Source organism: Microlunatus endophyticus (assembly GCF_014646195.1).
Lineage (GTDB): Bacteria > Actinomycetota > Actinomycetes > Propionibacteriales > Propionibacteriaceae > Microlunatus > Microlunatus endophyticus.
Map to the genome: position 1 here is coordinate 279,789 of NZ_BMMZ01000001.1, position 113,116 is coordinate 392,904.

At 67.6% G+C, this 113,116-nt stretch carries 112 protein-coding genes, 1 other RNA gene, 3 pseudogenes and 1 riboswitch (2 of these 117 only partly in view); of the genes and pseudogenes, 55 read left to right on the forward strand and 61 right to left on the reverse strand.

What is annotated here, in order from left to right:
* From treS to IEY07_RS01450, 4 genes and pseudogenes are all read left to right on the forward strand, one after another.
* Positions 1–239, forward strand: the end of a protein-coding gene (gene treS, locus IEY07_RS01440) for a maltose alpha-D-glucosyltransferase (RefSeq protein WP_188893391.1). The gene continues 2,035 nt to the left of window position 1, outside the view; the window shows 239 of its 2,274 coding nt (coding positions 2,036–2,274); its start codon lies beyond the left edge, outside the window; its stop codon occupies positions 237–239.
* 207 nt (positions 240–446) lie between these two features.
* Positions 447–506, forward strand: a pseudogene (locus IEY07_RS24615) (hypothetical protein); the annotation flags it as partial.
* 14 nt (positions 507–520) lie between these two features.
* Positions 521–1,045: a class I SAM-dependent methyltransferase gene (locus tag IEY07_RS01445; RefSeq protein ID WP_229669596.1), complete on the forward strand. Its 525-nt coding sequence runs from the start codon at positions 521–523 to the stop codon at positions 1,043–1,045.
* Positions 1,046–1,115: 70 nt separating this feature from the next.
* Positions 1,116–2,165, forward strand: coding sequence for a glutathione S-transferase family protein (locus IEY07_RS01450; RefSeq protein WP_188893392.1), 1,050 nt, complete (start codon positions 1,116–1,118; stop codon positions 2,163–2,165).
* Positions 2,166–2,196: 31 nt separating this feature from the next.
* On the opposite strand, the gene IEY07_RS01455 is transcribed toward IEY07_RS01450, so the two are convergent.
* Both IEY07_RS01455 and IEY07_RS01460 read right to left on the reverse strand, forming a co-directional pair.
* Positions 2,197–2,850, reverse strand: a complete 654-nt coding sequence (locus IEY07_RS01455) for a hypothetical protein (protein WP_188893393.1) — start codon at positions 2,848–2,850, stop codon at positions 2,197–2,199.
* 2 nt (positions 2,851–2,852) lie between these two features.
* On the reverse strand, positions 2,853–3,875 hold the full coding sequence (locus IEY07_RS01460; protein WP_188893394.1) for a hypothetical protein: 1,023 nt from the start codon (positions 3,873–3,875) through the stop codon (positions 2,853–2,855).
* Between the two features lie 67 nt (positions 3,876–3,942).
* On the opposite strand from IEY07_RS01460, the gene pyrE reads away from it, so the two are divergent.
* A complete protein-coding gene (pyrE, locus tag IEY07_RS01465; protein WP_229669597.1) occupies positions 3,943–4,482 on the forward strand; it encodes an orotate phosphoribosyltransferase in 540 nt (179 codons plus the stop codon).
* 61 nt (positions 4,483–4,543) lie between these two features.
* Here pyrE and qcrB read toward each other — a convergent pair whose 3' ends face one another.
* The 4 genes from qcrB to ctaE form a co-directional block, all read right to left on the reverse strand.
* Positions 4,544–6,310, reverse strand: coding sequence for a cytochrome bc1 complex cytochrome b subunit (gene qcrB, locus IEY07_RS01470; RefSeq protein WP_188893396.1), 1,767 nt, complete (start codon positions 6,308–6,310; stop codon positions 4,544–4,546).
* Positions 6,310–7,359, reverse strand: a complete 1,050-nt coding sequence (gene qcrA / locus IEY07_RS01475; protein ID WP_229669670.1) for a cytochrome bc1 complex Rieske iron-sulfur subunit — start codon at positions 7,357–7,359, stop codon at positions 6,310–6,312. Before qcrA ends, qcrB begins: the two co-directional genes overlap by 1 nt.
* A 92-nt stretch (positions 7,360–7,451) precedes the next feature.
* Positions 7,452–8,255, reverse strand: coding sequence for a cytochrome bc1 complex diheme cytochrome c subunit (qcrC, locus tag IEY07_RS01480; RefSeq protein WP_188893398.1), 804 nt, complete (start codon positions 8,253–8,255; stop codon positions 7,452–7,454).
* A 106-nt stretch (positions 8,256–8,361) separates the two neighbouring features.
* On the reverse strand, positions 8,362–9,069 hold the full coding sequence (gene ctaE, locus IEY07_RS01485) for an aa3-type cytochrome oxidase subunit III (protein WP_444543310.1): 708 nt from the start codon (positions 9,067–9,069) through the stop codon (positions 8,362–8,364).
* 87 nt (positions 9,070–9,156) lie between these two features.
* On the opposite strand from ctaE, the gene IEY07_RS01490 reads away from it, so the two are divergent.
* Positions 9,157–9,606, forward strand: coding sequence for a response regulator transcription factor (locus tag IEY07_RS01490; protein ID WP_188893400.1), 450 nt, complete (start codon positions 9,157–9,159; stop codon positions 9,604–9,606).
* Positions 9,607–9,614: 8 nt separating this feature from the next.
* The gene (gene trpD, locus IEY07_RS01495; protein ID WP_188893401.1) at positions 9,615–10,664 is read left to right on the forward strand and encodes an anthranilate phosphoribosyltransferase; all 1,050 of its coding nucleotides are present in this window, start codon (positions 9,615–9,617) and stop codon (positions 10,662–10,664) included.
* Positions 10,665–10,674: 10 nt separating this feature from the next.
* Here trpD and IEY07_RS01500 read toward each other — a convergent pair whose 3' ends face one another.
* Positions 10,675–11,514 carry a DUF2510 domain-containing protein gene (locus tag IEY07_RS01500; RefSeq protein ID WP_188893402.1) on the reverse strand — a complete coding sequence of 280 codons (840 nt, stop codon included), beginning with the start codon at positions 11,512–11,514 and terminating at the stop codon, positions 10,675–10,677.
* 122 nt (positions 11,515–11,636) lie between these two features.
* On the opposite strand from IEY07_RS01500, the gene IEY07_RS01505 reads away from it, so the two are divergent.
* Positions 11,637–12,080, forward strand: coding sequence for a pilus assembly protein CpaE (locus IEY07_RS01505; protein ID WP_188893403.1), 444 nt, complete (start codon positions 11,637–11,639; stop codon positions 12,078–12,080).
* On the opposite strand, the gene IEY07_RS01510 is transcribed toward IEY07_RS01505, so the two are convergent.
* Both IEY07_RS01510 and IEY07_RS01515 read right to left on the reverse strand, forming a co-directional pair.
* Complete coding sequence (locus IEY07_RS01510; protein WP_188893404.1) at positions 12,064–12,795, reverse strand: prepilin peptidase; 732 nt, start codon at positions 12,793–12,795, stop codon at positions 12,064–12,066. The two genes, IEY07_RS01505 and IEY07_RS01510, sit on opposite strands and share 17 nt — an antisense overlap.
* Positions 12,796–12,851: 56 nt before the next feature.
* Positions 12,852–13,439: a hypothetical protein gene (locus IEY07_RS01515; protein ID WP_188893405.1), complete on the reverse strand. Its 588-nt coding sequence runs from the start codon at positions 13,437–13,439 to the stop codon at positions 12,852–12,854.
* Positions 13,440–13,680: 241 nt separating this feature from the next.
* On the opposite strand from IEY07_RS01515, the gene IEY07_RS01520 reads away from it, so the two are divergent.
* A complete protein-coding gene (locus IEY07_RS01520) occupies positions 13,681–16,935 on the forward strand; it encodes a S41 family peptidase (RefSeq protein ID WP_188893406.1) in 3,255 nt (1,084 codons plus the stop codon).
* Positions 16,936–17,003: 68 nt separating this feature from the next.
* Here the strand turns inward: IEY07_RS01520 and IEY07_RS01525 are convergent, their stop codons facing one another.
* On the reverse strand, positions 17,004–18,179 hold the full coding sequence (locus IEY07_RS01525; protein ID WP_188893407.1) for a sunset domain-containing protein: 1,176 nt from the start codon (positions 18,177–18,179) through the stop codon (positions 17,004–17,006).
* A gap of 157 nt (positions 18,180–18,336) precedes the next feature.
* On the opposite strand from IEY07_RS01525, the gene IEY07_RS01530 reads away from it, so the two are divergent.
* Together IEY07_RS01530 and IEY07_RS01535 are read left to right on the forward strand one after the other, a co-directional pair.
* Positions 18,337–18,846: a peptidylprolyl isomerase gene (locus IEY07_RS01530; RefSeq protein ID WP_188893408.1), complete on the forward strand. Its 510-nt coding sequence runs from the start codon at positions 18,337–18,339 to the stop codon at positions 18,844–18,846.
* A gap of 78 nt (positions 18,847–18,924) precedes the next feature.
* Positions 18,925–19,770 (forward strand): rhomboid family intramembrane serine protease, encoded by an 846-nt coding sequence (locus tag IEY07_RS01535; protein WP_188893409.1) that lies wholly within the window; start codon positions 18,925–18,927, stop codon positions 19,768–19,770.
* A 19-nt stretch (positions 19,771–19,789) separates the two neighbouring features.
* Here the strand turns inward: IEY07_RS01535 and arr are convergent, their stop codons facing one another.
* Genes arr through IEY07_RS01555 form a run of 4 tightly spaced genes read right to left on the reverse strand, consistent with a single transcriptional unit; the run spans position 19,790 to position 22,574 of the window.
* Positions 19,790–20,200: an NAD(+)--rifampin ADP-ribosyltransferase gene (arr, locus tag IEY07_RS01540; protein WP_188893410.1), complete on the reverse strand. Its 411-nt coding sequence runs from the start codon at positions 20,198–20,200 to the stop codon at positions 19,790–19,792.
* 4 nt (positions 20,201–20,204) lie between these two features.
* Positions 20,205–20,480 carry a hypothetical protein gene (locus tag IEY07_RS01545; RefSeq protein ID WP_188893411.1) on the reverse strand — a complete coding sequence of 92 codons (276 nt, stop codon included), beginning with the start codon at positions 20,478–20,480 and terminating at the stop codon, positions 20,205–20,207.
* A 2-nt stretch (positions 20,481–20,482) separates the two neighbouring features.
* Positions 20,483–20,761 carry an Lrp/AsnC family transcriptional regulator gene (locus tag IEY07_RS01550; protein WP_188893412.1) on the reverse strand — a complete coding sequence of 93 codons (279 nt, stop codon included), beginning with the start codon at positions 20,759–20,761 and terminating at the stop codon, positions 20,483–20,485.
* Positions 20,762–20,771: 10 nt separating this feature from the next.
* Positions 20,772–22,574 carry a DEDD exonuclease domain-containing protein gene (locus IEY07_RS01555; RefSeq protein WP_188893413.1) on the reverse strand — a complete coding sequence of 601 codons (1,803 nt, stop codon included), beginning with the start codon at positions 22,572–22,574 and terminating at the stop codon, positions 20,772–20,774.
* A 103-nt stretch (positions 22,575–22,677) separates the two neighbouring features.
* Between IEY07_RS01555 and IEY07_RS01560 the strand changes: the two genes are divergently transcribed.
* The 14 genes from IEY07_RS01560 to IEY07_RS01625 all read left to right on the forward strand — a co-directional run bounded on the left by IEY07_RS01560 (position 22,678) and on the right by IEY07_RS01625 (position 38,337).
* Positions 22,678–22,878, forward strand: coding sequence for a hypothetical protein (locus IEY07_RS01560; protein ID WP_188893414.1), 201 nt, complete (start codon positions 22,678–22,680; stop codon positions 22,876–22,878).
* A gap of 123 nt (positions 22,879–23,001) precedes the next feature.
* Positions 23,002–23,391 (forward strand): peptidase inhibitor family I36 protein, encoded by a 390-nt coding sequence (locus tag IEY07_RS01565; RefSeq protein ID WP_188893415.1) that lies wholly within the window; start codon positions 23,002–23,004, stop codon positions 23,389–23,391.
* 268 nt (positions 23,392–23,659) lie between these two features.
* The gene (locus IEY07_RS01570) at positions 23,660–24,787 is read left to right on the forward strand and encodes a C40 family peptidase (protein WP_188893416.1); all 1,128 of its coding nucleotides are present in this window, start codon (positions 23,660–23,662) and stop codon (positions 24,785–24,787) included.
* A gap of 97 nt (positions 24,788–24,884) precedes the next feature.
* Positions 24,885–26,210 (forward strand): gluzincin family metallopeptidase, encoded by a 1,326-nt coding sequence (locus tag IEY07_RS01575; RefSeq protein ID WP_188893417.1) that lies wholly within the window; start codon positions 24,885–24,887, stop codon positions 26,208–26,210.
* A gap of 14 nt (positions 26,211–26,224) precedes the next feature.
* Complete coding sequence (locus tag IEY07_RS01580; RefSeq protein WP_229669598.1) at positions 26,225–27,313, forward strand: glycosyltransferase family 4 protein; 1,089 nt, start codon at positions 26,225–26,227, stop codon at positions 27,311–27,313.
* Positions 27,314–27,374: 61 nt separating this feature from the next.
* Positions 27,375–28,484, forward strand: a complete 1,110-nt coding sequence (gene prfB / locus IEY07_RS01585) for a peptide chain release factor 2 (protein WP_188893419.1) — start codon at positions 27,375–27,377, stop codon at positions 28,482–28,484.
* On the forward strand, positions 28,484–28,903 hold the full coding sequence (locus IEY07_RS01590; protein WP_188893420.1) for a PPOX class F420-dependent oxidoreductase: 420 nt from the start codon (positions 28,484–28,486) through the stop codon (positions 28,901–28,903). The genes prfB and IEY07_RS01590 overlap by 1 nt, the downstream gene beginning before the upstream one ends.
* A gap of 156 nt (positions 28,904–29,059) precedes the next feature.
* Positions 29,060–29,749 carry a cell division ATP-binding protein FtsE gene (gene ftsE, locus IEY07_RS01595; protein WP_188893421.1) on the forward strand — a complete coding sequence of 230 codons (690 nt, stop codon included), beginning with the start codon at positions 29,060–29,062 and terminating at the stop codon, positions 29,747–29,749.
* Positions 29,750–29,900: 151 nt separating this feature from the next.
* On the forward strand, positions 29,901–30,809 hold the full coding sequence (ftsX, locus tag IEY07_RS01600) for a permease-like cell division protein FtsX (protein ID WP_373288796.1): 909 nt from the start codon (positions 29,901–29,903) through the stop codon (positions 30,807–30,809).
* A 332-nt stretch (positions 30,810–31,141) separates the two neighbouring features.
* Positions 31,142–32,638, forward strand: coding sequence for a M23 family metallopeptidase (locus IEY07_RS01605; protein ID WP_188893422.1), 1,497 nt, complete (start codon positions 31,142–31,144; stop codon positions 32,636–32,638).
* 182 nt (positions 32,639–32,820) lie between these two features.
* Positions 32,821–33,843 carry a tryptophan--tRNA ligase gene (trpS, locus tag IEY07_RS01610; protein WP_188893423.1) on the forward strand — a complete coding sequence of 341 codons (1,023 nt, stop codon included), beginning with the start codon at positions 32,821–32,823 and terminating at the stop codon, positions 33,841–33,843.
* A gap of 62 nt (positions 33,844–33,905) precedes the next feature.
* A complete protein-coding gene (gene smpB / locus IEY07_RS01615; RefSeq protein WP_188893424.1) occupies positions 33,906–34,457 on the forward strand; it encodes an SsrA-binding protein SmpB in 552 nt (183 codons plus the stop codon).
* 47 nt (positions 34,458–34,504) lie between these two features.
* Entirely contained in the window at positions 34,505–36,415 is a 1,911-nt protein-coding gene (locus tag IEY07_RS01620) for a DUF2207 domain-containing protein (protein ID WP_188893425.1), read from the forward strand.
* Positions 36,412–38,337 (forward strand): DUF2207 domain-containing protein, encoded by a 1,926-nt coding sequence (locus IEY07_RS01625; protein ID WP_188893426.1) that lies wholly within the window; start codon positions 36,412–36,414, stop codon positions 38,335–38,337. Before IEY07_RS01620 ends, IEY07_RS01625 begins: the two co-directional genes overlap by 4 nt.
* Positions 38,338–38,369: 32 nt before the next feature.
* On the opposite strand, the gene IEY07_RS01630 is transcribed toward IEY07_RS01625, so the two are convergent.
* Positions 38,370–38,741, reverse strand: coding sequence for an FKBP-type peptidyl-prolyl cis-trans isomerase (locus tag IEY07_RS01630; protein WP_188893427.1), 372 nt, complete (start codon positions 38,739–38,741; stop codon positions 38,370–38,372).
* A gap of 93 nt (positions 38,742–38,834) precedes the next feature.
* Here IEY07_RS01630 and IEY07_RS01635 point away from each other — a divergent pair, with 93 nt between their 5' ends.
* Both IEY07_RS01635 and ssrA read left to right on the forward strand, forming a co-directional pair.
* Entirely contained in the window at positions 38,835–39,500 is a 666-nt protein-coding gene (locus IEY07_RS01635; protein WP_188893428.1) for a DUF1707 and DUF4870 domain-containing protein, read from the forward strand.
* Between the two features lie 155 nt (positions 39,501–39,655).
* Positions 39,656–40,027: a transfer-messenger RNA gene (gene ssrA / locus IEY07_RS01640) on the forward strand.
* A 616-nt stretch (positions 40,028–40,643) separates the two neighbouring features.
* Here the strand turns inward: ssrA and IEY07_RS24620 are convergent.
* The 7 genes and pseudogenes from IEY07_RS24620 to IEY07_RS01680 form a co-directional block, all read right to left on the reverse strand.
* Positions 40,644–41,684 (reverse strand): annotated as a pseudogene (locus IEY07_RS24620) (recombinase family protein); the annotation flags it as partial.
* Positions 41,685–41,909: 225 nt separating this feature from the next.
* Positions 41,910–42,101 carry a hypothetical protein gene (locus IEY07_RS01655; protein ID WP_188893429.1) on the reverse strand — a complete coding sequence of 64 codons (192 nt, stop codon included), beginning with the start codon at positions 42,099–42,101 and terminating at the stop codon, positions 41,910–41,912.
* Positions 42,098–42,718, reverse strand: coding sequence for a hypothetical protein (locus tag IEY07_RS01660; protein ID WP_229669601.1), 621 nt, complete (start codon positions 42,716–42,718; stop codon positions 42,098–42,100). The genes IEY07_RS01655 and IEY07_RS01660 overlap by 4 nt, the downstream gene beginning before the upstream one ends.
* Positions 42,719–42,723: 5 nt before the next feature.
* Positions 42,724–43,188: a single-stranded DNA-binding protein gene (locus tag IEY07_RS01665; protein ID WP_188893430.1), complete on the reverse strand. Its 465-nt coding sequence runs from the start codon at positions 43,186–43,188 to the stop codon at positions 42,724–42,726.
* A 96-nt stretch (positions 43,189–43,284) separates the two neighbouring features.
* The gene (locus IEY07_RS01670; protein ID WP_229669602.1) at positions 43,285–45,060 is read right to left on the reverse strand and encodes a type IV secretory system conjugative DNA transfer family protein; all 1,776 of its coding nucleotides are present in this window, start codon (positions 45,058–45,060) and stop codon (positions 43,285–43,287) included.
* Positions 45,048–45,665, reverse strand: a complete 618-nt coding sequence (locus IEY07_RS01675) for a hypothetical protein (RefSeq protein WP_188893431.1) — start codon at positions 45,663–45,665, stop codon at positions 45,048–45,050. Before IEY07_RS01675 ends, IEY07_RS01670 begins: the two co-directional genes overlap by 13 nt.
* Before the next feature lie 120 nt (positions 45,666–45,785).
* Entirely contained in the window at positions 45,786–47,267 is a 1,482-nt protein-coding gene (locus IEY07_RS01680; RefSeq protein ID WP_188893432.1) for a putative type IV secretion/conjugal transfer ATPase, read from the reverse strand.
* A gap of 240 nt (positions 47,268–47,507) precedes the next feature.
* On the opposite strand from IEY07_RS01680, the gene IEY07_RS01685 reads away from it, so the two are divergent.
* Positions 47,508–47,996, forward strand: a complete 489-nt coding sequence (locus IEY07_RS01685; RefSeq protein ID WP_188893433.1) for a TIR domain-containing protein — start codon at positions 47,508–47,510, stop codon at positions 47,994–47,996.
* A complete protein-coding gene (locus IEY07_RS01690; protein WP_188893434.1) occupies positions 47,960–48,853 on the forward strand; it encodes an HIT family protein in 894 nt (297 codons plus the stop codon). The genes IEY07_RS01685 and IEY07_RS01690 overlap by 37 nt, the downstream gene beginning before the upstream one ends.
* A 7-nt stretch (positions 48,854–48,860) precedes the next feature.
* Here the strand turns inward: IEY07_RS01690 and IEY07_RS01695 are convergent, their stop codons facing one another.
* The 7 genes from IEY07_RS01695 to IEY07_RS01725 all read right to left on the reverse strand — a co-directional run bounded on the left by IEY07_RS01695 (position 48,861) and on the right by IEY07_RS01725 (position 53,899).
* Entirely contained in the window at positions 48,861–50,318 is a 1,458-nt protein-coding gene (locus IEY07_RS01695) for an SCO6880 family protein (protein WP_188893435.1), read from the reverse strand.
* Positions 50,318–51,856: a conjugal transfer protein TrbL gene (locus tag IEY07_RS01700; protein WP_229669603.1), complete on the reverse strand. Its 1,539-nt coding sequence runs from the start codon at positions 51,854–51,856 to the stop codon at positions 50,318–50,320. Before IEY07_RS01700 ends, IEY07_RS01695 begins: the two co-directional genes overlap by 1 nt.
* 1 nt (position 51,857) lies before the next feature.
* Positions 51,858–52,199, reverse strand: a complete 342-nt coding sequence (locus IEY07_RS01705; RefSeq protein ID WP_229669604.1) for a DUF6112 family protein — start codon at positions 52,197–52,199, stop codon at positions 51,858–51,860.
* Between the two features lie 133 nt (positions 52,200–52,332).
* Positions 52,333–52,653, reverse strand: a complete 321-nt coding sequence (locus IEY07_RS01710) for a DUF6112 family protein (protein WP_229669605.1) — start codon at positions 52,651–52,653, stop codon at positions 52,333–52,335.
* 21 nt (positions 52,654–52,674) lie between these two features.
* A complete protein-coding gene (locus IEY07_RS01715) occupies positions 52,675–52,863 on the reverse strand; it encodes an NlpC/P60 family protein (RefSeq protein WP_188893436.1) in 189 nt (62 codons plus the stop codon).
* Positions 52,864–53,008: 145 nt separating this feature from the next.
* The gene (locus tag IEY07_RS01720) at positions 53,009–53,347 is read right to left on the reverse strand and encodes a DUF1801 domain-containing protein (protein WP_188893437.1); all 339 of its coding nucleotides are present in this window, start codon (positions 53,345–53,347) and stop codon (positions 53,009–53,011) included.
* 84 nt (positions 53,348–53,431) lie between these two features.
* Complete coding sequence (locus IEY07_RS01725; protein ID WP_188893438.1) at positions 53,432–53,899, reverse strand: iron chaperone; 468 nt, start codon at positions 53,897–53,899, stop codon at positions 53,432–53,434.
* Between the two features lie 89 nt (positions 53,900–53,988).
* On the opposite strand from IEY07_RS01725, the gene IEY07_RS01730 reads away from it, so the two are divergent.
* Complete coding sequence (locus tag IEY07_RS01730) at positions 53,989–54,507, forward strand: MarR family winged helix-turn-helix transcriptional regulator (RefSeq protein ID WP_188893439.1); 519 nt, start codon at positions 53,989–53,991, stop codon at positions 54,505–54,507.
* 107 nt (positions 54,508–54,614) lie between these two features.
* Here the strand turns inward: IEY07_RS01730 and IEY07_RS01735 are convergent, their stop codons facing one another.
* The 11 genes from IEY07_RS01735 to IEY07_RS01785 form a co-directional block, all read right to left on the reverse strand.
* Positions 54,615–55,769: a C40 family peptidase gene (locus tag IEY07_RS01735; RefSeq protein ID WP_229669672.1), complete on the reverse strand. Its 1,155-nt coding sequence runs from the start codon at positions 55,767–55,769 to the stop codon at positions 54,615–54,617.
* 15 nt (positions 55,770–55,784) lie between these two features.
* Positions 55,785–56,450 carry a hypothetical protein gene (locus IEY07_RS01740; protein ID WP_188893441.1) on the reverse strand — a complete coding sequence of 222 codons (666 nt, stop codon included), beginning with the start codon at positions 56,448–56,450 and terminating at the stop codon, positions 55,785–55,787.
* 129 nt (positions 56,451–56,579) lie between these two features.
* Complete coding sequence (locus IEY07_RS01745; RefSeq protein WP_188893442.1) at positions 56,580–57,647, reverse strand: ParB N-terminal domain-containing protein; 1,068 nt, start codon at positions 57,645–57,647, stop codon at positions 56,580–56,582.
* Positions 57,640–58,506: a serine/arginine repetitive matrix protein 2 gene (locus IEY07_RS01750; protein ID WP_188893443.1), complete on the reverse strand. Its 867-nt coding sequence runs from the start codon at positions 58,504–58,506 to the stop codon at positions 57,640–57,642. Before IEY07_RS01750 ends, IEY07_RS01745 begins: the two co-directional genes overlap by 8 nt.
* Positions 58,507–58,653: 147 nt before the next feature.
* The gene (locus IEY07_RS01755; RefSeq protein WP_188893444.1) at positions 58,654–59,016 is read right to left on the reverse strand and encodes a hypothetical protein; all 363 of its coding nucleotides are present in this window, start codon (positions 59,014–59,016) and stop codon (positions 58,654–58,656) included.
* Positions 59,013–59,747 carry a DUF2637 domain-containing protein gene (locus IEY07_RS01760; RefSeq protein WP_188893445.1) on the reverse strand — a complete coding sequence of 245 codons (735 nt, stop codon included), beginning with the start codon at positions 59,745–59,747 and terminating at the stop codon, positions 59,013–59,015. The genes IEY07_RS01755 and IEY07_RS01760 overlap by 4 nt, the downstream gene beginning before the upstream one ends.
* Positions 59,744–60,616 (reverse strand): bifunctional DNA primase/polymerase, encoded by an 873-nt coding sequence (locus IEY07_RS01765; protein WP_188893446.1) that lies wholly within the window; start codon positions 60,614–60,616, stop codon positions 59,744–59,746. Before IEY07_RS01765 ends, IEY07_RS01760 begins: the two co-directional genes overlap by 4 nt.
* A gap of 11 nt (positions 60,617–60,627) precedes the next feature.
* A complete protein-coding gene (locus IEY07_RS01770) occupies positions 60,628–61,755 on the reverse strand; it encodes an ArdC-like ssDNA-binding domain-containing protein (RefSeq protein WP_188893447.1) in 1,128 nt (375 codons plus the stop codon).
* A 297-nt stretch (positions 61,756–62,052) separates the two neighbouring features.
* On the reverse strand, positions 62,053–62,352 hold the full coding sequence (locus IEY07_RS01775; RefSeq protein WP_188893448.1) for a helix-turn-helix domain-containing protein: 300 nt from the start codon (positions 62,350–62,352) through the stop codon (positions 62,053–62,055).
* Between the two features lie 178 nt (positions 62,353–62,530).
* Positions 62,531–63,250: an SRPBCC family protein gene (locus IEY07_RS01780; RefSeq protein WP_188893449.1), complete on the reverse strand. Its 720-nt coding sequence runs from the start codon at positions 63,248–63,250 to the stop codon at positions 62,531–62,533.
* A gap of 4 nt (positions 63,251–63,254) precedes the next feature.
* Positions 63,255–63,845, reverse strand: a complete 591-nt coding sequence (locus IEY07_RS01785; protein ID WP_188893450.1) for a winged helix-turn-helix domain-containing protein — start codon at positions 63,843–63,845, stop codon at positions 63,255–63,257.
* Between the two features lie 322 nt (positions 63,846–64,167).
* Between IEY07_RS01785 and mobF the strand changes: the two genes are divergently transcribed.
* Positions 64,168–67,713, forward strand: a complete 3,546-nt coding sequence (mobF, locus tag IEY07_RS01790) for a MobF family relaxase (RefSeq protein ID WP_188893451.1) — start codon at positions 64,168–64,170, stop codon at positions 67,711–67,713.
* A 68-nt stretch (positions 67,714–67,781) separates the two neighbouring features.
* On the opposite strand, the gene IEY07_RS01795 is transcribed toward mobF, so the two are convergent.
* The 5 genes from IEY07_RS01795 to IEY07_RS01815 all read right to left on the reverse strand — a co-directional run bounded on the left by IEY07_RS01795 (position 67,782) and on the right by IEY07_RS01815 (position 71,525).
* Complete coding sequence (locus IEY07_RS01795; RefSeq protein ID WP_188893452.1) at positions 67,782–68,162, reverse strand: recombinase family protein; 381 nt, start codon at positions 68,160–68,162, stop codon at positions 67,782–67,784.
* Positions 68,159–68,560 carry a hypothetical protein gene (locus IEY07_RS01800; protein WP_188893453.1) on the reverse strand — a complete coding sequence of 134 codons (402 nt, stop codon included), beginning with the start codon at positions 68,558–68,560 and terminating at the stop codon, positions 68,159–68,161. Before IEY07_RS01800 ends, IEY07_RS01795 begins: the two co-directional genes overlap by 4 nt.
* 260 nt (positions 68,561–68,820) lie before the next feature.
* Positions 68,821–69,246 carry a helix-turn-helix domain-containing protein gene (locus IEY07_RS24625; RefSeq protein WP_188893454.1) on the reverse strand — a complete coding sequence of 142 codons (426 nt, stop codon included), beginning with the start codon at positions 69,244–69,246 and terminating at the stop codon, positions 68,821–68,823.
* Positions 69,243–70,739: an MFS transporter gene (locus tag IEY07_RS01810; protein ID WP_188893455.1), complete on the reverse strand. Its 1,497-nt coding sequence runs from the start codon at positions 70,737–70,739 to the stop codon at positions 69,243–69,245. Before IEY07_RS01810 ends, IEY07_RS24625 begins: the two co-directional genes overlap by 4 nt.
* 15 nt (positions 70,740–70,754) lie before the next feature.
* Entirely contained in the window at positions 70,755–71,525 is a 771-nt protein-coding gene (locus IEY07_RS01815; protein ID WP_229669606.1) for an SDR family NAD(P)-dependent oxidoreductase, read from the reverse strand.
* A 37-nt stretch (positions 71,526–71,562) separates the two neighbouring features.
* Between IEY07_RS01815 and IEY07_RS01820 the strand changes: the two genes are divergently transcribed.
* A complete protein-coding gene (locus tag IEY07_RS01820; RefSeq protein ID WP_188893456.1) occupies positions 71,563–72,033 on the forward strand; it encodes a MarR family winged helix-turn-helix transcriptional regulator in 471 nt (156 codons plus the stop codon).
* Positions 72,034–72,082: 49 nt separating this feature from the next.
* On the opposite strand, the gene IEY07_RS01825 is transcribed toward IEY07_RS01820, so the two are convergent.
* Together IEY07_RS01825 and IEY07_RS01830 are read right to left on the reverse strand one after the other, a co-directional pair.
* Entirely contained in the window at positions 72,083–72,454 is a 372-nt protein-coding gene (locus IEY07_RS01825; RefSeq protein WP_188893457.1) for a helix-turn-helix domain-containing protein, read from the reverse strand.
* Between the two features lie 385 nt (positions 72,455–72,839).
* Entirely contained in the window at positions 72,840–73,598 is a 759-nt protein-coding gene (locus IEY07_RS01830; protein ID WP_188893458.1) for an HAD-IIB family hydrolase, read from the reverse strand.
* A 162-nt stretch (positions 73,599–73,760) separates the two neighbouring features.
* Here IEY07_RS01830 and IEY07_RS01835 point away from each other — a divergent pair, with 162 nt between their 5' ends.
* Entirely contained in the window at positions 73,761–74,639 is an 879-nt protein-coding gene (locus IEY07_RS01835) for a GNAT family N-acetyltransferase (RefSeq protein WP_188893459.1), read from the forward strand.
* A 39-nt stretch (positions 74,640–74,678) separates the two neighbouring features.
* Here the strand turns inward: IEY07_RS01835 and IEY07_RS01840 are convergent, their stop codons facing one another.
* Positions 74,679–75,680: a LacI family DNA-binding transcriptional regulator gene (locus IEY07_RS01840; protein WP_188893460.1), complete on the reverse strand. Its 1,002-nt coding sequence runs from the start codon at positions 75,678–75,680 to the stop codon at positions 74,679–74,681.
* Positions 75,681–75,839: 159 nt separating this feature from the next.
* Here IEY07_RS01840 and IEY07_RS01845 point away from each other — a divergent pair, with 159 nt between their 5' ends.
* From IEY07_RS01845 to murQ, 4 genes are all read left to right on the forward strand, one after another.
* Positions 75,840–77,258, forward strand: a complete 1,419-nt coding sequence (locus tag IEY07_RS01845; protein WP_188893461.1) for an NAD-dependent malic enzyme — start codon at positions 75,840–75,842, stop codon at positions 77,256–77,258.
* 22 nt (positions 77,259–77,280) lie between these two features.
* A complete protein-coding gene (locus IEY07_RS01850; protein ID WP_188893462.1) occupies positions 77,281–77,838 on the forward strand; it encodes a YqgE/AlgH family protein in 558 nt (185 codons plus the stop codon).
* Positions 77,839–78,025: 187 nt separating this feature from the next.
* Positions 78,026–78,988, forward strand: a complete 963-nt coding sequence (locus IEY07_RS01855; protein WP_229669607.1) for a MurR/RpiR family transcriptional regulator — start codon at positions 78,026–78,028, stop codon at positions 78,986–78,988.
* Between the two features lie 125 nt (positions 78,989–79,113).
* Positions 79,114–80,034 (forward strand): N-acetylmuramic acid 6-phosphate etherase, encoded by a 921-nt coding sequence (gene murQ / locus IEY07_RS01860; protein ID WP_188893463.1) that lies wholly within the window; start codon positions 79,114–79,116, stop codon positions 80,032–80,034.
* Positions 80,035–80,091: 57 nt separating this feature from the next.
* Here murQ and IEY07_RS01865 read toward each other — a convergent pair whose 3' ends face one another.
* On the reverse strand, positions 80,092–80,874 hold the full coding sequence (locus tag IEY07_RS01865) for a DedA family protein (protein ID WP_188893464.1): 783 nt from the start codon (positions 80,872–80,874) through the stop codon (positions 80,092–80,094).
* A gap of 134 nt (positions 80,875–81,008) precedes the next feature.
* A riboswitch (TPP riboswitch) is annotated at positions 81,009–81,110 on the forward strand.
* Between the two features lie 48 nt (positions 81,111–81,158).
* Here IEY07_RS01865 and IEY07_RS01870 point away from each other — a divergent pair.
* The 5 genes and pseudogenes from IEY07_RS01870 to IEY07_RS01890 all read left to right on the forward strand — a co-directional run bounded on the left by IEY07_RS01870 (position 81,159) and on the right by IEY07_RS01890 (position 87,496).
* Positions 81,159–81,782: an ECF transporter S component gene (locus tag IEY07_RS01870; protein ID WP_188893465.1), complete on the forward strand. Its 624-nt coding sequence runs from the start codon at positions 81,159–81,161 to the stop codon at positions 81,780–81,782.
* Complete coding sequence (locus tag IEY07_RS01875; RefSeq protein ID WP_188893466.1) at positions 81,782–83,311, forward strand: ABC transporter ATP-binding protein; 1,530 nt, start codon at positions 81,782–81,784, stop codon at positions 83,309–83,311. The genes IEY07_RS01870 and IEY07_RS01875 overlap by 1 nt, the downstream gene beginning before the upstream one ends.
* Positions 83,308–84,087, forward strand: a complete 780-nt coding sequence (locus IEY07_RS01880) for an energy-coupling factor transporter transmembrane component T family protein (protein ID WP_188893467.1) — start codon at positions 83,308–83,310, stop codon at positions 84,085–84,087. Before IEY07_RS01875 ends, IEY07_RS01880 begins: the two co-directional genes overlap by 4 nt.
* 1,084 nt (positions 84,088–85,171) lie before the next feature.
* Entirely contained in the window at positions 85,172–85,789 is a 618-nt protein-coding gene (locus tag IEY07_RS01885; protein WP_188893468.1) for a TetR/AcrR family transcriptional regulator, read from the forward strand.
* Positions 85,790–86,119: 330 nt separating this feature from the next.
* Positions 86,120–87,496 (forward strand): annotated as a pseudogene (locus IEY07_RS01890) (alkaline phosphatase D family protein).
* 32 nt (positions 87,497–87,528) lie between these two features.
* Here IEY07_RS01890 and IEY07_RS01895 read toward each other — a convergent pair.
* Complete coding sequence (locus IEY07_RS01895) at positions 87,529–88,491, reverse strand: glycoside hydrolase family 130 protein (protein WP_188893469.1); 963 nt, start codon at positions 88,489–88,491, stop codon at positions 87,529–87,531.
* A gap of 137 nt (positions 88,492–88,628) precedes the next feature.
* Between IEY07_RS01895 and IEY07_RS01900 the strand changes: the two genes are divergently transcribed.
* From IEY07_RS01900 to IEY07_RS01925, 6 genes are all read left to right on the forward strand, one after another.
* Complete coding sequence (locus tag IEY07_RS01900; protein WP_188893470.1) at positions 88,629–89,987, forward strand: S1C family serine protease; 1,359 nt, start codon at positions 88,629–88,631, stop codon at positions 89,985–89,987.
* Between the two features lie 79 nt (positions 89,988–90,066).
* The gene (locus IEY07_RS01905) at positions 90,067–91,473 is read left to right on the forward strand and encodes an acyl-CoA synthetase (protein WP_188893471.1); all 1,407 of its coding nucleotides are present in this window, start codon (positions 90,067–90,069) and stop codon (positions 91,471–91,473) included.
* Between the two features lie 133 nt (positions 91,474–91,606).
* Positions 91,607–91,921, forward strand: coding sequence for an aminoglycoside phosphotransferase family protein (locus IEY07_RS24535; RefSeq protein ID WP_188893472.1), 315 nt, complete (start codon positions 91,607–91,609; stop codon positions 91,919–91,921).
* Positions 91,922–91,936: 15 nt separating this feature from the next.
* Positions 91,937–92,509, forward strand: a complete 573-nt coding sequence (locus IEY07_RS01915) for an aminoglycoside phosphotransferase family protein (protein ID WP_188893473.1) — start codon at positions 91,937–91,939, stop codon at positions 92,507–92,509.
* A 56-nt stretch (positions 92,510–92,565) separates the two neighbouring features.
* Positions 92,566–93,765 (forward strand): pyridoxal phosphate-dependent aminotransferase, encoded by a 1,200-nt coding sequence (locus IEY07_RS01920; RefSeq protein ID WP_188893474.1) that lies wholly within the window; start codon positions 92,566–92,568, stop codon positions 93,763–93,765.
* Positions 93,766–93,841: 76 nt separating this feature from the next.
* Positions 93,842–94,327: a hypothetical protein gene (locus tag IEY07_RS01925; RefSeq protein WP_188893475.1), complete on the forward strand. Its 486-nt coding sequence runs from the start codon at positions 93,842–93,844 to the stop codon at positions 94,325–94,327.
* Between the two features lie 9 nt (positions 94,328–94,336).
* On the opposite strand, the gene IEY07_RS01930 is transcribed toward IEY07_RS01925, so the two are convergent.
* Both IEY07_RS01930 and IEY07_RS01935 read right to left on the reverse strand, forming a co-directional pair.
* On the reverse strand, positions 94,337–95,188 hold the full coding sequence (locus IEY07_RS01930; protein ID WP_188893476.1) for a metallophosphoesterase: 852 nt from the start codon (positions 95,186–95,188) through the stop codon (positions 94,337–94,339).
* 42 nt (positions 95,189–95,230) lie between these two features.
* Positions 95,231–95,671 carry a MarR family winged helix-turn-helix transcriptional regulator gene (locus tag IEY07_RS01935; RefSeq protein ID WP_188893477.1) on the reverse strand — a complete coding sequence of 147 codons (441 nt, stop codon included), beginning with the start codon at positions 95,669–95,671 and terminating at the stop codon, positions 95,231–95,233.
* A gap of 75 nt (positions 95,672–95,746) precedes the next feature.
* Between IEY07_RS01935 and IEY07_RS01940 the strand changes: the two genes are divergently transcribed.
* Together IEY07_RS01940 and IEY07_RS01945 are read left to right on the forward strand one after the other, a co-directional pair.
* The gene (locus IEY07_RS01940) at positions 95,747–97,165 is read left to right on the forward strand and encodes an MFS transporter (RefSeq protein ID WP_188893478.1); all 1,419 of its coding nucleotides are present in this window, start codon (positions 95,747–95,749) and stop codon (positions 97,163–97,165) included.
* A 27-nt stretch (positions 97,166–97,192) separates the two neighbouring features.
* Positions 97,193–97,783: a hydrolase gene (locus IEY07_RS01945; protein WP_188893479.1), complete on the forward strand. Its 591-nt coding sequence runs from the start codon at positions 97,193–97,195 to the stop codon at positions 97,781–97,783.
* Positions 97,784–97,886: 103 nt separating this feature from the next.
* On the opposite strand, the gene IEY07_RS01950 is transcribed toward IEY07_RS01945, so the two are convergent.
* From IEY07_RS01950 to IEY07_RS01965, 4 genes are read right to left on the reverse strand one after another with little or no spacing between them, the layout of a single operon-like run.
* Complete coding sequence (locus IEY07_RS01950) at positions 97,887–98,495, reverse strand: NUDIX hydrolase family protein (RefSeq protein ID WP_188893480.1); 609 nt, start codon at positions 98,493–98,495, stop codon at positions 97,887–97,889.
* Positions 98,496–98,550: 55 nt separating this feature from the next.
* Positions 98,551–99,939 carry an ABC transporter substrate-binding protein gene (locus IEY07_RS01955; protein ID WP_188893481.1) on the reverse strand — a complete coding sequence of 463 codons (1,389 nt, stop codon included), beginning with the start codon at positions 99,937–99,939 and terminating at the stop codon, positions 98,551–98,553.
* Positions 99,940–99,999: 60 nt separating this feature from the next.
* Positions 100,000–100,863, reverse strand: coding sequence for a carbohydrate ABC transporter permease (locus tag IEY07_RS01960; RefSeq protein WP_188893482.1), 864 nt, complete (start codon positions 100,861–100,863; stop codon positions 100,000–100,002).
* Between the two features lie 12 nt (positions 100,864–100,875).
* A complete protein-coding gene (locus IEY07_RS01965) occupies positions 100,876–101,766 on the reverse strand; it encodes a carbohydrate ABC transporter permease (RefSeq protein ID WP_229669608.1) in 891 nt (296 codons plus the stop codon).
* A 342-nt stretch (positions 101,767–102,108) separates the two neighbouring features.
* Between IEY07_RS01965 and cysD the strand changes: the two genes are divergently transcribed.
* From cysD to IEY07_RS01980, 3 genes are all read left to right on the forward strand, one after another.
* Positions 102,109–103,023, forward strand: coding sequence for a sulfate adenylyltransferase subunit CysD (gene cysD, locus IEY07_RS01970; protein ID WP_373288797.1), 915 nt, complete (start codon positions 102,109–102,111; stop codon positions 103,021–103,023).
* Complete coding sequence (locus tag IEY07_RS01975; protein ID WP_188893484.1) at positions 103,023–104,321, forward strand: sulfate adenylyltransferase subunit 1; 1,299 nt, start codon at positions 103,023–103,025, stop codon at positions 104,319–104,321. The genes cysD and IEY07_RS01975 overlap by 1 nt, the downstream gene beginning before the upstream one ends.
* Before the next feature lie 105 nt (positions 104,322–104,426).
* Entirely contained in the window at positions 104,427–105,197 is a 771-nt protein-coding gene (locus IEY07_RS01980; protein WP_229669609.1) for a phosphoadenylyl-sulfate reductase, read from the forward strand.
* A gap of 109 nt (positions 105,198–105,306) precedes the next feature.
* Here the strand turns inward: IEY07_RS01980 and IEY07_RS01985 are convergent, their stop codons facing one another.
* The 4 genes from IEY07_RS01985 to IEY07_RS02000 all read right to left on the reverse strand — a co-directional run bounded on the left by IEY07_RS01985 (position 105,307) and on the right by IEY07_RS02000 (position 110,991).
* Positions 105,307–106,257 carry an NAD-dependent epimerase/dehydratase family protein gene (locus IEY07_RS01985; protein WP_229669610.1) on the reverse strand — a complete coding sequence of 317 codons (951 nt, stop codon included), beginning with the start codon at positions 106,255–106,257 and terminating at the stop codon, positions 105,307–105,309.
* The gene (locus tag IEY07_RS01990; RefSeq protein WP_188893485.1) at positions 106,254–107,447 is read right to left on the reverse strand and encodes an NAD-dependent epimerase/dehydratase family protein; all 1,194 of its coding nucleotides are present in this window, start codon (positions 107,445–107,447) and stop codon (positions 106,254–106,256) included. The genes IEY07_RS01985 and IEY07_RS01990 overlap by 4 nt, the downstream gene beginning before the upstream one ends.
* 191 nt (positions 107,448–107,638) lie before the next feature.
* Positions 107,639–109,297, reverse strand: coding sequence for an extracellular solute-binding protein (locus IEY07_RS01995; RefSeq protein WP_188893486.1), 1,659 nt, complete (start codon positions 109,295–109,297; stop codon positions 107,639–107,641).
* Between the two features lie 50 nt (positions 109,298–109,347).
* Positions 109,348–110,991, reverse strand: coding sequence for an FAD-dependent oxidoreductase (locus IEY07_RS02000; protein ID WP_229669611.1), 1,644 nt, complete (start codon positions 110,989–110,991; stop codon positions 109,348–109,350).
* Between the two features lie 106 nt (positions 110,992–111,097).
* Here IEY07_RS02000 and IEY07_RS02005 point away from each other — a divergent pair, with 106 nt between their 5' ends.
* Complete coding sequence (locus IEY07_RS02005) at positions 111,098–112,180, forward strand: LacI family DNA-binding transcriptional regulator (protein WP_188893487.1); 1,083 nt, start codon at positions 111,098–111,100, stop codon at positions 112,178–112,180.
* Positions 112,181–112,209: 29 nt separating this feature from the next.
* Positions 112,210–113,040, forward strand: coding sequence for a nucleotidyltransferase domain-containing protein (locus tag IEY07_RS02010; RefSeq protein ID WP_188893488.1), 831 nt, complete (start codon positions 112,210–112,212; stop codon positions 113,038–113,040).
* Between the two features lie 12 nt (positions 113,041–113,052).
* On the opposite strand, the gene def is transcribed toward IEY07_RS02010, so the two are convergent.
* On the reverse strand, positions 113,053–113,116 hold the 3' portion of the coding sequence (gene def, locus IEY07_RS02015; protein ID WP_188893489.1) for a peptide deformylase. Its footprint extends 512 nt past the window's final position; only the last 64 of its 576 coding nucleotides appear in the window; the start codon falls outside the window, past its right edge — the gene reads right to left on this strand; its stop codon occupies positions 113,053–113,055.

Sequence of the window (113,116 nt, forward strand, 5' to 3'; positions counted from 1 at the left end):
CCGTGCTGAACTTCGGTGATCAGACCGTCTTCGGTCACGTCCGCTCGGAGAAACTCGAGCCGTCGGCGGTCGTGGTCGACATGGTCACCGACGAGGTGATCGGCGAGGTCGACAACCTGAACACCTTCAGCGTCGCGCTCGGCCCGTTCGGCGGAAAATCGCTGTTGATCAGGCCCCGGACCGACGATGATGCCGAGGTCGGGGTGCCCGACTTCAGTGAACAGGCGGGCGAGGCCTGACACCGGGCCCTGAGCCTGTCGAAGCGTGAACCCCGTGGAGGAGCGTGTGCTGTGGAGCGGTCGCTGAGCTTCGGAGCCGTCGCCGAGGACTACGAGCGCTACCGTCCGGGCTATCCCGATGATCTTGTCACGCTGATCATCGAGCACGCCGCGGGCCGGGTCCACCGGGCGCTGGAGATCGGCGCCGGCACCGGCAAGGCGACCCGGGTGTTCGCCCGGGCCGGGATCGAGGTCACCGCGACCGAGCCCGACCCGTCGATGCTCGGCGTGCTGCGCCGGGAATGCGCCGGGCTGCCGGTCCGGGCCGAACAGAAGCGTATGAGGAGATCGAGCCGGGCGGCGAGCCGTACGACCTCCTGTACGCCGCCGCGGCGCTGCACTGGACCCGCCCGGAGGGCCGGTGGGACCGAGCAGCTGCGCTGGTGCGCAGCGGGGGAGTCGTGGCAACGTTCGGCGGTCCGATCGACATCGGTGACGACGAGCTGGCGGCGGCCGAGCTGGACGTCGTCGCGCCGTACCTGCCCGGTCACCACATTGACCCGCCGTCGGCAGGCGCCGGCGGACTCGACTGGCCGGGCGACGAGCTGCTTGCCGATGACCGGTTCACCGATGTCAGCCAACTGTCCGTGCCGAGAAGGATGATCATGAGCCGGGCGGACTATCTGCGGCACCTCAACACCATCTCGGCCTACCGGATGCTGCCCGGTCCGGAGCGGGAGGCGATCTTCGCCGAACTCGACCGGCTGCTGCCGGATGACATTCCGGTGAAGGCCGATCTGACCCTGCACCTCGCCCGTCGGATCTGAACCGGACAGATCTGACCCGCGGAGGCCGCGGGTCTTTGTTGAGGATTTGACCAGTGGCTAGGCTGCCGGTATGTCCGATGTGCAGCAGGGTGTGCAGCAGCAGGATGCAGGTGCGGGATATGTCCACGGTGGGAAGGAATTCACCCGGGACATGAACTACATCCCGGACCGGATCACCGCCGACGGGCGGGACGGCTGGCCGGTGGAGGCGGGACGGTATCGGCTGATCGCCGCGCGCGCCTGCCCGTGGGCGAACCGGACCTTGATCGTCCGCCGGCTGCTCGGCCTGGAGGACGCCATCTCACTCGGCCTGTGCGGTCCCACCCATGATCAACGGAGCTGGACCTTCGATCTTGATCCGGGCGGTGTCGATCCGGTGCTGGGCTACGAGCGGCTGCAACAGGCCTACTTCGCTCGCTATCCCGACTATCCGCGCGGAATCACAGTCCCGGCGATCGTCGACATACCGACGAAAGCCGTTGTGACCAACGATTTCCCGTCGATCACCATCGACTTCTCCCTGGAATGGACACAGTTCCATCGCGACGGTGCTCCGGAGCTCTATCCCGAGCGGCTGCGCGACGAGATCGACACCGTCAACCAGCGGGTCTTCACCGAGGTGAACAACGGCGTCTACCGCTGCGGGTTCGCCGGCTCCCAGCAGTCGTACGAGAAGGCATACGACCGACTCTTCACGGCTCTGGACTGGTTGGAGGAGCGACTCACCGGACAGCGATATCTGGTCGGCGACACGATCACCGAAGCCGATGTCAGGTTGTTCACAACGCTGGCGCGTTTCGATCCGGTCTACCACGGGCACTTCAAGTGCAACCGGAACAAGCTGATCGAGTTCCCGGCGCTGTGGGCCTATGCCCGAGATCTCTTCCAGACCCCGGGCTTCGGCGACACCACCGACTTCGTCCAGATCAAGCAGCATTACTACATCGTGCATTCCGACATCAATCCGACCGGGATCGTACCGAAGGGGCCGGACCTGACCAACTGGCTGACCCCACACGGTCGCGAAGACTTGGGCGGCCGGCCGTTCGGCGACGGTACGAAGCCTCGGCCGCCGAAGCCCGGGGAGGTGGTTCCGGTGGGCCACAACCCCGCTTTGTGAACCGTATTCGGGGTTCTACCACCAGCCAGGGTCAGGGCTTGTCGGCGTTCCATGCCGGCAGGTCGTCGGCGCCGAGTGCGAACCACAGCGTGGGCGTGTCCTTGCCCGCCGGTTCTCCCGTCAGGCGATAGCCGCCGGGGTAGCCCCAGACGTCGTTGCTCGTCTCCGGATCATCGGCAACCTCGATCTTTCCGATGCGAACCCCCGGTATGGTCCTGCCGTTGGTCAATGGGGTGACCGACTGCGTGAGCGGCAGGATCACGGTCCAACTGCCGACCTTGGACGGGTCGGCGTCGGCTGCCCGCCTCAAGACGATCGTGCCGCCTCCGGTCAGGCTCTTGACCCGATAGGAAACGTTGAACAGGTAGGTCCCGGCTTCGTCACCCGGCCCGAGTGGGGTGATCCACGGGTCGATGATCGGGTCGGTCGCGTCAGGCAGCGCCGCGGTGATGTCGACCCCGCGAGCCGGACTGTCGGGAACCCGTTCGTCCCGGGCGGTCATCTTGTCGGCCGTCCTGATGTCGAGCCGGGCGATCGCGTTGACATAGGCACGGGCCGCGGCAAGCGCACCGCCGGTCGGGTTGGCATCCCGGTTCGCGGTTGCCGAGCAACCGGCCAGCAGACAGCCGACGAGCAGCCAGGCGCGCCGGCCGGTGCAGCGGGTGTGTGCACGTGGTCGGCTCATCATCATTGCTCGGCTTCGATCTCGAAGACGCTCGGTTTCCAGCTGTCGCTGTCGAGTCCCCACGTGCCCGAGGCATCGAAGTCCATCTCGTGGGTCCCTGTGTGGTCCCGGTAGCGGAAGGTGCCCGAGGACAAGGTGATCTTCCCGTCATTGCTGAGCTTGAGTCGCGGCTTCTTGGTCAGTCCGAGCCACCAGCCTTGGCCGCCGGCACCGGGATTGTTGTGCGCGACCAGAGCGTAGACAGGGCAGTAGACGGGATCGGCGGTGTCGCATGCGGCGAACTGCGCCCAGACCTGCTTCGTCAGCACGGTGCGGGTCGTCGACGTGGGAAGCAGCGGCTGCTTGGGCGGCGCGACGGACCGGGCGGTCACGGCGACCGAGGTGACTGCTGATGCGTAGTACGGGTCAAGGCGTTGCTGGACCTTGTAGACGGCCGGATAGAGCGGTTGGACGGTGGCATCGTCATCGTCCGAATTGTTCGCCGGCGTGCGGACGATGCGGGTGCCGTCCAGGTAGATGTCTGCTGTGGTGATGTCGAGGAAACCCGGCTGCGGCCACGCGATAGAGCCGGTGAGCGGCATCACGACCCGCCAGTTGGCCGGGTCCCGTGCGACTTGCGCCTGCGGATGAGCGAGTACGACGGATCCCTGATAGATCTTGCCGGCGAGCCGGTAGCGGACCCCGACCTTGGTGAAGTCGGCGAAGGTGTTCTCCACGACGACCGGATCGGCGATGTCCTTCGGTGCGGACGCCGGCGCCGGTGCGTCCACGTCGATGATCGTGATCCGGCGGGTCGCGCCGGCGAGCAGATCACCGGCTGTCCGCAGTGCTGCCGGATTGTTCGTGGCCGTCAGCTGGGCGAGCTTCGCCAGAGCGGGTTTCGACGCCGATGCGATGGAGTCCAGATAGGTCCGGGCAGCCGATCGAGCTGCCGAACTCTTCGTGTCGCATCCGGCGAGAAGCGTTCCAACCAGAGCGCAGAAGAGCACGGTGACCGCAGCCCGCACGACCCGCCCGCAACGCATGAGGCAGGAATATAGCTACGCAAGGGGTCGCGCCCCGTTGACGCCGTCAGGCGTTACTGTTCCGCACGTGACCGTCGACACCGAGCCCGCACTGCTGGAACTCGCCCGCAATGTGGATCGACTCTGCCGACTTCGTGGCAGTTTCACGCTGCGCTCCGGACTGCAGGTGGAGGAGTACTTCGACAAGTTCCTCTTCGAATCCGATCCGCTATTGCTGCGCCGGATCGTCGAGCGGATGGCACCGCTGGTCCCCGAGGCCACCGAGGTGCTCGGCGGGATCGAACTCGGCGGCGTGCCGATCGCAGCCGTGCTGAGCCAGCTCACCGGACTGCCGGCCACCTACGTCCGCAAAGAGCAGAAGGCCTACGGCACCAAGAAGCTGGCGGAAGGGCCGGACCTGTCCGGACGGCGGGTGACGCTGGTCGAGGATGCGATCACCACCGGGGGAGCGGTGCGTGCCGCCGCGTTGGCTCTTCGTGATCTTGGTGCGATCGTCGACACGGTCGTCTGCGCGATCGACCGGGAGGAGCCGGGCGGGAACGTCCTGGACGAGATCGGGGTTCAGGTCCGTCCGGTGCTCACTCGAACCCTGCTCAACGCCGGCTGAGAAACGACAACGCCCGCGGATCAACCAATCCGCGGGCGTTTGTTCGTGGTGATGGTGTCAATCAGTCGCTGTGACCGGCTCCGACCTGCTCGTCGGAATGCTCGCCGCTCTCGATGGCGTGATCATCGTGACCACCCTCGACCTCGTGGCCGCCCTGGTGGTGCCTGGCCTCTTCGACCTCCGCCGCGGTGGGCTTGGGGACGTTATGGCCGTAGTACCACCGGGTGAACGGACGACGGGCGCGTTCCTTGGCCGTGCCCCTGCGAGCAACGCCGTTCTCGTCGGTCTGCGGACCGGAAGTGAGCGGCTGGTACTCGTGGTGCTGGGTGATCGTGTACGCCTCGCCCTGGGTGATCGGGGTATGCGGCTCCGAATAGCCGCCGGCGGGGGAGCGGTGGATGACACCGGACTCCGACCCGTGCAGCACCCGGTCGTAGGCAGCGCGCTGCAACCCGATACAGATCCGCTTGGTGATCATGAACGTGATGATCGGCAGGATGAAGATGCCCCAGCGCAGCGTCAGGGTGATCGCATTCAGCGAGATGTGGAAGTGCGTCGCGATGATGTCGTTGGCACCACCGATCATCAGCACCACGTAGACCGTGATACCGGCAACGCCGATCGCGGTCCGGTTCGGTGCGTTCCGCGGCCGGTCCAGGACGTGGTGCTCCAGGTCGTCACCGGACACCCACTTCTCCAGGAACGGATAGACACCGATCGCGCCGGGCAGCGCGACGAAGCCGAGGATCGCGGGTATGAAGATGTTCCACGACCAGGTGGTGGGGCCGATATGCCACTCCCAGTTGGGCATCAGCCGCAGCGCGCCCTCCAGATAGCCGATATACCAGTCCGGCTGCGAACCGGCACTCACCTCGGCCGGGTTGTACGGCCCGTACACCCAGATCGGGTTGATCTGGATCAACGCAGCCATCAGCACGATCACGCCGAAGACGATGAAGAAGAAGCCGCCGGCTTTCGCCGTGTAGACAGGGAAGAACGGGTAACCCACGACGTTCTTCTCGGTCCGTCCCTGGCCCGGGAACTGGGTGTGCTTGTGGTAGAAGATCAACACCAGGTGCACCGCCACCAGGGCAAGGATCACCGCCGGTATCAGCAGGATGTGCAGCATGTACATCCGCGGCACCAGAATGTCGCCCGGATACTCACCGCCCAGGAACCAGGTCTCGAGGTAGGTGCCGACCAACGGGATCGACAGCACCGCGCCGAAGATGATCCGGACGCCGACACCGGACAGCAGATCGTCCGGGATCGAATAGCCGAGGAAGCCCTCGGTCATGCCCAGGAACAGCAGTGTCGCGCCGATCACCCAGTTGATCTCGCGGGGCTTGCGGAAGCCGCCGGTGAAGAAGATCCGCATCGAGTGGGTCAGCATCGAGGCGATGAACAGCAGTGCCGCCCAGTGGTGGATCTGCCGGATCAGCAGGCCGCCGCGGACGTCGAAGGAGATGTTCAGCGTCGAGGCATACGCCTCCGACATCGGCAGCCCGCGCAGCAGCTGGTAGCTGCCGTTGTACTCGATCTCACCCATCGACGGCTTGAACCACAGCGTCAGGAAGACGCCGGTGAGCAGCAGCACGACAAAGGAGTAGAGCGCGATCTCGCCGAGCATGAACGACCAGTGGTCGGGGAACACCTTGCGCAGGTTGAAGATGTTCGGGATCCGGCCGGACATGATGCCGCCGACACCGGTCCGGTCGTCAGCCCACTTGGCCGGACCCTTGAAGAACTTCATCACCGGGCCGAGCTGCTGGTCCGGCTGCTCGGCCGCCTGCGGTGCTTCGGTGGCGGTCTTGGCTGGTTTTGCCATCAGCGGTACTCCTGGCTCTGGCCCAGATCATGCCGGGAATCGCGTTCGAAGAAGCTCGGGCCGACGGGAACGGGGAAACCGCTGCGGGCGACCAGGTAACCCTCGTCGTTGACCTTGATCGGCAGCTGTGGCAGCGCCCGAGCGGCCGGACCGAAGAGCACCCGGCCGGAGTCGGCCAGGTCGAAGGTCGACTGGTGGCAAGGGCAGAGCAGATGGTGGGTCTGCTGCTCCCACAGGCTGATCGGGCAGCCGACATGGGTGCAGATCTTGGAGTAGGCGAGGATGCCGGAGACCTGCCAGTCCTGACGGTTCGCCGGGATCTTGATGTCGGCCGGATTCATCCGGACCACAACGATGGGGCACTTGGCCTTGGCGTTGTTGAACTCGGTGCCGGACAGCTCCTTCAGATTCTCCGGTACGCCGTTGACCAGCTGACCGATGCTCAGATCCTCCGGCTTGAGCGGGGTGTAGGTGATGTCGTTGACCAACCGGATGCCCTCTTTCCAGAGGGTGGTCTCGTAGGTCTTGCGCCGGTAGTTCGGGCCGGCGACCGGTCCCAGGTCGGTCAGCAGCACCAGTGCTGGCGCGGCCAGGATGCCGACCGCGCCGAGTGCGGAGAAGATCAACATCTTGCGACGCGGCACGCCGGACTCGTCGATGCCGACGTTGAGTTGGCGCAGTGCCTCCTCGTTGGCGTCAGCGGGCGAGTAGGCCGGGTGGCGCTCCTCGACGACCTCGTTGTTGGCCATCAGCTGGCGGGCCCACTGCTGGGTCGCCAGACCGATCAGCAGGACGCCGATACCCAGGGTCAGACCGAGGGCGACGTGCTTGGCCGAGGAGTGCAGCGGCCCGAAATCGATCGACTCGCCCCTCGGGATCAGGTAGTACGACAGCACGAACAGCACCGCCATCACCGGCACCAACAGATACATGGTGACGACCTGCCGCTCGACGCGGTCGGCCGCGGCCTTGTCGACGTCGGCCAACCGGGGCAGATGCTCCTCGACACCCGGATCGGGGACCGGCAGCACCGCCTCGTGCACCGGCATGTCGTGCTCGGCGTACTCCTCGCGCGCGATCTGCTGCTCCGGGTTGATCTCCTCGGGGCTCTGGCTCTGCACCCCGCTGGTTCCGCTGCTGGTCATCGTGCCCGTGCTCCTCGTGCCGTGATCCAGATCGCGAAGCCGATCAGAACACCGATGCCGATCGCCCAGCCGACCATGCCCTCACTGACCGGGCCGAGCCCACCGAGCTCGAGGCCGCCGTGGTTGGGCTCGGCGTGGATGGAGTTCAGATAGGCGATGATCTCGCGCTTGTTCTGCGAGGGCAGCACCTGGTCGGAAAAGACCGGCATCTGCTGCGGACCGGTGAGCATCGCCTCGTAGACGTGCTTGTTCGGCACGCCGACCAGCGACGGAGCCCGCCGCCCCTCGGGCAGCGCACCACCCTGGCCGGTGAAGTTGTGGCAGGCCGAGCAGTTGGTCCGGAACAGCTCGCCGCCCCGGGCGATCTCCTCGGCGCTCAGGCCGTCGGTCGAGTACTGCGAGGAATCGGGGATGGCCGGGCCGGGACCGAGGGTGGCGACATAGGCGGCCAGGGCCGCGATCTCGTCATTGGTGAACTCACCGGGCTTGATGGGAGCCTGCTGGCCCGGCTGTGCCAGCGGCATCCGGCCGGTTGAAACCTGGAAGTCGACCGCTGCGGCGCCGACGCCGACCAGGGTCGGGCCCTGGCTGGTGCCTTCGCCGTTCAGTCCGTGACAGGACGAGCAATTGACACTGAAGAGCTCTTTGCCCTTCGTCACCTGCTGGCTCGTGTTCGGCTCGGCTGCTGACTGCTCTGTCGGTGCAACGGCCGCGTACACCGCGCCGATGACGAACAGGGCAGCTACCAGGAGCAGCGCCTTTGCTGCCGGGTGCCGTCGTCGGGAGGACAGCAATCGCACGTGTTTGCCTCTCTAGGTACGAGATCTACTACGAGTCGTCGGAGGTGTTGATTCCGAGGCTATCCCATAGCCGCCTCGTCGTCACCGAAGGTCTTTGCTTGATGTGTCACTGGAGGATGTAGATGACGCCGAACAGGGCGATCCAGACCACGTCGACGAAGTGCCAGTAGTACGACACCGCGATCGCGCTGACCGCCTGCTCGTGGGTGAAGGTACGGGCCAGGTAGGTCCGGCCGAGCAGCAGCACGAAGGCGACCAGGCCGCCGGTCACGTGCAGGCCGTGGAAACCGGTGGCCAGGTAGAAGATGGAGCCGTACGGGTCGGAGGACAGGGTCAGTCCGTCCCGGGTCAGGTTCGCGTACTCGAAGACCTGGCCGCCGATGAAGAAGGCGCCCATGCAGAAGGTGAGTACATACCACTCGCGCATGCCCCAGGTCCGCGGGTTGAAGATCGAGCCGACCCGGCTGACCCGCCCGTGCTCGGCCGCGAAGACACCCATCTGGCAGGTCACCGAGCTGAGCACCAGCACGGTGGTGTTCGCGATCGCGAAGTGCACGTTGAGCATGCTCGCGCCCTGGTGCCACAGCGGGGTGAGACCGGCCTTGACGGCCGCTGCAGTCGTCACGTTCTTGATCGTGAAGTAGGCGGCGAACAGGCCTGCGAAGAACATCAGCTCACTGGCCAGCCAGATGATCGTGCCCACCGCGACGGCATCAGGCCGCCCGGGGTGACCGACCAGTCGCGACTGGGGCAGGTCGTGCAGGGCCGAATGAGGCTTCGGCGCGGGAGTCGATGAGACAGTGTGAATCGCCACGAGGGTCATTATTGCCTCCTACAGCGTGTAGCACATCCCCGGGGCGCGTCTCGGGCTCGCGAAATTCTCAGGCCGGGCCGCGATACGATGCCGGGCGTGACTAGCGAGCAGACTCCAGTCCGGGTTGCCACCATCCTGGTTTACGCCAGTGACCGGACGGTCCGGGCCCAGGTGCGCGCCGCCCTCGGACGCAAGGTCGCCTCGGACCTGCCCGAGGTCCGCATCGTCGAGGCCGCGACCCAGGCGGCCGTCATGAAAGCCGCCGACGCGTCGAATGAGGGGGCAGGCATCGACCTGATGCTGCTGGACGGGGAGGCCCGGCCGGGCGGCATGGGCGTATGCCGGCAGCTGAAGGACGAGATCTTCAACTGCCCGCCGGTGCTGATCATCGCCGGACGGGCCGACGACGCCTGGCTGGCCACGTGGTCGCGCGCCGACGCGGTGGTCGCGCACCCGATCGATCCGGTCACCCTGCCTGGCGCGGTCGCGGCCCTGCTGCGTCAGCGGCTGGGCACGACACCGGCCCGTACGGCCTAGGTCCGCCGATGCCGATCACGCCGGAGCCGACCTGGCCCGGGGTGTTGTCCTCCCTGGTCGCCGGCAACGATCTCGACGCGGCGACGGCCACCTGGGCGATGGGCAGGATCCTGGCCGGCGAGGCCAGTGACGTCCAGATCGCCGGCTTCGCGGTCGCGTTGCGCAGCAAGGGCGAATCCGCGTCCGAGCTCAGCGGCCTTGCGGCCGCGATGCTCCAGGTCGCGACTCCGATCGATGTCCCGGGGCCGGCGGTCGACATCGTCGGCTCCGGAGGTGACCGGTCCAACACGGTCAACATCTCCACCATGGCCGCGATCGTCGCGGCCGCGGCCGGTGCCCGGGTCGTCAAGCACGGCAACCGCGCGGCCTCCTCGGCATGCGGGTCGGCCGATGTGCTGGAGGCCTTGGGCGTACGACTTGATCTTGCTCCGGCCGAGCAGCGGCAGGTCGTCGACGGGATCGGGATCGGCTTCCTGTTCGCGCCGCTGTACCACGGCTCGCTGCGTAACACCGCCAGTGCCCGCAGCCAGCTCGGGATCGGGACGACCTTCAACTTCCTCGGTCCGCTCACCAATCCCGGCTGGCCGACTGCGCACGCTGTCGGGGTCGCCGACGAGCGGATGGCCGAACTGAGCGCGCAGGTCCTGGCCGACCGCGGTGACCGCGGCCTGGTCTTCCACGGCACCGACGGTCTGGACGAATTGACCACGACCACGACCTCGACGGTCTATGTCTTCGGCGACGGACAGATCGGACGGACCGATCTTGATCCCGCACACCTGGGCATCGAGCGCGCCTCGGTGGCCGACCTGGTTGGCGGCGGTCCGGCGCACAATGCCGAGATCGCTCGCCGGGTGCTTGCCGGTGATCATGGTCCGGTGCGGGACATCGTGCTGCTGAACGCGGCCTCGGCGCTGGCTGCCTTCGACGGCCCCGGGGATGCCGATGATCTTGAAGCGACACTCGGCGCGAAACTGGAACGGGCCGCGGCCGCGATCGACTCCGGCGCCGCCACGGCACTGCTGGAGCGCTGGGTCAGCGCGACTCGTTCGTGCTGACCGGCCTGGTTCAGCTGAGGCTGAAGGTGTCCAGCGAGTTCGCTGCGAGGGCGGTCAACGACGGTGCCGCATCGCTCGGTACCGAGCTGATTGCGGCGATCACCGAACCGTCCTGATCGGGGCAGCCGATGATCACCATCCGGTCGCTGCGGTTATGGCGGTTGTCGGCCTGCGCGCTGCTGTAGTCGACTTCGGCGCTGATCTTGGCACAAGGCCTGCCGCTGACCGTCGTCGTGGTGTCGTCGATCTTGCTCACCGCGGACGGGTGATAGCCGAAGAACTGCTCGGAGATGCCGCTCAAGGCCCTGCGGGTGAATCCGCGAAGATCATCCTCGGACCAGGCGCCGGCCGGGATGTGGCCGAGCCCGACCGTCGCGGCCCAGGTGTCCGAGCCTTCCGACCCGGTCCTGACCGGCGCGTTGGCGACGAACATGGCGTCGAAGACACCCGGCACCGTCACCGGATCGGTGACCAGCGCGTACGGGCTTCCCGGCAACACCATCCGGCCCCCTGCCAGCGTCGCCGTCCGCGTGGTCTCGTCCAGTTGGCCGTCAGGTTGTTGCGTCCCGGTCGTCGCGACAGGCGCCGGCGTGCCGGGCGTCTGGTTGCCTCCACCGGAGGTCGCCTTCTGACCGGGAGGTACGGCGTCGTGGAACGACCGCCAGCCCATCAGACCGACCACGCCGCCGCTGAGCACCAGGGTGACGCCGAGCAGCAGAGCTACCAGACGGGTGTTCTGGGCGGGAAGCTTGCTGCGGGTCCGGTCGGTCCAGTCGCTGCCGTCCCACCACCGGAATGTGCCACCGCGACCGGACGGATCCGGATACCATCCGGGGCGCGGGGCAGTCACGCCCTCCGAGGGTACCCGCGCCGTCTCCGGCGTCGACCGCATGCCAGGAACCAACCCCCGCATGCCGCGAATCAATCCGTATCGTGGGAACCGACCCGCAGGCTGCGAACTAACCTGGGGTGGTGATCTCCCGTGAGCTCGCCGTACGGCTCCGGCCGCTGCTGGACTGGACGCCGCAGAATGCCGACCGCTTCTTCATCCCGCGCGAAGAGATCGCCGAGGCGGTCTTCATCGTCAGCGACATGGTCGTGGAGCTGATCCATGCGCAGGGAGAGTCGAACTTCCACTTCAACGGCACCACCGAGTGGGCGCTGGACTCGGTGTCCTCCGAGGTCGCGGTCTGGTTGCCGTCGGAGCAGCAGCTGCGGGATGCGCTCGGCGACGCCTTCCTGTCCCTGGACCGGGTCGGCGACGGTTTCGTGGTCAGCTCGGCCGGTCCGTCCGGCGCCCATCACACGCCGTCGGTGCCCGATGCGTCCGACGCGTACGCGTTGGCGCTGCTGCACACGCTGGGCGGCGACGATTCGCTGCCGGCCGGTGATCAGGTGATCACGGCAGCAGGCTGAGCAGCACGGTTGCGGCATAGGGACCCGACACCAGCGCCGGACCGTACGGGAACGGGCCACGCCGACCGCTCACCAGGCGGAGCACGCCAATCACGGCTCCGATCACACTGCCCGACAGCAGCGACCAGTAGATCCCCGACCAGCCCAGGGTGCCGGCGACCGCGCCGACCAGGACCATCAGCCGGACGTCGCCGAAGGCGATCGCCCGGCCACCGGTGATCAACCAGAGCAACAGGTAGCCGCCAGCGGCGACCAGCACCCCCGAGCCGATCGTGATCGCCGCGTGCAGCCGGTGCGGGTCCTCCGCAAGACAGGCCAGGGCGGCGATGGCGGTGACGACCCAGCCGAGCATCATCAGCCCGCCTGGCAGCCAGGTGGTCCTGGCGTCGATGGCGGCCAGCAGCACCGCGACCACACCGAAGACGAACCAGGCCGGCCAGTACGCGATCGGCTGAGTCAGGACGGTGATTGCGGCGCCCGCGGCGGCCAGCAGACCGGTGATCAGCGCGAAGCGCGGCGTCGCCAACATCCGGTAGCTGATCTTGGCTCGGTAGTCCGCCAAGGTCACCTCGTCGGCAGCAGTCGGCGGCACCGGCTCGCGCAGCCGGCGCAGCAGCGCCGCGCCGCCGACGCCGACCAGCAGACCGGTCGCGATGATCATGATCATCGCGACGATCAGCGTTGCGGTGCCGGAAGAGGCCGGGGAGACGGTCACGCGTCGACTCTAGAGGCGTCCGGGGCATACCCACCGTCAGGCAACCGAGGCAGCCGTCAGGCAGCCGCAAGCGCCGGTGCCCGGTCGGCTCGGTGGCCTTGGAGCACCGTCTGCTCGGCCGGAACCCTGCGGACTGGCTGCCGCGTGTCCCAGAGCGCTTGTGCCGCAGCTTTCACAGTCGCCGCGACCAGCTGGGAGCAGACAGTGTCTTCGCCGATGGCCAGCGCCGAGAGCCCGGACACCGGCAGCTGGGTCCGGCGGGCGATCTCGCTGATCAACCAGCCGCGGTCGACCAGACAGCCGAGGAGCACTCGGGTCCGGGCCGCGTGCACCCGGCGTCGTCCGGCATCGACGACCGCGGTGTGGGTCAGGTGGAAGAGTCGTTCGGCGATCAGCGGGTGCAATCGGGGGACCGGCCGGCCGGCGCGGCCACGCAGCAGGTGATCCACCGACTGCGGGGGAACATCGGCCAGCACGGCCAGGGTGCGCCACGGCACTCCGGTCAGCTCCATGAGATGACGGACATGGGCACGGAAGGGTGCCGCATCCACCCATGGGCCGTAGTCGTCGGCATCGCCCAGAGCATCGAAATCGGGATCGAGCAGTTCGCGACCGTCCCAGCCGCCGGTCGGCTCGTGCGCCATCATCTGGATCGTCATGCCCGGGAAGGCCCGGCAAAGGTGTCTCCCGTGAGCGGTGGTTGTTGGCCGATGCCGCCCCAGCGTTGCTCGAATGTCAGCAGTGTTGTCCGAACAACCCAGGTGTTGTCCGAGGGTCCGAAGTGTTGTCCGACGGGTGCCGCGACAGTTCCTCCGACGGTGCCCTCGGGAGCAGGCTGCGGAATACCGGTGCCGCTGTCGGCCCCGGGAAGTAATGTCTGCCGATGTGACTGCTGGCTACCTCCGCTCTCCTGACATCCACGGTGATCTGATCACCTTCGCCGCCGCCGACGACATCTGGCTGGCTCCGGTCTCCGGCGGCCGTGCCTGGCGCCTGACCTCCGACAATGTCCCGGTCCGCAATCCGCGGTTCTCCCCGGACGGCAGCACGATCGCCTGGGCCTCGTCGAGGGACAGTGGCTTCGAGATCTTCGTCGCCGGCATCGACGGCGGCGCCGCCCGTCGTGTCACATACTTCGGCTCGGCCTCGACCTCGTTGCTGGGCTGGTTCGACGACGGTTCGGTGATCATTTCGACGGCGGCCCGCACCCACGAGAGATTCGTCACCTTCGGATACCAGATCGGTCTGGACGGGTCGGTGATCCCGTTGCCGTACGGTCCGGTCGCGGGAGTCGCTCGGGGCGACGAGGGCTTGGTCGTGTCCAGCCGCGCGATTCGCGCCGTCGCCGACCAGAAGCGTTACCGCGGGGGCACCGCCGCCAAACTGTGGTTCGACCCGACCGGTGCCGGTGACAGCTACCAGCGGGTGCTCGGTGACATCACCGCCGGTCTGGAGAGCCCGTCCTTCCTCGACGGCGAGTTGATCTTCAGCTCCGACCAGTTGGCGCAACTGCCCGGCCCTGCGGACGAGCAAGCCAACCTCTTCTCGATCCCGGTCGACAGGCTCGGCAACGCGACAGCGGCGGACCTGGTGCAGCGCACCTTCCACACGATCGACCAAGGCTACGTCAAGGAGCCGGTCACCGACGGCACCCGGATCGTCTACCACTCCCGCGGCGTGATCTACCTGGTCGAGCAGCTCGGGGACGAGCCGCATCCGGTCGAGATCAATCTCCCGGTGCTCAGCGCACGGCAGCCGCAGTCGCTGTCGCCGACCAAGAACCTGACCGCCGCGGTGCCGGACCGCAGCGCCATCGGGTCTGTGGTCTCGTGGCGCGGTAAGGCGTTCTATCTGAGCCACCGCGACGGTCCGGCGCGAGCACTGGCGGCATCCTCGTCGATCCGGATCCGCGAGGCCCAGCCGCTGGGCCGCAGCGGACAGGCGATCATGATCAGCGACCAGGCGGGCGAGGACCGCCTCGAGCTCCGCCCGCTCAACGGCGAAGGCGAGCCGCGGATCATCGAGGTCGATCTGGGCCGGATCCTGCACATCACGGCCGACCCCGACGGGGAGCGTGTCGCGCTGATCAGCCATGACGGTCGGATCAGTCTGCTGGACGTCGGAACCGGCGCCGTCCGGTCGCTCGGAGTGAGCACCGACGGCGAGGCGTCCGACCCGGTCTTCTCCCCCGACGGCCGTTACCTGGTGTGGACCCAGCCGGTCGGTGCCGCTCAGCACGGCCGGCTGGTTGCAGTTGATCTTGCCGGTCAGTCCGATCCGGTGTCGCTGACCAGTGGACGCTTCGACGACCGGTCTCCGGCGTTCACCGCGGACGGTAAGTATCTGGCCTTCCTGTCGGTGCGCACTTTCGATCCGCACTACGACACCCACGTCTTCGACATCAACTTCCCCTACGGCACCCGCCCCTACCTGGTGCCGCTGGCCGCGACAGAGCCGCCGCCGTTCGGTCCGAGCGTCGACGGCTGGCCGCTCGGCCAGGATGATCAGGGCAAGGATGATCAGGGCGGCAAGGATGATCAGGGCAAGGATGCGCCGCCGGCCAGTCCTGATCTTGACGCCGAGGGCTTCGAGGATCGGCTGGTGCCGTTCCCGGTCCCGGCCGGCGACTACCGATCGCTGCAAGCGGCGAAGGGTGGCGTGCTGTGGATCCACGAGGCGCCGACCCACGGCGTCCTCGGATCGGCACGGGCCGGCGTGCCGGGTGAGCAGCCGTCGGACCAGTTGGAGCGATTCGACTTCGACAAGCGCAGTCTCGACGTGCTGCTCGGCAAGATCGACTCGTACGAGGTCAGTGGTGACCTTTCCTGGATCGTGACCCGGGTGGGTGAGGCGGTGGCAGTGCAGCCGTCCGATCGAGAGGTCAAGGACGACGATCCGGCCAAGATCGCCGTCGATCTCGGCCGGCTGCGGTTCGAGGTCGACCCGGTCGCCGAATGGCGTCAGATGCTGGACGAGGACGTCCGGTTGATGCGGGACTTCTACTGGCGGGCCGATCTGGACGGCGTTGATCTTGAAGCGGTTGCCGAACACTATCGACCGGTGGTCGACAGGCTCGGCAGTTACGACGACCTGATCTCGCTGCTGTGGGAGGTCGGTGCCGAGATGAACACGTCGCACGCCTACGCCCGACCCAACAAGCCGTATGGCGAGACGTCCCGGGCTCTGGGCCTGTTGGGCGCCGACTTCGCGGTGGACGACGGAGAATGGGTGATCCAGCGGATCCTGCCCGGTGAGAGTTCCGACCCCGAGGCCCGGTCGCCGCTGCGCGCTGCCGGTGTGGACGCCCGCCCCGGCGACCGGATCGTCAGGATCGGCGGCTTGCCGGTCGATCCGGTGCTCGGACCGAATGCGAGCCTGATCGGCGCTGCCGACAAGCCGATCGAGTTGGTGCTGCGCCGTCCGGGACGCGACCGGGACCGCCGGGTCGTCGTCGTCCCGGTCGCGGATGAGTCGGCACTCCGCTACCAGGAGTGGGTGGCCGGGCGGAAGGCCTACGTCGCCGAGCATTCGTCCGGACGGCTCGGTTACGTGCACGTGCCGGACATGGTTGCGACCGGCTGGGCCCAGCTGCACCGCGATCTGGAGGAGGCCACCCGACACGAAGGTGTGATCGCCGACGTCCGTTTCAACGGTGGCGGTCACCTGAGCCAACTGGTCAACGAGCGGCTCGGTCGCAAGGTCGTCGCCTGGGACACCGCGCGGCACGCCGCGACCTCGGAGTATCCCTCCCAGGGCGTCCGTGGTCCGGTGGTCTACGTCGCCAACGAGTACGCCGGCTCCGACGGCGACATCGTCAACGCCTCCGCCCGGGCGCTCGGAATCGGCCCGATCGTCGGCACCAGGACCTGGGGCGGCGTGGTCGGCATCGACGGCCGGTTCGATCTGATCGACGGCACCGGCGTGACGCAGCCGCGATACGCCTACTGGATCGGCGGCCAGGGCTGGGATGTGGAGAACCACGGCGTCGATCCCGACATCGAGGTTCCGATCACCCCCGACCAGTGGCACGGTGCAGTCGATCCCCAACTCGACCGAGCGATCGCCGAGGCACTGCAGCGGCTGGAGGAGATCCCGGCGGTGACACCGCCGGAGCCGACGCCGCCGCGGGTCGGCGGCTGACCGGAGCCAAGACGAAGAAAGCGCCCCGGATCCGTGGGATCCGGGGCGCTCGGTTGGGTGTGGTCGGGTCAGCGCTGAGCCTTGGTGAAGCCTGCCGTCTCGGCCGCGGATTCGCTGTTGAACCAGACGTCGGCATTCGTCCGCTCGTAGCCGTCGGTGCCGGTCACGTGGTATTTCTTCGAACGCTCGTTGCCCTTGATCGTGAATCCCTCCGGCGGTTCGGCGCCGACATAAGCGCCCTCGCCGTACTTGGACCCCTGCTCGTCCTCCGGTCCGTCGCCGCCCTCCGGCTCGGCAGTGCTCTCGTCGGCGGCGTGGGCGGGAGCGACCTCGTCCGGGCTGGGAGCCGTATTGGCACTGGCTGCCGCTGCCTCGGCAGGAGCGGCCGGTGCTGCGGCCGGCGACTCGGTCACCGTCGGATCGGCCGCCGGCGACTTCGGCTCGGTGATGGTCGTCGCGGCGTACGGGGTCGTCGGTCGGGTGGTCTGCCATTCGGGTTCGGTATTGCCGGCCAGGAACTTCTTTGCGGCGTAGTAGGCGACACCGCCGGCGGTCAGCACGCCGGCGACCACGGCCAGGGCCTTCGGCCAGCGGCGTCTCTTCTTGCCGGCCGGCAGCAACTCCTTGCCCTTGCCAGCCGCCGCGACGACTACCGCCGGAGCATCGGATCCGGCGATTTCGCCCAGCTTCTCCGACAGCTTGGGCAAGACATCGGACTGCAGGCGCTCACGCGCCTCGTCGACCGCCGGGCCGATCCGGCTGGCAGCGTCATCGAGGCGGGGTCCCAGCCGATCCACCGCCTGGGCGGCAGCATGGGCGCCCTTCTTGCGCGCGGTCTCGGCGTACGGCCCGAGGCGTTCGGCAGCGTCCTGGGCCCGCGGCTCGAGCCAGTCCGCCGCTTGCTTGGCATACGGCTGGATCCGCTCCGTGGCGGCGTGTGCCAGGGGAGCGATGCGGTCGGCGGCGTCCTGGGCCAGCGGGGCGATGCGGTCGGCGGCGTCCTGGGCCAGCGGGGCGATGCGGTCGGCGGCCTGATGCGCGAGCGGACCGATGCGGTCGGCCGCATCGTGGGCGAGTGGGCTGATGCGCTCGGCGGCGTCCTGGGCGAGTGGGCCGATGCGGTCAGCGGCGTCCTGGGCGAGCGGACCGATGCGGTCAGCGGCCTGATGAACGATGGGTCCGACTTGCAAGTTGTCCTGGGCGGCGGCGATGGCGCGGCGGCCCTTGTCGGTCTTGCGGGTCACTTTTCCTCCGGTTCGAATCGTCGGCGAGCCCGCCGGGCGATGCCGGGAGCCCGTTGCACGGGAGCTAATCCACCGTACCGTTACCCAGGCCGTAGAGTCTCAGGGCCAGATATCGGAAAAATCCCGCAAGGGTCCCTGAAATCCCGAGAGGACATAGATGAGCACCGTCACGCTGCATACCAATCGCGGCGACATCGTGATCAACCTTTTCGACAACCAGGCGCCGAAGACGGTGGCCAATTTCACCGGCCTCGCCAACGGCACCAAGGAGTACCGCGACCCGCAGACGGGCGCCAAGACCACCGGCAAGTTCTACGACGGGTTGGTGTTCCACCGGGTGATCTCCGGATTCATGATCCAGGGCGGCGATCCGCTCGGTGACGGCCGGGGCGGCCCCGGCTACACCTTTGCCGACGAGTTCCACCCGGAGTTGCAGTTCGATCGCCCCTACCTGCTGGCGATGGCGAACGCCGGCCCAGGGACCAACGGCTCGCAGTTCTTCATCACCGTCGGCCCCACCCCGCACCTGAACCGTCGGCACACGATCTTCGGCGAGGTCGCCGACCAGGCCAGCCGCGATGTCGTCGACGCGATTGCGACCACGGCGACCGACCGTGGCGACCGGCCGACCGAGCCGGTGGTGATCGAAAGCGTCGAGGTCGCCTGACACCCGATCGGCACGCCGGCGGTACAGGTCGGAGTTGTCGGCGGCACGTAAAGTTCGAGCCGTGATTGAGGTTGATCGGTGAGCCGGCCGGAGTTCCAGGCGCCGAGTTTTGCGGCGTGTTACCGCCATCCGGACCGGTTCACCGGCATCCGCTGTCAACGGTGCGGCAAGCCGATCTGCGGTGAGTGCATGACGCCGGCCTCGGTCGGCTTCCAGTGCCCGGGCTGCGCCCGCTCCGGACGGGCGACGGTCCGGACCCCGCGGACCGTGTTCGGCGGCAATCTGTCCACCCGTGGCGGTCTGGTCACCAAGGTGCTGATCGGCATCGTGATCGGCCTGTACGTGCTCGATCTGATCGGCCAGGGCTTCATCAGCCAGGTGTTCGCGATGTCCGGACCGGCCGTGCTCGATGGTCAGGTCTGGCGGCTGGTGACCTACGGCCTGCTGTCCGGTGGGTTGATCAACACCCTCTTCATCGCGCTGATCCTCTGGAGCGTGGGCCGACCGCTGGAGGAACAGTTCGGCACGGCCCGCTACCTGATGCTGTACGGCGCCGGCAGCGTTGGCGGTGCGACCGCGGTGTTCCTGGGATTCCCTGACTATGCGATCGGTGGCGGCGCGTACTCGGCAGTGGTCGGGCTGATCGCCGTTCACACCGTGATCAAGATCCGTCGCCATGAAGACATCCGCCCCGATCTCGGACTGTTCGCCATCTTGATCCTGCTCAACCTGGTCCTGGGCGGCCTCGGCGGACCATCATGGGTCTCACTGGTTGGGGGCATCATCGTCGGCGGCTTGGCCGCCGCGGCACTGATCTTCCCCGGCCGGCAACGGCGGGCCCAGCTCCAGGTCCTCGGGCTGCTCGGCGTGGTGGTGTTGTGCATCGCGGCGATCGTCGTACGCGTGGCGATCGGCTTCGCCTGATCGTCGATCCGATCACGGCTCAGTTGATGATCTCGGCGCGCTGGTCGGCGCGGATCGCGGCCAGCCGGTCGCGCCAGGCCTGCAGTTCCTCAGGAGTCAGCCGGGTCCAGTCGGTGACCTCAGCGACCAACCGCAACGGTTCGCTGCTGCGATAGGACCGGGTCGGGTTGCCGGGGAACTTCTTGTCGGTCACGTTCGGGTCGTTCTCGAATGCACCCGTGGGTTCCACCCGGTAGACCCGTGGTGGTGCGTCGCCGGCCGCCAACTCGGCGGCAAGACCAGCCCCGTTGGACAGTGCCGTGAAGTAGATGTGGTTCATCACGACCTCCGGACGGTAGTTCGACCGGAACCCTGCCGTCAGCAGGTCACCCGGCTTCAGATCGGCCTTCGTGCCGTGGAAGAACGGTCCCTCGTCCAGCACCTCGCCCACCGGTTCAGCCCTTGGGAACCGACGGAACCTGCAGGTGGTGCATCGGCGGGGTGAGCCAGATGACCAGGCAGACCACGACCGTCGCGACCAGCAGAACGCCGATGACGATCGCCGCGATCGCCAACGCCCTGCCGGGCAGCCAATGCGCGGGATCGGCCTGTCGGTCGACCGGAGCGAGTTCGTCAGCCTCGGCCTCGACCCGGTCCCGGTACGGGTCCGCATGGGCGGACTCGATCAGAGCGCGGTCATGCTCGCCCGGCGGCGCCCAGTCCTGGCTCATCGTCACGCCGCGCCGAGTGAGAACGCGGCTTCCAGGTCGTGCACCGAGTAGGCGCGGAAGGCGATATGGGTCTCGGTGCTCAGCACCCCGGAGACCTTGTTGAGCTGGTCGGCCACCACCTCGGCGACCTGGTCGTGGTTCTTCACCCGCACCATCACGATCAGATCCACCGCCCCGGTCACCGAGTAGACCTCGCTGACGCCCGGCAGCGCCGCGATCGCCTCGGCCACCTCCGGGATCCGGGCTACCTCGGCCTTCACGAAAACGATCGCGGTCACCATGGTGGTGATCCTAATCCCAGGCGGGCCGCTCCCCGGTCCCATCCTTCTCGCCCTGATCCGCTTCGGGCGACCCACCGAGCAGCTCACCGACCAACGCCTCGTGGCTGAGCACGCCGTACAGCGGCCAGGCCCAGTCGCCGTCGATGTCGATCAGCCGGACACCGGGTTGCTCGAGCCAGTCGGCGATCCGCAAGGTCTCCTCGACGGTGGCCGCCGATCGCGGTCCGGTCGGCTCGGGCACCGTTTCGGCGGTCGCCACCAGCATCCGGGCGACCGCCTGCGGCACATCTCCCGGCCGCGCGACCCCGGCGGCCGCAAGCCTTCCGTGGCGGATCACATGCAGGTGCCATTCATCGCTGGAGCCCGGCCGCGCCTCCCAGCGGGCCGCGACGATCTGTGCGCAGCCCGCCAGACTCGTCACCCGATGGAACCGCCGGGCCGCATCCAACAGCGCACTGAGCCGCCGGCGCAGCAGCTCTGCCTCCTCGTAGCGCTGCTCGGCGACCAGACGGCGCAGCCGAGCGCGCAGTGCTCGACAAGCCGGGCGGACATCGCGGGTCAGCGTGGTGCGTACCTGCTCGACCAGGTCGCCGTACCCCTCGAAGCTCACCGATCCGTCACACGGAGCCACACAGCGGTGCATCCCTGCCAGGGCACAGGACGGACTGGGTCGGGTCCGCGACAGCTTGGTCGTGCACTGCCGGATCGGGAAGGCGTCGTACAACGCGTCGATCACGTCGTCGGTCTGCTGTCTGCGGCCGAACGGACCGAAATAGGTCGTGCCGTCGTCGCGGACCTGGGTGACGCGGGAGAGCCGGGGAAACGCCTCGGCGGTGATCTTGATCCAGTGCTGGCGCTCGGGGAATTTCGACCGGCGGTTGTAGCGCGGCGCGTGGGCCGCGATCATCCGCAGCTCGGTGACCTCGGCGTGCAACGGCGTCTGACACGGGTGGGCCTCGACTCCGGTTGCGACGCGGATCATCTCCTCGATCCGGGGCCGCTTCTCCGATGCGGTGAAGTAGCTGCGCACCCGCTTGCGCAGGTTGCCGCTCTTGCCGACGTAAAGGATCTGGCGGTCGGCGGGGTCGCCGGACAACTGGTCGTCGGCGACGAAGAAGTAGACGCCCGGCTCCTCGGGCAGATCCTTGGCCCAGCTGCGCTTGGAGCGCCGCTGCGGCGAGACCTTCCGGGTGAATTCGCGCAGCTCCTCGTACGTCCCGACCCCGAGATTGCCGACCCGCTCGATCAGGGCATGCAAGACGTCGACCGTCGCCCGAGCGTCGTGCAGAGCGCGATGGTCCGGCGTGACCGCGGTATGGAAATACCGGGCCAGGGTGGAGAGCCGGCAGTCCGGCACCTCGTCGGCGAGCAGGATCGTACGAGCCAGGGCGACCGTGTCCAACACGCCGAACTTCGGCCACGGGTAGCCGAGTGCGGCACAGTTGCGGCGGAGGAAGCCGACATCGAAGCGGGCGTTGTGGGCGACCAGCACAGTGCCCTGGGCGAATTCCAGGAAGGCGGGCAACACCTGGTCGATGGGTGGCGCGGCGGCGACCATCTGGTTGGTGATGCCGGTCAGCACTGCGACCAACGGCGGGATGTGGGTGTGCGGGTTGACCAGCGTCTGGAATTCGCCGAGAACCTCGCCCCCGCAGACCTTCACCGCGCCGAACTCGGTGATCGCATCGGTTTCGGCACCGCCGGTCGTCTCCAGGTCAACCACACAGAAGGTGGTTTCGGCCAGCGGCACCCCGAGATCGTCGAACGAGTCCTGCAGCGTGTTCGGACGGACCTTGTGACCGGCGGCTTCCATGGACGCGACGCTAGAGGACGGCACTGACACAACCGTGCAGACGTTCGACTGTGAGCTCGACTGTTGAGTTCGACTGTCAGAGGGTCCGGTCATCGTGACTGTCATGAGTGAGTTGACCCCTGTGAGCAACGGACGAGCGCTGGATGCTGAGCTGCTGCCTGGCTTCGAACCCGAATTGCCGCCCACGCGCCTGGACTGTCAGGGCTGCCCGGTGGCTGCCGGCGAAGTACCCGATGCCAGCTGTGCCGAGTGCGTGGTCTCGGTCTTCCTGTCGGCAGAGCCCTGGCCGGCCGACGGCTTCTGACAGCGCGCTGGGCCCGACGAGCTTCGGCGGGCGGACACCGCGAGCGCCGAGTCGAGGGAACCGAACTCCGGAGGTGTGCGTCATTGCGGAACACAGTTCTGTACCCGACGGAAGGAAAATTCCATGAGCTTGAAGAAGACGATCATCCGTGGTGCTGCGGCGCTGGCCGCGGTCTCGGCGATCGGAGCGGCAGGAATCGCCGCCGCGACCCCTGCCGAGGCAGCCACCGGCTGGGCACGCTGTCCTAAGGGCGATCTCTGTGTCTTCACCGGCAAGAACGGCACCGGCACGATGGCCACCTACAAGAAGGGCGACTACAACCTGGGGGACAAGACCGGCCCGCGTGGGATGAACAACAACATCGAGAGCGTGTGGAATCGGGGCAACCACTATTTCTTGATGTGGGGCAAGCCGGGCTACAAGGGCGCCGACGCGTCCGCATTCCCGGGCTCCAAGGGCAACACCAAGCCGAAGTTCACCAACTGGGCGTCTTCGATCGAGCTGCTGCGCTGATCACTTCTGTGGACCAGTGCGCTGAGTGAGGCGTCAACCCGTTCGGCCCGGACCACATCGGTCCGGGCCGGCGGTGTTGCTGAGCAATTGCTGGGGTCCGGAAGGACCAAAATCCGGTGGCCGGATTGCCAGTGATCAAATCGTGACCTAAAGTGCTCCCATCGCTCCGACACGTTGGGTGGCGGGTCGGTACCCAGGTTGCGGTGCCGTCGACGGAGCGGACCACCACACGCCTCCGGGCATGGTCGAGAAGTGGGAAGGACTGCGCGTGACCTCAGGCTGGCTGCAGCAGCGGGGATTGCGACGAGGCACGGTTGCCGTCGCATCGGGCATGGCATTGTCGGCGTCGGTCTTCCTCGTCGCCCCAACGGTTGCGACCGCGGATCCTGCGCCGCAGACCGTGGCGCAGGCCAAGGCACAGGTCGACAAGCTGCAGCAGGAGGCGGAGGCGGCCGACCAGGACTACCTCGCTCTGAAGGAGAAGCTCGACAAGAGCGAGCAGGACCTGAAGGACAAGCAGGCTGATCTGAAGACCGAGACCGCACAGGTGGCCAAGCTGCGCAGTCAGATCTCGAAAGTCGCACTGGCCCAATTCCAGAACCAGGGTCTGGATGCCCGGGCTCAGTTGTTCCTGACCCGTGATCCGGCCGGATTCCTGAACCAGTTCGCCACCATCGAGAAGATCAACCAGAACCAGAACACCGCGCTGCAGAACTACCAGGTCGAGCAGGCGAATCTGGCAGATCTGCAGCGTTCGACCGAAGCCGACATCACCACGCTGAAGGCGGAGAAGACCCAACTCGGCGCGCTGAAGAAGAAGGCCGACGACAAGGTCGATGCCGCCACCGCGGTGCTGGACAAGCTGACGGCCGAGCAGCGGCAGGCGATCCAGGACCAGGAGACGAAGGCCTCCGACCAGGCGGCCAAGGACGCTCAGGCGGCCACGTCGACCAATGATGCCAACGACAACAAGTCCGACAGCAAGAACGGAAGCAGCTCCGAGTCCCAGGACGATCTGACCGGCTCCAGCGCACCATCCTCGGGCAAGGGCGCGGCCGCGGTCGCCTTCGCCAAGGCTCAGATCGGCAAGCCGTACGTCTTCGGAGCTACCGGGCCGGGTTCCTACGACTGCTCAGGACTGACGATGGCGGCCTGGAAGGCGGCGGGCGTCCAGCTCGACCGGACCTCCGAGGCGCAGTTCCACGACGGCACTCCGGTCAGCCGGGACCAGCTGCAAGCGGGCGATCTGGTCTTCTTCTACAACAGCAGCGCGCCCAGCCACGTCGGTATCTACGTCGGCAACGGCGTCATCATCCACGCACCGCATCCGGGTGCCTCGGTGGAATACACCCAGCTGAGCTACATGCCGTTCGTCGGTGCCCGCCGCCCTGCCTGATCCCTCGCCGGCCGATCCCTCGCCGACAGGCCTTTCGACAACCGGCCTTTCGACAACAAGCCGACCGGGACGTGGAGCCGTACGTCGGCTGCTGGTGGTGGCTCTGCTGACCGTGGCGCTCCCGGTCGGTCTGCTGACCGGCTGCCGGACCACGTCCGGCAGCGCGCCCGGGCAGTCGCCGGGCGCAGGCAGCCCGAGCCCGGTGTCCCGGTCCGACACCACCGCTTCGACCCCGAACACCACCTCACCGAGCCCCGGCGCCCATCCGAGCCGGACCGCGAGCCCGACCGCCACGAATCTGGGCCGACTGCTGACCGGCCTGGTCGCGACGGCCGACCAGGGCAACCGATCCGACTTCCTGGCCCTGGTCTCGGACCGGGACCCCGGCTTCACCAGCACCGCCGGGATGATCTTCGACAACCTGCGGACCATCTCTCCCGATGACCTGGCCTTCACCGCGACGGGCAAGCGACGGGATGTGTCCACCAAACGGGCCCGGATCCTGGGCGCCGATGCGTATGCCGCACAGGTACAGGTCACCTGGTCGGTGCCGGGCGACCGGGTGCCAAGCAACCAACGGATCTGGATGACGATCATCCGCGAGCACTCCGAGCTGCGCTGGGCCGGCGTCGTGGACGGTCCCAGCACGCCACAGCCGACCCCGTTGTGGGTCCTCGAGCCGGTGCACTACGCCCACCGGGGCGCGGCCACGGTGATCACCGGCGACGGGATCGATCCCGGGGGTTGGGTGACAGCGGCCAACACCGCGATCTCCCATGACGTGCCGCGACTGCGCGGCGCCGACTGGAACCACCAGTTGGTGATCATCGTGCCCAGCAACGAGCACCTGGTCGAGCAATCGCTCGGGGTCGAGCAGGGCGCCGATTCCGCACTGGCCGGGATCAGCTGGCCGGACGGCAGCGACCCGAAGGATGCGCCGATCCGGATCATGATCAACAAGTCCGGCGCGGCATCCTCGTTGTCGACCGCCATCGTGCTGGCCCACGAGACGGTGCACGTGGCGACCAGATCGCCCACCTCTCCGTCGCCGTCCTGGCTGGTGGAGGGTTACGCCGACCAGATCGCCTACCTAGCCTACCCGCAGGCGGCCCAGCTGGCCGCCGCGGACGTGCTGTCCGACGTGAAGCGGAATGGGCCGCCGTCGAGACTGCCCACCGAGGCGGATTTCACCGCCGGCAGCCACGACCTCAACCGCACCTACGCGCAGGCATGGTTGGCCTGCCACTATCTGGCCGCGACCTACGGCGAGTCCAAGCTGTGGAGGTTCTACGCGGCCGTCGACGCCTCCCGGGACGGCGCGATCGCGGGGCCTGCCCGTACGGTCTTCGGGATCAGCTCCCACCAACTGGTCACCGGCTGGCAGCACTACTTGCAGACTGCCGCGAAACGCGGCCGGATCTGATCATGGTCGCGACCATGATCATCACGAATGACTTCCCGCCGACCGTCGGCGGTATCGAGGGCTTCGTCGCCGATGTCTGCGACCTTCTCGATCATGATGTGCTGGTCCTGACCCGATGGACATCCGGCTGGCGGGACCATGATCGGAAACTGGACTTCCCGGTGATCAGGACAGGCCGGTTGTTGTTGCCGACGCCACGGGTGGCCGATGTCGCAGCCGGATTGCTGGGGGAGTACGGCATCCGTCGGGTGATCTTCGGGGCGATGGCGCCGCTGGCCCTGCTGGGGCCTCGGTTACGAACGGCCGGTGCCGCGGAACTGCTGGCGATCAGCCACGGTCACGAGAGCTGGTGGGCGACACTTCCCGGGCCGTCGGCCCTGCTGCGCCGGATGGGCGATGCGGTCGATCACGTGTCGACGATCTCCGACTACACCCGAGCACGGATCGCGCCCGCCCTGTCCGGCTCCGCCCGCGGGCGCATGATCAGGATCGCACCGCCGATCGACACCGACCGGTTCCATCCGGCCCATGATCATCCGGCCGAGCAGCCGATCGTCATTGCCGTCGGACGGATGGTTGCCCAGAAGGGTTTCGACGTGTTGCTGCGGGCCTGGGCGCTGCGCGAGGTCCATCGTGACGCGGAATTGCTGCTGGTGGGCGATGGTCCGGATCAGCGCCGATTGCGTCGGCTGGCTCGCCGGCTCGGCCTCGAGGGCTCCGTACGCTTCGCCGGCCGGGTCCCCCGCGAGGCGGTCCCCGGGCTGCTGCAGCAGGCGACGATCTTCGCACTGCCGGTCCGGACCCGGCTGGCGGGGCTCAATCCGGAGGGTCTCGGGCTGGGCTTCCTCGAGGCTGCTGCGACCGGGCTCCCGGTGATCGCCGGCCGATCCGGCGGTGCCCCGGAGACAGTCATCGATGGCAGCACCGGCTACGTCGTCGACCCGCACGATCCGCAGGCTCTCGCGCTCCGGATCGACGAGCTGCTGTCCGACCCGACCCGAGCTGTACGGATGGGTGCCGCGGGGCGGGACTTCGTCCGCGAGCGGTTCGGCCGTGACGTTGCCCGCGCCACCCTGCGTGCCGCACTGCGCTTGGACGGGTGAATCGGGCCCGGCACCTGGCCGGCGGCGGCGACACGCCGGGTCGACTAAAGTGGACCTTCTTATGGCAACTGACTATGGGGCCGTCTGGTCCGAACTCGACCGCTCGCTGTCCTCCATCGAGGCGGTCCTCGATCCGGCGGCGAAGAAGGCCGAGATTGCCGGGCTCGAGGAAGAGGTCGCGCGCCCCGACCTGTGGGACGACCAGGAGAACGCCCAGCGCGTGACCTCCCGGCTGTCCGCGCTGCAGGGCGAGCTGGAGCGGGTGGAGGGACTGCGGTCCCGCCTGGACGACGTCCAGGTGCTGATCGAGCTGGCCCAGGCCGAGAACGACGCCGACAGCCTGGCCGAGGCCGACCGCGAGCTTGCCGGCCTGCAGAAGTCGATCGACTCGCTCGAGGTCCGCACCCTGCTCAACGGCGACTACGACGAACGCGATGCGCTGGTGACGATCCGCTCCGAGGCCGGTGGCGTGGACGCCGCGGATTTCGCGGCGATGCTGCTGCGGATGTATCTGCGCTGGGCCGAGCGGCACCACTACAGCGCTGAGGTCTACGACACGTCCTACGCCGAGGAGGCCGGCATCAAATCGGCGACCTTCGCGGTCAAGGCGCCGTATGCGTACGGGACGCTGTCGGTCGAGCAGGGCACCCACCGGCTGGTGCGGATCTCACCCTTCGACAACCAGGGCCGCCGGCAGACCTCGTTCGCCGGGGTCGAGGTGCTGCCGGTCACCGAACAAGCCGACCACATCGACATCCCCGAGCAGGACATCCGAGTCGATGTCTTTCGGTCCTCCGGGCCCGGTGGGCAGAGCGTCAACACCACCGACTCGGCAGTCCGGATCACCCACCTGCCGACCGGCATCGTGGTGTCCTGCCAGAACGAGAAATCCCAGCTGCAGAACAAGGCTGCCGCGCTGCAGGTGTTGCAGTCCCGGCTGCTGGAACGAGCGCGCCAGGAGCGCGAGGCCGAGCTGAACGCCTTGAAGAGCGACGGCGGCAACAGCTGGGGAGCGCAGATGCGCTCCTACGTGCTGCACCCCTACCAGATGGTCAAGGACCTGCGTACCAACTACGAGACGTCAAATCCCGATGCCGTCTTCGACGGTGAGATCGACGAATTCCTCGACGCCGGCATCCGCTGGCGCCGGACCCAGGAGGTAGCGGCGTAATGGCCAAGGGCGCGATCCCGGCGAAGCTCGAAGAAGTCCTGTCCCGGCCGAACCCGGCGGTGATGGCGACGCTCCGCCGCGACGGCCAGCCGGTCACTGTGGCGACCTGGTACGGCTATGAGAACGGCCGGATCCTGCTCAACATGGATGCCGAACGCAAGCGGCTCTCCCATCTGCGCAACGATCCACGGGTCTCGCTGACCGTCCTCAACGGCGACGACTGGTACAGCCATCTCAGCCTGCAGGGCCGAGTGGTGGAGATGGTCGACGACGAGGGCTTGGCCGATATCGACCGGATCAGCACCAACTACACCGGGAAGGCCTACGACAACCGCGAGCGGCCGCGGATCAGCGTGTGGGTGGAGATCGACTCCTGGGTCGGCTGGGGCGAGCTGGCGCAATCCACGGTCGAATCCTGAGCTTGCTCCTGGGTCTGATCCTGAGGAGGCACGTACACCCCGAGGACGTCGCAATTCCCGGAACCGGTTGAGGTCTCACCTAGACTCTTGCCGTCCCGCCGTATCCGTACGAGGGATGCTCACTGGATGTCCAGCCGAAACCGGGAATAGCAGATCGTGATCCGATTCGAGAACGTCAGCAAGGTCTATGACGGGCAGCGCCGTGCCGCGCTCGCCGATGTGAATGTCGAGATCGACAAGGGCGAGTTCGTGTTCCTGGTCGGCACTTCCGGCTCCGGCAAGTCGACCTTTCTGCGGCTCATTCTCCGCGAATTGCGTGCCACCCAGGGAAATGTGTACGTCGCCGGTCGCGACCTGGCGAAACTGCACAGCTGGAAGGTGCCGTCGATGCGCCGCCAGATCGGCACCGTGTTCCAGGACTTCCGGCTGCTGCCCAACAAGACCGTGCACGAGAATGTCGCATTCGCCCTGCAGGTGATCGGCAAGTCCAAGACCACCATCAACCGGGTGGTCCCCGAGGTCCTCGACCTGGTCGGCCTGGACGGCAAGGGTGACCGGCGTCCTGACGAGTTGTCCGGTGGCGAGCAGCAGCGGGTGGCGATCGCCCGCGCGTTCGTGAACCGGCCGATGATCCTGATCGCCGACGAGCCGACCGGAAACCTGGACCCGGCGACCAGCGTCGGCATCATGAAACTGCTCGACCGGATCAACCGCGCCGATACCACGGTGCTGATGGCCACCCACGACCAGACCATCGTCGATCAGATGCGCAAGCGCGTCATCGAGCTCGACGACGGTCTGGTGGTCCGCGATCAGAGCCGCGGCGTCTACGGCTACGCGACGTGATCCCGAGGTTCGATCCCGCAGGGATCACCAGCGAGCAGACCTGTGGACGGTACCGATCCGGGGGATGCAAGGGGGTCGTCCCCCTTGCTGTGACGAATGGAGCGCGAGGGCGTCAGCCCGCAGCGTGGAATGAGGAACATCGAACATGCGAATGAGGCATATTTTCGCCGAGGCGGGCGCCGGTCTCCGGCGCAACCTGACGATGACCCTGGCGGTCATCGTCACGATGTGGGTGTCGCTGTCGCTGTTCGGCGCTGGTCTGCTGGCGCAGCAGGAGGTCGGGCTGGCCAAGGGCAAGTGGTACGACAAGATCGAGATCACCGTCTTCCTGTGCTCCAAGGCGGTCGCCGGTGACAACTGCACCCCGGGCCAGGACGCCACCGAGGCGCAGAAGGTCGTCATCCGGCAGACGCTGCAGTCCAACCCGGAGGTATCGGCGAACGGTGTCTACTTCGAGGACAAGCACGAGGCGTTCGAGGAGTTCCAGAAGGCGTACAAGGGCAACCCGCTGGAGGGCTCGCTGACCGAGGACCAGATGCAGGAGTCCTTCCGGGTGAAGCTGAAGGACCCCCAGGAGTATGCGGGCGTGGTCTCCTCGGTCGCTCAGTTACCAGGGGTGCAGGCGGTCCAGGACCTCAAACAGATCCTGGATCCACTCTTCAGCTGGATCAATCTGCTGCAATGGGGGACGATCATCGCCTCGGCGCTGTTGCTGTTGGCCGCCGCCCTGCAGATCGGCAACACGATCCGGCTGACCGCATTCGCCCGAAGACGTGAGATCGGCATCATGAGGCTGGTCGGCGCGAGCAACTTCTACATCACCCTGCCGTTCCTCCTGGAATCGGTGATCTCGGCGTTGATCGGCGCGGGGCTTGCCGCCGGCACTCTCGGCGCCGGGGTGTATTTCGTCATCATCCGCAAGGCACAGGTGTCGATCCAGTCGTTGGCCTGGATCGGCTGGCACCAGACCATCCTGGCGATGGCCGCCGTCGGTATCGTCGGCATCCTGCTCGCCGTGATCCCGACCCTGGTGACCACCCGCAAGTACCTCCGCGTTTAGGTCGCGTCCAAGTCAGCTCGGTCGGCCCACTCGCCGAGTCCTCGCTTCAACTCGTACCGTTCCCGCTTCCCGCCGGCGCGCTCGCTTCCGGTGCCCGAGAGGCGGGGGCATGGGCGGGAAGCGAGGACCCTGTGGCGGGGCCGACCTGAAGCGGGGCCGACCTGAAGCGGGGCCGAAACTGTCCCGTACGAGCCGGATCGGGCGCCCCGATTGCTCAAAGAACACTCAGGTTTGCGGCTGGAATCTGAGAACACACGTGTCACAGCAGTTCCATCAGTCACTTCCGTACGGTTAAATCAGTTCGGAAAACCAGATACTGATTGGGGAAAGCTGTGGTTCCGGACCTTCCCTACGCCGGTAACGGCGTTCCGGACGACAGCGAGGCACCAGCAGAGCAGGGTCGCTTCGCCTGGCTTCGGCCAGCGTCCAAGGGCATAACCGAACGCAAGAATCCGATCCGACGCGTCGTGACGCGTACGGCGGTGGGACTTGCCGTGCTGGCCGTTGTCGGCCACGCCGGTCTGATCACCACCGCCAGCGCCGACGGGCTGGACGACCGGCACAAGGCGCTGCAACAGGCGATCAGCAAGACCAAGGCCGAGATGAGCGAGTCCACCCAGACCGCCTCCGACGCCGCAGTCGCGCTGACCAAGGCCGAGCAGGCGCTGAAGGATGCGCAGGCGGCGCTGACCAAGACGCAGCAGGCCGTGGCGGCAGCGCAGAAGAAGGACGACCAGCTCGCCGCTCAGCTCAAGCAGCAACAGGCCGCGCTGGCCAAGGCCGTCAAGGCGGTTCAGGACGGGCAGAAGCGGTTGGCTGCGCAGAAGGCCGTCGTGGGCGCGATCGTCCGTGATGACGTGCAGAAGCAGTCGAATCTGATGCCTCTGGCGCTGCTGACCACCAGTACGTCGATGAACGACCTGGCCAACCGGATCCAGCTGTCCCGGACGATGCTGGACACCAACCAGGAGAAATTCGACACCTACACCAAGCTGCAGAAGCAGTTGGACGCCGACAAGGCCGAGCAGGCGGCACTGGAGAAGAAGATCGCCGCAGACAAGGCCGAGTCGGCCAAGAGCCTGAAGAACAAGCAGGCTCTGGAGAAGCAGGCCGAGACGCAGAAGGCCTCGGTCGCCGACCTGGTCAAGAAGCGCACCGCCGCCCAGGCAGCCGCCGACAAGGCCGCCGCAGCGGACAAGGCGCACTACGCCGCCTTGCAGAGCGATGACGCCAAGGTCCAGAAAGAGATCGCCGCCCGGATCGCCGCCGAGAAGAAGGCTGAGGCGGCCAAGAAGGCGGCAGCCGCTGCAGCAGCAGCCCGGGCGAAGAAGCAGAGCCAGCATTCCTCCAGCAGTAGCAGTAGTGGCGGAGGCGGCGGTAGCTCGAGCAGGGGTAGCGGCGGCGGTGACGCTCCGGGCACCGGACGCGCGGCGCCGCACGGCGCCATCTGGCCGGTGATCGCGCCGATCACCTCGCCGTACGGGATGCGGTTCCACCCGATCCTGCACATCTGGGAACTGCACGACGGCACCGATCTCGGCGCCGCTTGCGGTACTCCGATCGAGTCCCCGTACTCCGGCACGATCACCCAGGAGTACTTCAACGTCGGTTACGGCAACCGGTTGATCATCGACAACGGCAAGATCGACGGTCATTACATCACCACCTCGATGAACCACGCCGAGCGCTACATCGTCCATCCCGGCCAGCACGTCAAACAGGGCCAGGTGCTTGGCTACGTCGGTCAGACCGGCTGGGCCACGGGTTGCCATCTGCATCTGATGGTGTGGAAGGACGGCACCAAGATCAACCCGATGCAGTGGTTCTAGGGAGTCCGCTTCCTGCCGCTGTCGCGATTTTGGTTGTACAGTTCCCGTTATGACTTCGCGTACGAGTTGCTGGTGGGCCGTCTAGGGCGGCCCCAGCTTCACGTACCGGAAACAAACAGCCGCCCCGTCGTGGGCGGCTGTTGCGTTGTCGGCTCCCTCGGCGGGCACTTCGAGGAGAACTGATGACCATCACCGAATCCGCACCAGCGGGCACTGCCACCGACCGACGTCCACCGGCGCGCCAGCTCAGCCTGATCACGCCGAGCGGACAGCTGACCATCGGCAACTACATCGGCGCACTGGCACAAATGCGCGACGCCGAGGGGGACTGCTATTTCGGGGTCTCCGACCTGCATGCGATGACCATGCCGCACCGGGCCGACCGGCTACGGTCGACGGTGTTCCAGATGCAGCGTCTGATGCTCGCCGCCGGCATCGATCCCGATCGGTACGCGCTCTTCCGGCAGAGTGACGTCCCCGAGCACACCGGACTGCACTACCTGCTGGAATGTGTGGCCCGGGTCGGAGAGATGGAGCGGATGATCCAGTACAAGGAGAAGGGACGCGGCCGGCCCGAGACCAGGATGTCGCTGCTCAGCTATCCGGTGCTGATGGCGGCCGACATCCTCCTCTACCGGACCGAGGCCGTGCCGGTCGGCGCCGATCAGCGCCAGCATGTCGAGATCGCCCGGGATCTCGCCCAGCGTTTCAACCGCGACTATCCGGGCCAGGACGGGCCGGTCTTCGTCGTCCCCGAAGTGGTCCACCCCGCGGTCGGGCTGCGCCTGCGCAATCTGCAGGATCCGACGATCAAGATGAGCAAGTCCGACCCGAATCCGGCCGGGGTGATCTACCTTCTCGATCCCCCCGAAGTGGTCCGCCGCAAGATCAAGCGCGCGGTCACCGATTCGTTCCCCGGAGTCAGCTACCAGCCCGAAGCCCGGCCCGGGCTGGCGAACCTGCTCGAGCTCGGTGCCGCCTGCGACGCCGGCACCATCGAGCAGCTCGTCGATGATCATCACTCCTTCGGCTCGCTGAAGGCGGTCGTCGCTGAGGCGGTGATCGAGACCCTGGAACCGCTGCAGGAGCGGTATGCGCGGCTGACACCCGAGGACGTACGCTCAGCCTTCGACTCCGGTGCCGAACGGGCGCGGGCCACCGCCGCTGCGACCTTGGCCGCCGCTCGGGCGGCGATCGGCCTGTAAGCCCACGACCGGGCTGTATGGTCCGGACATACTCGTTTGCAGCACTCTGGGAAGATGGAGGAATGGCCAAGAGCAGCAAGGCGGTCCCGACCGGGGCCGGCCTGAAGACGAAGAGTCCGGGCAAGGCCGCTCCCGGAGCCAAGGGCGGCGACCGCCTGGTGGTCGCGCAGAACCGCCGCGCCCGCCACGACTACCAGGTCAACGACACCTATGAGGCCGGCCTGGTGCTGGCCGGCACCGAGGTCAAGGCACTGCGCGACGGCAAGGCGTCGCTGGCGGACGCGTTCGCCACCGTCGACGACGGTGAGGTCTGGCTGCGCGCGGCCCACATCGGCGAATACAGCCATGGGTCGTGGACCAATCACGCGGCCCGGCGGACCCGCAAACTGCTGTTGAACCGCAAGGAGATCGCCAAGATCGAGCGGGAACTCGGCTCGTCCGGGACGACCTTGATCCCGCTGGCGATCTACTTCAAGGACGGGTACGCCAAACTCGAGCTGGCGGTCGCCACCGGCAAGCGGGAATACGACAAGCGGGAGAGCATCGCCAAGCGCGACGCGGAGCGGGAGGCGGCCCGGGCACTCGCGGCCCGGAACCGCCGCAACCGCGGCTGAGGCGGCTTTCCGGAGGGGTTCGCCCCCGGGCACCGTATGGTTGGTGCATGATCGTCGGGATCGGTTGGACGCCCAGGAAGCTCTCGCGGTGGGCCTTGGCGCTGTTGTTCGCCCTCGCCGCGGGGCTGATGTTCACCATCGGTGCCCCACCGCGGGCGCATGCCGATGCCGGCGACGTGATCAACAGCTTCAAGATCCATTACAAGGTCGAGTCCTCGGGCGTGCTGCACGTGACCGAGAACATCGACTACCACTTCGGCTCGTCCGACCGCCATGGCATCGAGCGGACTCTCGTCACCAGAGAGCCGGATCCGGATACCGGCAAGGACATCGTCTACGAGATCAGCAACTTCACGGCCTCGAGTCCGACCGACAGCGCCGACTTCTCGACGTCCACGACCGGGGGTGCGTTCTCCCGCAACCGGTCGGTGACCTACCAGATCGGCGATCCCAACTCCTACGTCAGCTCCCAGGACGTGAGCTACAAACTGACCTATGACGTCAAGGGTGCGATGCGGACGTCCGGTTCGTACGACGAGCTCTACTGGGATGCGACAGGCAACGACTGGTCGGCGGACATCAAGAATCTCCAGATCACCGCCGAGGTCCCCGGCGGGGCGCAGGATGTCGCCTGCTACGCGGGACCCGTACAGAGCAACACAGCCTGCACCTCGAGCAAGAAGGACGGCCAGCAGGCGGTCTTCAGTCAGGATGATCTGCCCGCGGGGCAGAACGTCACCATCGGCGTCAAGATCAAACCTGGTCTGATCACCAACAACACCCCGATCCTGGTCCACCGGGCGGGTCTGGTGAGCGCGCTCTCCTCGCCGGCGGTCTTCATCCCCGGCATCATCGGCCTGATCATCACCGCCGGTATTCCTTTCGTCGGCCGCAAGATCGCGAAGGACCGGACGACCGACCTGCGGTATCTGAATCTCGCACCCGGCACGGTGCCGCTGCCGGGCGCTCCGGTCGAGGTCGGCAAGTCCGATCCGCGCATGGAGATTCCGGTCCAGTTCACGCCGCCGCCGATCACGGTCGCCGAGGCCGGCATCCTGGTCGACGGTCAGGTCGACATCCGCGACACCGCTGCGACCTTGGTTTCCCTTGCTGTCAACGGCGCGATCAAGATCGAGGACGCCGACGGCACGGGCTATCAGGTCCGACTCCTGGACCCGTCCCGCGCGTCCGGGCCGCACGAGACGGCGATGCTGACCAAGATCTTCGAGGGTCGGCCGGCCGGTGCGGTGACCGATCTGTCCAGCCGCGGCAGCATGACTGACGCGCACCGGACCCTGGTCTCGCAGACCCGCTCCTTGGTCCAGCAGAAACAATGGTTCACGAAGGTTCCCCGGGCTGCCGGGCGAGCGCTCGGCGGCGGTTGGATCGGCGCGGTTGTCATCTTCGGCTGGATCTTCCTGCACTCGGCCGCCGGTGCCGGGTCCTCGTTCTCACCGGTCCTGCTGTTGTTGCTGTTCCCGATCGCCTCGCTGATCATCACGACGGCGATTGTGCGCAGGACGATGCGCCGCGGTCAGCGGACTGCGCAGGGCAGGGCGGTCTGTGATCATGTCGACGGATTCAAGCAGTATCTGGCGACCGCTGAAGCCGAGCAGCTCCGCTTCGAGGAGGGCCAGGACATCTTCTCCCGCTACCTGCCCTGGGCGATCGCTTTCGATCTTGCCGACCGCTGGCAGAAGATCTGCCAGCAACTGGTGGACATGGGCCGCCTTCCCGATCAGACGCCCTATTGGTACGCGGGGCCGTACAGCACCTTCAACGCCTTCAACATCGGCTTCCTGACCGGTTCGCTCACGACTGCCGCCACACCGGCGCCCTCGTCGTCGGGTGGTAGCGGCTTCGGCGGTACGGGCTTCGGCAGCGGCGGTAGCGCCTTCGGCGGTGGCGGCGGCTTCTCCGGTGGTGGTGGTGGCGGCGGCGGCGGCGGCAGTTGGTGACGCCGCTGCTGAAGCTTCGGGTGCCGGCGCTGCTCGCGGCCGTGCTCGTGACCCTGTTCGTGGCCGCCGGCCCGGCAGCGGCGGATCCCGCCGGCAGGATCACCGATCTGAAGATCAATTACCGGTTGGACACGGCAGGCGTGCTGCACGTACAGGAGACGTTCACCTGGGATTTCGGCGGCATCGCCCACGGTATGCAGCGCGAGTTGATCACCCGCGAACCTGATCCGACGACCGGCAAGGACATGGTCTACACGATCAGCAACTTCCGGGTCACCAGCCCCGACCCGGATGTGTCGACCAAGGTCAGCACGACCGACAACGGTGGTCCGCTGGACCGCAACCGCAGCACGGTCTATCGGATCGGCGACCCCGGCCAGTTGATCATGAACCAGCCGACGACGTACGTGATCAACTACGACGAGACCGGTACCGTACGGACCTCGGGCAACTACGACGAGCTCTACTGGGATGCAACCGGTGCGGCCAATCCTGCGATCGACGAGACGACGATCACGGCATCGGTTCCGGGCGGAGCCCAGGACGTACGCTGCTACGCCGGTCCGGTCGGCAGTAACGCTCCATGCGCCGGCGCTGCCAAGGACACCACCCGGGCGGCGCAGTTCACCGCCACGAAGCTGGCTGCCGGTGACAACGTCACCATCGGCGTCAAGATCAAACCGGGGCTGATCTCCGATGACCACCCGCACCTCGTCGCGCGGGCGTCGTTCGGCCAGGTATTGAAGACGCCGGTAACGATGATCAGTGGAGTGCTGTCACTGTTGATCACCTTGGCGATCATCGGTTGGGGACTGCTCCGCGCCCGGCGGCGCAACACCGACCGACGGTTTCTCGACCTGCCGCCGGGGACACTGCCCGAACCAGGCTCGCAACCGCGCATCGGGCCGTCTGCGATCGGAGTCGAGATCCCGGTCCGGTTCGAGCCGCCCGAGACTCCTGTCGCTGAGGCGGCCTACCTGGTCGACGGCCGCTACTCCGAACGGATCACGGCGGCCGTCCTGGTGTCGCTGGCCGTCTCGGGCGCGATCCGGATCGCTGCTCCCCAGCAGGGCAACTCGGTCCTGGGGGTCGACCTGCTGGACAAGGGTGCAGCCACCGGAGCGGTGGAATCGGCTGTGGTGGCTGAACTGTTCCGGAAATCCCATGATCGCCGCGACATCGCGCATCGCGGTTCGCTCGTCGGCGAAGCCAGGACGGCACGCCGGGTCACTCTGGCCGAGGTCACCCGTCGCGGCTGGTTCGACCGGATGCCGTCCAACCCCGACACCGTCAGCGCCTCCGGTCTCACGACGCTGATCGTCTTCGGCCTGCTCGGCCTGGGTGCGTTGCTCCTCGCTTCGGTCGTCCTGCCGTTCTGGCCATCGGGACAACTCGGCCCCGGTTTCCCGTTTGCGATCTTTTTCATCATTCCGCCCGTGCTGGCGCTGGTCGGTGCCGTGCTACTGCCGCTGTGGCGGGGGACCAGAGGCCGTCGGAGCGCCGCGGGTCGGGCCATGGCCGACCAGGTCACGGGATTTCGTCAATATCTGGCGACCGCGGAGGCGGACCAGTTGAAATTCGAGGAGGGGGAGGACATCTTCTCCCGGTATCTCCCCTGGGCGATCGCTTTCGATCTTGCCGACCGTTGGCAGCGGCTCTGCCAGCAACTCGTCCGATCCGGACGGCTCACACAACAGGCTCCCTCATGGCTGGGCAACCTGAACGGGACTCTCGGCGCCTTCGACGCGGCACTGCTGACCGGTTCGCTGGCCACGGCCGCGACCCCAGCCCGCAGCAGTGGCTTCAGCAGTAGCGGATCGAGTTCCAGCAGTTCCGGTTTCGGCAGCGGCGGAAGCTCGTTCGGTGGTGGTGGCGGTTTCTCCGGCGGCGGCGGAGGTGGAGGCGGCTCGTCGAGCTGGTGACGAGCCGCCCACCCGTCCGGTAGGTCGTCAGTTCAGCGGACGCCGAGCAGGTCGACGACGAAGATCAACGTCTCGCCCGGCTTGATGGCGCCACCGGCCCCGCGATCGCCGTAGCCCAGGTGCGGCGGGATCACCAGCTGACGCCGGCCCCCCACCTTCATCCCGGCTACGCCCTGATCCCAGCCCTGGATCACGTAACCCGCGCCGAGCGGGAAATCCAGCGGTGCGCCACGGTTGTAGCTGGCGTCGAACTCGTCGCCGGTGCTGAAGGCGACGCCGACATAGTGCACTGAGACGGTGTTACCCGGCTTGGCCTCCTCGCCGTCGCCGACGGTGATGTCGGTGATCTGGAGCTCGGTGGGCGGCTCGCCGCCCGGGAAATCAACTTCTGGTTTCTCGCTCATGGCCCTAACCGTATCCGGATCCGCCCCGGTCTCCGGGTCCGATTGGGGTCGAGCCCGATACCGAAGCCGGGTCCGCGCGAGCACGCTGGAAGCATGCAAGCCAGCTACGAGCATCCGAGTCTCCGCATCCCTGTCACCGCGGAGCAGCGCGACCGTGCCGCCGACTACCTCAAGGCGGCCTACGCGGAAGGGCGGATCAGCGAGGCCGAGTTCGATCGCAGGATCGGACTGGTGCTCGGCGCCGCCACCCGCAAGGATCTCAACGACGCCTTCTACGGCCTGGTCGAGCCGTCCGCCCAGGCGACCGGTGCTCCCTACGCCGCACCCTTCGGCAACACGGCGGGAGGGTACGGCGACCCCGGCCCCTTCCGGTCGTACGGATCCAGCCTCTCGCAGGCGGCGCAGAACTTCCCGGCCTTGCAGCAGGGGAGCGCGGGTGGCGCACTGGCACACTTCAGCGGCCTCTTCACCTCGGTCCTGGGACCGGGCATCGGCTACGCCGCTTCCCGGCCCGGAAGCGTTGCTCGCAAGGAATCGGCGAAGGCGTTCAACTTCCAGCTGATCGCTCTGATCGCGCTCGTCGTGGGCGGCGCGCTGCAGGGCATCAGCCACTCCGGCCTGGTCGGTTTCCTCGTCGGTCTCGGCTGGGTGGCGTGGGCGGTGCTGACCATCGTCGGCGGGGTCAAGGCCGCCCACGGGGAGAACTGGACCAATCCCGTCACCAAGGCGGTCAAGCTGCACGTCCTGCCGGAGAAGTAGCGGCCCGACCCGTACGCGCGGTCCGTACGCGCCCGGGAATCAAACCGGGTGCGTACGGGTTACGTCTGCGGCTACACTGGACAGCTGGACAACTCAATAGCGACAAGCGAATACACACGACAAGCGAATACACAACTGAACAGCTTCACGATCACGGGGGTGATCGGTTTCGACTTGGGACGGTAGTTCCAGGAGAAGCGGGCCGAGGATCCAAGGTCAACTCGTAAACGACCCTTGGAAACAAATAAGTGCCAACTCTAAGCGCACGAACTTCGCTCTCGCTGCCTGAGCAGTGATCGAAGGGTCAGCCCGGGGTCGTCTCCGACCCGGAATCTGGCCTCGTCAGGAGACTTACCCGCTCGAGCTGAGTCTCGGGGCTGAGCGGGGACATCAACTGAGGCTGGGCCTGGCTACGACCGTGCTGGTGCAAGCGTAGGGGCCGAGTAGACCGACATACACCAGCTGCGCCCGGAGAAGACCTGGTTCGCTGCTCGAGGACGCGGGTTCGATTCCCGCCACCTCCACTCCACGCGTCTTACTCGAACCCTCGACATCATGGTTGAGGGTTCGAGTAGGACGCTTGCTCGCGTTCTGGCGCTGGTCGGCCCAGGCGAGCGCCTGGTGTTGGGTGTCGCGGTCGAGCAGCAGCCCGAACGATCGGGTCGGCTCGGTGCGGATCGTGTCGTCGGCGTCGAGGTAGATGCGGGTAAAGAACGCCTGGTTCGCCATCCGCCGGGTCGTGTCTGAGCCGCAGGCGTAGACGGTCTGGCAGTCCCCGGCCAGCGCTAGGCATTCTTGGAGGTGGGTGCGGGCTTCTTCGTAGGTGCTGTCGAGCGCGTCGAGGCGGGCGGTTACGAGGTCGAGCTGGCGGGCGAGGCGGTCTTGCTCCTCTTTGAGCAGGTCCAGGGGCAAGGCTCCGGCGTAGTGGGCTTGGAGGCTCGCCCGGCGCTGGTCTTGGATGCGATCTTTCTCGACGGTGAGCTGGTGGCGTTCGGTCTCGCTGGAGGCGTGCAGCGCCGCGAACTCCTCATCGAGCATCCCGAGCATGGCGTGGCGCACATCCGGGGGTATCTGGATCGTCTTGTAGTGGTCGGCGACCAGTTGCTCCACCTTGTCCACGAGGATCGCCGGGCGGGTGCAGTGCGTCCGCTTGCTGTGCCTCCCGGCGCAGACGAAGTAGGGGTAGATGTTCCCGCTGGCGCTGCGCGCGTTGGAGATCATCAGCCGGGAGCCGCACGCGCCGCAGTAGACGGTGCCCTTGAGGTAGTGGTCGTGGCGGCGGCGTCGGTCCCCGGCGCTGTTGTGGGCGGAGAGGACGGTTTGGACGCGGTACCAGACCTCGATCGGCACGATCGGCGTGTGCGCTCCGGCGTAGGTCACGCCCTTGTAGGTCACGTCGCCCTTGTAGTAGGGGTTGGTCAGCATCCGATGCACCGATGAGAACGCCAGCGGCTTGGCCGGGTGCCGCGGCGTCGGGACGGTGGTCAGCCCGCGGGCGATCAGCTCCTCATAGATTTGGGCGGTCGTCCAGTTCCCGGTCGCGTAGGCGCAGAACGCCCAGGTGACGTGCTCGGAGCGGTCGGGATCGACCTCGATGGTGCGAATGTCACGGCCCAGCTCGTCACGCTTGCGGACGTTCAAATAGCCGATCGGGGCTTTGGTCGGGGTGCCGCCCGCCGCTGCCTTCTGGACCAAGCCCTTGGTGACCTCGGTGGCCAGGTTCAGGGAGTAGAACTCGGCGATCGAGGACATGATCCCGTGGACCAACATGCCGGAGGGGGTCTCGTCGATGTTCTCCGTGGCCGAGACGAGCATCACCCCGGCCTGGCGTAGCTCGTAGTGGATCATCGCGTCATCGAGCCGGTTGCGGGCGAGCCGGTCGATCTTGTGGACGATGCAGTACGCGACCGGGTGCTCCTTCACATACGCGAGGAGGCGTTGGAGGGCGGGCCGGTCGGTGGTGGTGCCCGACTCGCCGGGCTCGATGAACTCCTCCACGATCGCCGCGCCCAAGCTCTCGGCCTTGCGCTGGTTCGCCTCCCGCTGCGCGGGTAGCGAGAACCCTTCGTCACGGCCGCCGCGTTGGGCCTGTTCCTTGGTGGAGACCCGCAGGTAGGAGACGGCCAGTGCGCCGTCCTCGGCCACTGCTTGACCGTCAGGACCGGGGGTGGATCGTTTCGGCATCGGATGTTCCTCTCGTCGGTTGCTCTGGTGAGCTGACCGGGCCGGAACTTCCGATGAGGCGGGGTAGTCAGTCCTGAAAAGATGGCCCCGACGAGAGGGCAAGCACACCACCCGAGGGGTGTGCCGAAGAGATGTGCTCTGCTACCACACCAGCCAGGCCAGCGTGACCCCTTGAGGATACCTCTGCCGCCCGACCGACCAGCGGCACGAGCGGCAGGGGCGCGGTCAGGACGCGCGATCGTCCCCCTCGGTCGCGGCGTCGGCCTGCGGGTGCTGGGTGTCGGCGCGCTCCAAGGCCATCTGGATGAACAGCCGGGCCAGCAACCTTGGGTCGAGCGGGTCGCGGCGGATCGCGCGAATCCGCCAGCTCGGCTCCGGCCGACCGGCCGACCTGTGGCGCGACTTGGTGGCCGTCATGGCCGGTCCTCGGCCTCTGCCTCGGCGCGGCGTAGGAACTCTGCCTCGGCCTGCGCGCGGCGGTTCACGTCGGCGATCACGAACGCGACGAAATCCTCATCGCGGTTGACGATCCCGGTCTCCGCCGCCGGGGGGTTGACTTGCTCGCCGGGCCAGATCGTCTGCCGCGTCGGCCGGTCCCGGTCCAGGCGCGTGCCGGACAGCGCGACCCACTCGCGTAGGCGGTTTTGGGCGGCGTGGAAGTCGGCGAGCCATCCGATCGGGGCGGAGGCGTGCTGGGCGGGGTCGTAGGCGCCGAGCCAGTGCAGGTGCAGCGCCGACAGCTCCCACACCAGCTCGGGATGCCGATGCCAAGCGGGCGGGATGATCGAGGCGGGCAGCCCGAACTCGTGGCGCAGCCAATCGACCCACTCGTTGAGGGCCAGCCACTCGTACTCGGCGTCCTCAGCCGTGAGGGCGCGCCAGTTGACCGGATGCGGCACATCAGTCTCGGTAGCGTCGTCCGCGGTCTCGGCGGTGATCTCGTCCGGCTCCGGCTCAGACTCCAGGCCGCTGTCGGGGTCGGCGGCCCAGTCGTAAGGCCGGTTGCCAGGCTGCTCGGAGGTCTGGTCGCTCATGGCGATCAGCGCCCCAGACCGTCATGCTCGACCCCGGCCTGCTCCGGGGCAGGACGGGCGGCGCTACGGCTGGCGGAGTCGCGCTCGGCCGCCGGTGCCTCCCGCTCGGCGCGGGGGCGGCGATCGACGGTGTAGGTGGTGAGGTTCGGGTCATGGCCGAGGCGCTTGGCGACGAACTGCTCATCGGTGCGCTCCTGCCCATCGACCACATGGCGGTAGTCCTGCACGTAGCCCTGGGCGATGAACTTGTCGCCCTTGATGAACCTGTCGGCGGACAGCTCGGCGCCTTTGCCGAACTGCACGAGGTCGTGGAAGCTGGGCTCCAGCTCGGTGAAGGTGCCATCTTCCTCGCGGTGGTAGTGGTTCTGTCCGATGCGCGCGTAGAAGCGTGCCTGCCCGTCGTCGTTGAACGTCAGTCGCGGGTCGCTGGCGATGAACCCCTTGATCGACGGTTCGGTCTTGATCGCCACGATGTACCTCCCAGGCTCGGGTCACGAATCGAGCACCGGGGATCGGTGCTCCACCCGGCAGGTGCGCGACCGCTCCCCACCTACGCGGCTGGCGGGTCAGGCGGCGGCGCGTAGCGTCTGCTCGATCTGGCGGCGCTGCGCGGTGAGCTGGTCGGCGTCTTTGCGGCCGGTCCACGGGCGTAGGTCGGTCACGATCGGCGGCGCGGCGCGCAACAGGATCGTGCCGAGCCCGAACGGCATCGTCCGCAGCGCGTCCGGCGGCAGGATCGGCACGCGGCGGATCGACCGTTGATGCGACCGGCCACCCGTCGCGTCGGTCGTGGTGGAGTCGGTGGTCTCGTCGCGCTCGCCGATCAGGGTGGAGAGGTCTTGCAGGTCGCGGCTGTTGGACTCCCCGCCCAAGATGATCTTGACGATCGCGGTGTCAGAGATCGCGGCGGCCTGGTTCTCGCCCCACTTCTGCCTGGCCTGCGCCATCGACTGAAGCACCGTGAGGGTCGTGATCCCCGTCCCGCCGCCATCGGACATCAGAGTCGGGAGGGACGGGAGTGGCGCGAGGCTGGCGATCTCATCCAACGCGAGCAGCAGCGGCGGGTCGAGGCGGGCGCCGGGTGAGCGGGCGGCGTGACGGCGCGCGGTCTCCGTCAAGTCCTCGATGAACGCCGACACCAACGCCGCCGATGCACCGGCCCCGGCGCCGGTCGCGAGTAGGTAGAGGGTGCCGTGCTCGGCCAGGAAGGTGTCGGGGTTGAAGCCTTCACCCTCCCGCGGGGTCACGGCATCGAGCACGCGCGGGTCGGCGAGGGCGTTGAACGCGAGGCCGACGCCCTGCCAGATCGAGTCACGAGTACGCGGGTCGGAGTCGATCATCGACCCCAGCGAGTCCGCCCAGCCCTCCGCCGCCCGACCATCGGACTGGAGCACATGGACGGCATCCGTGGCGGCGGTCGGGTTCAGCGCCCACTGATACAACGTCCGCGCGTCGCGGCCGTCCAGGGCGGCGGCGTGGAGCAAGGCTTGGATGGCGGCGGCGGTCTTGCCTTCCCAGAACCCGCCGCCCTCCACCCCGCCACCACCGAGGCCGGTACCGGCGGCGAGGCCGGTGGCGCGGATCATCGCCGTCAACGGGTCCTCACACCCCCGCACCGGAGACCACCGCAACCCAGCAGGCAGACCAGGCGCGAGATGTTGGGGGTCGAACACGGCGACCGGCCCGACCTTCTGCCGGGCCGTCAACGTGACGGTGAGGTTGTCGGGACGGGTTGAGGTCGTCAGCACCGCGCCGGGCGCGTCGAGGATCGCGTTGATGACGACATGCAGGCCCTTGCCGGAGCGGGGAGGGCCGATCAACAGCATCGAATCCTCAACGCTGGCCCACACTTGCTGTCCTTTCGCGTGGCCGAGCAGGTACCCGATCTCAGAAGGTGCCGGGTGATGCAGCGAGGGCCGCAGCGTCGCGGCCCGATGACGCAAGGCCCGGCCGGAGGCGAGCTTGCGGACCTGCGCCGTGGTGGCGAGTCCGGCGCGGCGTCGTGGATCGTCACGGCTGTCGCCGTGCGAGCGGACGAGGCGCACCGTCAGCCAGGCGATCAGCGCGACCGCCACCAGCATGGCGGCGACAACAGCCCAATACGCGACAGGGCTCAGCCCCGGTGCCCCCAGGGCAGATGCGGGCCGGGTCGGGTGAGCAAGTACCGCGAGCCCCGCTCCGATGTTCCTGGCCGGTTGGTGGGTGCCGGTGATCCAGGCGGCGACAGTGCCCGCCGCGCGCATTAGGGCGGCGAGCACGCCGAGCGCGGCGATCAGCCCGAGCCCGAGGTTGAGGGCAGTGTCGTTGCCCGACCTGGCCGTTTGGCCGGTCACCGTCTCCACCACCGGAGGGTCGAGCGGAACGGGTGGGTTGGGAGGCTGCCGCGGACGATCGTTCCCGACGCCGCCCCCAGCAAGACCACTTCGGCCGTCTGCCGTGGTGGCTTCGGTGAGTCGGCGAGGGATGCTGCGCCGTGTTCGTCGGCATGAATGCTCGTGGCAATGACGGCGACCAGCACCGTCTCTACCGGCAAGAACCCCTCGCCCCGCAACAGTGGCCCCGCATCCGACTCGTTGCTTTGATGCTCGGTGTCGGGCCTGGGTTGCGGGGGATGGGGTTGGAGGATGTCGGCGTACCGCGACCCGTCCGGCTCACGGACCTCGACACGGACAGGGCCGCCGATCTGCTCGGCGATGCCCGCCAGCACGGCGCCCAGCTCGCCACGGCCGACCGGCCCGTCCGGGCTGTCGATCGCGTCGTGGTGGCCGATGTGCTCGACCACGATCCGGGCGTCGCCGGTGTCATCGACGGTGACAACCGCCCGCGGCAACACCACCGGCACCGCCGCCGCCGACGAGTCGCCGGGATGGGTGTCGGGCGCGTCGTGGCGGGCGCGCACCGGCCCGCCGTCACCGCCACCGCCACCGGGTTGTTCTGCTTGTCCCACGCCCGGTAGGTGCGTGGGACCGTCCACCTGCCGGGTAGCGCGCAGGCAGGCTGCGAGACCGGCCACTGGCCGCGAACGTCACTGATGCCCCGCCGAACCCGTCAGAAATCGTGGGGACTTCTAGGCGTTACCGCGCATCCTGGCCGTGGTGTCGAAGGTCGCCAGCTCGGCCGGGTGGAGCTGGTGCTGGACGACGAAGGAGCGGTCTTTGATCCGCCACAGCCCTTGCCCGGTCCCGAGTTGGGGGAGCATCTTCTGCTCGGTGCCGGTCAGGTTCAGCATGGCCGAGGTCGCGCCGAGCTGGTCGGACTCTTGGCGGTAGATGATCCGCGTCTCCGCGTTCGCGAGCAGGGATGAGGCGAGGGCGTGGGCGGCGGTGCCCTGGTCGCCCACGTTGTCGAGGTCGGTGAGCTTGTGGAAGATCAGCATGTTCGCGATCCCGAGATAGCGAGCCAGGCGCCAGTGCGCGTCCATCCTTCGCAGCAGCGCGGGGTGTTGCATGAGCTGCCACGCCTCGTCATAGACCACCCACCGCTGCCCACCTTGGGGGTCGAGCAGCGCGGACTCCATCCACGCCGACGCGCAGGTCATCAGCACGGAGATCAGGGCGTTGTTCTCCGCCACCCGCGACAGGTCCAGGCTCACCATCGGCAAGTCGGGGTCGAACGCGACCGTCGAGGGGCCGTCGAAGATGCCCGCCAGGTCCCCGGCAACGAGACGGCGCAGCGCGTGGCCGACGATCCGGCCGTCCTCCGCCAACCTGGCGTCCTCGCCCGCCTGCGGGTTGAGGATGCGATCGACGACCATCGGCAGGATCGGCGTCTCCGAGCTGGTGACCGCCCTGTTGAGGGCGATGTCTACGGCGGTGTGCTCGACCGGCGACAACGGCCGCCCCAGCACGGTTTCGGTCAGCGCGCCGATGAGGTCACGTCGGCGGGCGGTGACCATCGCTTCCCACTCAACATCGCTGACGCCGGAGGGGCGCCGTCCGGCGTCCAAGGGGTTGAGCCGGTTGGAGAGGCCGTGGCCGAGGACGATCGCTTGCCCGCCGACTGCTTTGGCGACGGGGGTGTGCTCGCCCTTGGGGTCGCCCGGCACGTAGACGCGGCGGCCGAACGGGATCGAGCGGGTGTAGAGCGCCTTCGCCAGCGCGGACTTCCCGGCGCCGACGATCCCGGCGAGGACGACGTTGGGGGCGGTGATGATCCCGCGTTGGTAGAGAACCCAGGGGTCAAAGACGAACGACCCGCCGGAGTAGAGGTCCTGGCCGACGAACACGCCCTCACCGCCCAGGCCACCCTCCGCGAGGAAGGGATATGCCCCGGCGAGCGTGGCGGAGGTGTCTTGGTGGGCGGGGAGCCGGAATCGCCGCCACGCCCGCAACGTTGCGGGTCCCGGCTCCCCACTGCGCGGCAGGTACGTCGTCGCTGCCCGCTCGGCTTTTTCGGCTTCGGCCAGGGCGTGGGCGGCTGCTCTGCGTTGCTCGGCGTCGGTCGCGTAGGCGTGAGCGGCGGCGCGGCGTGCCGCTCTCTTGTCGCGGCGGTGCTGGCCGGAGCGGCCGACCAGCACCGTCGAATACAACTTCTTCTCGCGTGAGGCCATGCGGCCAGCTCCCTTCGCGGCAGAACAGGTGTCTGCCGGTCAGGTGCGTTCCGAGAGTCGCTCCGCTCGACGGGTTGCCAAGTACAAACTCCTACGAGCCGAAACGTCGGGTGCCACCCAGGCACCTGGCGCTTCCCGCACCCTCACCGCGCCCTGTAGCTCGCCTCCAATTTGGCCGGGCTCGCAGTTAGAGTCAGGAGCACACTGGGTCGGCGTCACCGAGACAACGGGGGGATCAGCATGGCGAAGTCCGTCTACTACAGCTTTCACTACGAACGCGACGTTCATCGCGTACAGCTCGTTCGCAACATCAACGCGCTTGAAGGTCAGCCGATTCTGAACTCTCAGGAGTGGGAGAGGGTGCGTAGGGGCGGCGACGCGGCGATCAAGAAGTGGATTCACGATGAGATGGCCTACAAGAAGGCCGTCATCGTTCTGATAGGTCGGCAGACGGCGAGTCGTCCGTGGGTCATCTACGAGATCGAGAAGGCTTGGGCAGACAAGAAGCCCCTGCTCGGGATTCGCATTCACGGACTGTCTTCCTTGGGAACCGTCGATACGGCCGGCGCTGACCCGTTTGCCAAGGCCGCGGGTGTGGGTCGTGTACCGATCTTCGATCCCACCACCCAAGATTGGTCCGGCAAGATCGACAGCAAAGCGACCTACAACAAGCTGCTTGCCAACCTTGAGTCTTGGTCGAGCCAAGGAGCGACGAAACCGTCGTGGTGAGCGCGGCAGCTTGCCCGTTTTGCGCGATCGTCACGGGAGACGATGCCGACGCCAGGGTTGTCTACCGCGGCCAACAGGTCACCGTCTTCTTTCCTCTGGAACCGGCGACGCGCGGGCATACGCTGGTAGTGCCGAACCGGCACGTGGCGGATTTGACCGATCTCACCGCCGCGGAGAGTCGTGATCTTGGGGAAGCGGTCCACCGCACGGCCCGCGCTGTCCGCGCAGCTCTATCACCCGAAGGACTGAACGTGATCCAGTCCACCGGAGCGGTTGCGACCCAATCCGTTCCGCATGTCCACTTCCACGTGGTTCCGCGATGGTCTGACGATCGGATGACCCTTCGCTGGCCCGCGGAGGCGGCCGAGGACGGTCCAGCCCAGGACCGAACCCTCAGCGCAATCCAGGCAGTCTTGCCCGCCGAGGCAGGCGTGGTCTCAACCGAGGACCGCCGACAACATCTGTCCTTCATCCAGGCTGTCATCACTCGTATGTCGCAAGCTTCGTCGTCATCGAAGTCCTGGCTGCTTCCGATCGTGACTCTCACCTTCGGATACGCGATCACCCACAAGTCGATCGTGGTGGCACTGCTCGGCTGTCTCGCAGTTCTGGTCTTTGGGGTGCTCGATGCGAACTACCTCAAGCAAGAGCGTGCCTTCCGCAAGCTCTACGACGAGGTCGCAGCCGGCCACGCCGTCCCGCCGTTTTCCATGAACCCGGCCCTGGCCTCACCGGCCGGTACGAAGGTGAACTACTGGCCTGACTGGCCAGACGTGCGCTCATGGGCAGTCGCCCCGGTGTACGGTCCTCTGCTGCTCGCTGGCGTAGGCATCATCGTCTGGCTCATCTGTCGCTAGCTCCGGGCTAGAGGCCGCGGCACAGCGGCAGCGCCGCCGCGGTGAACGCTTGGGCTTGCTGGCCGACCAGCCGGCGGGTCTCACATGACGCTTGGATCGCGGCCTGCTCGACAGCGGCGACCGCGGCGTCCAGCTCGTCGGTCGTCGGGGCCGAGATGGCGATGAGGCCGATGTAGCGCAGCACGCCGTGCCCGGCGATCAGGTCGGCCTCTTGCTGGAGCACGTCGCGGTACTCGGCGGTCTGCTCGGCGTCCTCGATCTGCCCGATCTTCGCCCGTTGGGTCGCGTCGGAGAGGTACCCGGTCTTTTTCTTGCGGATGTCGCGGGCCGCTTGGTCGGCGCGTACCGGATCGCACAGCAGCGTGAACGCGCGCCGCACCCCCGACGACAACAGGATCGGCGCGAGGAAGCCGGGATACACCTGCGAGCGGGGCCACTCCGACACCCACAGCACGGCGTGATAGGCGGAGTCCGACCGCAGCCGGTCCCAGGTTTCCTCGACCGCCACCGGCCCGGCGGTGGCGAGATCGCGGCCCAGCTCGCTGCGCTCCAACGTCGCCGCGACGGCCGGGTCATACGCCGAGCGCAGCAGGACGGCGAGCTGGCCGGGCGTGTACCACTCGCCGGGCGTCAGGTCAGCGGCCCGCAGCGCGGTGGTCAGCGTGCGCATCTCGGCGCGCAGGACGGCGGCGGCGCCGCGCATCCCGTGACCGGCCGAGCGAATCGCCCTCGCCGCCGCCTTCATATCCAGCGACAACGAGAGGGTGGTGACGTGCCGTTCGGCGGTCGGCCCTGCCCGCTCGATCAACTCCCGGTAGGTCTCAGCCACCCAGGACCCGTCATCGGACCCGTGCGTGGCCCACCACTGCTCCAGACCCGTGCCCGAGTCGGGCACGGTGCGCTCCAGCACTTGCAGGCGCGCGATCCGCCCCGAGCGGCACACCGTCGAGAGAGCACGTCCCCAAGCCGTGACGCGGCGGTACTGCTCGCCAGGATCGAGCAGGATGAAGCTCGGATGCGTGACCTCCACCAACGCGGTCAACGTGGCGCGGTGCGGGTCGTGAACCATGACGGTCCCGGTCTCCGGGTCCTCATACTGGCGCAGCGCCGCGGTGTCACCGGGTAGCGCGAGGGTTCCGGCCGGGCGGGGTTTGGTGACCCGCCAGCGATACACCGTCTGCCCCAGCGCCGCCCGGAGCCCCCAATGCCCGGCCAGCGGTATCCATTCGATCAGCTTGTGCCCGCCGACCGGAACCCACACCAACAGCGCGCACACCCCGATCATCGGGAACACGAACAACAATCCCTTGCCCCCAGCGGTGTAGAGCGCGCCGATGATCGCAATGGCGCCGATGCCGAGGACGATCACCTGCGCCAACGACAGACCCAGTAACAGGCCGCGGCGGGCGAGGCGGGAGAACTTCACCGGCGAAAGCTCACGACCCGAATCCTCATGCTCGGCCATCACGAACCTCCCTCAGACGGAGCGGGTGGCTCGGCTGGGGACGGTGGGGATGGCGGCGCGGCCGACGGCGACGCAGGTGGAGTCGTCGTCGCGGCTGGCGGTGGGGTCGGACCCTCGCCCGCGGCGGGCGGCGCAGGTGCCGGGCTCGGCGCTGGCGGCGCGGCTGGCTCGGACCCGGCTGGGCTGGCCTGTGCGGGCGGGACCGGGACGGGCGTGGACCGGCCCGGACTGTCAGGCTCGCCGGAGGCCGGGGACTGTCCGGCCGCTTCCTGGCCCGCGTCGGCGTGGCCCTCGGCGGCGCTCGCGACCGCCTTTCCGGTCGCCGGTCCGGCCTTCGCCGCCGCGGTGACCGCCTGTGCGCCCGCGACGACGGCCATGCCCTCCGGCCCGGCCGCGGCGCCCTCGGCGCCCGCCTTTGAGCCCTGACCCGCCGACGCTTTGCCGGTGCCGCCGCCTCCGGTCGGGGTACCGGCGCCTCCACCGCCGGGCGAGGGCGGGCCACCACTATCGCCGCCGCCTCCCTTGTCACCGCCGCCGCTACCGCCACCGTCGCTGCCGCCCGAGTCGCCGCCGCCGAGCACCTTTCGGGCGCCCGCCAGGCTGGGCATCGACGGGACAGGGATCGGCCGGTTCATCGCCCCCTTCGCCTCGCTCTCGGCGCTCATGGCGTGGTAGAGGTCGAAGCCGACGAAGCTGATGAACTTGTAGGCCATGTACGGCGCGAACGCCGCCACGAACATCAAGACGATCCCGGCGACCGGGTTCGCTATCGAGGACAGTCCGAGGTTCAGGGGCGCGTTCATCTGGTTGATCGCGACGAGGAAGATCACGACCACGACCAGCTTGGAGACGATCAACGCGACGACGAAGCTGGCCCACTTGGTGAACCAGCCCCGGGCGTGGTCCCACGACTGGCCCGACAACGCGACCGGCGCCAGGACGACGGCGACGAGCAGGAGCGCCTTGCGGATCAGCAGGCTGAACCAGACGATCGCGGCGCCGGTGATCGCCAGGCAGCCGAGGAAGATGATGATGACCGCCCCCGCACCGGGAGCGGAGAGGGTGATCGCGGTGAGCCCTCCGGCGAGGGCGGCGATCTTGCCGCCCATCTCATCCAGGGTGGTGCCGGTGGCCTGGATGATCCCGACGCACAGCTCGTCAACGATCGTGAGCGCCAGCCCGGTGAGGGTGACGACGAGGAACGACCCGAGGACCGACTTCGCCAACCCGATCCCGGCCCGGTGCAGCGCTCCGGGATCACGGGCGACCAGGCCGGTGATGAGCTGCAAGAAGAAGAACAGCAGCATCAGGAAGATCGCGACGCCAAAGAGAACGTCGTAGACCTTCAGGTAGTTGGGGTCGGTGACATCGACCAGCGTGGTCGAGTCAAAGAGCTGCCAGACGCCCTTGAACATCCACTCCGCGGCGTTGCCGACCCCTTGCGCGATCCAGTCAAACGGGGCCGAGACGACCGTCGCGGCGGCCTTGCCCGCGACATGGCAGACGGTCGAGATGACCGGGACAGAGCAGACACCCATCTCAGATGCCCTGGCCGACGTTCCAGAAGAAATTGATGAACGCCACCGCGCCCCCGGTGACGATCGCAGCGCCACACGCGATCAACACCCCCGCCTTACCTCTGGTCGCCAGATGCGGATTGGCCGAGTGCGAACCGAAGGCCCACACCACCGCGGCCACGATCAACGCCAGCACGGACAGGATCAGGCCAACAGTCATGACCGCCCCGACGATCTTCTGCAAGGCACTGATGCCGGGCAGGCCGTTGGAGTTCGGGTTGATGTTGATATCGGCCAACACCAGACCGGACCGGCCGAGCACACCGCTCAGGCCGGTCGTGACAGGAGAAAGAACAGAGATCATCGGGCGGGCTCCCTCGCACTTGCACGGACCCGCACACCACCGACAACAGCCGGTGCGAAACGGCGGGATTCACCCCGCAGGTGCGCCCGCCCCGCCACCGCTCCGCTCGGCCCTCGCAGGACCGACGAAGCGGTCAGAGGGTCGGGCCTACCCCGAGCAGGAAGTTGATCCAGGCGATCCCGCCACCATCCAGAGCGGCGGCGCCGATCGCGACCAACAGGCCGGTGCGGGCCTTGGTCGCGGTCTGGTAGTTGCCGTGCGCCGAGGCGACCGCCCACGTCGCTGCGCAGACGACCATCATCAGCACGGCGACGATCAGCACGATCGTCATCAACGCGCCGATCACCGTCTTGAGCTGCCCGGCACCACCGACACCGTTGAAGTTCGGGTAGACGCCCGCGGCCAGCAGCGTGTGCGGAGCGATGAGAGTGACCACGCCCGTCAGGTGCGCCACCCCACCACCCCGAAGGGCCGCTTATCTTGGTTCGGTGATGCTGCGCACGCTCGCGGTCTGGCCGGGGAACTCCGAGAGGGTGCCGTAGCGGACGTTCCCGCCGGTCTGCGGAGCCTCCAGGATGCGGTCACCGCCGAGGTAGATCACGACATGATGCGGCACTGTTTCGCCGGGATACGTGTAAAAGATGATGTCCCCGTGGGCGAGCAAACGTCACAGCGTCTTTCGTTTGCTTGTCAGACCGAGCTTAACGATTGGGTATGCCGGAGTTGCTGTGTCAGATGGGGCGGATTTCAGACTCGGGCGCGGGCGGAGGGGTCGGGCTCCCATGCGGGAATCTGCGCTGAGTCGGATATCACGCCGCTGCTTTCTTGACGAGCGTTCGGATCTCGGCTTCTGCGGCGTCGTCGAGTGAGGTGAGGGTCCATGCGACGGGGTGCATGCTAGCCCCCTCTGACTGAGTCGGATTCACAGCCTCGCCGAAGCCGAACGCGATGAAGTCCTTGTCGGGCTTGATGTAGCAGATGTCCTTGCCGTCCTTCTGGTAAAAGGGCAGTCCCCAGCGCACGATGGGTTCCAACGACGGCGCGCTTTCTCGGATGATGGCGTGCAGTCGTTTCCCGATCTCGCGGTACTGAGCCGGTGCGCCGTCGAGCTTGCCCAGGACTGCCGCGTCGCCCTTCTTCGTGAACATGTGTTCAGTCCTCCTTCGAGTTCGTCGTTCGGATGATCGTCGTCTGGCTCATCGGCGTCGCGCACGTCATCAGGCGGTGAGCATTCAGCTGATGGCTATCTTCACCAGTGCGGTGATCTTCTTCTCCTCGGCCGAGGTCAACTTTTTGAGGGCGAAGTAGGTCGGGAACATGTCGCCGTCGTCGAGGTTCGCGTTGGGGCTGAACCCGATCGTCGCGTACCTTGCCTTGAACTTCGCTGCGCTTTGGAAGAAGCAGATGACCTTGCCGTCCTTGGCATACGCCGGCATCCCGTACCAGGTTCTCGCGGTGAGCGACGGCGCGGCCGCCTTGACGATCGCATGGATTCGTTCGGCCATCGAGCGATCGGCCTCGGGCATCTCGGCGATCTTGGCGAGCACGGCGCGCTCCCCGTCCTCACCACTGGCCTGCGCCTTGCGCTCGGCGGCCAGCTCCTTCATCGCGGCGCGCTCCTCAGGCGTCAGCGCGGCGGCGGACTTGCTCGTCGTGGTGGTGCGCTTGCTGCGCTTGGGTGTGTCGCTGTCTTGACTCATCCGATCCCTCTGGGTGCTGTCTTAGCTTCTCGGCGGACGCTTCGCAGGCCGCACGCTGATGCTCGCAAGAATAATGGTAGCCGTCCATCATGGTGGACGTCCAGGGAATCTGGGACACTGAGGCCATGACAGGAGAGGTCTCACCGGACATCGAGGTAGCTGAATTTGCTGGCCAGCTGTTCTTCCGGCTCTGGCGGGCCGCGCATACACGCACCGCGCAAGCGCTGGACTCGATCGGTCTCACGACTACTACCTTCGCGGTGCTTAACGTGCTCGGTGCTCGGGGAGGCACGATCCAGCAGCAACTCAGCACCGACATGGGAATCGACCCGAGCGCGATGGTCAAGCTGATCAATCAACTCGAGGAAGCCGGGCTGGCCCAGCGGCGGCGACGCCCCAACGACCGCCGCGCCTGGGAAGTCAGCATCACGCGCCAAGGCCAGGACACTTTGCGCCAAGCCAAGCAAATGGCCTCAGACGTCGAAGACGACATCCTCGGCGGCCTGACCACCGCCGACCGCCGCCGGCTCCTCGCGCTCCTACGCCGAGCGCTCGCCTCGGCACCTCCCCAACCCCTATGGCGCGCAGACGAGGCGGACCAGGACTGAACCGACCTCTATCCATCCCGAGTCCAGGGCCCGGAGCCGCCCCCACCCGTAGCCGGTACCCAGCTACAGCGTCGCCACCGATGACCGTGGCTGACAGACAATGCCGCTTACGGTTCGGTGATCCGCCGGACCGTGGCAGTCTGACCGGGAAACTCCGAGAGGATGCCGTACCCGACGTTCTGCCCGGTCTCCGGGGCTTGGAGAATCTTGTCGCCGCCGAGGTAGATCACTACGTGGTGCGGGACGGTTTCGCCGGGATAGGTGTAGAAGATGATGTCACCCGGCTGCTTGTCCGCCCAGGTGACGGACTGAGTTTCGCTGATCTGATCGCCCGTGTAGTGCAGCAACCGGACCTTGCCGCCGGAGGCTTGGTAGGCGGCGTACATGACCAGGCCGGAGCAGTCGAAGCCGGGGCCGCGGCCGTCCGATCCGATCCCGGAGGGGCCGGTGTAGGTGCCGCCGCCCCATACGTAGGGCAGGCCGATCTCTTTCTCGGCGGCGGCGATGAACGCTCCAGCGAACCCCGGCGGCAGGTTCCCCGTCGTGGTGGGGCCGGTGAGGCATTGGCTGCCGGTGAGGGTCACGCCGGTCAGGGTGCTGGCGATCTTCTCCGCGACTGGCTGGTAGTTGGCGTAGCGGTCGGGGTACTGCGAGACCTCGACGGCCTGCGCGGCGGCACCGAGGGAGAGGTTCTGCCAGTTCGGCACGTCCAAGAGCCCGGCCGGGCTGCCGTGGTTGGGGCCGTCCGGTCCGCCGTAGAACGCGCGGCTGGACCACACCGGGTCCATCAGGTTCGCCACGCTGCCCCAGCCGGTCGAGGGCCGCATCTGGAACAGCCCGAGGCTGTCGTGATCGGAGCCGTCGCCGTCGTTGGGATAGTTGACCGACTGCGGGACGGCGGTGGGGTTGGCGAGCACGCGCAGGGTGGACTCGGTGAGCGCGGCCATCAGCGCGATCACCTGGCCGTTGGCGGGGATGTTCTCGCTGTTGCCGACCGCGATGATCGTCGCCGCCCGCTCCAGTTGCGTGTGATCCAACGTCACCGTTTCCCCGTCTGCGGTCGTGGCCGCGAGGCTCTGCGGGACGGTGCCACTGACCGGCAGCGACGGATCGGACAACCCGCCCGCGTCCGTGCCGGTGGTGGCGCAGGTCGCGGCGTCGGTCATCGCGGGGGCGAACAGCACCGCCAGCGCCGACAGGCCGATGCCGGGACCGAGGAACACCAGGCCGACGACCAGGCCGATCAGCACCTTGCGGACCATCACCGGCCTACCCGACTAACCGAGAGGATCGTTGAGCTGCGAGAGGCGCAGGGTGTGGCAGTCCGGCCACGACGGGCTGCACGCCTCAAAGATCGTGAACGACACCGGATCGGTCGTCGAGGCCGGTTGCCCGTACCAGACGCCGGTGCGGTGCAGCGTCCCGGTGATCGTGATAGCGGTCGTCCCCGCCCGGAGCTGTCCGCGCGCCTGCGCGAGTGCTTCGGGCCACAGCGACGGGACCTTTGCGCTCGTGATCGTCAGGTGCTCGATGACCTTCATCGTCGCGAGCTGCGTCCACTCCGCCGTCGTCGGCTCGTAGCTGGCGACATCCCCGATCAGCCCGGCGATTTCCTCGCCGGACGGGTCGGCGTCGGCGAGCACCGGGGCGGAGTAGTCCGACGGCGCGTACCCGGTGGTCGTGGACCAGTCGAACAACGCCCCCGCGACCGCCCTCGCATACGTCACCGGGTTGTCGGTCTTGGGCAACATCGCCGGGGCAGGCCCGGCCACCGTGCCGCCCGATCCACCTGAGCTGCCGGTGCCGGTCGAGCCCTGCGTGCCGGTCTCGGTCGAAGCGGGCCGGGAGGTCGCGGTGTGGCCGGGGCCGCGCACGAGCCCGTAGACGCCGACACCGATCGTCGCCAGCACGACGACACCGACGACGGCGAGCATGACGATCACGCGACCAGGCAGACGAGGGAGACGCGGCGGTCGAGGTAGACGAACAGTGGGCACGGCTTGCTCCCAGCACGAGAAAGGGGACGGGTCGCCGTTCAGGTGCGCGCCCCGCCCCCGGTTCGCGTGATCAGCTCAGAAGCAGGCGGCGGATGGCGGCCGATCGGCTAACGGCCCGGCTGTCGGGTCGTGGTGGCGGGCGTCGCCGATGGCGCGGATGAACTCGATGCTGCCGTCCAGACAGGCGCACAACCGTTGCCACTGCTCATCGGACAGCCCGGCGGCGATCTCGCCAGAGTCGTAGTAGCGCCACCATCCATCCATCTCATCGACGGTCGCCAGGAACGCCCGCAGCCCGTATCGCTTGACCGCCACCAGCCGCAGCCCGTCAGCACCGTCAGGGTTGGTGGCGCGGGCGATGGCCGCCTGCGCGGCCTTGACCAGCTCCGCCGCAGGCCGACCGCGATCGAGCGTGCCCAACTCGTCAGCGGCGCGCGCCCGGACTGTCTCCGGCTGAGCGGGATCATCTGCCAGCCGGGCCAGCGCTTCGGTGCTGGCGGTGGCCTGGACGGTCAGGTAGTGGCCGTAGACCTTCCTGTCCGCGTCCATCTCGGCCAGCTCACGACGGGCGACCTCGCGCACGGGCTCAGGCGTGGCCGGGTCGTCGGCAAGGTGTTGGACCTCGATCACCCGGTCCAGCGACTTGGACGAGTCCTGGCCGGTGATCGCCCGCGCCGCCTGGCGCCTTGCCTTACCCGCGTTCCGGTCCAGACTTGCCTGCTCTGACGGTGGTGGAAACTTTCCACCACCGTCAGACCGGAATCTGGATGCTTGCTGGCGGCGGGCCGCGTCAGCCGCGTACAGAGCCTTCAGCTCGGTGTAGAGGGCGGCGGCCTCGGTCGGCGTCAGGGACTTGCGGATCGTGTTCTCGTGCTGCTCGGCCAAGACCTCCGCCAGCCGGGTCGAGACCGTCGAGGTGATCCACACTTTGACCCGCTCCCACCCCAACTGCTTGACGGCGGCGAGGCGGCGCGCGCCGCACACGAGAACACCGTCAGGGGTGATCGTGATCGGTTGCAAAAGCCCGAGCTTGGCGATCGAGTCGCACAGCTCGTCTAGGTCCCCGAGGTCGTGGCGGAAGCGGTGCCCGACCCGGATCGAGGCGACCGTGCGGTCCAGCTCCACACCACCGCCGCTACTCATCGCCGTCATCCCCCAGGCCGACGCCGCCGCTGGTCGCGGAGCGGGGGCGGCAGGCCAGGATCGCGCGCACCAGCCGGTTGTCGTCCAGCAGGTCACGCACGGTCTCGCCCAAAAGCAGCCGCGCCAAGACACCTTTGCGGGTCGGGCGTCCCGGTTGCGGCCGGGAGCCGAGCAGCACCCGCAGCAGCCCGGCCCACGCGATCCGGTCGAGGTCGAGCTGCGCGCGAAACGCGGAGTCACGCCGCAACGCCTCATAGGCGGCTGGGATGCTGCCCGCGTCCGTCAGCCGACCGGCGACGTATTCCACCACCGCCCCGGTCATCGTGTCCGGCCAGCCCAGCAGCTCCAGCAGCCCGGTGGCGTCCGCGATCACCGGCTCAACCTCAGCGTCGGCGCCGCGGTTGGGGCCGAGGGTGGAGAACGGCAGGGTGTCGGTCAGCTCACCGGCCCGCACCGGAGCGTCCATCTCGGCGTGCTGGGTGCGGCGGGCTTTCTCGGTTGAGGTCAGGTGCCGCTCGGCGTGGTTCTCGGCCGAGAGGCTGACCTGCACCGCCCGAGTGACCACCGCCCACGGGTCGGCGGCGTGGCGCACCCCGTCGTGGCGCATCGCCATGAACGCCGCCGACGCGGCCTCGCCGGGGTCGCGATGCCAACTGCGCGCCAGCGGGGCGTACCTGTCGATCGTGAAGGCCAACAGGGCGGTCGCGTCGGGGTCAGTGCGCCACGCTTGCGGCCCGGCGGCGTGGAGTCGGTCAAGGAGCGCACGCAGTCCCGCCGGGCTGGCGAACGCCAGCCCGGAATCCGCGTCCGGCGCGGTGGCCGACGCGGGAACCTGGCGGGAAAACTCGTGGGCGGGCATGGCAACCAACAGGTGCGCACCCCGCGCCACCGCAGCCGCCCAAGAACACCGCCATCTCGCCCGAAAGGCGTCAGGTCATCAGCAGCATCCCCAAGGCGGACCGCTCATGGGACGGCACGGCAGCACGGGTGCGCACGCGGCGGAGGGTCAACGGCCGACCATCGACCGCTCGACCGTCACCGGCCCGGACTCGCCCTGGCGGCCGAACGCCGACAGCGGCGCCAATCGCGCCCGGACGCTCGCGCGCACCTGACGGTGGGCGGCGACATGCGCCGCCACCGCCCCGGCGGAAGCTCTCGCTGCCATGCGCGCCGCCAGGTCGGTCGGGCGCACCCACTGCACCGTCACACCGTGCCCACGACCTCCAGCCGACTGCCAATCGCGGCCGGTCGCTTGCCTGGACGGATCGTGGACGGCCAACAGCTCACGCGGGGACTCGGCCCCGCCGGGCCGTTCGTCGTGGTGATCGTTGCTGTGACCGGCGCGTGGCCGGTCGTCGTCTGTGCTCATTGTGGTCTCCTTTGCTCAGATGTCTCGTGCTCTGTGCCGCCCGGTAGTCCCAGCGGCGCCCGCCCGGCCGTGAGCGCTCCTGGCGGGTGGGGTTTGAGCCAGCGGCCGACCGTGGAGGGATGCACCCCCAGCCGCGCCGCGATCTCCCGGTTGCTCATCGACGTGTCCGCCCGTAGCCGCAACGCCTCACCGATCCGGCCACTCTCATCAACCCGGCTCGCGGCCGTCGTCGGCCGCACCGAACGCTGCGTGGTTCGGCCAGACGCGCCAGCCGCCGCGCTCGGACGCCGGGGTGGGCGGCGGGTCAGCTCGACCGTCAAGTGCGTGATCGCGACCAGCACCACCGGCGGGACCGCGGCAACGAGTGCCGCGAGGACCGATGGGACCTTGGCGTCGGCGGTGACGATCGCGTGGCTGGCGTTCGCCAGCACCGACACCGCCGCCCCCGCCGACAGCAGCAGCCACGGGTAGCGGACCGCGTGGCGGTCCTGGCCGCTGCCGCTGATCGCGACGACCGAGACGGTGGCGACGACGATCACGCCGTCCACGATCAGCGGCCACATCCACGCCCTGTCAGCCGGAATCCCACAGGAACGGGCCAGCGCCGAGAGGGACGTGAACGACAGCCAGAACGCGCCCAGCGCGATGAACACCGTGCCCGCCACCGCGACCCCGAGCACCAGCCGACCCGACCCTCCCGGACCGCCCGCCGCCGTGGTCGCAGAGGTCATCGGCCCAGCCCTTCCGATGCGATGCTCGCGGTCGGCACGTCGCTCCGGCGGGTGGTGGTGCGGTAGGCGGACGCCACGGTGGCGTCGATCTCGCGCTCACCCAACCCCGTCCGTTCCGCCGCCGATCCGAGCACCTGGCGGGCTTCGTCTTGGGGGACCCCGGCCTCGGCCTGGCGGCACGCGGCCCAAAACAGCGCGCGGTTCCGGTTCCCCTCCGTCCGTTCCGCCAGCCACGCCCCCAACCGCTCCGACCCACCGGCCAGACCAACCCCCGGCCGCAGGTGCGGGCGGGGGCGGGGACGGGGCGGGTCCAACAGGCGACGCAGCTCCCCGGCCTCGACGGTCTGCGGGTCGTGGCCGGTGGCGATCAGCCGGTACCCCCGCTCGCCGTGCTCGTCGGTGATCCGCGAGGGCGGGGCGATCACGTAGCCGCCAGTCCCGCGGAAGTCCACATGCTGCTTCGGCAGCGCCCACGGCCGCTGCTCGCGGTCGGGATCGACAGGGAAGTAGAGATGCACCCCGCCAGACGGGGACCGGACCAGCACCGTCCAGCCGTCCACAAGCCCGGCCTGGCGTGCCCGGCGTAGCGCGGGGAATCCTGACCCGCCCGGATGCACGTCGATGTCGAGCACGTCGAACCCGCCCGACTGGCCGGTCGCCAGGCCGATGTTCGCCTCCGGCCATCGTCGCCACCACCCGGCGACCCGCGCCGGATCGAAGGTCGCGTCGCTGAGCCCGTGACGGGTCAAGGGCCGCTTCTCGCCCGGTACGCACGGGAACACCGCCAGGCCCGCCCTCGCATACGCCACAGCGGCGTCGGGGAGTGACAGTCCGCCTGCCGCGGCCACGGCATCGACCGGCGTGCTCATGGCGGGCGCGCTCACCATCCCACCACCGCCGCAGGCTCCCGAACCTCTACCGGCCCCGCCGCCGGGCGGGCGGTGACCGGCGCGGCGCGCTTCGCGCCCGACCGCTCCCGCGGCCGCTCCGCGCTGGTTGCGCGGTCGAGGCCGGGCGGGTCACCGTCCCCGACCGGCGCCTCCGGCAGCTCGTCGAGGATCGCCAGCGACGTCATCCGTGCCCGCTCACCCGTGGCGCGAATGACCTCCATAGGGGAGCTGCCAGTGACCTGCGAGGACCATCCGGCGACGTAGGGGATCGTGTAGTCGGTCGAGTCGAGCCCGAAGCTCGCGCACACCATCAGCGCGACCGACTCGGCCTCGACCTCCCCGATCCCTCTGTGCAACCCGTCCGGGCGACGATCCTCATGCCCCAACTCGATGTGCGCCAGCTCGTGCGCCAACGTCTTGACCCTGGCCGCGTCATCCATGTCCGCCCGGACCTGCACCGTGCGCGCACCGAAGTCCGTCACGCCGTTCGCCCCGTCCAGCGCCGCCGCATCCGGCGCATCCGGCGCATCCGCCAGCGTGAATCCGCGCTCGCGCACCTGGGCGGCAAGACCCTCCCACAATCCCGCGGGAGCCTCACCGGCCAGAAGCACCGGGCGGGGGCGCTCCGGGACCGGCTCGCCGCTGGTTTGGCTCACGTCCCACACGTAGGCGGGCTTGACGCCGACCATCTTGGAGCGCACGACCTCGCCCGGCCGCGCCTTCTCACCACGATCCAGCCGCCGCCACGACTCCGCATCCGCCGGGTTCGTCGTCGCGAACCGAGCCGTGACCGGCGCGTAGATCATGTAGCCCGTCTGGCCCTTGGTGACCTGCCGCCCCAAGGTTCTCCACTGCTTGAACCCCGCGACATACGACGGGAACGGCTCGCTCACCCGTCCCTGCTCGTAGGCGTCCTGATGCTGAGCGAAGATCAGCAACGTGTTCGCGAACGACCGCGACCGAAATCTGGTCGCAAACCGGATCGCCGCCGCCCAATCCTCACCCGACACCAACCGGCCCACCGCGCCCTCCAGACGGCCCGACAGCTCCGTCAGCTTCGCTTCGCGAGCCTCCCGAATCTCATCCGCCGTCTTGGCTGTCGTCCTGCGTGGCGCCATCGCCATCCTCCTGACCCGCACGAACCGCCGACCGGCGGCGTGTCGTAGGCCAGGTACGCAAGACGAGCCCGGTCACCACTCTCCGTCCACTCCAAACAACTCGGCAGGCTCACCACCAGCCATAGCACCCGACCCCGGCACAGCCGGGACACCAACAGCACGATGCGACCGGCCCATATCGGTTCGCGCCGTCCACTAATCCCCACCCCGTCTCCGCCAGTTCGCCTGCCCACGGCCGACCTGGCAGGTCCCACGCCATACGCTTATGGCAGACGCCGCGCAGCAGCGTTTATGTGGTCAGGCGATGCGTGGCGGCGTGGCGTGCTGGCGGCGGTACTCGGTTGGCGAGACGCCGTAGGCGGCGTGGAAACACTGGCTGGCGTGAAACTGGTTCTTCCAGCCAACCGAGCGAGCAGTCTCGGCGATCGACAGGTCCGTGGAGACCAGCAGCCGCGCCATCCGCTCGACCCGCATCTGACGTAGGAATGCCATCGGGCTCGTCCCCACCGTGGCGTCGAATGACCGTACAAGCTGGGAGCGGGACAGGTGGACTTGCTCGGCCAGGGTGTCGAGCGTCCACGGCTCGGCCAGGCGCAAGCGCAAGGCATTGACAGCAACAACGACATGGCCTCGGACAACGCCGTGCTGAGTTGAGATGCAAGGGCGTTGTGCGGGCGTTCGACGCGGAGGGTCAGGCGACCTGCCGTGGGCGGTTCGTGCTTGCTGCATGTCGCCTGATCCTTTGTTCAAGTTGCCCGTTGGCATGTCACCCGGATCATCTGGATGCGGACGCGGCGCTCTGCTCTCGCTGGTCGAGGGCGGCGGAGAGCCATGACCGCCATGATTCGGTGCGCCGCTGCGGGTCGGTGGGTGTGCCGTAGTGGTGGTCGCTCACGGCGATCGGTAGGCCGATGGCGGAACGCTCGTGGAAGCGGATCAGGTCATCGGGGGTGCGCAGCCCGATGAAGTGCTCGGTCAGGTAGTCCACTTCGCCGACGAGCTGCGCTGCGCCGGGTAGGTCGATCGTCAATTGATCGCCGAGACGGATCGGCCCTAGCCGTTGGCGCAGCTTGTCCCATCCGCCGACCGCGGGAGCCTCGGCCTCCACGTAGGATGCCGGGCGCCCGGCGAAGTGCCGCAGGTATTGGGCGAGCGTGAACAGGTACATGTCCCAGCCGCCGCTGGTCGCGCCCTCGTACTCGTCGCTCCAGTCGTCGCCGAGGATGCCGCTGTGGACGAACCGCAGCACGCTCGTCCCGCCGTCTCGGCCTTCGATCAGGTACTCAAAGGCGTGCGTCGTGCCATCTTCGGCCTCCGGGGTACGGATCGTCAGTTTGCGCGGCGGGTCCCACGCGATGACATCCGGGCTGTTCGGGTCGATCTCCATCGGCCGAAACCACGCGGTGATCCCTGGCCCGGTCGCGATCGCCTGCCAGACTTCCTCTGGTGAGGCCGGTAGCTCTATCTCCTTGCGTAGCTCGAACTTACGCGCCATATCGTCACTCCTTGTCTTGGTTCATCGAGGGATGCAAGGCCACGACCAGCCGGTGACTGCGGCCCTTGGCGGCTCCTTCGTCGTGGTACTTCGCCACCAAGTCGGCGACCGCCTCAGAAAGCTCCTGCGCGAACGCGGCCCGTTGTGCAGCGCTCGCGAATCGGACCTCCCCGTCGATCGCGAAGGTCGCTACTCGCTTGCCTGACGTAGCCCCGGCTTCGATCAGCGCACCCACGTCCTGCACGAGCCGAGAAGCCACGGCCAGTAGCCACCGGGTCGAAAGCCGGTCCGGCGAACGGGACGGGTCAGGCGCCACCGGACCGCAGGCCGACGGCGAGATCACGTAGGCGCTCGCGGTTGCGCGCATCACGCGCTCGGTCATGTTGCCTTTGCGGCGTTCCTCGACCAGCTCGATGAGACCGTGCTTCTCCAGTCCACGCAGGTAGTAGTTGACTTTCTGCCTGCTCAGCCCCAGCTTGGACGCGAGCACCGACGCCGATGCGGGCTCCACCAGTTCGTGCAGCAGCCGCGCCCGCACCGGCTCCAGCGTTGCCGCCGCCACGGACGGCTTCTCGATCACCGCGACCTCCAACATGCGCTCAGCCTGTCACCGACAGGATTATTTGTCAAGAACAGAGTAGTTGTCGGTAAAAGGCGCTGACGACAAGCGCGACAGCCGCAGGCCGCCAGCCAGACGACGAGCTGGACCGCCGCTCCCGAGCCCTACTCAGAGCGCCGCTGACATCCAATCCCCGAGCGCCGAATGGCGCTCGGGAGCCCGCCGTCTGTACCCGCTCTGAGCCCTGGACCGAAGTTCCCCGGAGGGACTTCGGTCCAGGCGACCGGCCGGTCCACACCTCTTGCACCACGAGGTAACCCCGGCGCACCTGACCGGCGTGACGGTCTCGATGCGTGTGATGTCCGCCGGGAGCGGCTACCAATATCTGCTCCAGTCGGTCGCTGCCGGCGACGGGAACCGGCCGCTGACCACACCACTGATCCGCTACTACGCGGAGAAGGGCACCCCGCCCGGCTACTGGCTCGGCACCGGCGTCCACGGTCTCGGCACCAACGAGCAGCGGATCGAGCCGGGCGGGACGGTGACCGAGGATCATCTGCGCCGTCTGCTCGGCCAGGGCCGCGATCCGCTGACCAACGATCCGCTCGGCCTGCCGTATCTCCGTCACAAGAAGGTCGAGGAACGGATCGCCGGACGGGTCGAGCATCTGGCCCCGGAGCTGAGCGCCGACGAACGCGCCGTCGCGGTGGAGCGGATCGAGGTTGAGGAACGCGAGCGCGGGACCCGCCGGACGGTGGCGGGGTATGACTACACGTTCTCGGTCCCCAAGAGCGTGTCGGCGTTGTGGGCCGTTGCTGACGCCGCGGTGCAAGCCCGGATCGTGGAGGCGCATCACCAGGCGGTTGCGGACGTGGTTGCGTTGATGGAGCGTGACGTTGCAGCGACCAGGGTCGGGCACGCCGGGGTTGCACAGGTCGCAACCCGCGGGCTCATCGCAACCGCCTATGACCACTACGACTCGCGCGCGGCTGATCCGCAGTTGCATACGCACGTCGTGATCGCCAACAAGGCGCAGGGCGAGGACGGCAAATGGCGCTCCCTCGACGGGCGACCGATGCACCAGGCCGTCGTCGCGATCTCCGAGCATTACAACGCGCTCCTGGCCGATCACCTGACTCGCAGCCTCGGTCTCGGCTGGGAACAACGGGAGCGGGGCCGGGATCGGAACCCGGCGTGGGAGATCGTCGGCGTGCCCGACGAGCTGATTGCGGAGTTCTCGTCGCGGAGCGCGGCGATCGAGGCGGAGACCGACCGGCTCATCGACACCTATCTGACCGAGCATGGGCACCGGCCCGATCAGCGGGCGGTGCTGCGGCTGCGGCAGCAGGCCACGCTCTCGACCCGCCCGGACAAGGCGCACTCCTCGCTGGCGGAGCTGACCGAGCAGTGGCGCCGCCGCGCTGACCGCGTGCTCGGCCAGGACGCTGAGACCTGGGCGGACCGCCTGATCGCGACCAGCAACGGCACGGTGATCGTGCGCGCCGAGGACGTGAGCCGCGACGAGCTCGCAGCGCTTGGGCAGGCCGTGGTCGAGCAGGTGCAGGAGAAGCGCTCGACCTGGGGCCGATGGAACCTGTCGGCCGAGGCGTCCCGGCAGACGATCGGCCTGCGGTTCGCGACGGTCGAGGACCGGGAGGCGGTCATCGGGCTTATCACCGACGCCGCCGAAGCCGCATCGCTACGGCTCACCCCGCCCGAGCTGACCGCAGCCCCCGCCGCCTTCCAGCGGTCGGACGGCTCCAGCGTGTTCCGGCCCCGTCACTCCATCCTCTACACGTCAACCGCGCTGCTCGCGGCTGAGGATCGGCTGCTTGACCTGTCCCGCGCCACGATCGGCCCGGCGCTCGACCCGGCCGGGGCCGCCCAAGTCGCCGCTTCCCCGGATCAGCGAGGCCGGGTGCTGTCGGCCGATCAACGTAGCGTGGTCGAGCGCATCGCCACGTCGGGCCGGACGGTGGACGTGCTGGTCGGCCCGGCCGGGGCGGGCAAGACCCTCGCGCTCGGCGGCCTGCGCCGGGCGTGGGAGGCCGAGCACGGTTCGGGCAGCGTGATCGGGCTCGCGCCCTCGGCGGCGGCGGCCGACGTGCTTGCCTCCGATCTTGGGATCGCGACGGAGAACACGGCCAAGTGGCTCTACGAGCACGTCCACGGCCGTTGGGACCTGCGGGCCGGTGAGCTGGTGATCGTGGATGAGGCATCCCTGGCCGGGACGATGCTGCTTGACCAGCTCACCACCCACGCCGCCGATCTGGGGGCGAAGGTGCTGCTGGCCGGTGACCCGGCGCAGCTCGCCGCGGTGGACGCGGGCGGCGCGTTCGGCCTACTCGTCCGCGACCGCAACAACACCGACGACGAGGGGGCGCCGGAGTTGGCCGACATCCGCCGCTTCAAGAACGAGTGGGAGAAGGGCGCCTCCCTGCGTCTCCGACGCGGTGATACCGAGGTCATCGACCTTTATGACGAGCAGGGCCGGATCGTCGGCGGCGACCACGACACCATGCTCGACGCCGCCTACCACGCCTGGCAGAACGACATAGCCGCTGGGCGGTCGAGCATCCTGATCGCCGAGACCAGCGACACCGTGACCGCACTGAACCAGCGCGCCCGCGCCGACCGCATACTCGCCGGGCAGGTCGCTGTCGAAGGCGTCGCCCTGCATGACGGGACCGCGGCCGGTGCGGGCGACACGATCGTCACCCGCAACAACGACCGCCGCCTCACGACCGGGAAGGGCTGGGTGAAGAACGGGGACACCTGGACCGTCGTGGACGCTCACACTGATGGGAGCTTGACCGTGCAGCGCCCCGGCGCCCGTGGGCGACGCGGCCGGGTCGTCCTTCCCGCCGACTACGTGGCCGAGCACGTCGAGCTGGGATACGCCATCACCGCGCACCGAGCCCAAGGCGCGACGGTGGACACCGCCCACCTGGTCGTCCACAGCAGTTCGATGACCCGTGAGGCGTTCTACGTCGCGATGACCCGAGGCCGCCTGGCGAACGTCGCGTATGTCGCGACCGACGAGGCGCATCTCGAGGAACATCAGCACACGCCCGGCTACGAGGATGAGGTCACCGCGCGGACGATCCTCTACGGGGTGCTTCAGCACGAGGGCGCGGAGAAGTCCGCGCACGAGACGATCGAGGCCGAGCAGGAGAAGTGGTCGAGCATCGGCCAACTCGCGGCCGAGTACGAGACCATCGCCCAAGCCGCCCAACACCAACGGTTCGCCACGGCCGTCGCCACCAGCGGCCTTGCCGACGAGCAAGCGCGGGCGGTCGTGGCTGGGGAGTCGTTCGGAGCATTGGTCGCGCAGCTCCGCCGTACCGAGGCCGATGGGCATCAGCCAGAACAGCTCTTGTCACGCGCGGTCCGCGCGGGCGGACTCGATGACGCCAAGGACCCGGCCGCGGTGCTCGCCGCTCGCCTCGCCAAGTTGACCGCTGCCCGCACCGGTGGCACTCGACCGCGTCACCGACCTCGCTACATCGCCGGGCTGATCCCCGAGGCCACCGGGGCGATGCCCACCGACATGCATCGCACCCTCACGGAGCTACGACACCTGATCGAGCAACGCGCCGCTGTCCTTGTCAGCCAAGCCGTCCACGAAGGGCGGCCGTGGGTACGGCGGCTCGGACCCCCGCCCGCCGACCCCGCCCGCCGGGCGGAATGGGAGCAGCAGGTCCGCATGATCGCCGCCAACCGCGACCGCTACGACATCACCGGCTCCGACCCGCTCGGTCCCGCGCCCAGCGGCCAAGGTCAGCGGCTCGATTACCAGCGCGCCGATACAGCCGCCCGGCGAGCACAGGCCACCGCCAACGAGGACATCCGGCGGCGTGGACCCGAGCAGCAGATCGACCCAGGCCGCGACCTCAGCCGATGACCAAGGGCCGTGCGGGGCCGTCAGGGAGAGGCCCGGTGATCTCGGGACCAGCAAACAAGTTTCGTCCGTCAACCGCCGTCGCGTTCTGGTCCGATGTGATCGGCGGCGACCACGATCGCGACTAGCGCGTCATCCACAGCTTGGTCGATGTCGGCCATGTCCTCGGGGTCCTCAGAGAGCCGGTCACGGGTGGCGACGACGCAGAACCCGACCCGATGAGCGGTTACGTGATGGAGTAGGCGGCGCAGGTCGGGCCGGTCCATGCTCAACCCCGAGTAGCCGACATCAACGAACTCATCAGCCATCCGCAACCCGAGCCGATCGGCGGCGAGCCCGATCTTCGCCCGCTGGCGCTCAACCTCACGCGCCGCCTCATCCGTGGTCGTCGGCGCGACCCGGATGTAGGAGACGGCGGGCAGGTCGCTCGGGGACCAATCCTCGGCACTCATGACGCCTGAGCGGCCGGTACGCGAGCATCCATGCGAGCGGCGGCGGCATCGGGGTCAGCGGGGTGGGTGCGCTGCCAGTCCCGCAGCAGCACCTTCTCCTGATGACGAACCCGCAGCAACCGCACGATCGAGGTCGGGATCAAGAACGTGAAGCGGCAGGTGTTCCAGAATCCGACGATGAAGAACAGGTTCACCCAGCCCGGTCCGCCGTCGCGGATGATCGTGCCGGTGGCGACCATCAGTAGCCCGTAGACGGCGATCCCGGCGAGGCCGACGAGCGGCCCCCACTTGATCCCGCTGCGAGTGTGGACGCGGCGAAGGACGATGTTGCTCGGGCAGAACCGCTGCGCCAGGCCGTAGAGGCGGGAGCTGAGTGCCCAACTGGCTGCGAAGATCATGACGGCCCTCTTTCTGGTCAGACACGCCCAGGGCGCGTCAGATTGCGGGAGTGGCAGTCCAGAAAAGAGGGCAACCCAAGCCGGAGCCGGGTGCAGCGCCGAAGCGTCGATAGATATTCTCTGCCAGCACTCAGATTAGCGCTGGCACCGGGCGGATGGAAGGGAAGATGCGCCCCGTGGGCATGTAAGCGAGCCGTCAGGTAGATGCGCGCGCCTTGATGTGTCCTCGGCTTTCCGAGCCTGGCGTAGTGGTACAACGGCTACCCCAACGACGAAGGTGGCTGCCGACGCCGGTACTCGGTGGGCGAGACGCCGCAGTGAGCGTGGAAGCACTGACTCGCGTGAAACTGGTTCTTCCACCCGACCGAGCGGGCGGCCTCGGCAACCGACAGGTCCGTGGAAGCCAGCAGCCGCGCCATCCGCTCCACCCGCATCTGGCGTAGATAGGCCATCGGACTCATGTCCACCGTGGCATCGAAGGCCCTCACGAGTTGAGAGCGCGACAGGTGAACCTCATCCGCGAGCGAGTCGAGCGTCCACGGCTCGGCTATCCGCTCTCGCAACAGCTTGACCGCGACGACGACGTGGCCCCGGACGATGCCACGGGGTGCGAGAGTGTTCGGCTGTCGCTCGTGTACACCGCGAGGTTCAGCGTTCGGACTCGGGCGATCAGACGGACTGGTCATCTCTTAAGCTCCCGTGGGGAGTTGAGCGCGATCTTCGGCCTTGCACGCGCCCCCGTCTCGGCGGCGGCCGTGGCCTTGATGCTGGGCAGGATCGCGGTGAGCAGGATCGGGCCGCTGGCGAAGATCGCGGCCGAGACCCAGAAGGCGACGGTATCGCCGTGTACGACCGCCGCGCCCGATGGTTGGGACGTGGATCGCCGTGCGTGCGTGTAGGACGTGACGGCTGAGGCGAAGATGGTTGAGAGCAGCGCGGTTCCGACCGCCCCGCCAATTTGTTGCATGGTGTTGACCATCGCGGAGGCCACGCCCGCGTCGGCGGGATCGACCCGATAGGTGGCGGTGAACACGGCCGAGCCCATGACCATCCCCATCGCCAGGCCGAACACGATCAACGGTGGGAGGACTCCGGTGGCGTAGGTCGAGGTGATGGTGAGCTGCGCGAGCCAAGCCATCGCGGCGGCGCCTGCGAGCATCCCGGCTGCTATCAGCGGTCGTGGTCCGAGCCAGGACAGCAGCTTGATGTTGGTCATGGCGGCGCTGAGGGCGATCGCGAGCGACATCGGCAGGAACGACAGGCCGGTGTCGATCGGCGTATAGCGCAAGGTGTCTTGAAGGAAGTAGGTGAGGAACAGGAACGCGCCGAACATGGCGACACCGAGGATTGCGATTGCCGTGTAGGACCCAGCGCGGGCGCAGTGGGCGACGATACGTAGCGGCAGCAGCGGGTGGCGTACGCGCGACTCGATCGTCACGAACGCGCACAACAGCAGGGCGGCGGCGATCAGCATGGCGATCGTCCCGGTCGCTGCCCAGGAATGTGTCTCGGCGTTGGAGAATCCGTAGACCAGGCAGAACAGCCCTTCGCACGCCGTCACGGTGCCCGGCAGGTCGAGCATTGGACGTTCGGAGGGGCGTTGGTTGACCAGGAGCAGCAGCCCGGCGATGGCGGCCGGGATCGCGAAGGCGAGGTTGACGAACAGGCTGTAGCGCCAGGACAGGAGTTGGGTCAGGATGCCGCCGAGCAGCAGCCCGACCGCGGCGCCGCCCGCCATGATCGAGCTGTAGACGGCAAACGCTCGTTTGCGGTCGGGACCGTCTGAGAACGTCGTCGTCAACAGCGCCAACGAGGACGGGGCGAGCATCGCGCCGAAAACACCCTGTGCTGCACGGGCGGCGACGAGCATCGCGAAGGATTGAGCGGCGCCACCCACAGCGGAGGCGACCGCGAACCCGAGCGCGCCGCCGATGAACGTCCACTTGCGGCCGAACAGGTCACCGATCCGGCCGCCGAGCAGCAGCAGCGATCCGAACGCCAGCGCATAGGCGGTGATGACCCACTGGCGAAGCTCGGTGGAGAAGTGCAGCGCTTGTTGCGCGTCGGGGAGCGCCACGTTGACGACCGTCGCATCGACCACGACCATCAACTGCGCGAGACCGACCACCCCGAGTACCCACCAGCGCCTGTCATCGTGTCGATCGCGGGCGGCGTTCATCAGACCGATCGCCCCCTATACGGGGTACTTGGCTTCCGCCTCGCTCTTGGCCTTCTGCATGTTCCAGAGCAGATCGGCGAGCAGGGTTGGGGCAACCGTCGGTCCCCATTCTCGTCCGCCGCCGGATTGCTGGACGTAGGTGTGGAAGGCGCTGTGCTCGATGATCGCGCCGATGTAGAGCATCCCCACGTAGACGCCCTTGTCGGCCAGCTCGGCGTGCAAGGACTGGAGATAGTTGCGCTGCGCGGCCTGCGCCGGGCCAGGCCCGCTCAGGTTCGCCACGCCCTGCACGGCGCTGGCGCCCTGCGCGGTCAAGATCGCACCGTCGCCTCGCTCGATCATGCGCGGCACGAACTCCCGCACGAGCGCCAGCAGCGAGTAGACGGCCAGCGGCATGAACGCCCCCGCCTGCTCCGGGGTCAGGTCCACCGCCGGGACGAACCCGCCGTCCGGCGTCGGCGCGTAGTAGATCGCATCCAGATCGCCGACCGCGGCGCGCACCTGCTCGGCCACCGCAGGAGCCGCCGCCACGTCAGACAAGTCAGCGGTCACGGCGTGCGCTGTCGCGCCCCCGGCAACCAAGTTCTGCGCCAGCGCGTCGAGCGGTTGCTGACGGCGGCCCACCAGCACCACGTCGTAGCCCTCCCGTGCCCAGCGGTGGGCGACCGCCTGGCCGAGACCCGGACCGGCTCCGAACACTCCGATCGACCTGAACACCGCAAACCTCCACGCGTGGACTACCTGCACGATCTCGCCCGACCCATCAGGTCCGGCAGTCGTCATCATAGTCGATCGTCACTAATTGCAACGATCACTTTAGTCTATGATCTCTGCCGTGGCCCTAAATGACCAGCCGACCCCGCGCTCCGGGCGCGACGGCGGCACGTCGCATCGGCTGGGGTACCTGTTCAAGCACGTCCACCTGCGCTACGAGCAACTGACCTCCGCGGCGCTTGAGCCGATCGGCATCAGCCCCCGCGAGTGGGCGGCGCTCAACTGCCTGGACGAGCAGCACAGCCTCTCCCAGCGCGAGGTCGCAGACCTACTCGGCATCGACCGCACCAGGATGGTCGCCCTGGTTGACGAGCTAGAGGCAAAAGGCTGGGTCAAGCGCCGTCCCCAACCCGACGACCGCCGCAAGAACATCGTCACCCTCACCAACACCGGACGCGGACTGCTTCAGCGCGGAAGCCGCATCGTTGACGAGTGCGAACAAGAGTTCCTCGCCGCGCTGAGCGCCGTCGAAGCCGAGCAGTTGAAGAACGCGCTCGACGCCGTGGTCGCAACCGAGTAGCAGCGGCATCGCGCAAGCCTTGCGGTCCCCGCGGACGGAGCCCGGTCCGTTAGGCCACAGTCGAGAGCTTCCTGCGCCCGCCCGGCCGGATCGTCACCGCCCGCTCCACCAGCACCCGCCGGACCGTCTGATCCGCCACGCCCAAGCGCTGAGCAACGTTGTGCAGCGTCCACCCATCTCGGTACAGGACGACCGCCTCGTCAATCTGCGCCTCGGTCATGACCGGCCGCGTCTTGCCCGCACGAGCAACGTGCCTGGCGACCGTCGTGCGATGAAGGTCGTAGACCTTTGCCAGCTCGCAAACACGAGCACCTGCCTCATACTCGGCGATCAACGCCTCCAACTCGGCCGGGGAGAGCCGCCGCTGAGCCTGCCGCAGCACCCGCACGTTCGGACCCCGCGAATCCTCAAACACCGCCACCGGTGGCTCCTGAGCCACCTTGGCGCCCTTCCCGATCCGACGAAGTAGCCGCCTGACCAGGGATTTTGCAGACGTGCAAGAGTTTGAGAACTCTCTACGTAGGTCCACAGGCAGGATGCGATGCCCTGCGAGAGTCCGCTCTCGCAGGGCATCGCTGTTCCGCGTCGCTTTCGGATCCCTGTCGGCGAGGCGCCGGACCTCTGGACGGCGTCTACGTGGGTTCGGTCATACGCCGCAGGAGGTTGCCGACCCCGGTCGGATAAAGAGCGCGGAAATCGGACTACGGAGTGTGTGAGCCGACGGTGGTCGGAAACCGTACGAGGCGCGAGGTCGGTGAGCTTGCGCGATCTCCGTACGCAGCCGCATCCGGGCCCGGTTGCCCGGCTCAGTCCTCGGCGAGCAGCGACTCCAGGTAGTCGACGGTGTCCTCCCAGCCGGTGACGGCGTGGATGGCGACCCCGGTCCGGATCACCGGGAAGTCGTTGCCCTCCGGGTCGAGCCGGTCGCCGACGAAGATCATCTCCGCGATCGGGATCCCGGTGACCTGCTCCAGCCGGCCCAACGCGTACCCCTTGTCGATGCCCTTGCGGGTGATGTCGACCGAGGTCGATCCGCCGGAGCGGACCGACAGATCCGGCAGTCGTTCCTGGACCGTGGCGGCGAGCCGGTTCTTCTTCTCCCCGGTCGGATCCCACGCCTTCTTGAGGTCGACCGGAGCTGCCTGGCCGAGCGCGGAGAAGGTAATCTGGGACCCGCGGTCCTCCAGGATCGGACCCCAGGTCTCGGCCTCCCAGAGCCCGAACTCCCGGGCCAGCTCCTCCAACACCGCCAGCGCCCGCTGCTTCTCGTCCGGGCCCAGATCGTCGGCGTACTCCCGCCGCCATTCGCCGTCGACGTAGCGGAAGTACTGGGTACCGGTCACGGGCATCAGGTGCAGTCGCCCGAGCGCATCGTCGGCCGCCTGGGTCAGGTGGGCGATGATCTGGGTCCGGAACTGCTCGATCTGCCCGCCCGAGATGATCGCAACCGGCACCCGCCCCAGCAACCTCGCCAGCACATCGGACATCTGCGGCGGCAGCGGTGACTTCGACGGTGCGAGGGTGTCGTCCAGGTCGAACGCGATCAGGCGGGCCGGCAGCGGCATGACGGATCCTCAATTCCCGGATTGGTGGCAGGGCATCGGGCGCGCCGAGCCTACCCAAGTGTGATCCGCGCCCAAGCGTGCCCGTCGGGAAAAGCGGCCCGGATTGTGCAGTTGTGGCTTATGCGGTTGTGGCCGGGAGCCTGCTTCGGGAACCCTGCTGCCATGTACGACCTGGAATTCACCACCTCCGCAGCCGACTTCCTCAACCGAGCCGGCAGCTACCTGTCCGAGCACCCCGTCGTCGAGAATGTGGTCGCGACCACGGCCGACCGCGCGATCCGCGAGGAAGCCGAGGGAGTCCTAGGCCGTCCGGGACCCTGGTGGTTCCTGACCGTGAGCAAGGCAGGCCAGGTTGTTGGTGTCGCGATGCGCACCGGACCCGAGCCGGAGTACGCGGTCTGGGTCGGCGAGATGCCCGGCGGCGCGGCACACGAACTGGGCCGCGCCCTCGTCGACCGCGACGAAGCCGTGCGGATGCTCACCGGCTCCCTGGATCCGGCCGCCACGGTCGCCGATCACCTCGCCGCGTCGAGGTCCGGCCAGGTCCGGATCGCGGAACGGACCCGGCTGTTCGAGCTCGGCGGACTGGTCCCGCCGACCGGCGTCAGCGGTGCTCTGCGGGCAGCGACCGAGGAGGATCTCGAGCCGCTGCACCGTTGGCGGGAGGCGTTCCTGGCCGAAGCAGAGCAGCAGGCCGGTCGGCCGGTGGTTTCCCGGCCTGCAAAGGATCCCGAGGAGACCCGGCGGCGGATTCAAGATCATCGGCTGTGGGTGTGGGAGGACGGCCGACAGCTCGTACAGATGACCGGTGCGAATCCGCCCAGTGCCGGCGTCGCGCGGATCGGGCCGGTTTACACACCCGAACCATCGCGGGGACATGGATATGTGTCGGCTGCGGTCGCCGCGGTATCGAAGCTGTTCCTCGATCAGGGTGCCCGGGTGTGCCTGTTCACCGACCAGGCGAATCCGGTGTCCAACAGGATCTACCGGCGGATCGGCTACCGGCCGATGGTCGACATGGCGCAGTTGATCATCGACTGAGCAGTTTGATCGTCGACTGACCGGAGCCCGCACCCGCTGCTACGGCAACCGCCGACTCGAATCGCGGACGACCAGCTGGCTCGGATGCGGTACGACCGGACGCACAGCGGCATCGCCGGGGCGGCGTACGGCCTCCAGCAGTTGGGTCGCGGTCCGCAGCCCGGCCTGATACGGGTCGCGTTGCAGGGCGGTGATCCCCGGACGAGCCGCCCGGCAGAGCATCGAGTCGTCCCAGGAGACGACCGAGACGTCGTCGCGGCCGGCCTGCTGCAGCGCGGCCTGTCCGCCGATCGCCATCAGGTCGCTGGAGTAGATGAACGCTGTCGGAGCATCCGGGACGCCGATCAGCTCGGCCGTCAGATCGTGAGCCCGGTCCAGCGAATAGCCGCCCTCCACCGTGACTGCCGACATATGGTGCCGGTCGGCGCCCTGCTGGACCGCCTGCCGCCGCTCGACCTCGTGCACCAGATCCGTCGGGCCGCTGATGTGGGCGATCCGGGTGTGCCCGAGCCCGGCCAGATGGTCGACCAGGATCAGTGCCTCCGCGTCGTTGTCGAAGTGCCAGCCCCGCTCGGTCAACGCGCCGCTGTGCACCAGGTAGGGCAGTGACAACTTCTCCAACAGCGCGGGACGGGGATCCTCGAGTCGCAGATCGGTCAGGATCACCCCATCCACCCGGCGCTCCGCGGTCCACCGCCGGTAGACGCCGGCCTCGCTGTCGGCGTCGGTCACGAATCGGATCATCAGGCTGGTACCGGCGTCCGACAGTGCCGACTCGATGCCCGACATCAGGGCCATGTAGTACGGCTCCGCGCCCAGGTCCTCGGGTCGGCGGATCAGCACCATGCCGAATGCGTCGGCCCGCGACCGCGACAGCGACCGGGCGCTGACACTGGGCTGCCAACCGAGCTCGCTGGCCAGCGCAAGGACGCGCATCCGGGTCTGCTCGGCCACCCCGGGCCGGCCGTTGAGGGCGTACGACACCGATGCGCGTGACAGCCCGAGCCGGGCCGCGAGATCGTCAATCGTTACCCGCTCCATTGCGGCGATCCTCCCTTGTCGAAGGCTGAATACGGCTGGAATGGAAGTCACCATATCGGCCGGACCGGGGCAGATGACGAGTTTTTCTGAAGCGGTTAGGTAACGCCGTGCGAGGCGACGTTGCGCCGGAGCCGGCGGACCCTGTGGGAGGATCGCCGGGTGAGTGCTGTTCCGTCTGTGTCGAATTCGATCACGGTCCGTCTTGAGGTGCCGGCGGGTGGTTCGTCGGTGTCTGCATTGACTGCTGCCGTGGAGGGTGCGGGTGGCAGTATCACCGCGTTGGACGTTACGGCGTCGGGTCATCAACGCCTGCAGATCGATGTGACGGTTGCGGCGCGGGACACCACCCATGCCGACGAACTGGTCGCAGTGATGCGGGCTGTCCCGGGCGTTGTGATCGGCAAGGTGTCGGACCGGGTGTTCCTGGCCCATATTGGCGGCAAGATCGCGATGGATGGCAAGCGGCCGATCCGCAACCGTGATGATCTGTCGCTGGTCTATACACCGGGTGTTGCGCGGGTGTCGATGGCGTTGGCAGCGAATCCGGAGGATGCGCGGCGGCTGACGATCAAGCGCAACAGCGTCGCCGTGATCACCGACGGGTCCGCGGTGCTCGGCCTGGGCAATGTCGGTCCGTATGCGGCTTTGCCGGTGATGGAGGGCAAGGCGGCGTTGTTCAAGCGGTTCGGTGGGATCGATGCCTGGCCGTTGTGTCTGGACACCCAGGACACCGAGGAGATCATTTCCGTCGTGCGGGCGGTTGCTCCGGGTTTCGCCGGGATCAATCTGGAGGACATCGCCGCCCCGCGGTGTTTCGAGATCGAAGCCCGGTTGCGGGAGCAGTTGGACATTCCGGTGTTCCACGATGATCAGCACGGGACTGCGATCGTGGTCCTGGCTGCGTTGTTGAATGCTTTGCGGGTGGTCGACAAGCGGCTGGACCGGGTCCGGATCGTGATGTCGGGTGCCGGTGCGGCGGGAACGGCGATCATCAGACTGTTGTTGGCGGCGGGTGCGCGGGATCTGGTGGTCAGTGACATCGACGGGGTGGTGACGACGGATCGGCCGGGGATCACCGGAGAGTTGGCCTGGATCGCCGCGCACACGAACCGGGTGGATCTGCATGGCACGATCCGGGAGGCGATTGTGGGTGCGGATGTGTTCATCGGGGTGTCGGCTCCGGATGTGATCACGGGCGAGGACGTGTCCAGGATGGCGGAGCGGTCGATCGTGTTCGCGTTGGCCAATCCGGATCCGGAGGTGGATCCGGCGGAGGCGAGTCGGTATGCGGCGGTGGTGGCGACCGGTCGTTCGGACTATCCGAATCAGATCAACAACGTTCTGGCCTTCCCTGGCGTCTTCCGGGGCTTGTTGGATGCCCAGTCCAAGGAGGTCACGACGCCGATGTTGGTTGCTGCGGCGCACGCGCTCGCCGGGGTGGTCAAGGATGAGGAGCTGAACGCCGCCTACATCACGCCGAGTGTGTTCCATGCCGATGTGCATACCGCGGTGGCGGCTGCGGTCCGTACGGCTGCGGGCGGTCCGGTTGAACTCCCGAAAGACACCGAGGTCGAATGATCCCAGGCGTGGCGTACTGATCATGACCGCTCCGAAGGCAGGCTCGCTGTTGGTGGCGAGCGTTGCGCTGGCCGACGGCGTTTTCGACCAAGCGGTGGTGCTGGTGCTGGACTCCGATGCCGACGGTGCGCTGGGCGTGATCTTGAACGAGATCTCCCAGACACCACTGGACGCAGTCCTGGCGGACTGGGTTCCGGTCGTCTCCGGGCCGAACTATCTCTTCCACGGCGGCCCGGTGTCGCCCAACGGCGCGATCTGCCTGGCCAGCGTTGCCGACCCGGGTGAGGAGCCACCGGGCTGGCGGCGGATGTTCTCCACCATCGGCCTGCTGCACCTGGATACCCCGATCGAGATCGTCCGCGGCGCCTACCGCGACCTGCGGATCTTCGCCGGCTATGCCGGTTGGGCGTCCGGCCAGCTCGAGCAGGAGATCACCGAGGGCATGTGGCACGTCGTCCCCGCCGTCTACAGCGACGTCTTCTCCACCCGGCCGCTGGAGCTGTGGCGTACGGTGCTGCGCCGCCAGAACAGCGAACTGGCGTTCTTCTCGACGTGGAGCGAGGACGTGGACTCGAACTGAGCTTCGGCGTTCTTCAGGCGGTCTTGCGGATCGCCGGAAGTCGGGGGTCATTCCTGCCCTCCGAGCAGACACAATCCACAGGCCGCAATCGAGCAAGATCTCCCCGCCGGGGCAGGCTGGGACGTACCCTTCTCCCCAGGGGAAACATCGGAGGACATCCGGTGGTCGGGGGTGAAAAGGAGCCTATATGGCTGACACATTAGACCTGTCCGAGGGGCAGGCGCGGACAGACCACGGCGACGGGCGACGGACGCCCGATGCCGGGGGTCTGAGAAACATGTCGGTGCTCATCCGGGTGCGGCGTGCGGTGCCCAATCTGAGGCCGGCCGAGCAGCGCGTTGCCCAAGCTGTGCTGGCGGACCCGGCCGGCATCTCGGAGAGCTCGATCACCAGTGTCGCCAAGTTGTGCGACACCTCGGAGACGACGGTGTTGCGCTTCTGCCGAGCGATCGGACTTGCCGGCTATCCCGAGCTGCGGATCGCCCTGGCCCGGGCAGCCCAGTGGGAGGAGAACGACCAGAACAACGGTGCTCCGCAGACCGGTCCGATCAGCGCGACCGACTCGCTGTCGGATGTGGTGGGCAAGATCGCCTACGCCGATGCGCGGGCCATCACCGACACGGCACGGTCGCTCGACCTCTCGGTCCTGGAGAAGACGGTCGATGCCATCGCGGGCGCCGGCCGGCTGGACATCTTCGGGGTCGGCGCGAGCGGTCTGATCGCCGGGGATCTGCAACAGAAGCTGCATCGCATCGGACTGGTCTGCCACTCCTGGCCCGACGTGCATCTGGCGCTGACGTCGGCGGCGGTGCTGACTAGCGGCGACGTCGCGTTGGGCATCTCGCACAGCGGCAACACCATCGATGCGGTCGACGTGCTGCGGACAGCTCGCAAGCGCGGGGCGACGACCATCGCGCTGACCAACTTCGACAAATCGCCGATCGCCGAGGTCGCCGATCTGGTCCTGGTCACCGCGGCCCACGAGACGAGCTTCCGCTCCGGCGCGATGTCCAGCCGGATCGCCCAGCTCGCGGTCGTGGACTGCATCTTCGCCGGGGTGGTCCAGCGGTCGTACGACCAGGCCATCGCCGCGTTGGAGAGCACCTACGCCGCGGTCGAGAGTCGTCACGACGGTCGGCGCATCCACTGACCATCATGCGGCTTCCGGTCCGGGACCTCGACGCCCCGGGCCGGAGGCGTGTTTACTGGAACGGTGAGAATTTCCATGAACGATAGATTCGAGGTAATTCCGCTGCATCCGTCCGAGGGGCGATGATGACCCAGCTGATCGGCACCGAGCGGCCGAATCCCGACTCTGGTGCCCTCGACGAGATGTCGGTGCAGGCGATCGTCACGACGATGAACGACGCCGACTTCTCGGTGCCCGAGGCGGTCCGCCGGGCTCTGCCGCAGATTACTGCGGCGATCGCGGCTGCCGAACCCTTGTTCACCGCCGGCGGCCGACTGATCTATGCAGGCGCCGGCACCTCGGGCCGGCTGGGCGTCCTGGACGCCGCCGAGTGCCCACCGACCTTCCACACCGACCCGGGCCGGGTGGTTGGACTGATCGCCGGCGGTCCCACCGCACTGGTGACAGCCGTCGAGGGTGCCGAGGACGACAGCAGCCGAGGCGCGGCTGATCTGGACGCGATCGGCGTCGGCGGCCGGGACATCGTCGTCGGGCTGGCGGCCAGCGGCCGTACGCCGTACGTCCTGGGTGCGCTCGATCACGCCCGCGAGGCGGGTGCGCTGACGATCTCGCTGTCCTGCAACACCGGCGCTGCCGCGTCAGCTCACGCCGACTGGCCGATCGAGGTCGACACCGGGCCCGAGGTGCTGACCGGCTCGACCCGGCTGAAGGCGGGCAGCGCGCAGAAGCAGGTGCTGAATATGATCTCGACCGCGCTGATGGTGCGCTCCGGGCGCACCTACGGCAACTTGATGGTCGACGTCCAGGCGACCAACGCGAAGCTGCGGGTCCGGGCGACCCGGCTGGTGATGTCGATCGGCGAGGTGGACGAGCCCACGGCCGTCGCAGCCCTGGAGAGTGCCGGCTACGAGGTGAAGACCGCGATCGTGATGGTCCGCTCCGACATCGATGCCGAGCAGGCCCGACAGCGCCTGGCAGCCGCCGGGGGACGGCTGGCACTGGCCATCGGACTGCCGAGTTCGCAGCATCCCGGACTCCTGCTCTGAGCGGGCAGCGGCTCGGTCACTCGGCCCGTCCCGTTCAGGCCCCCTTGTTCGGGCCCGTCAGTCGGCGCTCTCGGCCTCGGGAAGTGCGCGGGCCTTGGCAGTTGCCGTGTTGCGCTGCTTGTTGGCCTGCAGGATCCCGTTGATCACGATGAACGCGATCAGCGCGATCGAGATGTAGCCGGAGTACTTGGCGATGACGTCGACGATGGTGACGGCCCGCTGTCCGAGCCGGAAGCCCAGCCAGACGTAGAACGAGCAGATCAACGCCGAGCCGAGCAGGTCGACCAGGATGAAGGTCCGCAGTCGCATGCCGGCCATGCCCACGGTGGCGTACACGACCGCGGCCGGCAACGGCAGGATGTAGCAGAGCAGGACGGCGGGGATCCCGAACCGGCGGCCGAGCCACTCGGCCTTGTCCGCGGTCCGAGCGGCCCACCGGGACCGTCCTGCGACGACGTCGATCATGCCGCGGCCCCACAGCCGGCCGGCCCACCAGAACAGCGGGTCCCACTTCATGCTGCTGACGATGCCGAGCATCAGGGCGATCAGCCACCAGTCGGCCCGGCCGACCGAGGCCAGCGCCCCGCTGGTGACCAGGCCCGAGCGCGAGCCGGTGATGGCGACCAGCGCCAGCGGGCTGTGACCGATCAGCACCGGCCGCAGCGGGATCATGATGAGCCCGATGATCCCGCTGACCGAGAATCCGACCCAGCACAGGATGTCAGCCCGGCCGGGCTTGCCCTTCCAGGGCATCCGCGGGTCTTCCCACCACTCCGGAGCCTTCTTCGGCCCCGACTCCGGCGCGCCGGGCGGGTCGAGGGGCTGATCGGTGGACGGCACCCCGCAACGGTACCCGGCAGATGGTGCGTCCGGTCGTCCCTGACTGAAAGGTCGACTGAAAAGACGGTGAAAGGACGGGCACCGGGCAGGTGGTAGGTTCGGCCCAGAGACACACAAGAGCAGACCAGCAAGAACTGAACCGACAGGGGAGCGCGCAGCGCTGAGAGTGCGGGAGACCGCAGACCCTCACACCTGATCTGGGTAATGCCAGCGAAGGAAGTCGACCGTCGTCGTACTGCGGCGCCGGAAGCGCACCGTGACCTGTCCTTCTCATGAAGGCAGCCATGACCGAACAAGACCAGCACAACCCGGCGCCGGCAGCGGCCCCGGCACGCACCCGGCGTAAGGACGGTCCGTTCACCCGATGGCGGACCAGCGACATCCTGATCACCGCTGCTATCGGTGTCGTCTTCGGGGTGATCTTCATCTTCGCCGACGGACTCTGGGAGGCCACGGCTCCGCTGTTCACCTGGTTCCCGCCGGCCCAGGCGCTGATCTACGGCCTATGGCTGGTTCCCGGTGTCCTGGCCCCGTTCCTGACCCGCAAGGCGGGCGCGGGCGTGCTCGCCGAGGTGGTCGGCTCGGTGGTGGAGCTGTTGTCCGGCCTGGGCGGTGGTGGCGTGCTGCTGCTGTACGGGGTGGCCCAGGGAGTGGCCGCTGAGGCCGGATACGCGATCTTCGGCTATCGGATGTGGCGCAGGATCAACCCGTTCGTCGCCGGGGCCACCGCCGGAGTCGCGCCGGCGGTGCTGGACAACGTGATCTACTACCGCACCTGGTCCTTCGGCTGGCAGCTCAGCTACGGCATCGCCGCGGTGATCTCCACCGCGATCGTCGGCGGCCTGCTCAGCCTGGTGCTGCACGCCGCCCTGCGATCCTCGGGTGCGCTGCCGGCCCGGCGCGGTTGATGCCGACTTCCTCCAGCTCCGTGCATCTGAAGCCTGCCGGTCCGTCCCGGGTCGAGTTGCGCGGCTACGGCTACCGGCATCTGATCCGCGACAGCTGGGCGGTGCGAAAGGTCGACCTCGTCGTCGAGCCGGGGGAGCGAGTGCTGCTGCTCGGTCCGTCCGGCGCCGGCAAGTCGACCATCCTGCAGGCGATCGCGGGTCTGCTGGATGAGGAGTCCGGTGACGTCGACGGCAGTCTGCTGGTCGACGGCCGGCCGCCGGTCGCGGCCTCGGGAGGTCGTGGCCGGTCGGACACCGGCATCGTGTTCCAGGACCCGGACAGCCAGTTGGTGATGGGGCGGGCCGGTGACGATGTGGCCTTCGGGCTGGAGAATGCCGGTGTCGACCGGGAGCAGATCTGGCCGCGGGTGCGGGCCGCGCTGGACGCAGTCGGCTTTCCGTACGGCCTGGACCGTTCCACCCAACAGCTGTCCGGCGGGGAGCGGCAGCGTCTGGTGCTGGCCGGAGTGCTGGCGCTGCGGCCACGACTGCTGCTGCTCGACGAACCAACCGCCAACCTCGATCCCGACGGTGCTGCCCAGATCCTCACAGTGCTGGAGCAGCTGACCGCCGACCGCTCCGCGACCATGATCATCATCGAGCACCGGATCACGCCGGTACTGCCGCTGGTGGACCGGGTCGTGGTGATCGACCCGTCCGACGGGGTGATCGCCGACGGCGCCCCGGCTGCGGTACTCGGCGCCGAGGCCGACCGACTGGCGGCCGGCGGCGTCTGGGTCGACGACCAGCTTCCCTGGCGGCCGCAGCGCCCGGAACGCCGACCCGGTCCGGGCCTGCTGCGGATCGACAGGCCGCAGCGACGCTACGGATCGGGTCCGCTGGTGCCGGAGCCGATCGAGGCCGACATCGCTCGCGGCTCGGTGACGGCGCTGGTCGGGCCCAACGGGGCCGGCAAATCGACCTTGGCCGGAATGGTCTCGGGACTCGCCACACCCGAGTCAGGCGGCATCGTGCCCGGGGCCGCGCTGACGGCCGGCCTGCCGCGCCGGGTCGCCGGCCGACCGGTGCACCGATGGCCGTCGGAACACCTGGCCGCCCGGATCGGTACCGTCTTCCAAAACCCCGAGCACCAGCTCCTGACCGGCCGCGTCTCCGACGAGGTCGCCCTCGGTCCGCGGTACAGCCGTGCGGAATATGCCCGCCGGGCCGGTGAACTGCTGGAACGGCTCGGCCTGGCGAAGTTGTCCGACGCCAACCCGTTCACGCTGTCCGGCGGGGAGAAGCGACGGCTCTCGGTCGCGACCGCGCTGGCCGGGCGGCCCCAGGTCGTGGTGCTGGACGAGCCGACCTTCGGCCAGGACCGCCGGACTTGGATCGAGTTGGTGAAACTCTTCGCCGAGCTGGCCGACTCCGGCACCGGACTGGTGATCGTCTCCCATGATCGTCTGCTCACCGAGGCACTGGCCGACCGGATCGTCGAGGTACGCCCGCCCACGGCCGAACCGGCCCGGACGGTGGCGGTCCGATGATCTTCACGTCGCTGCCGCCGGCCCGCAGTCCACTCGCGACCCTGAACCCACTGGTCGGCCTGGTGGTGGTGGGCATCGTCGCCGTGGTGACCATCGTCAGTTTCGACCCCTGGGCGGTGCTGATCATCCTGATCGCCGAGCTCCCGCTGCTGGCACTGGCCAGGATCGGGGGCCGCGGCTGGCTGTTGCGGGTCTGGCCGCTGGCCGCAGGCCTCGCCGGCATCATGATCGCCAACCTGATCTTCACCGATGATCATCCGGGCCGCAGCCTGCTGTCGATCGGGCCGTTGGTGATCACCACTGGCAGCCTCGGCGCCGCCGGGATCGTGGCACTGCGGCTGCTGGTACTGGCGATCCCCGGCATCGTGTTGTTCGCCCGGCTCGACCCGACCGCACTGGCAGATGCGTTGATCATCCACTGGCACGCCGGGCCACGGATCGCCGTCGGATCACTGGCGGCGATGCGGATGGCACCGCTGGTGGTCGGCGATCTTCGTCAGTCGTACGCCGCCCGCCGCACTCGTGGGCTGATCAGTCGTAACCCACTGGCCGCCGCACCGGTGATCTTCGGCAGCCTGACCACCGTCCTGGTCACCACGGTCCGCCGCGCGACGCGGTTGTCGGTGGCGATGGATTCCCGCGGCTTCGACTCAGGCCTGCCGCGCACGCTGGCCCGCGAGTCCGCCTGGCGCCGCCGGGACACCCTGGTGATCATCTTCTACGCGCTCGCCGGGCTCGCTGCGATCGCTCTGACGGTCCTCAGCCAGCTCACCTGAGGTAGCTCGGCGCCCGGACACCAGGATCAGCAGCAGTCCGAGGACGGCCCAGGCCGCCGGGACCAGCCAGTCCGTCGCTGTCACGGCGTCGGGAAAGTAGCTGAGGTTGCGGAGCAACGTCGTGCCGGTGCCCTGCGGGAGCCATTGGCCAAGATCCGCCCACACGCCCGGCAGCAACTCCCGGGGCACGGTCGCGCCGGAGATCGGCATCGCCGCCAGGATGAACAGCAGTGCGGAGACGGCGAATCCCGGCAAGCCGATCAGCCGCCGCAGTCCCGCCACCACCGAGGCGACCGACCCGATGACCAGAGCGATCGCCAGCGCGCTGATCAGGTAGGAACCAGGCAATGCCCCGTACCAGGGGCCGAGGATCGCCGTCAGCCCGAAGCCCGCCAGCAGGCCGTAACCGAGCAGGGCCGCGAGCATCAGCCCCCGGCGCCGCCCGGTCGCGCCCAGGAAGGTCGTCAGGAACGTCGTCAGGAGGACGCCGCCGAGGACACCGCCCAGGGCCAGCGGTAGGGCGGCAGTCGTGATCCGGTTCCCAGCGGGATCGCCGGTGGAGTAAGGCACCACGTCGGTGACGCTGAAGGTGATGGCGCGCGACTGCTGCTGGAGGCCGGCCAGGAGCTGCGACATCACCTGTTGTGCGGCCGTGCCGGCGGCCGCGGCCGTCAGCACCTCGGGGTGCGTGGGGTCCAGCACGATGGCACCGACCGCATCGCGACGGCGGATGGCAGCGACCGCCGCCGACCGGTCGGCAACCCGGACGAGCATGACCGCATCCGCAGCCTGGCGGCCGACGGCAGCACGGACCTGCTGGACGAGTTGCGGCTGACCGGTGATCGCGACCGGCACCTGCCTCGGTCGGGCGACCAGCGTCGGCCAGCTCAGGGCCACCAGCACCAGGCAGACGGCCAGGGCGGCTGTGACAGGTGCGAAGACGGTCCGGCCGACCGCCGGCGCATCCACGTGATCCGACATGATGACTCCTAATAAAAACCGAATGACCGTTCTTGTTATGAATCCATTGACCCACCGCGCGTCGTGCTTGTCAAGAACGGGCGTTCGTTTTTATTCTGAGGGCGTGCCCAAGGTGACAGAGCAGTACAAGGACAACCGGCGGGCCCAGATCACCGCGGCGGCGGCGCGGTGCTTTGCGGCCAAAGGGGTGCACCGCACGTCGATGTCCGACATCATCGCCGAGTCCGGACTGTCCGCGGGGGCGATCTACAACCACTTCAAGAGCAAACAGGAGATCACGGTTTCGGTCGGTGCGACGTTGATCAAGGGCCGGGTGCTCGAGGCCGTGCAGGCGCTGGAGTCGGAGGCCGGACCGGTCGGTCCGGGGCAGCTGCTCGGACGGGCACTGCGAGAGCTCGACAGCGGCCGGGTCGATGATCAACCGCTGAGCGCTGTGATCATCCAGCTCTGGGCCGAGGCTGTCGTCGACGAGACCTTGATGGTCCTGATGCAACAGCAGATCCGCACCATCCGGACCGGTTTCGTCGGCCCGATCAAGCGCTGGGCCCGTGAGGTGCACGGCCAGACTCCCGCTCGCGCGGCTCGCTGGGCGGACGAGGTCAGTCAGCTGCTGATCTCGATGGCGACCGGGTACGTCATCCAGCGCGCGTTGTTCCCCGATTTCGATCGGCGCAAGTACATCGCCGACGCGCAGAGGATCATCACCAGCATGACACCGTGAAGGTTTGCCGCCCCCGTAACCCGCCCATCACCCGCTGTTCTTCCGTCCTCGATAGGTCTGACACCACCCAAGTCATCCCTCTCGAGGAGGAACAATGTCGTCGAATGTCTCCCGTCGGACCTTTCTGACCGGCGCAATGGGCCTGACCGGTGCGATCGGCGCCGGTTCGCTGGCAGCCGGCGGTCTGGTCGCTGGGTCCTCGGCTGTCGCCTTCGGCGCGCCCCGGCTCAACCGCGGTGGTCGCCCGTCGCTGACCCACGGGCTGCAGAGCGGTGATGTCACAACCAATTCCGCCACCACCTGTGGACGCGTGCCGACCGCGAGGCCAGGATGCTCGTCGAGGTCGCGCTCGACCCGGAATTCCGCCACGCACGGAGGATTCCCGGCTCACCGCTGCTCGCCTCCGCCGACTTCACGGGCAAGACGCTGATCGACGGCCTGCCCGCGGGAAGCGACGTCTACTACCGGATCACCCCGCTCGGCGACGGTGATCATGATCGCGCCGGCCAGCAGCTGACCGGCCACTTCCGTACGGTTGCCCGGGCTCGCCGGGACATCTCGTTCGTCTGGTCCGGCGATCTCGGCGGCCAGGGATGGGGGATCGACGTCGACCGCGGCGGCTACAAGATCTTCGAGGCGATGCGCAAGCTGTCCCCGGATTTCTATCTCTGCAACGGCGACAACATCTACGCCGACGATCCGATCGAGGCCACCCAGGTCATGCACAACGGTCAGACCTGGAAGAACCTCGTGACCGAAGAGAAATCCAAGGTCGCCGAGACACTGGACGAGTATCGGGGAAACTACAAGTACAACCTGATGGACGAGAATCTCAAGCGGTTCTACGCCGAGGTCGGACAGATCCAACAATGGGATGATCATGAGACCCACAACAACTGGTACCCGGGTGAGATCCTGGACGATCCGCTCTACACGGAGAAGCGCACCGATGTGCTCAAGTGGCGATCGGTGTAGGCCTATCACGAGTACGTTCCGATCAACCCGGTCTACGACCCCTCGCGGCACAACAAGGTGGGTCGCATCTACCGGACGTTGCACGAGGGACCGTTGCTGGACGTCTTCGTGCTGGACATGCGCTGGTATCGCGACGCGAACTCACCGGACAAGCAGGCGTTCAACGACGGCGGAATCCTCGGCTACGAGCAGCAGCGCTGGCTGGAGCAGGAGCTCCTGGGATCAACGGCGACCTGGAAGGTGATCTCCAACGACATGCCGCTCACCGAGGTCGTCGTCGACGGCACGACCGACTTCGAGGCGGTCGCCCAGGGCGACAACGGCCGGCCGATGGGCCGGGAGCTGCAGATCGCCGAGATCCTGCGCTTCATCAAGCGTAACAAGATCAAGAACGTCGTCTGGGTGACCACCGATGTGCACTACACGGCGGCGCACTACTTCGATCCCGACAAGGGGGCCTTCAGCGACTTCGATCCGTTCTGGCAGTTCACCAGCGGGCCACTCAACGCCGGCGCCTTCCCCTTCGACGCCACCGATTCCACCTTCGGCGCCCAGCAGGTCTTCGGGAAGGCTCCCGACTACTCCAACGCCGCCCCGGCGACCGAGTTCCAGTTCTTCGGCGAGATCAAGATCGACGGCAGGTCCGAGGTCATGACGGTGAATCTGCGCGACAACTCCGGTGCGGTGTTGTGGAGCAAGGAGCTCGACCCGCAACGGGGCGGTCGCCGTTGATCAGTTCTTGATCAGTTGCCGGTCAGTGTTGATCATGCCCGGTAGCTGTCCCGGCCTGGAACGTACTCGGCCACGGCCAAGGTGGTGTCGCTCTGGCCGTAGTAGGCCAGCCAGCGGTCTCTGAACCAGACCAGGCCCTCGACGAAGGTGACATTGGAGACCAGGCCGTGGCGTTCCTCGTACGTCTGCGGGCGCAGCCATGGCTTGGTCATCGACGCGATCACCGCGTCCGGCTCGGAGCGGGCGATGGCGAACTGGCCGCAGCGGTAGTCGACGCCGCCGCCGTCACCCCGGCAGGCACCGTTGGACAGGAAGATCATCAGGCCGTCGTCGGTGGTCACCGGAGGCGCCCCGATCTCCACCAGTCCTTCGTCCCAGGTACCGGGTGTTGGGCGGTGGATCGGTGCGTCGTTGGGACAGGGACTCCAGGTGATCAGGTCGGTCGAGGTGGCGTAGAAGATCGCGCCCTCGCCGAAGTAGAGGTAGTAGCGACCGTCGATCGGCTCCGGAGCGATCACTCCGGCCTTGCTCCAGGTGCGGCCTTGTTCCCCGGACAGCGGGGCGAAGGTGTCGTAACCGGCCGGCAGGATCGGGCCGAACTTGGTCCAGTTGTGCAGATCGGTCGAGATGGCCAGACAGAGCTGCGCGGTGTGGCCGTCGTAGCCGGTGTAGGTGAGGTAGTAGGTGCCGCCGATCCGGGTGACTCTCGGGTCCTCACAACCCTTCGACTCGTAGTCGTGCTCCGGGGACATGATCGGCGACTCTTCGCGGACGAAGGTGTGGCCGTCGTCGCTGCGGGCCAGCCCGATATGGGAGACCACATCCTCGGCATGGGCACGATAGAGCAGCAGTACCTGGTCGTCGACGACGATCGCGGCCGGATTGTAGAGATTCGCCGATTCCCACGAATTCCCGCGCGGACGCAGGATCGGATTCCGTTCGTAGGGACGGAACGGGCCGAGGGGAAACGACGACTGGGCGCTCGAAGTGCTCATGGCTCCATGATCACAGTCCGCGGTTCGCCCGCACTCACAGGGTTCTCACAGTGCGCACCGGGGTATCGCTTGGACTGGCGATCCACTCTGAATCACAGACCGCAGACCGGGTCAGCACAGGTGATGAGGAGGGCAAGATGCCGCGAGAGCGAAGGGCCGAGCGGAACCGGGGAGGGCAACTACGCCGGATCGGCGCCGGACTGGGCGCGGGTGCTCTGGCTGTTGGAGTGCTCGCCGGACCGGTGCAGGCAGCACACGCCGCCGATCTGGTCGACTGGGGTGGCTATGGAGGCTGGAGCTACAGCCGCGGTTACTCCGGTGGACAAGAGTTCGGCTGGGGCGGCCAGGACTACGGGCAGAACGGCCAGGCCTCCGGGCAGGATGGCCAGGGCTCCGGGCAGAACGGCCAGGCCTCCGGGCAGGATGGCCAGGGCTCCGGGCAGGACGGCGAGTCGGATGGCCAGGGCAGCACCACCTCAGGTGAGCCGGCGAGCAGCAGCGAGTCGAAGGGTGTCGTACTGATCGACACCGAGGACTACGACGGCAGTGAGGCTGCCGGCACCGGCATCGTGCTGACTGCCTCAGGCACGGTGGTGACCAACTACCACGTCGTCGAAGGCTCCACCTCGATCAAGGTGACGGTCGCCTCGACCGGCAAGACCTACACCGGCAAGCTGGTCGGCGCCGACCAGAGCTCCGATGTCGCCGTACTGAAGCTGTCCGGGGCCTCCGGTCTGGCGACCGCGACGATCGACAAGGACACGCTCAGCGTCGGTGACGATGTGACCGCGGTCGGCAACGCCGGTGGCACCGGCACTCTGACCCAGGCCGCCGGTGAAGTCACCGCGCTGAATCAGAAGATCACCACCGAAGCCGAGGACAATGTCGCCGGTGAGACGCTCACCGGGCTGGTCCAGACGAACGCCGATGTCGAGCCGGGTGACTCGGGTGGCCCGCTGCTGGACAGCCAGGGTGAGGTGACCGGTATTGACGCGGCTGCCTCCAGCGGCGGGGCGACCCAGGGCTACGCGATCCCGATCAGCTCGGCGCTGACCATCGTCGACAAGATCGAGTCCGGGCGGGCGAGCAGCGAGATCAGGATCGGCGCGGCCGCCTATCTCGGGGTCGAGGTCACGGCGACCGACGAGGAGAACTCCTCCGACGAGCAAAGCGGTTCTGGGTCCTACGACGATCCGTTCGGGTACGGCGGCTCCGATCAGTACGGGGATCAGTACGGGGATCAGAACGGGGACGCGCAGAGCACCTCTGGCGCCGCCGTTGAGCAGGTGCAGGACGGCACTCCGGCGGCCAAGGCCGGGCTCGCCGCCGGCGACGTGATCACCCGTCTCGGATCGACCACCATCGGCTCCGCTGATGACCTGACCACCGCGCTGAAGAACTACAAGCCCGGCCAGCAGGTGACGATCGGCTGGACCGACGCAGACGGCCAGCAGCACACCACGTCGGTGACACTCGGCTCCAGCCCGGTGAACTGACGACCCGCCCGGACACCTGCCGCCCCGCCCCGCAGCGGCCGGCCGTGGCGCCCGCGGCTCGGTCGGGCAGGATGGCACCATGGTGCTCTTCCCGACCACGACCGAATCCGCCGGAACCCCTGGCGGCCGGCCCGCGCTGACCATCGACGGTGAGACGATCAGCCGCTCCGAACTCTTCGGGGCGGCTGCCGCCGTTGCGGAGCAGGTAGCCGGCAGCGGCCCGGTGGCGGTCAACGCCACACCGTCGATCCGTACGGCGATCGCCTTTCTCGGCTGCCTGCAGGCCGGCGTGCCTGCCGTGCCCGTGCCCCCGGACGCCGGGCCGAGAGAACGCAGCCACATCCTCTCCGACTCCGGCGCAACGCTGTGGATCGGCAACCGGCCGGACGATCTTCCCGACGAGCTGGCAACACTGACCGTCGACTCTGCTGCGACCGGGACTCCGCCGGCCGAGCCCGATCCCGACAGCGCGGCGCTGATCATGTACACCTCCGGCACGACCGGCGCACCCAAGGGGGCTCTGGTTTCGCGGCGTGCGCTGCAGGCCCAGGTCGACGGACTTGCCGCCGCGTGGGACTGGACTCCTGAGGACGTCCTGGTCCACGGACTGCCGCTCTTCCACGTCCACGGACTGGTGCTCGGGATGCTCGCCCCGCTGCGGATCGGCGCATCACTGGTGCACACCGGCCGACCCCGACCCGCGTCGTACGCAGCCGCAGCCGAAGCCGGCGGCACGATGTTCTTCGGCGTACCGACGGTCTGGAGTCGGATCGCGGCCGAACCCGATTCCTGCCGGGCGCTGTCCTCGGCACGGCTGCTGGTCTCCGGCAGTGCGGGGCTGCCGCCGACCGTCTTCCGCGATGTGCAGGCACTCGCCGGCCAGGGCCCGGTCGAACGCTACGGCATGACCGAGACCTTGATCACGATCGCGGCCCGGCTCGATCATGATCGGGTTCCCGGCTGGGTGGGCGAGCCGATCGCCGGTGTCGAGGCACGGATCCTCGACGAACAGGGCTATCCGGTGATCAGCGACGGCGATACGATCGGCGACCTGCAGATCCGCGGAGCCACACTTTTCGACGGCTATCTCAACCGCGCCGAGGCCACCGAGGAGTCTTTCAGCGACGACGGCTGGTTCCGCACCGGCGATGTCGCCGCCAAGAATGATCAGGGCCAGCACCGGATCGTGGGACGTGCGAAACAGGACCTGATCAAGTCCGGTGGCTACCGGATCGGCGCGGGAGAGATCGAGGCCGTGCTGCTGGACTATCCCGGCATCGAGGAGGTCGCTGTGGTGGGCGTACCCGATGCTGATCTCGGTCAGCGGATCGTCGCCTACGTGGTCGGTGAGTTGTCCGACGAGACTGCGGTGATCGACTGGGTAGCCGGCCAGCTGTCGGTCCACAAGCGCCCGCGGGAGATCCGACGGGTCGACGAGCTCCCGCGCAACGCGATGGGCAAGATCCAGAAATCCCTGCTCTCCTGAGGCCACCGGTTCGCGCTTCCCTTCCGCCCCGGTCCCATCCCGTTCGCTTCCCTTCGGTCCTCCCGCTTCCCTTGCCCGGGAAGCGGGCGCACCAACGGGAAGCGCGGGCGGTAGGAGGTGAAGCGGGAACCCGGTGCTGGTTCCGGCAGGACTCACGGGTGAGCGAGCCGAGCATCCCGCGAAGCTTCCGCGACCAACCGCGCTGGTGGTCGGACGGTACCGACTGGCTGGACTCGCTGCCGACACGGATCGCGCCAGTGCGAGGTCTGGGACCTGCGGCCGGACGGGCGTCCCTGGCACCGACGCCTTGGTGCTGCCGGTCAACCGCGACGGGCAGGCGTACGCACTCCGGCTCGCTCCGCCCGACGAGCGGACCCGCTCCGAGCTCGCCGCGCTGGACTTCTGGTCCGGACGTGGCACTGTGCGGCAGTACGCCTCGGACCCGTAGGCGGGTGCGAGTCTGTTGGAGCGGCTGGACGGCGACGCCACGCTCCGCGGGATTGATCTTGATCCGGCGGCGGAGATCCTCGGCGACATCATCCGACGGCTGGCGGTGTCGGTCGGAGATCACGCAGTGCCGAGCACCGGCGCGATCATGGCGGGTGCCGGGGCCGAGTTCGAGCGCGACTGGGAAGCCTGCGGCAGACCCTTCGACCGGTCGGTGCTGGCGGCCGCGACTTCGGCGGCCGAGGCCCTCGTCGGTATCGACGACGACCTCGCGGTGAACGGCGACCTGCACCATGATCAAGTTCTGCGCGGCCTACGGGAGCCGTGGCTGGTCGGCGATCCGGTGCTGTTCCGCGGCGACATCGCTTACGATCTTGCACGCTGCCTGTGGTGGCGGCTGGACGACATGGGCGACGACCGGGCGATCCGTTCTCAGCTGGCGCGGATCGCCCGCTCCGCCGGGATCGATCATGATCATGCGGTCGCGGCCGTCATCTTCCGTACCGTCGGCTATTGGCTGTGGGGATTGCGCAACGGACTGACCGAGGATCCCGTGCGCTGTGCCCGGCTGCTGTCCGCCGTGCTGTGAGCACTGCCCGCGCTTGTAGGCTGAGCGCACCATCACCCGACGCCCAGGAGCTCGCCATGGTCCACCCGTCCGCCCGGATCGCAGCCATCGCACCGTCGAAGACGATGGCAGTCGATGCCAAGGCGAAGGCGCTGCAGGCCGAGGGCCGGTCGGTGATCAGCTTCGGCGCCGGTGAACCGGACTTCCCCACACCGGAGCACATCGTCGAGGCGGCCGTCGCGGCCGCTCGGGATCCGAAGAACCATCACTACACTGCCGCTGCGGGCCTCCCCACGCTGCGGCAGGCGATCGCGGACAAGACGGCCTGCGACGCCGGGTTGACGGTCCAGCCCTCCCAGGTGGTGGTGACCAACGGCGGCAAGCAGGCGGTCTACCAGGCCTTCGCCACCTTGATCAACGACGGCGACGAGGTGCTGCTGCCGTCGCCCTACTGGACGACCTATCCCGAGTCCATCGCCCTGGCGGGCGGCCACGCGGTCGAGGTCTTCGCCGGTGCCGATCAGGACTACAAGGTGACCGTTGATCAACTCGACGCGGCGCGCACGGAGCGGACGCGGGGCTTCGTCTTCGTCTCACCCTCCAACCCGACCGGCGCGGTCTACAGCACCGACGAGATCGCAGCGCTGGGGCAGTGGCTCCTGGCCAACGACCTGTGGGTGGTGACCGACGAGATCTACCAGAGCCTCACCTACGACGGCGTCGTGGCGCGATCGATCGTCGATGTCGTCCCGGAGCTTGCCGGGCAGACGATATTGGTCAACGGAGTCGCGAAATCCTATGCCATGACCGGTTGGCGGATCGGCTGGATGGTGGCCGCACCCGAGCTCGCCGAGGCGGCGGCAACGCTGCAGTCGCATCTGTGCTCCAACGTCAACAACATCGCCCAGGTGGCTGCTGTGGCTGCGCTGACCGGACCGCAGGAGCCGGTCGAGCAGATGCGCCAGGCCTTCGCTCGTAGACGCACCTTGATCCTGGAGCAGTTGCGGTCCGTGCCCGGTGTCGAGGTGCCGACACCGGACGGGGCGTTCTACGTCTACGCCGACGTCCGGGCGGTACTCGGCGACAGCTGGGACGGCGTCCGGGCCGATACCTCGCTCGAGTTGGCCGATCTGCTGCTGGACCGGGCCGGTGTGGCGGCGGTGCCGGGCGAGGCGTTCGGGCCGTCGGGCTACCTGCGCTTCTCCTACGCGCTGGGCGACGAGGCGATCGTCGAGGGGATCGGACGGCTCCGGGACTTCGTCGCCTCGTCCAGCTGAGCCCGTACGGCGGTTGTCCACAGCAGGGTCGCTGATTCTCCCCACAGGTACGGGAATTGGGTCAGGATCACCGGTCATGACACGTAGTTCAGAATCCGCGATGGACTGGCCCGAGGATGATCCGATCGAGCCGATCACTGCGATCGAGAGAGCTTCGCACGTCACGACCGTCGATGACCTGCGGCGCCGGTGGCGGTCACTGATGGGCGATGGTGGCTTCGGCCGGACGTCATTGTGGATCATCTGGTTCGACGAGCGTGGGCAGCAACTTCCGGTTGTAGTGCCGATCGACGACCTGCCTGCGGAGCTGGAGCCCGACGGCGTGGACAACCTCATCATGATCATCGGGAGTCCGGCCGAGCTGGGAGCAGCCAGTGTCGCACTGCTGCTGAGCCGTCCGGGTCCCGGCTCGGTGATCGATGAGGATCGGCGCCGGGCGAATCAGATCCTGGCCGGTGTGCATCGGGCGCAGCAACGCGGTGCGCTGGAGCTGAAGGTCTGGCCGCTGCACCTGGCGACGACTGATTCGGTCCGGCAACTGCCGGTGGACGACCTGCTGTGAGTGTGTCGGTCAGTCGAGCAGCAGTTCGTACGACGGCTGCCGGCCGCTGCCGATGATCACGATCCGGTCGGGGTGGACCTCTGCGACCGCGTAGGCGTTGCTGGACCCCTGGACGACGCCGTGCAGCGTCAGATAGTGGATACCGCGGTCGCGACCGTAGCCGCCGGCGTGCTGGTGGCCGTTGAACCAGACAGCCAACGCCCCGAAGTCGGCCAGCCAGTCCCGCAGTTCATGATCATCGAGCAGGTTGTCGTGATGATCGGGACAGACAGCGTGATGGGCGAGAACGGCCGCCCGGAGGCCGTTCTCTCCGGCATCCTGCAATTGATCAGCCAGCCACTGGCGCTGAACGGCGCCGATGGTGCCGTTCCACGGACGGGCGTTGCTGCGACGCTGGCCGCGGATCCGGCCGAGCAGCGCCTCGCCGTCGGCCGCCTGCGGACTGCCCGGTGGATACTCGATCACGCCGACCTCGTTGGTATCCAGCACCAGGAACCGCCAGCCCGGCTGGTCGAAGGCGTAGTAGGCGGTTGGCAGGCCGTACGCCCTGAGCACGTCGGCGGGATCACTCCGACCGGTGGTGGAACTGGTCGAGGCGAAGTCGTGGTTGCCCAGGACCTGGTGGAACGGGACGGACAGGTCCGCTGTGATCGTCAGCAAGCGGTCGGCGTTGGCCAGATCATGATCGACGAAGTCGCCGAGATGGGCGACGAATGCCAGATCCTGGCTGTTGAAATCGTCGACGGCGGCGCGGAGCTTGCCGGGGGACTCGCGATAGTGCCGGCCGGTGTCGATGTCGGTCGGGTCGTCGGCGTATTGGACGTCGGCCAGCAGTCCGAAACTGAAGATCGGATCGGTCACACCAGAAGTGTCACACGGTCATTCGGTCTGTGTGGCGGGCCACTAGGAATCGGCGAGCAGGCGCAGGATCCCGGCAGCCCGGGCGAGGGTCCTCCGGTCGTCCTCGCCGAGCTCGCGCAGCTGCGCCTCGAACCAGGCGTGTCGCAGCGCCCGGTCCCGGGCGACCAGCCCGTCGCCGGCCGGCGTGGTACGGAACAGTACCCGCCGGCCATCCTGCGGATCGGGTTCGCGGACCGCATAGCCTGCGGAAGTGAGCCGGTTGACGGTCTGGCTCATCGATGCCGGCGTCACCCGATCATGATCGCTGAGCGCCTTCAGGGTCTGCGGACCCTCCTTGTAGAGCAGGGTCAGGATCGACATCGCCGCGTCACCGAGATCGCCGTCGATGCGCTCGGAGCGGAACCGCCGGTACAGCCGCGCTACTGCCGTGCTGATCTCCACCCGCAGCTCGGCCAGGTCGGAGGCGTTTGCTTCGGGCATCATGGGTCATTAGTATAACGAAGCAAGTCTTTAATATACCTAATCAATGAGCCACATCAGTCGACGGAGCCGGAGTCCATGTCCTCGTTGATCACGCGCGTCGCCGGCCCGCTGCGACGGCTGCGGCAGCACGACGAGAGTGACTTCGACTACCGGCTGATCGCGCCGATGATCCTGGGCGCGATGCTCAACCCGATCAACTCCTCGATCATCGCGGTGTCCCTGGTACCGATAGGCATAGCATTCGGCGCGCCGCCGGCCGAAACCACCTGGCTGGTGTCCTCCCTTTATCTTGCGACCTCGATCGGCCAGCCGGTCGTAGGCAAGCTGGTCGACTCGTTCGGTCCCCGCCGGCTCTTCCTGATCGGCACTGCGCTGGTCGGCATCGCCGGCGTGATGGGACTCTTCGCGCCGAATCTCGGCGTCCTGATCGCCGCCCGGGTGGTGCTCGGCCTTGGCACCTGTGCCGGCTATCCGACCTCGATGTATCTCATCAGGTCGGAGGGGAGGCGTACGGGGCGGGACAGTCCGCAGATCGTCCTGACGATCCTGTCGATGGCGACCCAGACGGTGCTGGCCATCGGTCCGACGCTCGGCGGCGTGTTGATGTCGGCCGGCGGCTGGCGCGCGACGTTCGCGGTCAACATCCCTTTGTCGGTTGCCGCACTGATCCTCGGCGTCCTGCGGATCCCGAAGCACACAGCGCTGCAGGAGGAACATCAGCACCGCCGACCGCCCCGTATCGACCTGACTGGGATCGGCCTGTTCGCGGCCATGATCATCGCGCTGATGCTGTTCCTGATCGACATCAGTTCGCGCCTGTGGTATCTGCCGGTGATCGCGATCCTGGCCGGCGGCGGCTTCGCACTCCGGGAGTTGCGGACCGGTGACCCGTTCATCGACCTGCGGGTGCTGCGCGGTAACGCGCCGCTGATGGCGTCCTACCTACGCGCGCTGCTGGCGGCGACCGTTTCGTACGCGATGATCTACGGCTTCACCCAGTGGCTGGAGGACGGCCGCGGCCTGACACCAACGATCTCCGGCATCGTGCTGCTGCCCCTGTTCGTGGCGGGCATCGCCGCGGCCGCGGTGGTCGGCCGCCGCAAGGAGATCCGGGGCAAGCTCGTCGTGGCAGCCGTGGCGCTGCTGATCGCCTGTGTCCTGATCCTGTTCGTTCGGTCGGATGCGCCGATCTGGGTACTGATGGTGATCACCGGCGTCGCCGGCGTCAACAACGGACTGACCAGTCTGGCCAACCAGAACGCGGTCTACTACCAGGCCGAGCCGGAGCGGATCGCGGCATCGGCAGGCCTGCTGCGGACCTTCTCCTATCTCGGATCGATGGCCGCCTCGGCAGGCCAGGGCGCCTTACTCAGGCCAACGGCGAGCACGCCCGCCATGCACCAGTTGGCAATCTTCATGTTGATCTTCGCGGGCCTGTTCCTGATCATGTCCCTGGCGGACCGCTCGCTGTCGCGAGTGACCACCGCAAGCTAGAAACCCTACGAGAGAACGGAAAACCCTATGACCGTGTCCACGATCGATCCGAACACCGCACTCGTCGTCATCGACCTGCAGAAGGGCATCGCGACGGCACCGACCCAGCCGCATCCGGCGCCCGAGGTGGTGGCTCGTACGGCGCAGCTGGCCGACGCGTTCCGCGCGAAGGGGCTGCCGGTCGTCCTGGTCCGGGTGAGTTTCGCTGACGATTTCGCGGATGCATTGAAGAGCCGGACCGAACACGCCGGCGGCGGAGCGACCATGTCCGAGGGCTGGGACGAGGTCGTCGACGAGTTGATCACGGGCCAGGAGATCATCGTCACCAAGCGCAACTGGGGCGCCTTCCACGGCACCGATCTCGACGTGCAGTTGCGTCGCCGGGGAATCACCCAGATCGTGCTGACCGGCATCGCCACCAGCATCGGTGTGGAATCCACCGCCCGGTCCGCCTACGAGCACGGCTACCACGTCACCCTGGCCACCGACGCCATGGCCGATCTGTCCGAGGAGAACCACAACCACAGCATCACCGCGATCTTCCCCCGGCTGGGCGAGACCGGTACCACCGCGGAGATCCTTGCCCTGCTGGAGAAACCGACCTTGGTCGCCGGCTGATCTCGCCCACCCGCGGTCTGTCCACCGCCTGCCCGCAGCTGAAAAGTCGCACACGGGGAGCGGAACTCGGGTATTCGTCAGTTCAGGCGGGAACCGCCGACGATCACGGACGGCCGAGGACACCGACCGATGCGAGGGCGGTCCGCAGCAGTGTGCCGCGGCCGCCTTCGAGGTCGTCGTGCACGTCCTGCGACGACGCCTCGTCCGGAGTCATCCAGGTGATCTCAAGGGCATCCTGGCGAGGCTCACAGGTGCCGGTGACCGGCACCACGTAGGCGAGGGCGACCGCGTGCTGGCGGTCGTCGGTGTAGCCGGAGAAGCCGGGGATCGGGAAATACTCGGCGACGGAGAAGGGCACCGGGCTGGGCGGCAGCTGCGGGAACGCCATCGGGCCGAGGTCCTTCTCCAAGTGCCGGTACAGCGCATGCCGCAGGGTCTCGCCGTACATCACGCGTCCGCTGACCAGGGTCCGGGTGATCTTGCCCCATTCGTTGCCACGCAAGAGGATCCCGACCTCCGTGACCTGTCCGGATCCGTCTAGCCGCACCGGAACAGCCTCCACGTAGAGGATCGGCATCCGCCGCCTGATGTCGGCGAGCTCGAGATCGCTCAGCCACGCAGAATTGGGTTCAAGGGCGGAATTGGGTTCGGTGCCCGGGTTGGGCCGGGATGAGGAGCCCGACGGATCCGGATCGGGGGTGCCGACTGACATGGGCGCCATTGTGCACCACCCGACCCGGGATCGGGGTTACCGCGGCCGGGCCGACTCAGTGTCCGATCGCCGCGTTGGCCTTCGCCTCGGCCTGGGCCAGGCCCGACTTCACGGGTGTGCGGCCCAGGAAGATCTCCTTCAGGATCGGGTCGTACGCATCGGAGGACGCGCTGCCGCCGGTGCCCAGCGGCGCGGGGATCGTGTCACCGTTGGCCGCATCGACGAACGCCTGCACGTCGATGTTCTTGGCCTTCCAGAAGTCCACCCAGGAGGACTGGGCCGTCGACACCGCCGGCAGCGCCGAACCGGATTCGCCGATGAACTTGTTGCCGTCGGCCGATCCGAGGAACCGCAGCAGCTTCTTGACCGCGTCGGTGTTCTTGGTCGCCGCACTGGCGGCCACGACCACACCGCTGGCGACACCGAAGCTGCCTGCCGTCCCGGCCGGATTCCGGGCGATGGCCCAGTCGAACTTGGCGCCGTCGGAGATATTGGCGAGGTTGTAGGTGCCGGACTGGAAGATCGCCATGTGACCCTGCAGGAACTGGTTCAGGCTGAAGTCGCCGTTGTCGTTGGTGTCGGCCGCCGACGGAGCGACGTGGTACTTGTTGATCAGATCGACGATGTACTCGAAGGCCTGGACCGTCTTCGGGTCGCTGCCGAAGACGAACTTGTTGGAGCCGTTGCCCTGCTGCCAGCGGCCGCCGTTGGACCCGATGAAGGGGAAGTAGATCGCCTGCAGGTCGTAGGCGGCGTTGTAGCCGTAGGTCTTGATGTTCTTACCGTCGAAGCCGGCGTCGGTTGCGGCTTTGCCGTTCTTGTCCACCGTCAGCATCTTCAAGGTGGACAACAGGTTGTCGCCCGATCCTGCGCCAGGCCGCCACTTCAACTTCCCGATCCGGGAGATGATCTTCGGATCGACATCGGAGATGATCGACTTGTTGTAGAAGATTCCGTTGGCGTCGGCGATCTGCGGGATACCCCAGAGCTTGTCCTTGTAGGTGTACTGGTCGACGACGGGCTTCACCCACGCGTCGTCGATGCTGCCGAGCAGGCTGTTGACGTCACTGATCTTGCCGGCATCGGCGTACTGCTGGAAATTCGAGGAGTTCGTCCAGAACAGGTCGTCGATCGCGCCACTGCCGACATCGACCGGGAGCTGGGTCCAGTAGTTCGCCCACGGAACCAGATTGGTCTTGACCTCGATGTCGGGATTCTGCTTGGTGAATTCGGTGAACGCCTTCTGGTACGCCTTCTGCACCTGGTCGTCCCAGAGCCGGAAGCTGATCGTCACCTTGTCACCCGAGCCGCCGGTGGAGTTGCCGCCGCTGTTGCCCTGATCAGCCTGTTGGCTGGGCGAGCAGGCGGCCAGCAGGGCGCCGGCACTGCCGGCGCCGAGGATGCCGAGAGCCTTACGACGGTTGAAGGACAGGGGCTGGGACATGGTTGGGCTACCTTTCCGACACGGTGTGGAGTGAGTGTGACATGTCGTCGGCGCAGGTCGTCACTTGAAGCCACCGATCGAGATCGAATTGACGATCTGCCGCTGGAAGATCAGGTAGATCACGATCAACGGCAGCAGCGCGAGCGTGGTGGCAGCCATCACCAGCGTCCAGTTCCCGTTGTACTGGCTCTGCAGGTCGGCGGTCGCCACCGTCAGGACGGCCCAGTCCGGGCCGGAGGTGATCACCCGCGGCCAGAGGAAGTTGTTCCAGTGGCTGACCACCGTGATCACGGTGAGGGTGGCGATGATCGGCCGGGAGTAGGGAATCACGACGTACCACAACACCCGCAGCGTGCCGCAGCCGTCGATCCTCGCCGCCGCCTCCAGGTCGTCGGGGACGCCACGGAAATACTCCCGGAGCAGAAAGATCGCGTACGGCGAACCGAAGAGCGTCGGCAGCACCAGCGCCCAGAAGGTGTTCCGCAGACCCGCTGCGGTGAACATGCCGTAGAGCGGCACGATCGTGGTCACCGCAGGAATCATCATCGTCGCCAGATAGGCCCAGAAGATGATGTCCCTTCCGGGGAAGCTCAGCCGGGCGAACGCGTACGCGGCCAGGATCGAGCAGCTGAGCTGGACGACCAGGATCACCACCGTCATCTGGACCGTGACCGCGATCGGTGAGATGAAGTTGTGGTCCGGCCCGAAGAGCTCCTGGAAATTCGCCCAGGTGATCGGCGACGGCAGGCTGAGACTTGAGGTGTTGGAGAACTGCACCGGAGACTTCAGCCCGGTCATGAAGCTCAACAGGAACGGGGTCAGGATGATCACCGCACCGAAGATCAACACGGCGTAGATCAGCACGGTCGAGCCGATCCGCCGGACGGGCCCGCGGCTCAGCGGGCGGTACGGGTTGGTCGCCATCAGTCCGCCCCCTCAGTTGGCCACGTCGTAGGTGATCCGGCGGCGGAAATAGACCTGTTGCAGGACGGTGAGCACGATCAGTCCGATCATCAATATGACCGACAGGGCCGAGGCCTTGCCGAGGTCGAGCTGTTCGAAGGCGAGGGAGTAGATCCGGTGGGCGATCACGTCGGTCCGGCCGGGCGCGCCCGGACCGCCGCCGGTCATCGCATACACGGTGTCGAAGACCTGGAAGGAGGAGATGATGCTGGTCGCCAGCACGAAGAAGGTCGTGGGTCGCAGCAGCGGCATCGTGATCCTCCAGAAGACCCCGACCTCACCGGCGCCATCCACCCGGGCCGCGTCCTGGATGTCCTTCGGCACCCCGCTCAGCCCGGCGAGGTAGAACAGCGCCACATAGCCGGTCTGGGTCCAGACGCTGACGAAGGAGACCGCGGGCAGGGCCAGCGAGAAATCGGTCAGCCACTCCACCCGAGTCCCGATGATCGCATTCAGCAGCCCGCCGGTCGGTGCGAACACCCACTTCCAGACGATGCCCAACGTCAGCGGGGCGCAGATCCAGGGCAGCGCGAAGATCACCCGGAAGACCGGCGTGCCGGGCAGCCGCTTGGACAACAGCACCGCCAGACCGAGTCCGAGGATCGTCTGGGTCGGGATCACCAGCAGCGTGTATTGCGCGGTGACCAGGAAGGAATGCCAGACGTCCGGGTCGGTCAGGACGGAGATGTAGTTCTGCGGGCCCAGCCACTTCGGCGGGGAGATGATGTTCCAGGAGTCGAAGCTCACGGCGATCGCCACCAGCACCGGGATGATCAGGAACAGCCCGATCCCGATCATGCTCGGGGCGAGCAGGCCGTAGCCGACGGCCGTACGCCTGAGCGCACGTCCCCGGGCGTTGGTCAATGTCGTCTCCTGTTCGGGCTGCGGCTCTCTTCTGCGGCATGAGTATTCACCCCGATCAGAACTGTGGTCCACGCAGGTTCGCACCGATTGATCCGGTCGGACCTGCTGTCACCTCTGACCTCGGCACGACGGCTGTGGGCGAACAAATCCTATTGTCGCGATATGGGTCATCGCTATCCGGCTTGCGGTCAATCGCAGTGGGACGGGATACGGTCAGGTACGCTCTCACGACGAGGCGTCGCCCCGTCGCCGTTCCAGCAGTTCGGGGTTTCCAGTAGTCGGGACAGACCAGGAGAGCCAGCGATACCGATGTCAACACCGATACCAGGACCGGCGGCCGGGTTGATGTCCACTCACGCCGATTACCGGATCAGCCAACTCGACCAGCTCGAGGCGGAGTCGATCCACATCTTCCGCGAGGCCGCGGCCGAATTCGAGAAGCCGGTGCTGATGTTCTCCGGCGGCAAGGATTCGATCGTCATGATGCGGCTGGCGGAGAAGGCGTTCTTCCCCGCCAAGCTGCCTTTCCCCGTGCTCCAGGTGGACACCGGCTACGACTTCCCGGAAGTGTTGGCGACCCGCGACCACTGGGTCGACCGGTTGGGCGTACGACTGGTGATTGCTTCTGTCGAGGAAGCGATCGCCAACGGCATCGTGATCGACGACGGCAGGACCAGCCGGAACCGGCTGCAGATCGGCACCCTGCTCAACGCCATCGAGGAGGAGGGTTTCACCGCCGCCTTCGGTGGTGGTCGCCGGGATGAGGAGAAGGCCCGGGCCAAGGAGCGGATCTACTCCCACCGCGATGAATTCGGCCAGTGGGATCCCAAGAACCAGCGACCGGAGTTGTGGGCGCTCTACAACGGCCGGCTGCACGAGGGCGAGCACATGCGCGTCTTCCCGCTCTCCAACTGGACCGAGTTGGACATCTGGCACTACATCGCCCGGGAGCAGATCGAGATCCCGTCGATCTATTTCGCGCACAGGCGTCGGGTGATTCCCCGGGACGGGATGCTGCTGTCGGAGTCCGAACACGTCCAGCCCAGGGACGGCGAAACAGTCGAGGAACGGCTGGTCCGATTCCGGACCGTCGGCGACATGACCCTCACCGGTTGTGTGGATTCCGATGCCGACACGCTGGAGAAGATCATCGCTGAGATCGCCGTGGCCCGGGTGACCGAGCGGGGTGCCACTCGCGGTGACGATCGGTTCTCCGAGGCTGCGATGGAGGACCGGAAGAAGGAAGGCTACTTCTGATGACGAGCCAGACCGATGGCGCGAGCGCGGCGGACGCGCTGATCGAACGCGATGCGGATCTGCTGCGGTTCGCGACCGCCGGGTCGGTCGATGATGGCAAGTCGACGCTGATCGGCCGGCTGCTGCTGGATTCCAAGGCGATCTTCGAGGATCAGCTGGAGGCCGTCGAGGCCACCAGCCAGTCCCGCGGCTACGACTACACCGACCTGGCGCTGCTGACCGACGGGCTGCGGTCCGAGCGCGAGCAGGGCATCACCATCGATGTCGCGTACCGCTACTTCGCCACCCCGAAGCGCAAGTTCATCATCGCCGACACCCCCGGCCACGTGCAGTACACACGGAACATGGTCACCGGCGCCTCGACCGCCGATCTCGGCCTGGTCCTGGTGGACGCCCGGCAGGGTCTGACCGAGCAGTCCCGGCGCCATGCCGTGCTGTTGTCCCTGCTCCGGGTCCCGCACCTGGTCCTCGCGGTCAACAAGATGGACCTGGTCGACTACGACCGGAAGATCTTCGAGAAGATCGACGAGGAGTTCACCACCTTCGCCAGCCGGCTGAACATCCCCGACCTGCAGGCGATTCCGATCTCTGCGCTGCAGGGCGACAACGTGGTCACCCGCTCGGACAAGATGGGTTGGTACGAGGGTCCCTCGCTGATGCACCACCTGGAGCATCTGCACATCGCCTCCGACCGGGAGTTGCGCGACGTCCGCTTCCCGGTGCAGTACGTGATCCGGCCCAAGTCGGACCAGTATCACGACTACCGCGGCTATGCCGGCCAGGTGGCCGGCGGCGTACTCAAGCCGGGTGACGAGGTGCTGGTGCTGCCCAGCGGCATGACCTCCAAGATCGAGGCGATCGACTACTTCGACAGCCAGATCCCGGAGGCGTTCGCGCCGATGTCGGTCGTGGTCCGGCTGGCCGACGATGTCGACGTGTCCCGCGGCGACATGATCTGCCGCACCCGGAACGCCCCCGAGCAGACCCAGGACATCGATGCGATGGTCTGCTGGATGACCAATGCGCCGCTCCGCCCGCGCGCCAAGCTGGCCATCAAGCACACCACCCGGACAGCACGGGCGCTGGTGAAGGACGTTCAGTACCGTCTGGACGTCAACACCCTGCACCGGGACCAGGGTGTCGGCGAGTTGGGACTGAATGAGATCGGCCGGGTGCAGCTGCGGACGACCCAGCCACTGATGGTCGATCCGTACGAACGCAACCGCACCACGGGCTCGTTCATCCTGATCGACGAGGCGACCGGTGTTACGGTCGGGGCAGGGATGATCAACGGCTGACCCGTCGAGGGACGGTCAAGCGTGCCGAGGGGCGCTGAGCTTGTCGAAGGGTTCTGGGTAACGTCCTGGGTGGCACGGAACCGAAGGCGTACGCGAGGAGGCGGTGTGGCGGTCGAGGAGCAGATGCGCGGCAAGTACGCGGCCCTGGCCGCTGATGCCGCAGCCGGCTTGGAGACCGCCAGCGCGCAGGAGATCCTCGGGTGGGCGCTGGAGACCTTCGAGGACCGGATGTGCATCACCTCCTCGATGGAGAGTGCGGTGCTGATCGACATGGCCGGACGGCTCCGTCCGGGGACTCACATCGTCTTCCTGGACACCGGCTATCACTTCGCCGAGACCCTGGCCACTCTCGAACAGGTCCAGGAACGCTACCCGGTCGAGATCAAGGTGGTCCGGCCCAGGCAGACCGTCGCCGAGCAGGACGCCCTCTTCGGCGCCCGGCTGCACGATCGCGACCCGGATGCCTGCTGCAACCTGCGCAAGGTGGAGCCGCTGCGCCGCGCCCTCGAGCCGTACGACGCCTGGGCCTCGGGCATCCGCCGGGACGAGACGCTGAGCCGGCAGGACATCGGCGTGGTCGATTGGGACGACAACCGGGGCATGGTGAAGGTCAATCCGCTCGCCGCTTGGACCCAGGACGATGTCGACCGTTACATCGCCGAGCACGACGTGATCACCAACCCGTTGCTCGCGCAGGGCTATCCGTCGATCGGCTGCGCGCCCTGCACCCGCAAGGTCAAGCCGGGGGAGTCGCCCCGGGCCGGCCGCTGGGCGGGCTCGGACAAAGACGAGTGCGGTCTGCACCTCGATCCGCCGACCAGCACGACCCTGAACCTCACCGGCGGCTCGTTCATCAACCTGCCGAGGGGTCAGTAATTCCTCGATGCGTGCGGCGTGTCGCGGGGCGGCGTCGCTGACCGGTCCCACGGAGTCCTCGTCGCCCGACGCACGCCGCTCAGACGAGGGGATTAATTGACCCCTCGCGTCAGAGGACGTGCTGCAGATACCAGTCCCAGGTGCGGGCCAGGCCCTCGTCGAGGTCGACGGTCGGGGTGAAGCCCAGCTCGGCCTTGGCCAGGTCGTACGTCGCGAAGTTGCGTTCGACCTCGCCGCGCCGGTACGGCCGATACTCGATCGGATGGTCGGGCTTGCCGGCGACCCGGCAGCAGGCCTCGACCAACTCCTTGACGGTGGTTCCGACGCCGGTCGCCAGGTGGTAGACGCTGCCGCCCGGGACGTCGGCGGTCAGGCCCGCTTCGATCCCGGCGCAGAGATCCTCGACGTAGAGGTAGTCGCGGGACGAGTCCGAGCCGGTGCCGTAGATCACGATCGGCTCACCGCTGTGCAACGCCTTGAAGAAGACCGTGATGGCGCCGGCCTTGTGGCCGCTGTACGGGCCGTAGACGTTGGCGAAGCGGGTGGCCACCGTCCGCATCCCGTACGACACCGCGTACGCGTGCAGGTAGGCCTCGCCGACCGATTTGCTCGCCCCGTACGGAGAGATCGGCTTGGGCAGTGACTGCTCGTTGACCGGGGGCGGGGTGTTGCCCATCAGCGCTCCGCCGGTGGAGGAGAAGACCAGCCGCTCGATCCCCGCCCTCCGGGTCTCGTCCAGGACGGCGAAGGTGCCGTCGACATTGGTGGAGAAGTTGGCGGCCGGATCCTCGATCGAGGCGATCACCGAACCCGACGCCGCCAGGTGGACGACCCGGTCGATGCCCTTCAGTGCTCCCGCGACGACCTCGCGGTCGCGGATGTCACCCTCGACGAAGTCGACGTCCAGCCCGGCAAGATAGTCGCGGCTGCCGGTGACCAGCAGGTCGAGCACCCGCACCCGGTGGCCCGAGGTGAGCAGCCGCCGGACCAGGTTGGCACCGATGAAACCGGCACCACCGGTCACCAGCGTCGTGCCCATTGCGGCGTCGGTCGTGCTCACTTGACCGTCGGCTCCCCGGGCTTCTGGTTGTGGGTCCAGGTCGAGCGGGCGGGGATCTTGTCGAGATCGCAGCGGTCCTTGTACTTGCGGGCGATCTCGGTGACCTCCTGCAGCAGCCCGTCGGCCAGGGTGATCGGGTCCAGGCCGAGATTCAGCAGCTGCCGGTTCTCGACGTAGAGCTCGTTCTCCTTGTCCTCGTTGCGCGGGTTGGACACGTAGTCGATCTCAGCGCCGGTGAGCACTGAGACCAGCTTGGCCAGATCGCTGACCCGGTGGGTCTCGGTCATCTGGTTGAGGATCTGGACCCGCTCACCGCGTTGCGGCGGATTCTTGACCGCGAGCTCGATACAGCGGACGGTGTCCTGGATGTTGATGAACGCGCGGGTCTGGCCGCCGGTACCGTGCACGGTCAGCGGGTATTCCAGCGCGGCCTGCATCAGGAACCGGTTCAGCACGGTGCCGTAGTCGCCGTCGTAGTCGAACCGGTTGATCAGCCGGTCGTCCAGCTTCGTCTGGGCGGTCTGGGTGCCCCAGACGATGCCCTGGTGCAGGTCGGTGATCCGCAGCTTGTCGTTCTTGGCGTAGTAGGCGAAGAGCAGCTGGTCCTGGGTCTTCGTCATGTGGTAGATGCTGCCCGGATTCGGCGGGTAGAGGATCTCCTGGTCGACCAGACCGTCGGGGGTCTCCAGCTTCACCCGTAGGTAGCCCTCGGGGATCTTCATGCCCGCGGTGCCGTAGCCGTACACGCCCATCGTGCCGAGGTGCACGATGTGGGTGTCCTCCAGCTCGGCCTCGACCACCGCGGCGAGCAGGTTGTTGGTGGCATTGAGGTTGTTGTTGACCGTGTAGCGCTTGTGCCACGAGCTCTTCATGGAATACGGCGCCGCCCGCTGCTCGGCGAAGTGCACCACCGCGTCCGGCTTGAACTCCTGCAGTAGGGACAACAGCCGGTGGTAGTGCTGGGCGACATCGAAGCGGTGGAAGCCGATCGTCTTGCCGCTGACGTCCTTCCAGGCCTGCAGGCGCTTGCCGAGCGGCTCGATCGGTGTCAGGGAGCTGACCTCGAGCTCGTTGTCGATGTTGCGCCGCGACAGATTGTCCACGATCGCCACGTCGTGGCCACGGTCTGACAGGTGCAGAGCGGTCGGCCATCCGCAGAAGCCGTCGCCCCCCAGGATCAATACGCGCACGCCGAACCCAACTCCGTTTCCATCACTCGTACCCGACCGGCGGCGGTGCTGACCCAGAACGTCTTGCTCAAGGCGTGGACATGGGCACCACCGTCACGACTGCGTGGGAGCATACCCGCGGGGACTGTGCAGAGCGCAAAGCCACCCCGTACGTCGTGTCAGGCTTCCCCTCCGTGGCGAACCGCCGGCGGTCATCGGCCGGCGGCCTGCGATTCGGCGTATTCGGCGGCGATCCTGTCACCACCCTGCTTGCGCCACGTGGCGTACGCGTCTTGCAGGTGTTTCAGTGGCTTGCGCCCGAAGATCACGTCGAGCCGGGCATCGCTGAGCAGCTTGTTGAGCGTCGCACCCTGGCGACTGTAGGTATCGGAGTAGAGGCCGATGGTCGGGTCGAGCACCAGGTCCTTGGTGGCCCGCTGGTGCCAGGCGTACTGGTAGTCGACACCGGCCTTGACCCCGGGCCCGATGGTCGTCTGGGAGTCGACGATGTACTGCAGGTCCATGAATTCGGAGTTGCCGCGATCGGTGAGGGTCGGCAACCCGTTGCTGATCGTGTAGTCGATGCCCTTGACGCCGTACTTGCGCTCCAAGTGTTCCCGCGATCCGATGGGCGCGGCCAGATAGTTCAGGACGTTGAGGAGTTTGCGGGTGCGGTCCTCGCCGAGTCCGTTCTTGATCACCGTGATGCCCTGGATGCCGGTGCCGGCGAAGTGCCGGGCGTCACCCCCGCCGTCGGCCTTGGGTTCGATGACGAGTCCGAGCTTCGCGGTCGCCTCCGGGCCGCCGCCCAGCTCGCGGACGAAGAGGTCCCAGCCGGCATAGCCGTCACTGGTCAATGCCAGGCGTCCGCCGTAGAACAGATCGCGGATCCTGGTGTACTCCAGGGACGACGAGTCGGGATGGAAGAGTCCCTTCTTCACCATCTCCGCGGTCCGGGCCACTGCCTCGGTGCTGGCCTCGTCGGCGAAGGCGCTGACGAACGTGCCTCCAGAGTCGCTCCAGTTGTTGGGCGCGCCCAACATCATCTGCAGGTGGATGACCATGTTGGTCGGATTGGCGAAGGCCCAGCACTGGGCCTTCGGGTCGGTGACAGCAGTGAGCAGCTCCAGGAATTCGTCGTAGCTTCCGGGTTGCGGGTTGGCGCCGACCTTCTTGATCAGGTCGAGCCGGCAGTACATCGCGGTTCCCGACAGTGCCCGCGGTTGCGGCACGGCATAGACGGTGCCGTTGGCAATGGTCGGCTTCCAGGATGCAGTGGGGATGTTGGCGAGGTAGGGATAGTCCTTGATCTTGTCGCCGCCCAGGTAGGGGCCGAGGTCGGCGAACAGCTTGTCCATCACCCGCGGCTGGTCGGGTGTGGGCAGCGGAAAGTTGCAGATGTCGGGAAGCTCGTTTCCGGCGATCATGGTCTGGAACTTCGTCTGGTAGTCCCCACTGGGGATGAAGCTGATCTTCAGATCGGCGCCGATCCGCTGCTGCAACCTGGCGTAGAAGGCATTCCTGCCGGGACCGGGCGGAGCCGGCAGGAAGGTCGTGTACATGATCGAGACCGATCCGAGTCCGGCTGCGGGTGGCTTGTCGAAGACCGGCCCCGGATCGCTCGGGTAGTCGTAGTAGCCCGGCATCAGCACCTGGTTGCCCGGCAGGTCCGGCTTGACAAGATCAACAGGCCGGTAGGCCGGCAGTGTCGCCTTGGCGTTGCGGGTCCCGGTGTTGGTCTTGGCGGTCGGGTCCGAGCAGCCGGCCAGCGAGCTCCCGGCGATCCCGGCGGCCGCGAGCGCTCCGGCCGAGCCGAGCAGGCGTCGGCGGGTGAAGACGGAATCGGTTCGTGTGGTGACAAAGAACGGCATGGCAGGCACTTCCTTGTGTCCCGGCAGCGTTGTGTCGGTAGGGATTCTGGTCAGCGCCGGGTCGTCCGGATGTCGTCCGGCCAGGCGAGTTGGAAACCGAGCGTCTCGGTCAGCAGGTGCTGGAAATCCGCCAGCAGGTCCGGGTCGTTGCGCACCGCGCGCGGCGTCCTGCCGGTCCGGATCGAGTAGCCGGCCAGTGCGCCGGCGGCCTCGCCGATGTTCCATTCGACCGGATGCAGTCGGTAACAGCCGTTGGTGATGTGGGTGGTGCCGATGTTCTTGTTGCCGGCAAGCAGGTTCTCGACCCGGCGGGGGATCAGGGCTCCGAGCGGGATCTGGAACGGGTAGTCGGAGACGTCGATGTAGGTGCGCCCCGGACCCAGGCCGGTCGGGCTGCTGCTCGGGTGCAGGTCGATCCGGTACGAGCCGACGCCCACCGAGTCGTCGAAGATCGCCGAACCGTCGGGCAGTCCGGCTTTCTCGCGGGCCTGGACGCCGACATGTTCCTCGAGCACGGTGAACTCGGCCAGGATCCTGCGTGATTCCCGGATGTAGGGGCGCAGCGCAAGATCATCGGCGCTGCCGAGGAGGTCTCCGCGTGGCCGGAGTCCGCGATAGCCGGTGCCGCCGTCGAGACGAGGCGCCTCGGTCTGCATCCAGTAGAGAAACGAGAGGCTCTGCTGTCGCGAGGCTTCCAGGTGGCGGTCGCGGGTCTCCCCGTCGACACCGAGGATCGGTCCGTCCATGTAGTCGATCTGCGGCCAGTTGACCAGGGTGACGTCGCTCGCGTACCGGCCCGGCTGATGGTGCCGGACGGTGAAGATGCGGCGGTAGTGCCAGAAATCGCCGGTCACCGCGCCGCGATAGGAGTCCGGGTCGCTGAAGATCTCCCGATGCCGCCGCTCGAGGGTCTGCGGGTCCACATCATCCCAGCCGAGCACCGGTCCGGGCCAGAAGTCCGGCTGGTAGTCGCGCCAGTAGTCGTACGTTTCCGGCCGGTCGATGGTGAGATCGGCGTCCGGGTCGTAGTCGAGGGCGAAGCACCAGGTGAAGGACTGTTGATCAAGGGGTTCAGCCGTTTCGGAGGCGTGCAGTTCCCCGGTCTGGTCCTGGCTCTCGGAGCCGATCACGTGCTCGACCTGTGCCAGGTCGAGGAGGTCGCCCAGCTCGGTGGCGTCGATCACGTACGGCGCGGTGACGACCAGGTGCCCACCGGAACGCTCGTCGGCGAATTCGACTGCGGTGATGTGGTCGCCGTCGGTCAGGGCCGACCGAGGGAGGTGCTCGGTCAGCACGACGAGCTGCCCGCCGGCGCGGTAGGGCGCCAGCAGTTCGTCGATCGCCGCGACAGCGACACGGGGCTCGTGACAAAGCTTGCTGACGCCGCCGCGACCGGGATTGAGCAGGGAGTCGGCTGCGGCCTCGGCGGTGAGCGGATAGTTGCGCACGTAGTAGCCGCGGATCCGGTCGCGGAGGTCGCGATAGCTCGCGGTCGCTCCCTGCTCGGCGATCCACGGATGCTCGTCGGGCGGAACGGCCTGGGAGGTGAGCTGTCCGCCGAGCCAGCTCGACTCCTCGGTCAGCACGACCCGGCAATCGGTGCGCACTGCCGCAAGAGCGGCGGCGATCCCGCCGAGCCCGCCGCCGACCACGAGCACATCCGCCTGTCGTTCCCTGGGTGACAACTTCGACACGCCAACTCCTGATAAAGCGCTTCGGGTAATGCGCTCAAGTTAGCCAGGGCAGTACGCTGCGTCAAGAGCCCTGAGCCTGTCGACGGGCAGGATCAGGAGGAAGTCGTTGGCCAGACGCCGTACGGACGTCCGCCGGGTCTCCCAGGCCGATGTCGCGCGCCGCGCCGAGGTGTCGACCGGAATCGTCTCGTCGGTGATCAACGGACGGGACTACGGCTCGATCCGGGTCAGTGACGCGACCAAGGAGCGGGTCTGGGCGGCCGTGCGTGAGCTCGGCTACGTGCCCAACCTGGCTGCCCGCAACCTCGCCCGGGGCAGTAACCGGCTGGTCGGTGTCTTCACCTATCAACCGGTTTTTCCCTACGAGAGCAGGGATTTCTACCACGACTTCCTGATCGGCGTCGAGGAGGCGGCCGAGCAGCACGACTACAACCTGCTGATGATCACCGCAGCCAAAGACGATCAGGGTCGGCGATCGGTCTACGCCGGTGGTGTCAACAACCTGCAACTGGCCGACGGTGCCGTGCTGGTGGGCAGCGGCGAGGATGTCGACGAGCTCACCCGGATGACCCAGGAGGGTTTCCCCTTCGTCTACATCGGCCAGCGGCGGCCGGCCGGCGTCGACATCTCGTACGTGGCAGCCGACTACCGCGACGGCACCCGGGCTATCGTGCAGCGGCTGTACGACCTCGGTCACCGTCGGATCGCGATGCTGCAGGACCCCGGCACCGGGGAGCCGGTGCCGTCCCGCCGGCCGGGGTTCGCCGACGGCTGCGTCGAGCTCGGGATCGCCGCTGAGTGCCCGCAGTTCACGATGAGTGCCGACCGCAATCCGGACCCGGGCGTGCGGGTGATGGAGTCGATCGAACGACTGGTCGATGAACTGCGCTCGGGTGGCGTGACGGCGCTGGTGATCGAGCAGGATTCGACGGCGGCACAGGTCAGCGATGTCGTGGCTCGGCTGGGAGTGAAGGTGCCCGGCGACCTGTCACTGGTCTCGCTGTCGGTGCCACCGTTGGTACCGGCGTCGGGTGTGGCCCGACTGCAGATCCCGCGCCGCGAAATGGGCCGAAGGGCGGTCGAGATGCTGATGCAACTGCTGCAACCGGACACCACCGGGCCGGTCCGGGTGACCCTGGAGTGCGGACTCGACGAGGGGACGACCCTCGGGCCGCCGGACCCGGCATGAGGATCCGGCATGGCGATAAGGTCAACCGGGTGACGATCACCGCACAGCAAGCTCTGGCGCCGCTCCCGGATCCGTACCACCGGCTGTACCAGCGGGTGCTCGCCGTGTGCCAACCCGACGAGCGGATCCGCGGCCTCTGGCTGTCGGGATCGCTGGCCAGGGGGACTGCGGACCCCGGATCCGATCTTGATCTGCTGTTCGCGCTGGCCGACGATTCCTATGATCAATTCATCGCCGGCTGGCGTGATTGGCTCGATGCGCTGACGTCGACCCTGTTGGTGAAACAACCGCCGGGGCGGATCTTGATCTTCACCGCGTTGACGCCAGAGCTGTGCCGGATGGACGGGGTCTTCGAGAAGGTCGGGCACCTGCCCGAATCGCCGTTTCGGACCCGGATCACAGTCATCGACAGGGACGGTCTGGATGCACAGATCCCGGCGCCCGTCGACGGACCCGGGCCGGACGTGGACAAGATCGCCGGACTGCTGGCGGAGTTCTGGCGGGTGCAGGCGATCTCCGCGCCCATGATCAACGGACGCAAGGACCTGCTCGCCGCTCGGTCCGGGATCGACCTGTCGATCCAGATGCTCTACGAGTTGTTCGTCGAGACGAACCAGCCGCTGCCGCCGATGGGGGTCAAGCAGTTCAATGCCCGGCTGACAGCCGCTCAGCGCGCCCTGCTGGAGTCCTTCCCGCCGTACGGTGCCGATGTCAGGAGCCTGACCATTGCCGGCCGTGCGGTGGTGGACGCGATGCAGACCCATGGCCGGGCAGCGTCCGAACGGGTCGGGGCGGTCTACCCCGAAGAACTGGCAACCGCCGTCCGGGCCGAGTTGGAGCGCAGACTGCCGATCGAATGATCCGTGATCGGTTCAGCGGATCTGGGAGACCGGCCAGTCGTCGGGATACTGGTGGGCGCTCCGATCGGCTGCACGC

What these genes read in the sequence shown, in the direction of transcription:
- IEY07_RS01445 (WP_229669596.1), top strand. Translation starts at nt 521, where the DNA reads ATGCGCCGGGCTGCCGGTCCGGGCCGAACAGAAGCGTATGAGGAGATC.
- IEY07_RS01450 (WP_188893392.1), top strand. Translation starts at nt 1,116, where the DNA reads ATGTCCGATGTGCAGCAGGGTGTGCAGCAGCAGGATGCAGGTGCGGGA.
- IEY07_RS01455 (WP_188893393.1), bottom strand. Translation starts at nt 2,850, where the DNA reads ATGAGCCGACCACGTGCACACACCCGCTGCACCGGCCGGCGCGCCTGG.
- IEY07_RS01460 (WP_188893394.1), bottom strand. Translation starts at nt 3,875, where the DNA reads ATGCGTTGCGGGCGGGTCGTGCGGGCTGCGGTCACCGTGCTCTTCTGC.
- qcrB (WP_188893396.1), bottom strand. Translation starts at nt 6,310, where the DNA reads ATGGCAAAACCAGCCAAGACCGCCACCGAAGCACCGCAGGCGGCCGAG.
- qcrA (WP_229669670.1), bottom strand. Translation starts at nt 7,359, where the DNA reads ATGCCGGTGCACGAGGCGGTGCTGCCGGTCCCCGATCCGGGTGTCGAG.
- IEY07_RS01490 (WP_188893400.1), top strand. Translation starts at nt 9,157, where the DNA reads ATGCCGGGCGTGACTAGCGAGCAGACTCCAGTCCGGGTTGCCACCATC.
- trpD (WP_188893401.1), top strand. Translation starts at nt 9,615, where the DNA reads ATGCCGATCACGCCGGAGCCGACCTGGCCCGGGGTGTTGTCCTCCCTG.
- IEY07_RS01515 (WP_188893405.1), bottom strand. Translation starts at nt 13,439, where the DNA reads ATGGCGCACGAGCCGACCGGCGGCTGGGACGGTCGCGAACTGCTCGAT.
- IEY07_RS01530 (WP_188893408.1), top strand. Translation starts at nt 18,337, where the DNA reads ATGAGCACCGTCACGCTGCATACCAATCGCGGCGACATCGTGATCAAC.
- IEY07_RS01545 (WP_188893411.1), bottom strand. Translation starts at nt 20,480, where the DNA reads ATGAGCCAGGACTGGGCGCCGCCGGGCGAGCATGACCGCGCTCTGATC.
- IEY07_RS01550 (WP_188893412.1), bottom strand. Translation starts at nt 20,761, where the DNA reads ATGGTGACCGCGATCGTTTTCGTGAAGGCCGAGGTAGCCCGGATCCCG.
- IEY07_RS01555 (WP_188893413.1), bottom strand. Translation starts at nt 22,574, where the DNA reads ATGGAAGCCGCCGGTCACAAGGTCCGTCCGAACACGCTGCAGGACTCG.
- IEY07_RS01560 (WP_188893414.1), top strand. Translation starts at nt 22,678, where the DNA reads ATGAGTGAGTTGACCCCTGTGAGCAACGGACGAGCGCTGGATGCTGAG.
- IEY07_RS01565 (WP_188893415.1), top strand. Translation starts at nt 23,002, where the DNA reads ATGAGCTTGAAGAAGACGATCATCCGTGGTGCTGCGGCGCTGGCCGCG.
- IEY07_RS01580 (WP_229669598.1), top strand. Translation starts at nt 26,225, where the DNA reads ATGATCATCACGAATGACTTCCCGCCGACCGTCGGCGGTATCGAGGGC.
- prfB (WP_188893419.1), top strand. Translation starts at nt 27,375, where the DNA reads ATGGCAACTGACTATGGGGCCGTCTGGTCCGAACTCGACCGCTCGCTG.
- IEY07_RS01590 (WP_188893420.1), top strand. Translation starts at nt 28,484, where the DNA reads ATGGCCAAGGGCGCGATCCCGGCGAAGCTCGAAGAAGTCCTGTCCCGG.
- ftsX (WP_373288796.1), top strand. Translation starts at nt 29,901, where the DNA reads ATGAGGCATATTTTCGCCGAGGCGGGCGCCGGTCTCCGGCGCAACCTG.
- trpS (WP_188893423.1), top strand. Translation starts at nt 32,821, where the DNA reads ATGACCATCACCGAATCCGCACCAGCGGGCACTGCCACCGACCGACGT.
- smpB (WP_188893424.1), top strand. Translation starts at nt 33,906, where the DNA reads ATGGCCAAGAGCAGCAAGGCGGTCCCGACCGGGGCCGGCCTGAAGACG.
- IEY07_RS01620 (WP_188893425.1), top strand. Translation starts at nt 34,505, where the DNA reads ATGATCGTCGGGATCGGTTGGACGCCCAGGAAGCTCTCGCGGTGGGCC.
- IEY07_RS01630 (WP_188893427.1), bottom strand. Translation starts at nt 38,741, where the DNA reads ATGAGCGAGAAACCAGAAGTTGATTTCCCGGGCGGCGAGCCGCCCACC.
- IEY07_RS01635 (WP_188893428.1), top strand. Translation starts at nt 38,835, where the DNA reads ATGCAAGCCAGCTACGAGCATCCGAGTCTCCGCATCCCTGTCACCGCG.
- IEY07_RS01655 (WP_188893429.1), bottom strand. Translation starts at nt 42,101, where the DNA reads ATGACGGCCACCAAGTCGCGCCACAGGTCGGCCGGTCGGCCGGAGCCG.
- IEY07_RS01660 (WP_229669601.1), bottom strand. Translation starts at nt 42,718, where the DNA reads ATGAGCGACCAGACCTCCGAGCAGCCTGGCAACCGGCCTTACGACTGG.
- IEY07_RS01680 (WP_188893432.1), bottom strand. Translation starts at nt 47,267, where the DNA reads ATGGCCTCACGCGAGAAGAAGTTGTATTCGACGGTGCTGGTCGGCCGC.
- IEY07_RS01685 (WP_188893433.1), top strand. Translation starts at nt 47,508, where the DNA reads ATGGCGAAGTCCGTCTACTACAGCTTTCACTACGAACGCGACGTTCAT.
- IEY07_RS01695 (WP_188893435.1), bottom strand. Translation starts at nt 50,318, where the DNA reads ATGGCCGAGCATGAGGATTCGGGTCGTGAGCTTTCGCCGGTGAAGTTC.
- IEY07_RS01700 (WP_229669603.1), bottom strand. Translation starts at nt 51,856, where the DNA reads ATGGGTGTCTGCTCTGTCCCGGTCATCTCGACCGTCTGCCATGTCGCG.
- IEY07_RS01705 (WP_229669604.1), bottom strand. Translation starts at nt 52,199, where the DNA reads ATGATCTCTGTTCTTTCTCCTGTCACGACCGGCCTGAGCGGTGTGCTC.
- IEY07_RS01720 (WP_188893437.1), bottom strand. Translation starts at nt 53,347, where the DNA reads ATGTTCACGAAGAAGGGCGACGCGGCAGTCCTGGGCAAGCTCGACGGC.
- IEY07_RS01725 (WP_188893438.1), bottom strand. Translation starts at nt 53,899, where the DNA reads ATGAGTCAAGACAGCGACACACCCAAGCGCAGCAAGCGCACCACCACG.
- IEY07_RS01730 (WP_188893439.1), top strand. Translation starts at nt 53,989, where the DNA reads ATGGTGGACGTCCAGGGAATCTGGGACACTGAGGCCATGACAGGAGAG.
- IEY07_RS01735 (WP_229669672.1), bottom strand. Translation starts at nt 55,769, where the DNA reads ATGGTCCGCAAGGTGCTGATCGGCCTGGTCGTCGGCCTGGTGTTCCTC.
- IEY07_RS01745 (WP_188893442.1), bottom strand. Translation starts at nt 57,647, where the DNA reads ATGAGTAGCGGCGGTGGTGTGGAGCTGGACCGCACGGTCGCCTCGATC.
- IEY07_RS01750 (WP_188893443.1), bottom strand. Translation starts at nt 58,506, where the DNA reads ATGCCCGCCCACGAGTTTTCCCGCCAGGTTCCCGCGTCGGCCACCGCG.
- IEY07_RS01755 (WP_188893444.1), bottom strand. Translation starts at nt 59,016, where the DNA reads ATGAGCACAGACGACGACCGGCCACGCGCCGGTCACAGCAACGATCAC.
- IEY07_RS01760 (WP_188893445.1), bottom strand. Translation starts at nt 59,747, where the DNA reads ATGACCTCTGCGACCACGGCGGCGGGCGGTCCGGGAGGGTCGGGTCGG.
- IEY07_RS01765 (WP_188893446.1), bottom strand. Translation starts at nt 60,616, where the DNA reads ATGAGCACGCCGGTCGATGCCGTGGCCGCGGCAGGCGGACTGTCACTC.
- IEY07_RS01770 (WP_188893447.1), bottom strand. Translation starts at nt 61,755, where the DNA reads ATGGCGCCACGCAGGACGACAGCCAAGACGGCGGATGAGATTCGGGAG.
- IEY07_RS01780 (WP_188893449.1), bottom strand. Translation starts at nt 63,250, where the DNA reads ATGGCGCGTAAGTTCGAGCTACGCAAGGAGATAGAGCTACCGGCCTCA.
- IEY07_RS01785 (WP_188893450.1), bottom strand. Translation starts at nt 63,845, where the DNA reads ATGTTGGAGGTCGCGGTGATCGAGAAGCCGTCCGTGGCGGCGGCAACG.
- mobF (WP_188893451.1), top strand. Translation starts at nt 64,168, where the DNA reads ATGTCCGCCGGGAGCGGCTACCAATATCTGCTCCAGTCGGTCGCTGCC.
- IEY07_RS01795 (WP_188893452.1), bottom strand. Translation starts at nt 68,162, where the DNA reads ATGAGTGCCGAGGATTGGTCCCCGAGCGACCTGCCCGCCGTCTCCTAC.
- IEY07_RS01800 (WP_188893453.1), bottom strand. Translation starts at nt 68,560, where the DNA reads ATGATCTTCGCAGCCAGTTGGGCACTCAGCTCCCGCCTCTACGGCCTG.
- IEY07_RS24625 (WP_188893454.1), bottom strand. Translation starts at nt 69,246, where the DNA reads ATGACCAGTCCGTCTGATCGCCCGAGTCCGAACGCTGAACCTCGCGGT.
- IEY07_RS01810 (WP_188893455.1), bottom strand. Translation starts at nt 70,739, where the DNA reads ATGAACGCCGCCCGCGATCGACACGATGACAGGCGCTGGTGGGTACTC.
- IEY07_RS01815 (WP_229669606.1), bottom strand. Translation starts at nt 71,525, where the DNA reads ATGATGACGACTGCCGGACCTGATGGGTCGGGCGAGATCGTGCAGGTA.
- IEY07_RS01820 (WP_188893456.1), top strand. Translation starts at nt 71,563, where the DNA reads ATGATCTCTGCCGTGGCCCTAAATGACCAGCCGACCCCGCGCTCCGGG.
- IEY07_RS01830 (WP_188893458.1), bottom strand. Translation starts at nt 73,598, where the DNA reads ATGCCGCTGCCGGCCCGCCTGATCGCGTTCGACCTGGACGACACCCTC.
- IEY07_RS01835 (WP_188893459.1), top strand. Translation starts at nt 73,761, where the DNA reads ATGTACGACCTGGAATTCACCACCTCCGCAGCCGACTTCCTCAACCGA.
- IEY07_RS01840 (WP_188893460.1), bottom strand. Translation starts at nt 75,680, where the DNA reads ATGGAGCGGGTAACGATTGACGATCTCGCGGCCCGGCTCGGGCTGTCA.
- IEY07_RS01850 (WP_188893462.1), top strand. Translation starts at nt 77,281, where the DNA reads ATGACCGCTCCGAAGGCAGGCTCGCTGTTGGTGGCGAGCGTTGCGCTG.
- IEY07_RS01855 (WP_229669607.1), top strand. Translation starts at nt 78,026, where the DNA reads ATGGCTGACACATTAGACCTGTCCGAGGGGCAGGCGCGGACAGACCAC.
- murQ (WP_188893463.1), top strand. Translation starts at nt 79,114, where the DNA reads ATGACCCAGCTGATCGGCACCGAGCGGCCGAATCCCGACTCTGGTGCC.
- IEY07_RS01870 (WP_188893465.1), top strand. Translation starts at nt 81,159, where the DNA reads ATGACCGAACAAGACCAGCACAACCCGGCGCCGGCAGCGGCCCCGGCA.
- IEY07_RS01875 (WP_188893466.1), top strand. Translation starts at nt 81,782, where the DNA reads ATGCCGACTTCCTCCAGCTCCGTGCATCTGAAGCCTGCCGGTCCGTCC.
- IEY07_RS01880 (WP_188893467.1), top strand. Translation starts at nt 83,308, where the DNA reads ATGATCTTCACGTCGCTGCCGCCGGCCCGCAGTCCACTCGCGACCCTG.
- IEY07_RS01895 (WP_188893469.1), bottom strand. Translation starts at nt 88,491, where the DNA reads ATGAGCACTTCGAGCGCCCAGTCGTCGTTTCCCCTCGGCCCGTTCCGT.
- IEY07_RS01900 (WP_188893470.1), top strand. Translation starts at nt 88,629, where the DNA reads ATGCCGCGAGAGCGAAGGGCCGAGCGGAACCGGGGAGGGCAACTACGC.
- IEY07_RS01905 (WP_188893471.1), top strand. Translation starts at nt 90,067, where the DNA reads ATGGTGCTCTTCCCGACCACGACCGAATCCGCCGGAACCCCTGGCGGC.
- IEY07_RS01920 (WP_188893474.1), top strand. Translation starts at nt 92,566, where the DNA reads ATGGTCCACCCGTCCGCCCGGATCGCAGCCATCGCACCGTCGAAGACG.
- IEY07_RS01925 (WP_188893475.1), top strand. Translation starts at nt 93,842, where the DNA reads ATGACACGTAGTTCAGAATCCGCGATGGACTGGCCCGAGGATGATCCG.
- IEY07_RS01935 (WP_188893477.1), bottom strand. Translation starts at nt 95,671, where the DNA reads ATGATGCCCGAAGCAAACGCCTCCGACCTGGCCGAGCTGCGGGTGGAG.
- IEY07_RS01940 (WP_188893478.1), top strand. Translation starts at nt 95,747, where the DNA reads ATGTCCTCGTTGATCACGCGCGTCGCCGGCCCGCTGCGACGGCTGCGG.
- IEY07_RS01945 (WP_188893479.1), top strand. Translation starts at nt 97,193, where the DNA reads ATGACCGTGTCCACGATCGATCCGAACACCGCACTCGTCGTCATCGAC.
- IEY07_RS01950 (WP_188893480.1), bottom strand. Translation starts at nt 98,495, where the DNA reads ATGTCAGTCGGCACCCCCGATCCGGATCCGTCGGGCTCCTCATCCCGG.
- IEY07_RS01955 (WP_188893481.1), bottom strand. Translation starts at nt 99,939, where the DNA reads ATGTCCCAGCCCCTGTCCTTCAACCGTCGTAAGGCTCTCGGCATCCTC.
- IEY07_RS01960 (WP_188893482.1), bottom strand. Translation starts at nt 100,863, where the DNA reads ATGGCGACCAACCCGTACCGCCCGCTGAGCCGCGGGCCCGTCCGGCGG.
- IEY07_RS01975 (WP_188893484.1), top strand. Translation starts at nt 103,023, where the DNA reads ATGACGAGCCAGACCGATGGCGCGAGCGCGGCGGACGCGCTGATCGAA.
- IEY07_RS01995 (WP_188893486.1), bottom strand. Translation starts at nt 109,297, where the DNA reads ATGCCGTTCTTTGTCACCACACGAACCGATTCCGTCTTCACCCGCCGA.